The sequence below is a fragment of the Nocardia sp. JW2 genome, from assembly GCF_051843015.1.
GTDB lineage: Bacteria > Actinomycetota > Actinomycetes > Mycobacteriales > Mycobacteriaceae > Nocardia > Nocardia coubleae.
The window spans coordinates 171,600-268,472 of sequence record NZ_JBPXLK010000008.1; the positions used below are offsets into that span (position 1 = coordinate 171,600).

At 68.2% G+C, this 96,873-nt stretch carries 92 protein-coding genes (1 of these 92 cut by a window edge); 44 read left to right on the forward strand and 48 right to left on the reverse strand.

Going from position 1 to position 96,873, the window contains the following annotated elements; genetic code table 11:
* The 3 genes in view from ACSVDM_RS14275 to ACSVDM_RS14285 are tightly spaced (at most 8 nt apart) and all read right to left on the reverse strand, a layout consistent with a single transcriptional unit that may run on beyond the window.
* Positions 1–991 carry the 5' portion of a hypothetical protein gene (locus tag ACSVDM_RS14275; protein WP_439265371.1) on the reverse strand. Its footprint begins 893 nt before the window's first position, so only the first 991 of its 1,884 coding nucleotides appear in the window; the start codon lies at positions 989–991; the stop codon falls past the left edge of the window.
* Between the two features lie 8 nt (positions 992–999).
* Positions 1,000–1,476 carry an ABC-three component system middle component 2 gene (locus ACSVDM_RS14280; RefSeq protein ID WP_439265373.1) on the reverse strand — a complete coding sequence of 159 codons (477 nt, stop codon included), beginning with the start codon at positions 1,474–1,476 and terminating at the stop codon, positions 1,000–1,002.
* Between the two features lie 3 nt (positions 1,477–1,479).
* On the reverse strand, positions 1,480–2,580 hold the full coding sequence (locus tag ACSVDM_RS14285) for an ABC-three component system protein (protein ID WP_439265375.1): 1,101 nt from the start codon (positions 2,578–2,580) through the stop codon (positions 1,480–1,482).
* Between the two features lie 611 nt (positions 2,581–3,191).
* On the opposite strand from ACSVDM_RS14285, the gene ACSVDM_RS14290 reads away from it, so the two are divergent.
* Positions 3,192–4,442, forward strand: a complete 1,251-nt coding sequence (locus tag ACSVDM_RS14290) for a serine hydrolase (protein WP_439265377.1) — start codon at positions 3,192–3,194, stop codon at positions 4,440–4,442.
* Between the two features lies 1 nt (position 4,443).
* Here the strand turns inward: ACSVDM_RS14290 and ACSVDM_RS14295 are convergent, their stop codons facing one another.
* The 4 genes from ACSVDM_RS14295 to ACSVDM_RS14310 all read right to left on the reverse strand — a co-directional run bounded on the left by ACSVDM_RS14295 (position 4,444) and on the right by ACSVDM_RS14310 (position 7,944).
* Complete coding sequence (locus ACSVDM_RS14295; protein WP_439265379.1) at positions 4,444–5,640, reverse strand: GNAT family N-acetyltransferase; 1,197 nt, start codon at positions 5,638–5,640, stop codon at positions 4,444–4,446.
* Positions 5,641–5,671: 31 nt separating this feature from the next.
* Positions 5,672–5,962, reverse strand: a complete 291-nt coding sequence (locus ACSVDM_RS14300; protein ID WP_174550258.1) for a hypothetical protein — start codon at positions 5,960–5,962, stop codon at positions 5,672–5,674.
* A 195-nt stretch (positions 5,963–6,157) separates the two neighbouring features.
* Positions 6,158–6,799 carry a response regulator gene (locus ACSVDM_RS14305; protein WP_067639074.1) on the reverse strand — a complete coding sequence of 214 codons (642 nt, stop codon included), beginning with the start codon at positions 6,797–6,799 and terminating at the stop codon, positions 6,158–6,160.
* On the reverse strand, positions 6,796–7,944 hold the full coding sequence (locus ACSVDM_RS14310) for a sensor histidine kinase (protein WP_439265381.1): 1,149 nt from the start codon (positions 7,942–7,944) through the stop codon (positions 6,796–6,798). Before ACSVDM_RS14310 ends, ACSVDM_RS14305 begins: the two co-directional genes overlap by 4 nt.
* A 108-nt stretch (positions 7,945–8,052) precedes the next feature.
* Between ACSVDM_RS14310 and ACSVDM_RS14315 the strand changes: the two genes are divergently transcribed.
* Complete coding sequence (locus ACSVDM_RS14315) at positions 8,053–8,601, forward strand: hypothetical protein (protein WP_181697424.1); 549 nt, start codon at positions 8,053–8,055, stop codon at positions 8,599–8,601.
* Positions 8,602–8,751: 150 nt separating this feature from the next.
* Here ACSVDM_RS14315 and ACSVDM_RS14320 read toward each other — a convergent pair whose 3' ends face one another.
* Genes ACSVDM_RS14320 through ACSVDM_RS14355 form a run of 8 tightly spaced genes read right to left on the reverse strand, consistent with a single transcriptional unit; the run spans position 8,752 to position 16,312 of the window.
* Positions 8,752–9,696, reverse strand: coding sequence for an ABC transporter substrate-binding protein (locus ACSVDM_RS14320; RefSeq protein WP_439265382.1), 945 nt, complete (start codon positions 9,694–9,696; stop codon positions 8,752–8,754).
* Positions 9,696–10,412 (reverse strand): class II aldolase/adducin family protein, encoded by a 717-nt coding sequence (locus ACSVDM_RS14325; protein ID WP_439265384.1) that lies wholly within the window; start codon positions 10,410–10,412, stop codon positions 9,696–9,698. Before ACSVDM_RS14325 ends, ACSVDM_RS14320 begins: the two co-directional genes overlap by 1 nt.
* Positions 10,413–10,426: 14 nt before the next feature.
* Positions 10,427–11,596 (reverse strand): LLM class flavin-dependent oxidoreductase, encoded by a 1,170-nt coding sequence (locus ACSVDM_RS14330; RefSeq protein ID WP_439265386.1) that lies wholly within the window; start codon positions 11,594–11,596, stop codon positions 10,427–10,429.
* Complete coding sequence (locus ACSVDM_RS14335; protein WP_439265388.1) at positions 11,593–12,687, reverse strand: LLM class flavin-dependent oxidoreductase; 1,095 nt, start codon at positions 12,685–12,687, stop codon at positions 11,593–11,595. Before ACSVDM_RS14335 ends, ACSVDM_RS14330 begins: the two co-directional genes overlap by 4 nt.
* Positions 12,684–13,709 (reverse strand): ABC transporter substrate-binding protein, encoded by a 1,026-nt coding sequence (locus ACSVDM_RS14340; RefSeq protein ID WP_439265390.1) that lies wholly within the window; start codon positions 13,707–13,709, stop codon positions 12,684–12,686. Before ACSVDM_RS14340 ends, ACSVDM_RS14335 begins: the two co-directional genes overlap by 4 nt.
* A complete protein-coding gene (locus ACSVDM_RS14345; protein WP_439265392.1) occupies positions 13,706–14,461 on the reverse strand; it encodes an ABC transporter ATP-binding protein in 756 nt (251 codons plus the stop codon). Before ACSVDM_RS14345 ends, ACSVDM_RS14340 begins: the two co-directional genes overlap by 4 nt.
* Positions 14,458–15,273, reverse strand: a complete 816-nt coding sequence (locus ACSVDM_RS14350) for an ABC transporter permease (RefSeq protein WP_439265393.1) — start codon at positions 15,271–15,273, stop codon at positions 14,458–14,460. The genes ACSVDM_RS14345 and ACSVDM_RS14350 overlap by 4 nt, the downstream gene beginning before the upstream one ends.
* A gap of 1 nt (position 15,274) precedes the next feature.
* The gene (locus ACSVDM_RS14355) at positions 15,275–16,312 is read right to left on the reverse strand and encodes an NrtA/SsuA/CpmA family ABC transporter substrate-binding protein (RefSeq protein ID WP_439265395.1); all 1,038 of its coding nucleotides are present in this window, start codon (positions 16,310–16,312) and stop codon (positions 15,275–15,277) included.
* 209 nt (positions 16,313–16,521) lie between these two features.
* Between ACSVDM_RS14355 and ACSVDM_RS14360 the strand changes: the two genes are divergently transcribed.
* Both ACSVDM_RS14360 and ACSVDM_RS14365 read left to right on the forward strand, forming a co-directional pair.
* Positions 16,522–17,268, forward strand: a complete 747-nt coding sequence (locus ACSVDM_RS14360; RefSeq protein ID WP_181697415.1) for an IclR family transcriptional regulator — start codon at positions 16,522–16,524, stop codon at positions 17,266–17,268.
* A gap of 93 nt (positions 17,269–17,361) precedes the next feature.
* Entirely contained in the window at positions 17,362–18,771 is a 1,410-nt protein-coding gene (locus ACSVDM_RS14365; RefSeq protein WP_439265397.1) for an MFS transporter, read from the forward strand.
* Between the two features lie 218 nt (positions 18,772–18,989).
* Here the strand turns inward: ACSVDM_RS14365 and ACSVDM_RS14370 are convergent, their stop codons facing one another.
* On the reverse strand, positions 18,990–20,273 hold the full coding sequence (locus ACSVDM_RS14370; RefSeq protein WP_439265399.1) for a hypothetical protein: 1,284 nt from the start codon (positions 20,271–20,273) through the stop codon (positions 18,990–18,992).
* A gap of 130 nt (positions 20,274–20,403) precedes the next feature.
* Entirely contained in the window at positions 20,404–21,819 is a 1,416-nt protein-coding gene (locus ACSVDM_RS14375) for an amino acid permease (RefSeq protein WP_439265401.1), read from the reverse strand.
* Positions 21,820–21,961: 142 nt separating this feature from the next.
* Here ACSVDM_RS14375 and ACSVDM_RS14380 point away from each other — a divergent pair, with 142 nt between their 5' ends.
* Entirely contained in the window at positions 21,962–22,954 is a 993-nt protein-coding gene (locus tag ACSVDM_RS14380; protein ID WP_439265403.1) for an LLM class flavin-dependent oxidoreductase, read from the forward strand.
* 6 nt (positions 22,955–22,960) lie between these two features.
* Here the strand turns inward: ACSVDM_RS14380 and ACSVDM_RS14385 are convergent, their stop codons facing one another.
* On the reverse strand, positions 22,961–23,779 hold the full coding sequence (locus ACSVDM_RS14385) for an NADPH-dependent oxidoreductase (RefSeq protein ID WP_439265404.1): 819 nt from the start codon (positions 23,777–23,779) through the stop codon (positions 22,961–22,963).
* A gap of 122 nt (positions 23,780–23,901) precedes the next feature.
* On the opposite strand from ACSVDM_RS14385, the gene ACSVDM_RS14390 reads away from it, so the two are divergent.
* Entirely contained in the window at positions 23,902–24,498 is a 597-nt protein-coding gene (locus tag ACSVDM_RS14390) for a pyridoxamine 5'-phosphate oxidase family protein (protein WP_356983275.1), read from the forward strand.
* Here the strand turns inward: ACSVDM_RS14390 and ACSVDM_RS14395 are convergent.
* Positions 24,476–25,207 carry a glutamine amidotransferase gene (locus tag ACSVDM_RS14395; RefSeq protein ID WP_439265406.1) on the reverse strand — a complete coding sequence of 244 codons (732 nt, stop codon included), beginning with the start codon at positions 25,205–25,207 and terminating at the stop codon, positions 24,476–24,478. The two genes, ACSVDM_RS14390 and ACSVDM_RS14395, sit on opposite strands and share 23 nt — an antisense overlap.
* Before the next feature lie 56 nt (positions 25,208–25,263).
* The gene (locus tag ACSVDM_RS14400; protein ID WP_439265408.1) at positions 25,264–26,250 is read right to left on the reverse strand and encodes an SMP-30/gluconolactonase/LRE family protein; all 987 of its coding nucleotides are present in this window, start codon (positions 26,248–26,250) and stop codon (positions 25,264–25,266) included.
* A 125-nt stretch (positions 26,251–26,375) separates the two neighbouring features.
* Between ACSVDM_RS14400 and ACSVDM_RS14405 the strand changes: the two genes are divergently transcribed.
* A complete protein-coding gene (locus tag ACSVDM_RS14405; RefSeq protein ID WP_439265409.1) occupies positions 26,376–27,122 on the forward strand; it encodes a M50 family metallopeptidase in 747 nt (248 codons plus the stop codon).
* Here ACSVDM_RS14405 and ACSVDM_RS14410 read toward each other — a convergent pair.
* Complete coding sequence (locus ACSVDM_RS14410; RefSeq protein ID WP_439265511.1) at positions 27,113–27,595, reverse strand: gluconokinase; 483 nt, start codon at positions 27,593–27,595, stop codon at positions 27,113–27,115. The two genes, ACSVDM_RS14405 and ACSVDM_RS14410, sit on opposite strands and share 10 nt — an antisense overlap.
* 97 nt (positions 27,596–27,692) lie before the next feature.
* Between ACSVDM_RS14410 and ACSVDM_RS14415 the strand changes: the two genes are divergently transcribed.
* Positions 27,693–28,610, forward strand: coding sequence for an LLM class F420-dependent oxidoreductase (locus tag ACSVDM_RS14415; protein ID WP_439265411.1), 918 nt, complete (start codon positions 27,693–27,695; stop codon positions 28,608–28,610).
* A gap of 7 nt (positions 28,611–28,617) precedes the next feature.
* Here ACSVDM_RS14415 and ACSVDM_RS14420 read toward each other — a convergent pair whose 3' ends face one another.
* Positions 28,618–30,660 (reverse strand): CocE/NonD family hydrolase, encoded by a 2,043-nt coding sequence (locus tag ACSVDM_RS14420; protein WP_439265413.1) that lies wholly within the window; start codon positions 30,658–30,660, stop codon positions 28,618–28,620.
* Positions 30,661–30,903: 243 nt separating this feature from the next.
* Here ACSVDM_RS14420 and ACSVDM_RS14425 point away from each other — a divergent pair, with 243 nt between their 5' ends.
* Positions 30,904–31,701, forward strand: coding sequence for a VOC family protein (locus ACSVDM_RS14425; RefSeq protein WP_439265415.1), 798 nt, complete (start codon positions 30,904–30,906; stop codon positions 31,699–31,701).
* Positions 31,702–31,749: 48 nt separating this feature from the next.
* Here ACSVDM_RS14425 and ACSVDM_RS14430 read toward each other — a convergent pair whose 3' ends face one another.
* Entirely contained in the window at positions 31,750–33,375 is a 1,626-nt protein-coding gene (locus tag ACSVDM_RS14430) for a PucR family transcriptional regulator (RefSeq protein ID WP_439265417.1), read from the reverse strand.
* A 131-nt stretch (positions 33,376–33,506) separates the two neighbouring features.
* On the opposite strand from ACSVDM_RS14430, the gene pruA reads away from it, so the two are divergent.
* The 3 genes from pruA to ACSVDM_RS14445 all read left to right on the forward strand — a co-directional run bounded on the left by pruA (position 33,507) and on the right by ACSVDM_RS14445 (position 37,654).
* Positions 33,507–35,150, forward strand: coding sequence for an L-glutamate gamma-semialdehyde dehydrogenase (gene pruA, locus ACSVDM_RS14435; protein ID WP_439265419.1), 1,644 nt, complete (start codon positions 33,507–33,509; stop codon positions 35,148–35,150).
* Positions 35,150–36,112, forward strand: coding sequence for a proline dehydrogenase family protein (locus tag ACSVDM_RS14440; protein WP_439265421.1), 963 nt, complete (start codon positions 35,150–35,152; stop codon positions 36,110–36,112). The genes pruA and ACSVDM_RS14440 overlap by 1 nt, the downstream gene beginning before the upstream one ends.
* Positions 36,113–36,226: 114 nt before the next feature.
* Complete coding sequence (locus tag ACSVDM_RS14445) at positions 36,227–37,654, forward strand: amino acid permease (protein WP_439265422.1); 1,428 nt, start codon at positions 36,227–36,229, stop codon at positions 37,652–37,654.
* A gap of 25 nt (positions 37,655–37,679) precedes the next feature.
* Here the strand turns inward: ACSVDM_RS14445 and ACSVDM_RS14450 are convergent, their stop codons facing one another.
* Positions 37,680–39,746, reverse strand: a complete 2,067-nt coding sequence (locus ACSVDM_RS14450) for an AMP-binding protein (protein ID WP_439265424.1) — start codon at positions 39,744–39,746, stop codon at positions 37,680–37,682.
* A 282-nt stretch (positions 39,747–40,028) separates the two neighbouring features.
* On the opposite strand from ACSVDM_RS14450, the gene ACSVDM_RS14455 reads away from it, so the two are divergent.
* Positions 40,029–42,587 (forward strand): ATP-dependent Clp protease ATP-binding subunit, encoded by a 2,559-nt coding sequence (locus ACSVDM_RS14455; protein WP_439265425.1) that lies wholly within the window; start codon positions 40,029–40,031, stop codon positions 42,585–42,587.
* Positions 42,588–42,643: 56 nt separating this feature from the next.
* Here the strand turns inward: ACSVDM_RS14455 and ACSVDM_RS14460 are convergent, their stop codons facing one another.
* The 7 genes from ACSVDM_RS14460 to ACSVDM_RS14490 all read right to left on the reverse strand — a co-directional run bounded on the left by ACSVDM_RS14460 (position 42,644) and on the right by ACSVDM_RS14490 (position 48,309).
* Positions 42,644–43,036, reverse strand: coding sequence for a hypothetical protein (locus tag ACSVDM_RS14460; RefSeq protein WP_439265427.1), 393 nt, complete (start codon positions 43,034–43,036; stop codon positions 42,644–42,646).
* Positions 43,037–43,155: 119 nt separating this feature from the next.
* The gene (locus ACSVDM_RS14465; protein WP_439265428.1) at positions 43,156–43,986 is read right to left on the reverse strand and encodes a carbohydrate-binding protein; all 831 of its coding nucleotides are present in this window, start codon (positions 43,984–43,986) and stop codon (positions 43,156–43,158) included.
* Positions 43,987–44,397: 411 nt separating this feature from the next.
* Complete coding sequence (locus ACSVDM_RS14470; protein ID WP_439265513.1) at positions 44,398–45,570, reverse strand: cytochrome P450; 1,173 nt, start codon at positions 45,568–45,570, stop codon at positions 44,398–44,400.
* Positions 45,571–45,605: 35 nt separating this feature from the next.
* Positions 45,606–46,208 (reverse strand): GTP-binding protein, encoded by a 603-nt coding sequence (locus ACSVDM_RS14475; RefSeq protein ID WP_174550318.1) that lies wholly within the window; start codon positions 46,206–46,208, stop codon positions 45,606–45,608.
* Positions 46,183–46,533, reverse strand: a complete 351-nt coding sequence (locus ACSVDM_RS14480; protein WP_067488806.1) for a DUF742 domain-containing protein — start codon at positions 46,531–46,533, stop codon at positions 46,183–46,185. The genes ACSVDM_RS14475 and ACSVDM_RS14480 overlap by 26 nt, the downstream gene beginning before the upstream one ends.
* A complete protein-coding gene (locus tag ACSVDM_RS14485; protein WP_067488807.1) occupies positions 46,533–46,943 on the reverse strand; it encodes a roadblock/LC7 domain-containing protein in 411 nt (136 codons plus the stop codon). Before ACSVDM_RS14485 ends, ACSVDM_RS14480 begins: the two co-directional genes overlap by 1 nt.
* Complete coding sequence (locus ACSVDM_RS14490) at positions 46,921–48,309, reverse strand: sensor histidine kinase (protein ID WP_439265430.1); 1,389 nt, start codon at positions 48,307–48,309, stop codon at positions 46,921–46,923. Before ACSVDM_RS14490 ends, ACSVDM_RS14485 begins: the two co-directional genes overlap by 23 nt.
* 251 nt (positions 48,310–48,560) lie before the next feature.
* Here ACSVDM_RS14490 and ACSVDM_RS14495 point away from each other — a divergent pair, with 251 nt between their 5' ends.
* Entirely contained in the window at positions 48,561–48,992 is a 432-nt protein-coding gene (locus ACSVDM_RS14495; RefSeq protein ID WP_067488812.1) for a type II toxin-antitoxin system Rv0910 family toxin, read from the forward strand.
* On the opposite strand, the gene ACSVDM_RS14500 is transcribed toward ACSVDM_RS14495, so the two are convergent.
* The gene (locus ACSVDM_RS14500; RefSeq protein WP_439265432.1) at positions 48,983–49,864 is read right to left on the reverse strand and encodes a dihydrodipicolinate synthase family protein; all 882 of its coding nucleotides are present in this window, start codon (positions 49,862–49,864) and stop codon (positions 48,983–48,985) included. The two genes, ACSVDM_RS14495 and ACSVDM_RS14500, sit on opposite strands and share 10 nt — an antisense overlap.
* A 70-nt stretch (positions 49,865–49,934) precedes the next feature.
* On the opposite strand from ACSVDM_RS14500, the gene ACSVDM_RS14505 reads away from it, so the two are divergent.
* Positions 49,935–50,837 carry a LysR family transcriptional regulator gene (locus ACSVDM_RS14505; protein ID WP_439265434.1) on the forward strand — a complete coding sequence of 301 codons (903 nt, stop codon included), beginning with the start codon at positions 49,935–49,937 and terminating at the stop codon, positions 50,835–50,837.
* Here the strand turns inward: ACSVDM_RS14505 and ACSVDM_RS14510 are convergent, their stop codons facing one another.
* Positions 50,838–51,557 (reverse strand): GntR family transcriptional regulator, encoded by a 720-nt coding sequence (locus tag ACSVDM_RS14510; RefSeq protein WP_439265436.1) that lies wholly within the window; start codon positions 51,555–51,557, stop codon positions 50,838–50,840.
* Between the two features lie 160 nt (positions 51,558–51,717).
* Between ACSVDM_RS14510 and ACSVDM_RS14515 the strand changes: the two genes are divergently transcribed.
* The 6 genes from ACSVDM_RS14515 to ACSVDM_RS14540 all read left to right on the forward strand — a co-directional run bounded on the left by ACSVDM_RS14515 (position 51,718) and on the right by ACSVDM_RS14540 (position 57,935).
* On the forward strand, positions 51,718–52,710 hold the full coding sequence (locus tag ACSVDM_RS14515) for a BMP family protein (protein ID WP_439265438.1): 993 nt from the start codon (positions 51,718–51,720) through the stop codon (positions 52,708–52,710).
* A complete protein-coding gene (locus ACSVDM_RS14520; RefSeq protein ID WP_439265440.1) occupies positions 52,710–54,371 on the forward strand; it encodes an ABC transporter ATP-binding protein in 1,662 nt (553 codons plus the stop codon). The genes ACSVDM_RS14515 and ACSVDM_RS14520 overlap by 1 nt, the downstream gene beginning before the upstream one ends.
* Before the next feature lie 119 nt (positions 54,372–54,490).
* A complete protein-coding gene (locus ACSVDM_RS14525) occupies positions 54,491–55,546 on the forward strand; it encodes an ABC transporter permease (protein ID WP_439265515.1) in 1,056 nt (351 codons plus the stop codon).
* A complete protein-coding gene (locus ACSVDM_RS14530) occupies positions 55,543–56,469 on the forward strand; it encodes an ABC transporter permease (RefSeq protein WP_439265442.1) in 927 nt (308 codons plus the stop codon). Before ACSVDM_RS14525 ends, ACSVDM_RS14530 begins: the two co-directional genes overlap by 4 nt.
* Positions 56,470–56,493: 24 nt before the next feature.
* A complete protein-coding gene (locus tag ACSVDM_RS14535; protein ID WP_439265443.1) occupies positions 56,494–57,474 on the forward strand; it encodes an ornithine cyclodeaminase family protein in 981 nt (326 codons plus the stop codon).
* A complete protein-coding gene (locus tag ACSVDM_RS14540; protein ID WP_439265445.1) occupies positions 57,471–57,935 on the forward strand; it encodes a nucleoside deaminase in 465 nt (154 codons plus the stop codon). The genes ACSVDM_RS14535 and ACSVDM_RS14540 overlap by 4 nt, the downstream gene beginning before the upstream one ends.
* A gap of 4 nt (positions 57,936–57,939) precedes the next feature.
* On the opposite strand, the gene ACSVDM_RS14545 is transcribed toward ACSVDM_RS14540, so the two are convergent.
* From ACSVDM_RS14545 to ACSVDM_RS14555, 3 genes are all read right to left on the reverse strand, one after another.
* Positions 57,940–59,322 carry an MFS transporter gene (locus ACSVDM_RS14545; RefSeq protein WP_439265447.1) on the reverse strand — a complete coding sequence of 461 codons (1,383 nt, stop codon included), beginning with the start codon at positions 59,320–59,322 and terminating at the stop codon, positions 57,940–57,942.
* Between the two features lie 79 nt (positions 59,323–59,401).
* Positions 59,402–60,673 carry an RNA polymerase sigma factor gene (locus ACSVDM_RS14550; protein ID WP_439265449.1) on the reverse strand — a complete coding sequence of 424 codons (1,272 nt, stop codon included), beginning with the start codon at positions 60,671–60,673 and terminating at the stop codon, positions 59,402–59,404.
* 4 nt (positions 60,674–60,677) lie between these two features.
* The gene (locus ACSVDM_RS14555; RefSeq protein ID WP_439265451.1) at positions 60,678–61,097 is read right to left on the reverse strand and encodes a YciI family protein; all 420 of its coding nucleotides are present in this window, start codon (positions 61,095–61,097) and stop codon (positions 60,678–60,680) included.
* 185 nt (positions 61,098–61,282) lie between these two features.
* Here ACSVDM_RS14555 and ACSVDM_RS14560 point away from each other — a divergent pair, with 185 nt between their 5' ends.
* Entirely contained in the window at positions 61,283–62,065 is a 783-nt protein-coding gene (locus tag ACSVDM_RS14560) for a crotonase/enoyl-CoA hydratase family protein (protein WP_439265517.1), read from the forward strand.
* On the opposite strand, the gene ACSVDM_RS14565 is transcribed toward ACSVDM_RS14560, so the two are convergent.
* Positions 62,066–62,884 (reverse strand): hypothetical protein, encoded by an 819-nt coding sequence (locus ACSVDM_RS14565; protein WP_439265453.1) that lies wholly within the window; start codon positions 62,882–62,884, stop codon positions 62,066–62,068.
* A gap of 111 nt (positions 62,885–62,995) precedes the next feature.
* Here ACSVDM_RS14565 and ACSVDM_RS14570 point away from each other — a divergent pair, with 111 nt between their 5' ends.
* Positions 62,996–63,697, forward strand: coding sequence for a class I SAM-dependent methyltransferase (locus tag ACSVDM_RS14570; RefSeq protein WP_439265455.1), 702 nt, complete (start codon positions 62,996–62,998; stop codon positions 63,695–63,697).
* Positions 63,698–63,708: 11 nt separating this feature from the next.
* Here the strand turns inward: ACSVDM_RS14570 and ACSVDM_RS14575 are convergent, their stop codons facing one another.
* Both ACSVDM_RS14575 and ACSVDM_RS14580 read right to left on the reverse strand, forming a co-directional pair.
* The gene (locus ACSVDM_RS14575; protein ID WP_255284010.1) at positions 63,709–63,831 is read right to left on the reverse strand and encodes a hypothetical protein; all 123 of its coding nucleotides are present in this window, start codon (positions 63,829–63,831) and stop codon (positions 63,709–63,711) included.
* 270 nt (positions 63,832–64,101) lie between these two features.
* The gene (locus ACSVDM_RS14580; RefSeq protein WP_067639140.1) at positions 64,102–64,728 is read right to left on the reverse strand and encodes a TetR/AcrR family transcriptional regulator; all 627 of its coding nucleotides are present in this window, start codon (positions 64,726–64,728) and stop codon (positions 64,102–64,104) included.
* 139 nt (positions 64,729–64,867) lie between these two features.
* On the opposite strand from ACSVDM_RS14580, the gene ACSVDM_RS14585 reads away from it, so the two are divergent.
* Entirely contained in the window at positions 64,868–65,794 is a 927-nt protein-coding gene (locus ACSVDM_RS14585) for a metal-dependent hydrolase (RefSeq protein WP_225279526.1), read from the forward strand.
* Positions 65,795–65,806: 12 nt separating this feature from the next.
* A complete protein-coding gene (locus tag ACSVDM_RS14590; protein WP_439265457.1) occupies positions 65,807–66,961 on the forward strand; it encodes a hypothetical protein in 1,155 nt (384 codons plus the stop codon).
* A gap of 10 nt (positions 66,962–66,971) precedes the next feature.
* Here ACSVDM_RS14590 and ACSVDM_RS14595 read toward each other — a convergent pair whose 3' ends face one another.
* Positions 66,972–67,976 carry an oxygenase MpaB family protein gene (locus tag ACSVDM_RS14595; protein ID WP_439265459.1) on the reverse strand — a complete coding sequence of 335 codons (1,005 nt, stop codon included), beginning with the start codon at positions 67,974–67,976 and terminating at the stop codon, positions 66,972–66,974.
* Between the two features lie 269 nt (positions 67,977–68,245).
* On the opposite strand from ACSVDM_RS14595, the gene ACSVDM_RS14600 reads away from it, so the two are divergent.
* The 4 genes from ACSVDM_RS14600 to ACSVDM_RS14615 are packed head-to-tail and all read left to right on the forward strand — an operon-like array spanning position 68,246 to position 72,717.
* Positions 68,246–69,892 (forward strand): AMP-binding protein, encoded by a 1,647-nt coding sequence (locus ACSVDM_RS14600; protein WP_439265461.1) that lies wholly within the window; start codon positions 68,246–68,248, stop codon positions 69,890–69,892.
* Complete coding sequence (locus tag ACSVDM_RS14605) at positions 69,889–71,187, forward strand: PucR family transcriptional regulator (protein ID WP_439265462.1); 1,299 nt, start codon at positions 69,889–69,891, stop codon at positions 71,185–71,187. The genes ACSVDM_RS14600 and ACSVDM_RS14605 overlap by 4 nt, the downstream gene beginning before the upstream one ends.
* 4 nt (positions 71,188–71,191) lie before the next feature.
* A complete protein-coding gene (locus ACSVDM_RS14610) occupies positions 71,192–71,980 on the forward strand; it encodes a DJ-1/PfpI family protein (RefSeq protein ID WP_439265464.1) in 789 nt (262 codons plus the stop codon).
* Positions 71,980–72,717, forward strand: a complete 738-nt coding sequence (locus tag ACSVDM_RS14615) for an oxygenase MpaB family protein (RefSeq protein ID WP_439265466.1) — start codon at positions 71,980–71,982, stop codon at positions 72,715–72,717. The genes ACSVDM_RS14610 and ACSVDM_RS14615 overlap by 1 nt, the downstream gene beginning before the upstream one ends.
* A gap of 26 nt (positions 72,718–72,743) precedes the next feature.
* On the opposite strand, the gene ACSVDM_RS14620 is transcribed toward ACSVDM_RS14615, so the two are convergent.
* Together ACSVDM_RS14620 and ACSVDM_RS14625 are read right to left on the reverse strand one after the other, a co-directional pair.
* Positions 72,744–73,592, reverse strand: coding sequence for an oxygenase MpaB family protein (locus ACSVDM_RS14620; RefSeq protein WP_439265467.1), 849 nt, complete (start codon positions 73,590–73,592; stop codon positions 72,744–72,746).
* A gap of 46 nt (positions 73,593–73,638) precedes the next feature.
* Entirely contained in the window at positions 73,639–74,802 is a 1,164-nt protein-coding gene (locus ACSVDM_RS14625) for a thiolase family protein (protein ID WP_439265469.1), read from the reverse strand.
* 359 nt (positions 74,803–75,161) lie between these two features.
* On the opposite strand from ACSVDM_RS14625, the gene ACSVDM_RS14630 reads away from it, so the two are divergent.
* The 12 genes from ACSVDM_RS14630 to ACSVDM_RS14685 all read left to right on the forward strand — a co-directional run bounded on the left by ACSVDM_RS14630 (position 75,162) and on the right by ACSVDM_RS14685 (position 86,081).
* Entirely contained in the window at positions 75,162–75,386 is a 225-nt protein-coding gene (locus tag ACSVDM_RS14630) for a hypothetical protein (RefSeq protein WP_181697373.1), read from the forward strand.
* Complete coding sequence (locus ACSVDM_RS14635; protein ID WP_439265471.1) at positions 75,386–75,571, forward strand: hypothetical protein; 186 nt, start codon at positions 75,386–75,388, stop codon at positions 75,569–75,571. The genes ACSVDM_RS14630 and ACSVDM_RS14635 overlap by 1 nt, the downstream gene beginning before the upstream one ends.
* Positions 75,572–75,650: 79 nt before the next feature.
* A complete protein-coding gene (locus ACSVDM_RS14640; RefSeq protein ID WP_439265519.1) occupies positions 75,651–76,460 on the forward strand; it encodes an MlaE family ABC transporter permease in 810 nt (269 codons plus the stop codon).
* A 1-nt stretch (position 76,461) separates the two neighbouring features.
* Positions 76,462–77,325: an ABC transporter permease gene (locus tag ACSVDM_RS14645; protein WP_439265473.1), complete on the forward strand. Its 864-nt coding sequence runs from the start codon at positions 76,462–76,464 to the stop codon at positions 77,323–77,325.
* 9 nt (positions 77,326–77,334) lie between these two features.
* Positions 77,335–78,759 (forward strand): MCE family protein, encoded by a 1,425-nt coding sequence (locus ACSVDM_RS14650; protein WP_439265475.1) that lies wholly within the window; start codon positions 77,335–77,337, stop codon positions 78,757–78,759.
* Between the two features lie 2 nt (positions 78,760–78,761).
* Positions 78,762–79,784: an MlaD family protein gene (locus ACSVDM_RS14655; protein WP_439265477.1), complete on the forward strand. Its 1,023-nt coding sequence runs from the start codon at positions 78,762–78,764 to the stop codon at positions 79,782–79,784.
* Positions 79,781–80,794 carry an MlaD family protein gene (locus tag ACSVDM_RS14660; protein WP_439265479.1) on the forward strand — a complete coding sequence of 338 codons (1,014 nt, stop codon included), beginning with the start codon at positions 79,781–79,783 and terminating at the stop codon, positions 80,792–80,794. The genes ACSVDM_RS14655 and ACSVDM_RS14660 overlap by 4 nt, the downstream gene beginning before the upstream one ends.
* Positions 80,794–81,894 carry an MCE family protein gene (locus ACSVDM_RS14665; RefSeq protein WP_439265481.1) on the forward strand — a complete coding sequence of 367 codons (1,101 nt, stop codon included), beginning with the start codon at positions 80,794–80,796 and terminating at the stop codon, positions 81,892–81,894. Before ACSVDM_RS14660 ends, ACSVDM_RS14665 begins: the two co-directional genes overlap by 1 nt.
* Complete coding sequence (locus ACSVDM_RS14670) at positions 81,891–83,003, forward strand: MCE family protein (protein WP_439265483.1); 1,113 nt, start codon at positions 81,891–81,893, stop codon at positions 83,001–83,003. Before ACSVDM_RS14665 ends, ACSVDM_RS14670 begins: the two co-directional genes overlap by 4 nt.
* Positions 83,000–84,184: an MCE family protein gene (locus ACSVDM_RS14675; RefSeq protein ID WP_439265485.1), complete on the forward strand. Its 1,185-nt coding sequence runs from the start codon at positions 83,000–83,002 to the stop codon at positions 84,182–84,184. The genes ACSVDM_RS14670 and ACSVDM_RS14675 overlap by 4 nt, the downstream gene beginning before the upstream one ends.
* Positions 84,185–84,196: 12 nt before the next feature.
* Positions 84,197–84,799, forward strand: coding sequence for a hypothetical protein (locus tag ACSVDM_RS14680; RefSeq protein WP_439265487.1), 603 nt, complete (start codon positions 84,197–84,199; stop codon positions 84,797–84,799).
* 40 nt (positions 84,800–84,839) lie between these two features.
* Positions 84,840–86,081: a TetR/AcrR family transcriptional regulator gene (locus ACSVDM_RS14685; RefSeq protein WP_439265489.1), complete on the forward strand. Its 1,242-nt coding sequence runs from the start codon at positions 84,840–84,842 to the stop codon at positions 86,079–86,081.
* A 5-nt stretch (positions 86,082–86,086) separates the two neighbouring features.
* Here the strand turns inward: ACSVDM_RS14685 and ACSVDM_RS14690 are convergent, their stop codons facing one another.
* The 3 genes from ACSVDM_RS14690 to ACSVDM_RS14700 form a co-directional block, all read right to left on the reverse strand.
* Positions 86,087–87,460 (reverse strand): FAD-dependent oxidoreductase, encoded by a 1,374-nt coding sequence (locus ACSVDM_RS14690; RefSeq protein ID WP_439265490.1) that lies wholly within the window; start codon positions 87,458–87,460, stop codon positions 86,087–86,089.
* Between the two features lie 69 nt (positions 87,461–87,529).
* Positions 87,530–88,675, reverse strand: coding sequence for an acyl-CoA dehydrogenase family protein (locus ACSVDM_RS14695; RefSeq protein ID WP_439265492.1), 1,146 nt, complete (start codon positions 88,673–88,675; stop codon positions 87,530–87,532).
* A gap of 29 nt (positions 88,676–88,704) precedes the next feature.
* Positions 88,705–90,213: an aldehyde dehydrogenase family protein gene (locus ACSVDM_RS14700; RefSeq protein WP_439265494.1), complete on the reverse strand. Its 1,509-nt coding sequence runs from the start codon at positions 90,211–90,213 to the stop codon at positions 88,705–88,707.
* Between the two features lie 215 nt (positions 90,214–90,428).
* On the opposite strand from ACSVDM_RS14700, the gene ACSVDM_RS14705 reads away from it, so the two are divergent.
* The 3 genes from ACSVDM_RS14705 to fadD5 are packed head-to-tail and all read left to right on the forward strand — an operon-like array spanning position 90,429 to position 93,817.
* Complete coding sequence (locus ACSVDM_RS14705) at positions 90,429–91,415, forward strand: NAD(P)H-dependent flavin oxidoreductase (RefSeq protein WP_067488874.1); 987 nt, start codon at positions 90,429–90,431, stop codon at positions 91,413–91,415.
* Entirely contained in the window at positions 91,412–92,218 is an 807-nt protein-coding gene (locus ACSVDM_RS14710) for an enoyl-CoA hydratase (protein ID WP_439265496.1), read from the forward strand. The genes ACSVDM_RS14705 and ACSVDM_RS14710 overlap by 4 nt, the downstream gene beginning before the upstream one ends.
* 24 nt (positions 92,219–92,242) lie before the next feature.
* A complete protein-coding gene (gene fadD5 / locus ACSVDM_RS14715; RefSeq protein WP_439265498.1) occupies positions 92,243–93,817 on the forward strand; it encodes a fatty-acid--CoA ligase FadD5 in 1,575 nt (524 codons plus the stop codon).
* Here the strand turns inward: fadD5 and ACSVDM_RS14720 are convergent.
* The 3 genes from ACSVDM_RS14720 to ACSVDM_RS14730 all read right to left on the reverse strand — a co-directional run.
* Positions 93,807–94,844 carry an alpha/beta fold hydrolase gene (locus tag ACSVDM_RS14720; RefSeq protein WP_439265500.1) on the reverse strand — a complete coding sequence of 346 codons (1,038 nt, stop codon included), beginning with the start codon at positions 94,842–94,844 and terminating at the stop codon, positions 93,807–93,809. The genes fadD5 and ACSVDM_RS14720 overlap by 11 nt on opposite strands.
* Before the next feature lie 80 nt (positions 94,845–94,924).
* Positions 94,925–96,322 (reverse strand): lipase family protein, encoded by a 1,398-nt coding sequence (locus tag ACSVDM_RS14725; RefSeq protein WP_439265502.1) that lies wholly within the window; start codon positions 96,320–96,322, stop codon positions 94,925–94,927.
* Positions 96,250–96,873, reverse strand: a 624-nt coding sequence (locus ACSVDM_RS14730; RefSeq protein ID WP_439265503.1) for an AurF N-oxygenase family protein, incomplete at its 5' end; no start/stop codon positions are given. The genes ACSVDM_RS14725 and ACSVDM_RS14730, both read right to left, overlap by 73 nt.

Sequence of the window (96,873 nt, forward strand, 5' to 3'; positions counted from 1 at the left end):
GCTCTGCGCCGCAGAAAGGGCATACCCCACGTCGAAAGTAGTTCAGTAGATTTCCGGCCTCGCGAACCATGACTAGTCGCTCTACGTCCGAGGCGTACTGAGACTGAAGCAAACCGAAACGACTACGGAGTGCCAGCAGGTCTCCTTGTTCGGTGCGCGCGTCACTCACCGAGTTCTGCGCCTTGCGGATGTCTTGAGCCACGCTGCCACGTTCGTCGACCAGACTTCCTAGCGAACTGCTGAGCGCATCGATCGACGATGCCAACCGTGCGGCTTGCTCACGCAACAATGACGGTTCAGGAACATCGGCCAGCTGTGCCTCCAGGTTGTCGATGAGTCGATCTATAACGTCTACCTTGGCGGCGGAGATCTTCTTATCCTTGGGCTGCACTGCTGACAGACCGGAGTCATCTTCGTCCTGCAACAGCAGCTTGAGGACCGAAATCTCCTTGGTCTTAGTCACATAGCTGCCAGTGAGTGCAGGGGGAACCGCAGACTGCATCTGGGTCTCATCGACTACGCAAAGGTGAACGACGTTCCGGAAGCTGAGGGAGTCAGTGGCGTTGTGCATGTTCTTCCGCACCAACCGGCCGTCGAGACCGATCGCCCGGAGTAGGTACTTCGAGAGGTTGCCGTCGCTGGTAGCACTGTGCTGCTGAGACAGCGTCTCTGGTGGTGGCGGCAAATTTCGCGTTCGTACGACCCGGATGTGCTCACGATATAGGCCGAAGTTTCCGCCGTTGACCGAGCGGGACAGAGTCGCGGGCGAACCATTGGGCAGGATCAGCCCCAACAGGATGGTGGTGTACCCCTCGCGCTCGGGGATCTCTTTGAGCTTTCTCCCTCCGAGCATGAAGTCTATTGCGTCCACGATGAAAGACTTGCCGGTGTCGGAAGGTCCTCGGATGACATTTACTGCGGGCCCGAACCTCACGCTGGCGGGCTCGCGGTCCGCGCCAAGAAAGGTCAGGTGGGTCAGAGTCAGTCGCATGCCAGGACCTATCCCATTCCATCTGTCGAAACGGCCGGGTAATGGAACTCTTCGGCCCAGTGACTCACCGCCGTGTCGAACTCTCTGCGAAGTGATTCTTCGTCGAGTCCCTCATATCGGCCGATGACCCACAGAGCTCGGTCCTGTAGCGAGGCAGCATAAGTGGAATCGAGGAGTCCGATAAACCCGTCGGCACGTTCCCCTGCCCAGTACCTGATACCGTCAGCGCTCAAGCCCGCACAAGCCAGGTCGGCTCGTATCAGCACATCGAGGCCGGCCTCGATGGCCTCACGTCGCACGCCGAGTCCGCTGGCCCGAATCGGGATCGGTGGGTGCAGGCTCGGCGGACCACCCAGGTCCGCGCTATGAAGCAGGCCGTGGTCCAACAGCACTAGCTGGTTAAGATCGAGACGCTCCGGGAAGGCCGCGGTGAGCAGCATCAACACCCGTACGCCAGTCTCAAGTGCACTGTTGAGGGGGTTCACGTCCTAGCCTTTCACCCAGGAGATCCGTGATTCGTTGGCCAACTGATGGCAGATGCCCTTGACATCGTCGGGCTTCGTAATCGAAACCAGCGCATGCTGTCCCAGGTTCACAGCCGTAGCGTGTCGCAGTACCGAGGTAAGACGGTCCATCCCGCTCGGATGGTTGGCCTCGACAACATCGATCACACAGTCGTAGACATCATCTTGCAGAGACTCGAAGGTGCCGTCAGGAACAGCGTCGCGCGCGTCCATACGGAGCGACTCGGCCTTGTAGAAGCTCACCCTCTGACGCCGGAAGTGGCTTCCATGATCGGGATGCTCACTCAGCACGGTGGCATCAGTGATCCCATCAGGGTCCTTCTCGACGTACACCTGCCGCAACGCAGCAACGTACTTGGTTTCGATCTCGGCGATCACTTCCGGTGGTTCGGATGGAACGCTCCTTTGAGGTAGCGGGGTACCGAACCTCACAGCGTGATGCCGAGTTCTGCTGTGCACATCGAGCATCTCGTGCAACTGCGTCGCCTGAAACATGGAGAAATCAACCCCAGCCGCTCTCGCGCGCATTGCGTCGATGTTATCCGAACTCAGATCCTTGACCAGCGCCTTCCCGGCCTCAAGGTTCTCCAAGAACCTTGCCTGCATCTTGCTGGGCGTGCTGAGTAGCCGGTTCAGAGTCGTCCCAGCGCCTTGGGGTGCAACGAAAAGGTAGCGGTCAGGGAGGACGTAGTCTCCCAGCTCCACATGCCAAAGGACCTTCAGGATCTCCTTGGCCGCATCCGAAAAATTCAGCGGCTTCGCATAGTGCTTAGCTTGAAAGCAGTCCCATGGACCCTCCAGTTGCCGGGCAGACTTGAAGGCCGCAACATCGATACCGCCATCGCCCGAACCGCCCAGTTGCTTAACCTGAACGTAGGCGGTCCCCTTGTCGTCCTCTTTGAGTTCAGTCACCCATTCGCGGATGAACTTTTCCCATTCGTCAGGTTCATAGTTGTAGATCCGCCACTGCGGCGGGACTGGAGGACCAGTAAGCGTCACCGGCACCGGCACCGATGGCTCGGAAAGGTCGCTGAGCGCCGTAGCGTCGCTTGCACCGACTGTCACCAGAAACCCCCGTCCCGACCACCTGGATGAACTCTACGATGTGAGCATCGTTCATAGGCGGTGATTCGGTTACGAACTCACGGCCGCAGACCTGAGCTCCGCGCCGAGTTCGGGTCTGCCCGCCGCCCGGACCCTATGCTCGCGAGTGCGACACTGCCCAAGATCATCAACCTGGCGGACATCGGCCGGTGACCTTGGGCACGGGCTCCGCGTTGCCCATTGCACAACTAGCCGCGCGGCACGCGCCGGGAGACTTCCCCTCGACCGCTACCGCCAGAGAAGCGGAGGCGAGCGGGCGATCACAGGCGCACCGAGGAGCTGCCGGTTTCGGCAACTCGTGTGCGTGGCACCGCTACGAAATTGCACCCGGCGAGGAGACGCCGGGTGCACATCCGAGTCAACCAAGGGCAAAATTCGCTCCGATAACTATCTGTCCGGAGTAAATGCCCAGGTCACCCACGTTCCCATCTTCGATGTGCCCCGCCGAGGAATCGAACCTGCGACGCTGGTTCAGAGCCTTGGCCGCGTGCTTCATCGAAAGACGACCGCTGACGTGAGCGGTGCTTCGCCGATGGGAGCAGGTCAGGAGCCGGCGTCGGTAGGCTGGCCCGATGAACGCTCTTGCCGGCGCACTGGTGACAATTGCCGACGATCTGGACTCGGTGACGACGGTCGGGTACGAGGACGATCCGGCCGACGCCGGGTCCACCCGTGCTGATGTCGAGGCGTTGTGGGCCTCGGTGCGGGACTGGTATTCGATGGGCACCACACCGGCCATTCAGGTGTGTGTGCGCCGCAACGGGAAGATTGTGCTGAACCGGGCCATCGGGCACGGGTGGGGCAACGCACCTACCGACGGGCCCGATGCGGAGAAGATCCTCGTCACCCCGGAGACACCGTTCTGCGGGTTCTCCACCGCGAAAGGTGTTGCCGCGACGGTGATGTCGATCCTGATCGAGCAGGGTGCGTTCGCGGCGAACGATCCTGTGTGCGACTACATCCCGGAGTTCGCCTCGCATCGCAAGGGCGCAATCACCATCGGTGATGTGCTGTCGCATTCGGCGGGCATCCCGTTCATCACCCCGCCCTACCAGGGGGCTCAGCTGGCGATCGACGAAGACCTCGCGGTCGAGGCGCTCATCGCACTGCGGCCCAGCTGGCCACCGGGGCGCTTCCGCGTGTATCACGCGCTGACGAGCGGGCTCATCCAGCGGCTGCTCGTGCAGCGGGCGACCGGCAAGCGGATGCGCGAGCACTTGGCCGAGCAGGTCCTCACGCCACTGGGCTTCCGCTGGAACAACTTCGGGGTCGACCCGGCCGACGTCGACAAGGTGGTGCCGAGCGTCAAGACTGGTCCCCCGCCTTCGCCGCTGATGCTGTTCCTGACGAACAAGGCGGTCGGCGGGCGCATGGACAAGGCGTCCAAGGCGACCAACGACGCCTTCCTCACCGCCGAACTGCCATCGGGCAACCTGGTGACCACCGCCGAGGAGTTGTCCCGGTTCTACGAAATCCTCGCGCGGGGTGGCGAATTGGACGGGATCAGGATCCTCGAACCCGACACCGTGCGCACGGCGATCAGCCCGGCGAACCGCATACCCGGTGCCGCGGGCCGGGTGAGCCGCGCCGGTTTCGAACTGGGCGCGCGACGATCGAAGTTCGGCCCCGACACCGAATTCCATTTCGGGCGAAGCGGTTTGACGACCCAGTACGGCTGGGCCGACCCCATCCGCGGACTGTCCGGGGCAATCCTCACCAGCGGCAAAGCCTCGACCGACGCGAAGCGACCGTGGCAACTGGTCGCCCAGGTGTCGCGAACCCTGCGTCCGCTCGACCCCAGCGAGCAGCTCTTCCGTCCGTGAATCAGAAGAAGGTGCCGCTGAAAGGCTGTGTGGGCGTGGCGAACAGGGCGTCGGCGGCGTCCACGGAGCCGGGGCGGTGCTCGACGACGCGGCCCGCGAGGGCCAGTTGCGCCCACGTCGACCCGCCGAGGTAGACCGCGCCGAGGGTGGCGACATCGACGCTCACGTCGGGTGCGTCGTCCACGCGGGTAACCGCGTCGGCTGCGACCCGGTACCTGCCCGTATTGGCGGACAGGATCGCGTCGTCGACCTCGATGATCACCGGCGGCGCGTCCCGATAGGTACGACGGGCCAGCGCCGCAGCCACATCGACCAGCCGCAACCAGGTCTCGTCTCGCACGGCAGCGACCTGGACCGCGCGTTCGTCGGCGAACAGGTGCCGCAGCGGCGCATCGACCGGGGCGAAGGCAATAGTCACCTTGTCGACCAGATCGACGGTGAGCAGGTGTCGGATCAACCCGATGTAGGCCTGCGGGGTGGTCGCCACCAGGTCGTCCACCACGATCACCCGTTCGGGACTTGTGAACCAGCTCGCGGTGTCGACGGGGTGGTAGCGAGCGAAACCGTCCTCGGCACCGGCGGGGCCGTGCGTCACGGTGTACAGCGGCGGGGTCGCGCCGAGTTCGCGCCGTGTCCACCAGTACTCGGGACGGGCGATCGCACCGGTCCAGGAGACATCGGCGGTGGCGTAGATCTGCGGGAACAGTTTCCAGGCCTGACCGGGCTCGACGAACCGCACCGGCCCGGAGCCGGGCACGGTGTCACGCAGGCGAGCACGGGAGCGACGGATGTCGAAAGTCGCGAAGGAACTGGCCACGCCGTAGCCGAAGCGTTCGTAGATGGAACCCTCCGACGCGCGCAGCGTGGCGACGACTTCACCGCGGTCGGCGATGTCGTGGAGCTGGGTGCGCAGCAGGCTGGTGAGCACGCCGCGGCGCGTATGGGTTGGCAGGACACCGACATGGGTGACGGCGGCGTGCGGCACCCGCGTGCCGCCCGGCACGACCAGCCAGCTCGTATAGGACTCGGCGGTGCCGACCAACTGCCCGTCGATGCGGGCGCCGAGCGTGCGTCCGGGTTCGGACAGGTGGTCGCTGTCGGGCGGGGAAGGTGGCAGGCCGACCATCGCCGCGCGGAACACCGCGCTCGCCGCATGGAGATCTTCGTCGGTGTGCAGGGTGGCTACGTGAACACTCACTCCACCACTGTGCCCGATGGGGGCGGGCGGATCAGGCTCCGATGACCGCGTTCATGATGGTGCCCGCGCTGGTGGCGACCGCGCCGCCCGCCATCGCGCTGGCGATCATCTTGGGTGACTGCAGGCCGCCGCCGTTCCACTTCTCCCAGGCGAAGCGGCCGCCGCCGTAGGTGATGGCGGTGACGCCGGACAGCAGAATCATCCAGGTGAAGTACCGGCCGAGCTGCAGCACCTTGTCGGCCATGGGCGGCGCCTCCGGCGTCGGGTTGCCCACCTGCGCGAGAACGATGCCATAGGTGTCGTGCACAGCGGCCAGGATCATGCTCACGATCGTTGCTCCTTCGTCGGTTGTTCGTTGTGACGCCGATGTCGAGAACGCGTGACGCGGTAGAGCCAGATCTATTGAATATTCAACCTCAGGCGGGTCGGGTGGCGTGCGCGACACTCCGCAGGCCACCGCCGCGCCCTGACATGGGTATTGAACCGGCGTGCCCGTTTCAAACGGCACGAATTGGCGTCACGGAAATTCGAGACCGACCTGTGCCGCGATGACAGCGGCCTGCACGCGTGACTGCACGCCGAGCTTGCTCAACACCCGCGAGACGTGCGTTTTCACCGTCGCCTCGCCGATCCGCAGGCGGGTGCCGATCTGCATGTTGGACAGGCCGGCGCCGAGACCGGCCAGCACCTGCCGTTCGCGGTCGGTGAGGGCCGAGAGGTCGGGTGGGGCGGTTTCCTCGGCGCGTGGGAGGGCGGCGATCACGGCACGGGTCACCTTGGGGTCGAGCACCGCGTCACCGTCGGCCACCGCCCGGACGGCGCGGACCAGGTCGTCGCCGCCCACCGATTTCAGCAGGAATCCGCTCGCGCCTGCCGACAGCGCGCCGAGCACGTAGTCGTCGATGGCGAAGGTGGTGAGGACCAGGACTTTCGCGCTGGTCTCCGCGACGACGGCTGCCGTGGCCGCCAGGCCGTCGACGCGCGGCATGCGCACGTCCATCAGGACGACGTCGGGGCTCAGCGCCTTGGCCTGGCGGACGGCCGCGGCACCGTCGGCCGCTTCACCGACCACCCGCACCTCCCCGGTGGCCTCGAGCAGCATTTTCAGGCCCGCGCGGATCGCGGCGTGATCGTCGGCCACCAGCACGGTCACCGTCATCTGGCCTCCAGGGGAATCCGGACCCGAACATGCCATCGGCCCTCGCGGACGCCCGCCGTCGCGGTGCCGTCCATCGATTCGGCGCGGAACATCATGTTGCGCAATCCGTTTCCGTGGCCTGTCACCACCTCGGAACCGAGGGGATTGCTCGCCTCGACCACCAACCCCGCGCCCTCCCGGCGCAGTTCGATGTCCAAGGGTGCGCCCGGTGCGTGTTTGGTCGCGTTGGTGATGGTCTCGCCGAGGATCCGGGTGACCACGGCCTCGATCGCCAGCGGCAGCGACAGGTCGTCGGGCCTGCGCAGCGAGACCGACCCACCCGCCGCCTCGGCCGCCTCGATCAGGCCGTCCAGCGAGGCCAGCCGCGTCGTGACGGCGCTGTCGTCGGGTCCGGTGAGCAGTTCGATCGTGGTCCGCATCTCCTCCATGGCGGCCAGGCTGCTCGACCGGATCGTTTGCAGGACACCGATATTGCCCGGGTCACGCTGCGCGACCTCGGCGAGGATGGCGACGGCCGAAACGTGACCGGCGACCGCGTCGTGCAGATCGCGGGCCAGGCGCCTGCGCTCCTCCCCGATGGCGGCGGACCGTTCGGCGTCGCGCGCGGCGAGTTCGGCGCGACCCGCGTCGCGTTCGGCGTCGACCATCCGCCGGGAGGCACGCACGGCCCGTCCGTAGCCGAGGGGCGACCAGGTGAGCGCGACCCCGATCAGACCGGCGTAGAGCGCGGCCCGCACCCCGAGCAGGGCCAGGGCGAGCAGCGCCCCACCGACGGTCACCAGGAACGCGAACCAGCCGACCACCACCGACAGCCGGGCCGACCCGGTGCTCACCGCCAGGAAGATCACGTCGGTCAGCGCGATCCACAGCGGCAGCGAGGGCCCGAAGACGAAGTCGCCCGCCAGCAACACGATCATCAGGCCGAACGCGAGAGCGGGCCTGCGCTGCGCGGTGAGCTGGATGGCGAGGGCGGCGAACAGCAGGGCCAGTTTCGCGGCGGGCGGGTAGAGATCGCGGTCGACGACGATGGACCAGCCACCGACCCCCCACAGCAGCAACCCGACGAGGAAGACCCCGACGGCCGCGGAGGTGGCGCTGTCGAACGCCTCCACGAGCCGGTCCATGGGCGCGCGGACGGTGGGCATCTGCTCATTCCAGCACATCGGGCGGTGCAAGACGTCCCCCGAAGGTCGGACCCGCCCGCGACCGGAAGCCGGATGTGCCCACCACATCCGGTTCGGCACCCTGAACGCATGAACGAACTGACGAACCCGGTACTGCTGACGATCGCGGGGTGCGAAATCGGCTTCTGGGTGCTGGTGGTGGGCGGGTTGGCCCTGCGCTACCTGCTGCGGTTGCGGCGCGCCAGCACCGTCACCCTCGCGCTGGTTCCCGCGCTGGACGTGGTGCTGGTGGTCGCCGTCGCGATCGACCTGCACCGGGGCGGTGAAGTGACGTTCGCGCACCGGATCGCCGGGATCTACCTCGGGTGCACGGTGATGTTCGGGCCGCGCATGATCCGGTGGCTGGACGAGCGCTTCGCCCACCGCTTCGCCGGCGGACCCGCGCCTGTCCGGGTGCCGAAATACGGGCCGGAACGCACCCGCAAAGAATGGGCCGATTTCGCCCGCTGGCTCGGCGCGGCCGCCATCGCGGGCGCGCTCACCCTGGCGCTGAGCTACACGGTGGCCGACGCCGAGCAGCGCGAACAGCTGATGGGGATCTTCGGTTCGCTCGGCGTGATCACGGTGATCTGGCTGCTCACCGGACCGGTGTGGGTGACGGGGTCGCGGCGGAGTTGATTCGCGGCGAACCGTCGCCGACCCGCACGCCGCACGTCGGCGGCGGCGAACCGCCGGCCACGTGTCGAGACCCGCATCAAAGCGGACTGCACTCGCATCCAGTGCCCTGAGCGCCCGAATCGGCCGCCCAGGGGCAGCGGATGCAGAGGCTCAGACCGTGGTGGTGGCCTGTTCGCCGATCAGCTCCCCGATCCACGGGAGCACCGCCGACCGCACCTCGATAGCACGCGGGAGCAGCCCGTTCGCGGCGAGAAGGTCGGCGGCGCGCTGCTGTTCGTCGAGGAAGTCCACGTTCACGGGGTGCACGCCGAACGGGCGCCCGCGCAGCGCCGCTTCCCAGGCGTCGAGATCGGCGGGGATCCCGTGGCGGAGCGCGTCGTCGACGAAATACTGTGCCGCGGCCCGCGGGTTCTCGACGATCCAGGCGTCGGATTCGCGCAGCGCCGCGAGCACCGCCTCCACGGTGTCGGGATCATCTTCGGCCAGGTCGCGGCGGGTGAACCACAGGGACGGGTGGCTGAAGACCGAGGCGGTGTCGACCAGTGTGGTGAGTTCGGTGGCGGCCTCGATCTCGTGCAGACCGGGGTAGGTGCCGACCCAGGCATCGAGCTCACCGGCCAGCAGTGCCGCGCCGCCGCCGCGCACGTCCACGTCGATCGGTTCGACATCCGCCCAGGTCAGGCCGACCTTGTCGAGAGCGAACAGCAGCAGCGTGGTCTGCCAGGAGCCGTGCGCGATGCCGACCCGCTTGCCGCGCAGATCGGCGGCGGAGGTGATGCCGCTTGCGGCGGTCGCGACCAGCCTGCCGTTCTCCACCCGCGGTCCCGAGATGCCGAGGTAGACGATGTCGCGCTGGTTGGCCAGCGCCGTGAGTGGTGGGGTGAAGCCGGTGCCGATGATGTCGTAGCCGCCCTCGGTGAACAGCCAGTCCGAATGTTCGCCGGGCAGTGCGGTTTTCGGGTCGACGCGCGCAGGCCGGGGCAGTTCGCGCAGGTCGACCCATTCGACCCCGGGCAGCAGCCGTTCGAGAATGCCACGGTGGCGCAGGACGAACAGCGAGTTGTTGTGCGGGAAGTAGCCGACCCGGATGCTCATCACGCGTCTCCGATCAGGCCGAGGCGGCGGGCTTCGTCGGCCAGCCCGCTGCGCTGCCACTGCACCGCCAGGTTCGACGGATCGAATTCCACCGAACCGCCGAGGGTTTCGGCGATCGCCTGATACTGCGCGCCCTCCTCGAGCAGCACCACGAATTTCGCCAGTTCCAGCAGACCGGCACGGCCGATCACATTGGCCCCGCCGTTCGCCTCGAAGATGGCGGCCAGGTGCGGGTCGGTCTCGAGCCTGCTCAGGATGAACTCGCCCGCGCCGATGGTGCGGTCGATGTGCGGCGGAATCTCGCGCGACAGGGTGAGCCGCTGGGAGGCGGCGTAGCGGATGGGCAGGGTGCGGTGGGTCTGGGCCCAGCCACCCAGCCAGGGCGTGTGGATGTGTACGACCGAGGTGATCTCCGGGTGTGCGCGGAAGACCTTCGCGTAGCCGGTGACGAATCCAGCGGAGCCCTTGCCGGACAGCACTTCTCCGTCGAAGGTCGCCACGACGGGTTCGACCGTGCGGTCGGTGGCCCAGGGGCCGGGTTCGTTGAGGGCGACGGCGATCTCGGTACCCGGCACGCGCTCGACGAAGTTGACGGTGCCGTTGCCGGTGACGGTTCCGGTTTCCCGGAAGACCCGGAACGCGGTCTCGGCGTCGTGGGTAGCCGCCGCGACGAAGGCTGTCACGGTCTCCGGCAGCAGGGTTTCGGTGGTGGTCATGGGCACTCCTGTGGTTATCGGGCCGTCGCGAGGACGGTGTCGGTGGGCGGGGCGGTGAGCCGGGAGCGGCCGAGCAGCGGCAGCACTTCCTCACCGACCCGGTATGCCTCTTCCAGGTGCGGGTTGCCCGCGAGGATGAAGGCGTCGACGCCGAGGTCGATCAATTCGTCGAGCCGCTGGGCGACCTGTTCGTAGCTGCCGACCAGGCCGAACGCCGGACCGCCCCGGATCAGGCTGAAACCGCACCAGACATTGGGCTGGACTTCCAGATCGCGGTAGCCGGTGATGTTCTCGGGCACCCAGCCCTTGATCCTGGCGGCGCCGACCGAGTCGCCCTGGGCCGCACGGTTGGCGGCGTCGCGATCGACGAAAGCCCAGCCCCGCTCGATCTCGGCCCACGCGGCTTCCTCGGTGTGGCGGGCGACGATGTCGATGCGGACGGCGAACTTCGGTGTGCGCCCGGTGGTTTCGGCGTTGCGGCGGACACCGTCGAACTTGGCGCGCAGGTCGGCGTAGGGCTCGAGCCAGGACAGGTAGTAGTCGGCGTGGCGGCCCGCGGCGGCCACGGCGGCACCCGACGAACCGGAGAAGTACACCTCGGGGAAGGGTTGCCCGGCCAGGCCCGGTGGCAGTGCGGCGCCTTCGGTGCGGAAGAAGCGGCCGTCGTGATCGAAGGGCTCACCATCCCAGACGCCGCGCAGCACGTCGAGGAACTCGCTCGTGCGCGCGTAGCGGTCGTCGTGGGACACCTTGTCGCCCCACCACAATTGGGCCGGACCGCCACCACCGCTGATGATGTTGTAGACCAGCCGCCCGCCCGTGGCGCGTTGCAGGCTCGCCGACATGCGCGCCGCCTGCACCGGGTGCAGGAAGCCGGGCTGGAAGGCGACCATGAAGCGGTAGGTGGTGGTCTCGGCGGCCAGCGCGGCGGCGAAGGCCCACGGGTCGTCGGTCACCGGGAACGACGGCAGCAACCCGCCGAGGAACCCCGCCGATTCCGTGGCCTTGGCGACCGCGGCGACGTGATCGAGGTAGGTGTACTCGTCGAGCGCGCCGTTCCGCACGGCCGGTGCGATATTGCCCGGACCGTAACCGCCCGCGTTGCCCCGGTTGTAACGACGTGGGGTCCGCAGCGAGGCGTGGTCGCCTTCCATGCCGATGCGCCAGTAGACGTCGATGGTCATGCGGTGACCTCCTGGGCGAGGGTGCGGGCGGTCGGGTCGGCGAGGAACAGCAGGTGTTCGCCCGCGCGGTGGATTTCCTCGATAGCGGGGTGGCCCGACAGCACGAAGGTCTGCACGCCCGCGGCCGCGTAGTCCGAAAGGTGTTGCGCTACCTGCGCGTAGCTGCCGACGAGGCCGATGCGCTGGTCGTAGCCGAACGCGTGGAACCCGGACCAGCGTCCCTCACCGAGGGTGTGGTCGGCGACGTTGTCGGGTCGGTCGAGTTCGGCCCACTGCCGATGCACCCTGGCCCAGGCTTCGTCCTCGGTCTCCCTGGCGATGATCGGCAACTCGAGGCCGACGCGCACGTGGCGGCCGGACGCGGCGGCCCGCTCCCCCAACTCGGTGACCGCACCGGTGATGCCGTCTTCGTGTTCGGCGAACAGGTGGACATCGCCGTGAGCGGCCGAGAGTGCGAGGGCGGCGGGCGTGGTGCCGCTCAGATGCACCGCCGGGAACGGCAGTCCGGACAGGATGCCGCGGAAGCCACCGTCGACCACGTCGTAGTAGCGACCGGCGTAATCGAAGCCGGTGCCCGCGAATCCCGCTGCGCCGACCTCGTTCTCGTTCCAGACACCGCGTGCGACCGTGAGGAATTCCGCGGCGCGGTCGTAGCGTTCGTCGCCGGTGAGCCGGTCACCGCGCGCCCGGGCCTCGGCCGCGTCGGTGTCGACGGCCAAGCGCCAGTTCAGCCGCCCCGCCGAGTGCCGCTGCAGGGTCGCCGACACCTTGGCCGCGTACACCGGGGTGCCGAACGCGGGCTGGAATTCGACTGTTACCCGCGTGTAGCGGGTGGCGCGCAGGGCGGCGGCCGCCACGATCCAGGATTCCTCGCCGAGCGGGTCGTAGGGTGCGAGCACGCCGTCGAAGCCGGTGAGTTCGGCGGCGTCGACGATCTGGGCGAGGTCGTCGAACGGGCCGAAGCGCCCCGGCCGCGGATCGGTGGTCTCGACAACGGGGTTCGGCGGTCCGAACCCGCCGCGGCCACGCAGCGCCGGATCGGCGCGTCGTCCGTCACCACGGCTGGGCAGCCGCCACAGGAAATCGGTCATGCCGGCACCCGCTCGGCGGCGACGATCTCACGCGCACGAGCCAACGGCTCAGGAGCGACCCAGGATTCGAGATCGAAATCGGCGGCCAGGAAGCCGTGGGTGTAGAGGAACTGCTTCTGCACACCGAGCAGTTCGACCCGTTCGTCGGTGAGCGAGGGATGCAGGCCGCGGTGGAACTCGGCGCCGTAGGCCGCGACGACACCGGCCGGGCCGGACAGCGTTTCGCGCTGGAGCACCGCGCGGACACCGTCGAGGTCACCGGCGGCCCAGTCGGCGGCGCGCAGGCTCTGCGCGAGGAAACCGACGACAACCTCGGGCCGGGATTCGAGCAGGTCGGCGTGGACCGTGATCGGGCGCGGGGTGCCGTTGTTGACCCGCAGGCGCTTGGTGGCCGAGGCATCGAGGTCGACCGCCACGCGCAGACCGTGCTCGGCGGCCACCTCCTTGGCGCGAGCGCCCTTGACGTAGATCGCGTCGACCCTGCCGTCGAGGAGTTCGTCCACACCCCAGGTCGTCGAGCGACGAGCGCTCTGGATCTCGGTGCGCACCTGCGGGTCCGGCTCGACCGCCAGCTCGACGACGCGCACATCGGCCAGGGTCAGCCCGGCCGGGCGCAGGGCGTTGGCGAAACCGTGCAGCGCCATCGCTCGCGGGAAGCTGCGGGCCTGGTCCTGCGCCCAGGCGGGGACGCCGATGCGCAGCCCGGCCAGCCCGGCGGCATCGGTGACCGACGAATCGGGGCCGACCAGGATCGCCTGGGACTCGTCGATCCAGGTGAGTCCGATCAGGCGGGTCGGTGAACCCTGTGCGCGTGCGGCCAGGGCGGGCACGTTCCCGCCCTCGCGGATCAGGCCGGACAGATCGTGCAGGAAGTGGTGCCCGGCGAGTTCGGGGCCCGCGTCCTGCAGCACGCCGAACTCGAGGCCCGCGTTCGCGGCGGTCTCACCGAGCCAGCCGAGGCTGTGCGCCAGGCCGCTCGCGGTGGGCACGGGGCAGCGGGTGTACCACAGGGTTTCGGTCATGACAGGCTCCTTGCATGTGGTCCGACACCGAGTTGGGCGAGGAATCGCGTTCGGTAGCCGAGGGTTTCGGGTGCCGCGTGATCGCGCGGGTGGGGTAGGTCGACGGTCTCGTCCACGGCGAAACGGCCGCGCTCGAGGATGATCACGCGGTCGGCGAGCCGGATCGCCTCGTCGACGTCGTGGGTGACCATGAGTACAGCGGGCCGGTGGCGGGCGACGAGATCGCCGACCAGGTCCTGCATGCGCAGCCGGGTCAGCGCGTCGAGTGCCGCGAACGGCTCGTCGAGCAGCAGCAGTTCCGGTTCACGCACCAGGGCCCTGGCCAGGGCGGCACGCTGCGCCTCGCCACCGGACAAAGTGGCGGGCCACTGACCCGCCTTGCCGTCGAGGTGCACTTCGGTCAACGCGCGCAGGCCCGCTTCGCGCTGTGCCTTGCCACGCCGCAGGCCGACGATCACGTTGGCCAGCACCCGCTTCGACGGGATCAGGCGCGGTTCCTGGTAGACGGTCGTGCGGCGCGGCGGTACGAGAACCTCACCGCCGTCGGGTGTTTCGAGCCCGGTGAGCAGGCGCAGCAGCGTGGTCTTGCCGGTGCCGCTCGGGCCGAGCAGCACCACGAACTCGCCGCGGCGGATGGTGAGGTCCACGCCGTCGAGCACGGTCTTGTCGCCGAAGGCCTTGCGTAGACCGGTGATCGACACCGCCACCGGGTCCGCCGCTACCTCGATCGGGGCAGCTGCTGTTGTCGTCATCGGATCGCCACCTGCTTGCGCCAGGGCATCGCGTACCGTTCCGCGAGCCGTACGAGTGCGTCGAACACCAGACCGAGCAGCGCGTAGAGGACCACGCACAGCACCATGTAGTCGGTGCGGTTGTATTCCTGGGCCAGCGTCACCAGGTAGCCGACGCCCTGCTGGGTACCGACCTGTTCGGCGGCGATCAGCGCGGTGATGCTGATCGACAAGCACACCCGCAGCGCCATCAGGATGCCGGCCAGCGCGGCGGGCACGATCACCTCGACGACGAGCCGGGTTCCGGTGAGGCCGAAACTGCGCGCCGCCTCGACCATCTTCCGGTCCACATTGCGCACGCCCAGGTAGGTGTAGGCGTACATCGGGGCGGTGGTCGCCACCGCGATCAGCAGCACCTTGTAGAGCTCGTCGATGCCGAACCAGGCGATGAACAACGGGACAAGTGCCAGGAACGGCACAGCACGCACGATCTGCATGGTCGAGTCGACCAGTTCCTCACCGAGGGCGGACAACCCCGACAGCAGGCCGAGGACCAGCCCGACGCCGACCCCGATCGCCACCCCGGCGGCCGCCCGGCCGAACGAGGCGAGGGCGAAGTCGAGCAGTTGACCGCTGCCCGCCAGCTCGACCAGCGCGGACCAGACGGCGCCGGGTCCGGCGATCACCCGCGGTGAGATGGCGCCGCTTGCCGAACCCGCCCACCAGGCGAGCACGATGAGGACGGGTAGCAGCGCGCGCAGACCGAGCGACAACCAGCGTGGCCGCTCCCGGGTGCGCCGGACCCGGGGCGCGGCAAGGACGAGAGTGCTCACCTCACTTGTCCTTCAGCGCGGCGAGCTGTTCGGGGGTCAGCTTGGATTTCAGGTCGTAGAAGATGTCGGCGGCGGTGATACGGCGGGCGATGACGCCGTTGTCGGCGAAGGTGTTCACCACATCGGCCAGGTCGGTGGCATCGGAGTCGACAGGCAGCCGGGGGACGGAGGCTTGCGCGCCGACCCGGACGGCGTCGGCCAGCCGCTCACCCGTGAGCGCGCGTGGACCGGACTTGTCGAAGACGTTCTCGAAGTCGGCCGGTGCGGCCTTCTGCTTCGCGGTGAGACCTTGCAGCACTTCCAGATACTTGGCGGCCACGTCGGGGCGCTCGTCGAGGATCTCGGTGCGGAACACCACCACGGAGTTGTCCTTGGAGCCGATCTGCTTCTCGGTGGTGATCTCCACCGCGCCCGCGGCCTTGGCCTCCTGGTACGGCACCAGGAACGACGCCCACGCGTCGACCTTGCCGGTCGCGAACGCCGAGGCGGCATCCTTCTGCTGCAGCGGGACCCGGGTGACCTGATCGGCCGGAACACCTGCCTGGGCAAGGGCTTTGAGCGTGATGTACTCACCCTTGCCTGCCGGGTTCACCGCGATCCGCTTGCCCGCGAGGCCCGCCACCGAGGTCACCCCCGACTCCGGCCGGACGACGATTCCGCTCTGATCCTGACCCGCCGGGTCGGCTACCGCGACGATCTTCACGCCGACGTCCTTGGACAGCGCGCCGACCACGGGACTGAAGGCCGCGCCGGACACGTCGAGTTCGCCGGTGTTGAACAGCTTCAGCATGGAGCTGAAACCCGGTGTGGTGCTGACCCATTGGATCTTGGCGCCCAGCGGTGCGAGGGCCGCGTCGAAGGTGCCGTCGCGTTTGCCGACGGCCAGCGGGCCGCTGTTGCCCGGGTCGGTGACCTTGAGGATGTAGGGAGTGTCTGCCCCCTGTTCCGGCGTCGAGCCGGAGCCACATGCCGCGACGAGGGCGACGACGGGGGCGATCGCGAGGGCGATCCGCGAGAAGGCCGACAGCCTGCGGGACATTCGGGGCTCCTGTTCGGGACGGGGTCGATGCCCTCGGAGCGTATGAGCGCGCATCGTGCGGAACGAGGTATGCCTTTCCGTGGATCGGAAAGCTTGACAGGAAGGCATCCGCAGATTTATGGCAATTGTGCGGTCGCTGCACCGCAACGCTTTCCAATTATCGGAATACATCGACAGGCTTCCGCGCGTGCCTGTGTTACCTTCGGTTCGTGGAGACCTCCAGCGTGCAGACCGTCACCCGAGCCCTGTCTGTACTCGACTGCTTCCGCGGTGGCGAGGAACGCGGCGTCTCGGAAGTCGCACGCGCACAAGGGCTCGCGGTGAGCACCACGCACCGGTTGCTCGGCGCGCTGGTGCAGGCGGGCTTCCTGGAGAAGGACGCCGAGTCCAGCCGGTATCGCATGGGCGGTGCCCTGGCCGAGTACGGCCAGATCGCCTACCGCCAGCACAAGATCTACCTCGCCGAGCCCTGCCTCGAACAGCTCGCCGCCACCACCGGGGCGACCGGCTCGGTGGCCACCCGCCACGGAATCCACGCCGTCCTGCTCGGCACCAGCCGGTGGCGCGAGAGCGACGGGCACAAGTTGCAGGGCGTCCGGCTCCCGCTGCACGCCAGTGCGCTCGGCAAAGCGCTGCTCGCCTGGTCCGATGTCGATGACGACGAGTTGCGTTCGCTGCCCTACGAAGAAGGCACCGAACGGTCGGTGACCGGGCCCGAAGAACTGCGCGCCGAACTCGTCACCACCCGTGAGCGCGGCTACGCGTTCAACGACCGCGAACTCGATCCCGGATTCCGCACCATCGGCCTGCCGATCCTCGACCCCGAGGGGCGGTGCCGATTCGCGCTCGGCCTGCGCGGACCCGTCACGCTGATGATCGACGAGCGGGTGCCGTTCTTCGTCGAGTTGGCCAAGGTCACCGCGGCCGAGATCGCCGCCAAGTTCGCGGCGGCCTGATCCCACCGGGCCCGCCCGGCACGGAAATCCCCGCGCGCGAACGCGGGGGAGCCGGATACCGTGGACCGACTGGTTAGTCGAGGAAGGACCGCAGTGGCGACCGATACGGCGGACACGGCTGTCGGGTTGCGATCCGAACGGGGTGCGGTACTCGCCTCGCTCATGCTCTCGACCTCGCTGATCGCGCTCGACTCCACGATCATCGCCACGGCGGTGCTCACCATCACCGATTCGCTCGGTGGGTTCGCGATGTTCCCGTGGTTGTTCTCGATCTACCTGCTGGCACAGGCGGTCACGGTGCCGATCTACGGCAAGCTGGCCGACATGGTGGGCCGTAAGCCGGTGATCCTGTTCGGGATCGCCGTGTTCGCCGTCGGCTCGCTGCTGTGCGGTCTGGCGTCGAACATGCTGGCCCTCATCGTCTTTCGTGCCATCCAGGGAATCGGCGCCGGCGCGATCCAGCCGATGACGATGGTCATCGCGAGCGACCTCTACAACCTGACCGAACGGGCCAGGGTGCAGGGCTATATGGCGGGTGTGTGGGCCGGGTCGGCGGTACTCGGGCCGCTGCTGGGTGGACTGCTCTCCGATCACGCGGACTGGCGGTGGATCTTCCTGATCAACCTGCCGCTGTGTGCGGTCGCGGCGTGGATGTTGGTGCGGCACTTCGCCGAATCGGCGCCGCGCAGCCGTCAGCGGATCGACTACCTCGGCGCGGTGCTGCTCACGTTGGGCGCGGGGGCGCTGATCCTGGCGCTGCTCGAAGGTGGGCAGGCGTGGGCGTGGGATTCACTGGTGTCGATCGGCCTGTTCGCGGGCAGCGCGGTGGTTCTCGCAGTGTTCGCCGTCGTCGAGTTGCGGGTGCCCAATCCGGTGCTGCCGCTGTGGGTTTTCACGCGCCGGATCGTGATCGCCAGCAGTACGGTGTCGCTGCTCGTCGGCGCGGTGGTGCTCGGATTGACCTCCTACGTCCCGACTTTCGCCCAGGGTGTCCTCGGCACCACCGCCCTGGTCGCCGGGCTCGCCGTCGGCGGGCTCACCCTCGGCTGGCCGCTGGCGGCGACACTGTCGGGCCGGTTGTACCTGCGCTGGGGATTCCGCATCGCCGGTCTGCTCGGCAGCACGCTTGCCGTCATCGGTTGCGCGACAACACTGTTCATCGACGCCGGGACCAGCCCGTGGCAGATCGCGGGTTCGTGCTTCCTGATCGGCGGTGGCATGGGCCTGGTCGCCTCCCCCACCCTGATCGCGGCGCAGAACAGCGCCCCCTGGCAGGAGCGGGGCGTGGTGACCTCGGCCAACATGTTCGCCCGATCTTTCGGCAGCGCGCTCGGTGTCGCCGTGTTCGGCGCCATCGTCAACACCGGCATCACCGACCCCGACCACCCGACGCCCACCGAACTCGCCTCCGGCATCCACCTGGTGTTCGCCGCCATCCTCGCCATGGCGGTGATCATGTTCGCGGCGGCCGCCACCATGCCCGGACGTACCGCCGCCGACTGACGGACCACCCCGGCGGCAACCGACATCCGGTCACACCCGGACCGACGGCTGCCCGCGCCGAGGCGTCATCGGGTGTCGCGCACGCGGCGGTTGTGCGGGCACCGCCGATACGAGGGTATCGGTCGCCGCCGGCCGTGCCCGCCGCGAGCGTCGGTTCGTGGCAGGGTGTCCGGTCGACGCCCGCCGCGGACGCCGCGAGCGTCGGTTCGTGGTCGCGGTCAGGCGGATCGTTGCTCGGTGTGGCGCACCACCTCGACTCGCTCCTGCGCCCCGAATTCGACGACGCGGCGGATGCGCGAGTTCGCGACGGGTGCGAGGTCGACGGTGACCGGCGCGCCCGCTCCCGCGCGAGTGATCGCGATGATGCGGTCCTGGAGGTACCCGTCGGGAACCGGCACCCTGATGATGTCGCCCACCGCCAGCGCCTCCGCGGCGACCTCACCACCGCTACCCACCGCGGCGAACTCACCGCACCGAGTCGGTCCGGTGCTCGCGCCGAGCCCGCGTTCGGCGATGGTCCACCACACCGACTCGCGGGCATCGCCCGGCCCGGACGACGCCGCGGCGTCGCCATCGGCACGCGCCTGCCGGTGCGGCCGGGCCGTCTCGGCGAGGTCGCCGACGCTGGGCAGAGCCGCGGTGCCTGGGCCCGAATGCGCCGACCGCTGCGACCGGTCCGCCGGTGCGGCTGCGGCTGCGGGTGCGGGTGCGGCTGCGGCTGCGGGTGCGGGTGCGGGTGCGCCATGGTCACGCAGGACTGTCGTGTCGCCGTATGTGTACGGGCTGTCGATGTCCTGCCCGGTTGCCGGCCCGCTACGCCGAGCCGAGGCGGTGAGGCGCTGGTGCCAGGCGAGGATCCGGTCGCGTTCGGCTTCGGCGGCGGCGCGGGTCTCGTGCAGGGAGATGTGGCGGCGGGTCGGGGCGTTGCGGGGGTGGGTGGTGCCCGCCGCGCCGTCGACGACCAGAATCCAGCGGGCGCCGACGGCGCGGTCGCGGCGGGCCGAAACCCGTTCGGCCAGCGCGTGTCCCGGGGTGGCGCCGAGTCGGTCGGCGGCTTCCTCGATGCTCTCGACGAGGCCGAGTGAGCGCAGCAACTCGGCGGCCGAGAGTTCCGAGGTGTCGAGTTCCTGGGCGAGCGCGGGCATGGGCGTCTGACGGCGCCAGCCGATCCGGGCACAATGTTCGTGGCGGGTGAACCACAAGCGGCTGCCGGAGCGGCGGTGCTGGTCGATCACCACCGCCCACCAATCCCATTCGGGTTCGGCGACCAGGCGCGTTCGCACCCACCGTTCACGCTCGGCCGTGGATATCCGGTCCTCGGGTGGCACGAAGTTGCGGAGCGCGGTGCGTACCGCCGATTCCGTGCGCCCGAGCGTTCGCGCGGTGCGGGCAAGATCGACACCCGCCCGTAGGTCGTCGGCGAGGATCCGGTATTCCGATTCGCGCCAGGTGGTTCCGTGCCTGCGTGGTGGACGCAGATCGCCGCGGAAGTCGTCACTCATGTCGTGCCCCCGTTCTCGCACCGCCCGGCAACACTCGCCGGGCCAGTTGTGTGACACTTCGACGATACCGATGGGGTATGACAGAAAACGCTTGTCTGCCAGCGGCTTTCCAGCAAACGGTGGCCGACGGTCAGTGGGTGTGCGCTCCTGTCTTGCGACCGAAGGTGTAGTAGCCGACGCACACCAGCGCGGCCCACACGGCACCGACGACCAGCGCGGTGCGCCCACCGTCGGTCCACAGCAGCAGGATCACGACCAGGCCGAGGAAACCGAGAGCCGCCCAGGTGGTCACGGGCGCGCCGGGCAGGCGGTAGTCGCTGCCGGGCAGCTCACCCGCGCGCACCTTGGCGCGATACTTCAAGTGGCACACCAGGATCACGCTCCACACCACGATGATGCCGACCGTGCTCACCGAGGTGATGTAGGCGAAGGCCTTGTCCGGCGAGATCACGTTCACCACCACACCGATCACCATCGCCGCCGCCGAGGCGCAGATACCGGCGAACGGCACCGACTGCTTGCTCAGCTTCGCGAACCCGCCGGGCGCCTCGTCGCGCAAGGCGAGGCTGCGCAGCATCCGGCCGGTCGAGTAGATGCCGGAGTTACACGAGGACAGTGCCGCGGTGAGCAGCACGAAGTTGATGATGCCCGCGGCGGCGGGGATGCCGATCTGCTCGAACACCTCCACGAACGGGCTGCGCCCGGCATGGAAGCTGCGCCAGCTCGCCACCGACATGATGACCACGAGCGCGCCGATATAGAACAGGCCGATGCGGAAGGGCAGGGTGTTGATCGCCTTGCGCAGGGTGGTCTTCGGATCGCGGGCCTCGCCCGCCGTCACGCCGACCAATTCGACACCGACATAGGCGAACACGACGATCTGCAACACCAGCAGGGTCTGTCCGAAGCCGTGGGGGAACACCCCGCCGTCGGCCCATAGGTTCGTCACGGTCGGATCGGCGGCGTGCCCGAACCCGAACACCAGCACACCGATGCCGATCAGGATCATCGCCAGGATCGCGGTCACTTTGATCGCGGAGAACCAGAACTCGCCCTCACCGAAGATCCGCACCGAGATCAGGTTGGCGGTGAACAGCACCGCAAGCACCACCAGCGCGGTCACCCATTGCGGAATGTCGAACCAGTACTGCACGTAGTGCCCGGCGACGGTGATCTCGGCCATGCAGGTCGACACCCACACCGCCCAGTAGGACCACCCCGTGGCGAATCCGGCGAACCGGCCGAGGAACTCGTGCGCGTACTCGGCGAAGCTGCCCGAGACCGGACGGTAGGTGAGCAGCTCACCGAGCGCGCGCATGATGACGAAGATCGCCAGTCCGGCGGCAAGGTAGGCCAGGATCAGCGAGGGGCCCGCCTGTTCGATCGCCGCGCCGGAGCCGTAGAAGAGGCCGGTGCCGATGGCGCCGCCGATGGCGATCATCTGGATCGTGCGCGGATTGAGCCCGCGCGCGTAACCCTCTTCCGACGCAGCGGTGAGGGTCTCGGTCGGCGCGGCGGTGGGTAGGCCGGGACCGTCAGCGGACATAACGGGATCCTTCCTTCGTGTCGAACAGTCCTGCACGCTACCGCGCGGCAACCGTGCCGCCGATCACCCCTACCGCTCGCCGGAAATACCGGAGCCGCCGCGCCGGTTGGCCTACTGAGGGGATTTCACGCGAAGGAGACTCATGAGCCCGGTCACGTTGTCGGTTCTCGATCTGGCACCGGTGCAGGCCGATGCGACGGCAGGCGAGGCCCTGCACGCGACGACCCGCTTCGCCCAGCGCGCCGAGGAGCTGGGGATGCGCCGTTTCTGGGTGGCCGAGCACCACAACATGCCCGGCATCGCCAGTTCGGCGCCCGCCGTGGTGCTGGCGCATCTCGCCGCGTCGACCTCGCGTATCCGGGTCGGATCGGGTGGCGTGATGCTGCCCAACCACGCTCCGCTGGTCGTCGCCGAACAGTTCGGCACGCTCGAAGCACTGCATCCGGGCCGCGTCGATCTCGGTATCGGTCGCGCGCCCGGCACCGATCCGGCTACCGCTCGCGCGCTGCGCAGGCACGCCGAAGGTCTCGGCGCCGAATCGTTTCCCCGTGAGCTGACCGCTCTGATGGGTTATTTCGGTGGCACCGATGCGGACGGCATCGTCGCCACCCCTGGTCGCGGCACACAGCCCGAGATGTGGTTGCTCGGTTCGAGCGGGTACAGCGCGCAGGTCGCGGCGGTGCTGGGGTTGCCGTTCGCGTTCGCGCACCACTTCGCCGGCGAGAACACCGCCGCCGCGCTCGCGCTCTACCGGGACAACTTCCGGCCCTCACCGATCCTGGCCGAGCCGTACAGCATGGTCGCGGTCTCGGCGATCTGCGCCGACACCGACGCCGAGGCCGACCGGCTCGCCGCACCACGCGACCTGGCCTTCGTCAACCTGCGCGCCGGCCGCCCGCAGGCACTGGCCACCCCCGAGCAGGCCGAGGGGTTCCCCGGTAGTGATGCCGAACGCCACTTCGCCGCACAGCGCAAGGCCGGTCAATTGCAGGGGTCGCCGGAGACGGTGCGCGCCCAGGCTGCCCAGCTCATCGAGGACACCCGACCCGACGAACTGATGCTCACCACCCTCGTCTACGACATCGACACCCGCATCCGTTCCCTCGAGCTCACCGCCGCGGCGATCAACGGCTGACCCGCCTCAGCGGAGCCGGAACCCCATGGCCGCCAAGGACTCCCGGAGCCGGTGGCGGCCGTTGAGTGAGGCCTCGGAGCCGAGCCGGGCCAGTACCCGCTCGGTCCAGGAGAACGGGAGGCCCTGGTCGCCGTAGACCGCGCCGATCCGCTGCTCGTAGTCGGCGACCGGTTCGCGCTGACTCGGTAGGTCGTAGGTCTCCTGGTGCAGCACGGCCGCCTGCGGCAATCGCGGCTTCACCTGTGTGCTCTCCGTCGGGTCGGGGTGGCCGACCACCAGCCCGAAGATGGGGAACACGTGGGCGGGCAGGTTCAGTTCCGCCGCGACCCGCTCGGGGTCGTTGCGCAACGCACCGATGTAGACGGTGCCCAGTCCGAGCGATTCGGCGGCGATCACGGCGTTCTGGGCGGCGAGCGCGGCATCGACCACACCGACGTAGCTCGATTCCAGATAATCGGCGCCGTCGAGGGGCGCGCGATGGTCGTCGGCGAGCTGACGCAACCGCGCGAAGTCGGCGGTCCAGACCAGCAGTACCGGCGCCTGCTCGATGTGTGCCTGACCGCCCGCCACCGCCGCCAGCCGGGCTCGCCGTGCCGGATCACGGACCTCGATCACACTCCAGGCCTGCAGGTTCGACGAGGTCGGGGCTGACTGAGCCGCCGAAACCAGGAGCCGGATCGTTTCCGGTTCGACCGGATCGGGCAGGTAGCGCCGGACCGATTTGTGTTCGTGCAACACCTGCAGCACAGAGTTCCACTGCGCGGGAACGGCAGCGTCCGGGTCCGCGTAGCGCTGTCGGACAGGGTGGGGAGCGGTCTGCGTCATGGCCCCATCGTCGGTCACCACCGTGGGCGCCGTCTGCGATAACTCTCACCGTGAATCCAACCTCGTGGTCGATACACTCGACCACGGGGAGCTCGCCGCCCGGCGGGACCGGAAAGTGCGTCATGGCCAAGGTGTTCGACCGGATCGACGACAAGTTACGGGCGTTCATCGCCGACCAGCCGATGTACTTCGTGGGGACCGCGCCCTCCTCCGGCGGCCATATCAATGTGTCTCCCAAGGGATATCGCGACACCTTCGCTGTCCTCGACGACCACACCGTCGCCTACCTCGATCTGTTCGGCAGTGGTTCGGAGACGATCGCGCACCTGCGCGACAACGGCCGCATCACCGTGATGTTCTGCTCGTTCTCCCGCGTCGCCCGCATTCTGCGCCTGCTGGGCACCGGGCGGGTCGTGCGGCCCGACTCTCCCGAATTCGACACGCTGCGTGCGCGATTCGGCACCGAGCATCCCGGTATCCGCGCGGTGATCGTGGTCTCGGTCGACCGCATCGCCGATTCGTGCGGCTGGTCGGTGCCGAGGATGGACCTGGTCGAGGAGCGTTCCGTTCTCGACGAGGCCCACACCCGGCGCACCGACGAAGATTTCGCGCGGCGCATCGCGGGCGACAACTCCGCCAGCATCGACGGCCTGCCCGCGCTGGAACCGGACCATCCCCTGCCCTCCACCGTCCGGGCTACCCGCGAGAGCGCGAGATGAAGCGCCGCAACAGTTCCCGCGGCACCGGCACCGATTCACGCCGACCCAGTTCGGCCAGCATGTCCGCCTCGCTCGGGTCGAAATAGCCCGCGTGCCGGTAGGCCTCGATCCGCACGGCCAGCCCGGTGCCGTCGAGTTCGGGATGGAACTGGGTGGCGTACACATTGCGCCCCACCCGGATCATCTGCACGGGGCAACCCTCGGAACCGGCGAGCAGCACCGCGCCCGGCGGCACGTCCTGGCAGGCCTCTTTGTGACCGACGAAGGCGCGGAACGAACGCGGGATGCCGGTGAGCAAGGGGTCCTCGGCGCTGTCGGCCAACACGACCGTACTCGCGCCGACAGCTTCGCCGTAGCGGTCGGGGCCGACCTCACCGCCGAGCACGTCGGCCAGGATGCCCAGGCCGTAGCAGGCACCGAAGTACGGGAAATCCCGGTCGACGATCTCGGCGAGCAGCGCGCGCAGCGGCGGTTCGAACCGCCGCTGGTAGTCGTACTTGTCCTGTTCCGGCGCGCTCACATTGCTCGGCCCGCCGCCGACGATCACGGCGCAGAAGTCGTCCAGGTCGACCTCGGGCATCCCGCGATCCATCTCGATGCGCACCACCTCGTCGTCGGTGAGCTCGGCGGCGCGCAGCAGTGCGGCGTACTCGTCGTCGGACGCGGCACGTTCGGGACGAAGCTGAAGCAACAGGCAGGGCTTGGTCATCGTCGAGCCATCCCTCCGCAGTCTCATCGGGTCGGCTATCGACGATACTGTGCACGTCACGGCACCGCGCTCACCCCGACGGCCGATTCGGAAAGACTGCCCAGATACAGGGTGCCCTGGTGTTCGACCACCGAGGTGACCATCGCGAAGTTGTCGCCCGGGCGTTGCAGGTCGTGGACCACCGTGCCGTCCAGGTCGAGCGCGATCACCCACGCGGAGCGGGCGGGCGCCGGTCGGAGCCACTCCGGTAGCGCCCAGGTGAGGCGCCGGAAGATGCCCGGCAGTGCCAGCATCCGGTCGAGCAGCGGGTTGCGTGGTGCCACCATCCCGATCCAGATCAGGCCGTCGCTGCCGAGGAGCATGTTGTCCGGCGAACCGGGCAGGTTCTCGACGAGACGGTCGACGGTGCCTGCGCGGGGACCCGAGAGCCAGTACCTCGTGATCCGGTAGGCGCCGGTCTCGGCGACCAGCACACAGGACCGGTCCGGCGCCAGCACCACCCCGTTGGCGAACTGCAGCCCGTCGATCAGCACGTCCACCTGCCCCGCCTGGTCGCGGCGAACCAGCCTGCCGCTGCCGGAATGCTCGAGGATGTCACCCATCCACTGCTCGAACGGCCAGCGCCGCGACGAGATCGAGAAGTAGACGGTGCCGACGTCGTCTCGCACCACATTGCTGGGGAAGATGATGCGTTCCCCGTCCACTTCGGTGATCACCGGTTCGAGTTCGGCACCGGCCTCGGTCAGTCGGAGTACGCCGTGGCCTGCGACGCAGATCAGCAGGGAACCGTCGGCGTCCGCGTGCATTCCCAGCGGCCTGCCCGCCGCTTGCGCGATCTTCTCGACGGTGCCGTCGGCCGGATCGACGCGCCAGATGGCACCGTCCTCGGTGCCGGTGACCACGTGTCCGTCGGCCGTCAGCACGACATCTTCCGGTCCCTGACCAGGGAGCGGTATCAGCCGGACCTCGGGCAGCGCGGGGGTGCTCTGTGTCTGGGCGGCCCGGGCGGTCGCGCGGGGCGGGGTCCATCGGTGCGGTCGCATCTGCATGCCCTTTGCTACCACGCGCGGACGCGGTTGTTGCCCGGAAAGCATTGCGCGAACACGGTATCGGCGCATCATGTGGTGACCGGGGCGTGGGCGTGACGAATCGCGGCTACAGTGCGGCGGTGGACACCGGATCGGTCAGCTCTTCGTTCGAACGTTTACTCGCACCGCAACCCGCGCCGCCGTGGTGGCTGGTGCTCGTCACCGCGGCGCTGGCGCTGGTCCTGGTCGGATACCGGCCGCTGTGGCGGATCACCCGGGCCGCGGTCACCGTGGCGCACGAGGGTGGGCACGCGCTGTTCGCGCTGCTCACCGGACGCAGGTTGCATGCGATCACGCTGCACACCGACACCTCGGGTCTCACGGTGTCCAGTGGCAAACCCACCGGCCCCGGCATGATCCTCACCGCGGTGGCCGGATATCCGGCGCCCGCGCTGCTCGGCGTGGGCTACGCGGCGCTGCTGGGTTCCGGCCGGGTGTCGGTGATGTTGTGGGCCACTCTGGCCATGCTGGTGGCGGTGCTGGTGAAGGTGCGCAATGTGTACGGTCTGCTGACCGTGCTCGTGCTCGGCGCGCTGGTGTTCGGGGTGTCCTGGTACGGCAGCGACCTGCTCCAGGCCGGGTTCGCGTATCTGGCCGCGTGGTTCCTGCTGGCCGCGGCGGTCCGTCCCGTGCTCGAGCTGCAGCGTGGGAGGCGCAGACAACCCGGGCGCACCGATTCCGATGCCGATCAGCTGGCCCGTCTCACCCACCTGCCCGCACTGCTGTGGGTGGCGTTCTTCGCGCTGGTGTGCCTGGCGGCGGCCGTGATCGGCGGGTGGTTGATGCTCGCGCCCGTCGAGCAGCTGCATCCGCTGTTTCAGCGGTGATCGGCTCTCCACTTCTCGACCGCCTCGGTGACGAGCACCCCTGGCGGTTGTAGCGCGTTGAGGGCGACACCGGCTTCGTCCTGCTCGAGCGGTTCGAGCGTGGCCAGTTGCGAGTCGAGCAGGATGGTCGGCATGAAATGGCCGAGGCGACCGGTCATCCGGCGCATCAACTCCACCCGGGTGGCGGCCAGATGCACGAAGTACGTGTCGGGCGCTTTGGCCCGGAGCCGGTCGCGGTACACCCGGCGCAGCGCCGAGCAGCTGGCCACCCCGCCCGACTCGCTGTGCTCGTGCAGCCAGGTGGCGACCGTGTCGAGCCACGGCCACCGGTCCTCGTCGGTGAGCGGGATCCCGGCCGCCATCTTCTCGATATTGGCCAGCGGGTGGAAGTCGTCGCCCTCGGCGTAGGGCACGTCGAGGCGGTCGGCGAGCAGGGCCCCGACTGTCGTCTTGCCGCACCCGGAGACGCCCATGACGACAATGACAGGTTCTCCCACCGCATCCTCCTCCGCCGAGCCGTTGCCCCTACAGCCTCACACACCCGCGCGCGTCTCGGGCACGATGGTGATCATGGACCTCCGCATCTTCACCGAACCGCAGCAGGGCGCCGACTACGACACACTGCTCGCCGTGGCGCGCGCCGCCGAGGATCTCGACTTCGACGCCTTCTTCCGCTCCGACCACTATCTGGCCATGGGCGATGCCGACGGCCTGCCCGGCCCCACCGACGCCTGGATCACCCTGGCGGGTCTGGCCCGCGACACCTCACGCATCCGCCTGGGAACCCTGGTCACCGCCGCCACGTTCCGGCTGCCCGGGCCGCTGGCCATCCAGGTGGCCCAGGTAGACCAGATGTCGGGTGGCCGGGTGGAGCTCGGGCTCGGCAGCGGCTGGTTCGCCGCCGAACACGCCGCCTACGGAATTCCCTTCCCCGACAACAGGTTCGGCCTGCTCGAAGAACAGCTCGCGATCGTCACGGGCCTGTGGTCGACCAAGCTCGGCGATAGCTTCTCCTTCGACGGCGAGCACTACCAGCTCACCGATTCCCCCGCCCTGCCGAAACCGGTGCAGGATCCGGTGCCGGTGGTGATCGGCGGCAACGGCAAGGTCCGCACCCCACGCCTGGCCGCCCGCTACGCCACCGAATTCAATATGCCCTTCGCCTCGGTGGACGACAGTTCGGCCCAGTTCGACCGGGTCCGCGACGCCGTGCGCGCGGCCGGGCGCACCGACGAACTGGTGTATTCCAACGCGCTCGTGGCCTGCGTGGGGCGCACCGATGCCGAGGTGGCGCGCCGGGCCGCGGCGATCGGACGTGAGGTCGACGAGCTGAAGACCAACGGGCTGGCCGGCTCGCCCGCCGAGGTGGTGGACAAGATCGCCCGCTACCGCGAGATCGGTGCGAGCCGGATCTACCTGCAGATCCTCGACCTGAACGATCTCGACCACCTCGAACTCATTGCCGCCGAGGTGAAATCCCAGCTCTGAGTCCGACTCACGGGATCGGCTTGTCGGTGGGCAGGTTGACGAAGCTCGGTGCCGCCGGGTCGAGGCGCACCTGCTGCGGTTCCAGCCCGGAGGCGTCGAGCATCGGGCGGAACGGCAGCGCCTTGGGCGCGTTGCCCGCGTACACGTCGATCCGCACGCGGTGCCCCGGTGCGAGCACGGCCTGGGTCGGGATGACAGCGATGTCGATCTCGGTCGGCGCACCGGGGACCACGGGCAGCAGCCGGTCGAGGGTGAGCGGGTTGAACGGTGCGGTGAGGTCACCGTTCACCGACCGCGCGCTGCGCCGTTCGTCGATGGCCCGCATGGAGGAGGTGAGCTGACCGGTGGTGAGCACGGTGGAGGTGCCGTCGGGAGCGACATCGTTGACGGTGACGTTCCAGAATCCGTCACTGCCGGTGTGCACCGTGTTGAGCCGCACATTGATCGGGCCCGAGATCACCGTCTCCTCGGCGACCGGTGCGCTGGTGAAGGTGAGCGCGTTGCGTTCGGCGATGCGCGAGTCCTTGGCGCACGCGTCGAGCGCGGCGGTCATCCCGGCCGAACCCTGCGCCGCGTCGCGCGAGCAGATGGTGCTCAAACCCGGTGCCACCGTGAGGTTTTCGACCGCGCCGGGGCCCGTGGGACGCAGTGAGCCGTCGTGCAGGCTGTCCTCGGTGGACCCGCTCGGTTCGGCCGACAGATATACCCGCCGATGCGTGACGCCCGGTTGCGGCCACTCGCGTAGCGTGACCCACCCGCCGCCCTGCTGTTTCACCGTCACCGGGCCGAACGCCTCGACGCCGCTGTCGATGTCCTTGAGCCACTTGTCGAACCAGGCGCGCTGCAACACGTCCAGCCGCGGCGGCGCCCCCGGAACACCGGTTCCCGCACCGGGATTGGCGTGATAGGTGTCGCCGACTACCAGCTGCTTGCGGCCCGGGGGCAGCGGGAGCTGTTCGTAGAGTTTGGTCGCGCTGTTGGCGAAGATGTCGTGCCAGCCGCCGTAGACGAACGTCGGCACGTTCACCTTCTCCGGGTGACCCATGATCGCCTCGCGAAACGCCGAGGTCTCGTCGAGCGCGCCGTCGAGGGCGGGCGGCATGTCCTCCAGCGAGGGGGTGAGCAGGGCCTGGGCGAGCAGGTCGAAATTGGTCGTCGGGTCGGCGATGCGATCGTTGAACCAGGTCCAGTCGAAGGTGCCCTGGATCATCGACGCCACGTCGGGCACGAGTTTGAGCTGGTTGACCGAATTGAGCCACAGCGGAAGGAATGTCGTGCCGACGCCGCCGCCGGGGGCGACCACGTCGCGCATCAGATCGCTGCCGGGTTCCACCGGGAAGATGGCCTGCAGCGCGGCGGGCGCGTCTTCGGCGGCCCGCAGCTGGTTGATGCCCGAGTACGAGCCGCCGCTCATGCCGATGCGGCCGTTGGACCACGGCTGGGCGGCCGCCCACTCGATCACCTCACGGGTGTCGAGCTGTTCGCGGGAGCCGAGGGTATCCCATTTGCCCTGCGACTGACCGGTTCCGCGTACGTCGGCGACCACGACGGCGTAGCCGCTGCCGATGAGTTTGCGGTCGACGCCGAGCATGGTCTGGATCATGCCGCCGTCCAGTGCCTGCATCAGATCGCCGAAACCGCTGATGGGTGTGCTCGACAGGTTCAGGCGGCGCACGATGTCGACGGCGGTCGACTGCAGACCGGGCGTGGCGGCGGCCGCCTCGATCAGGCCGGTCATGAGCTTGGAGTAGGGCGTGAGGCTCACGATCGTCGGCAGCGGCTTCTGCTCGATCACCCCTGCCGCGTCGGCGGGGCGGTACACGTCGGCCTTGAGGACCACGCCATCGCTCATGGTGATGTGCACGCCGCGCTCCACGCGCACTTCCGGATAGGTGCCCGGCGCGTCGTGCTGGGCGGTCCAGCGCACGCCGGGCACGTCGCCGCCCGGCTTGCCCGACACCTGGCCTGTCCCGCAGGCGAGCACCGCTGTGATCGCGAGAATCGCCGTCAGCACACGGACGAGCCCACGTTCGGAACCTCTCAACGTCATCGAGTCGCTCCCGACCGGTTCGTTCATCGTTGACCTAGCCACCGCAGATCGGCGCCGAAACTGTAACAGTGGTAACGACTTGCGGCGGGCAGCGCCGGACCGCTCGGAGGGTCGCAGTGAACACGTATCGTTCCAGTTCAGGGCGTTATCCTCCGCGACGGACGTGTCGGTGGGCAGTGGTTGACTCGGCGCGTGCCGACCGACCCGGCCGGTGTCATTCATCGACGAGGAGGACGTTCGACAATGCCGACACGTGACGAACCATGGCCCCAGGGCACGCCGTGCTGGGTCGACTGTCAGGTCGACGACCCCGCCGCCGCCCGCACGTTCTACAGCGCGCTCTTCGGTTGGGACATCCAGGACGCGGGCGCGGGTGGGTATCTGATGGCGATGCTCGACGGTAGACCCGCGGCGGGCATCGGACCCAAACCCGACGACATGTGGCAGATGCCGTCGGTGTGGACCACCTATTTCGCGGCCGAACGGGCCGACGAGATCGCCGAGCGCGTCACGAAGGCCGGTGGTCAGGTGTTCGTGCCGCCGTTCGACGTCCTCGACGTGGGGCGGATGTTCGTCGCCGCCGACCCCACCGGCGGCGCCTTCGGCGTCTGGGAAGCGAAGCGCCACATCGGTGCCGGGGTGTTCAACCAGCACGGCGCCTACTGCTGGAACGAGCTGCACACCCCCGGCTACGACCAGGCACACGAGTTCTACACCAGCGTGTTCGGCTGGAACTACACCGAGATCGGTGACGGGGTGACCTTCACCTACTCCACCTTCTCGCTGCCCGGTGACAAGCACGAGGTCGGCGGGATCATGGACGCCTCGTCGCTCGGCAATCCGCCGTACTGGCTCACCTGGATCCAGGTCGACGACGCCGACGGCACCCTGAACAAGGCGACCGAACTGGGCGCGAAGGTGATCATGGGACCCGACGACAGTCCGTTCGGGCGCATGGGAATTCTGCGGGCACCCCAGGGCGAGGTGCTCGGTGTGATCGACCCGGCCAAGGCCGTCGGGGAGGTTCCGACGGGAGCGTGACGACACGGCTCGGCGTGGCGCGGGGCGGTTCGTCACGCCGAGCAGGCATCAGGAGGTGGCGCGCGGTGGGCAGGCGGCGAGCTGGATTTCCAGGAGCAGGCGGTCGTCGGGGTCGGTGAGGTCGATGCCGAGGATGGATTCCACGCGGCGCAGGCGGTAGCGCAAGGTGTTCGGGTGCACGCGCAGGGCGGCGGCCGCGGTGCTCACTTCGCCGTGGGCGCGCAGATAGGTGCGGATCGAGTCGCGCAGGTCGGCACCGTGGTCGCGGTCGTAGGCATCGAGGGCGGCCAGGCGCGGGTCGTGCAGGTGAGGGTGGTCGCGGATCAGGTCGACGATCTCGGTGAGCAGCACCGCCGTTCTCGCCTCGGCCAGGGTTGTCACGCGGCTGCCCTCGGCGGTGGCGGCGGGGCTGTCCAGCACGCGGTCGACCTCGGCGCGGGCCCCGGCGACGGCCGTCAGCCCGGCCACGGGCGCGGCCACCGCGGCGCGGACCACCAGCCCACGTGCCTGCTCGAGCTGCGCGACCAGCTCACGCACCCACGATCCGACACCGTGCTCGGAGTGATAGGAGGGCAGCAGCACATACACTCGCTCACCGATCGCCTCGGTGACCGAGTCGCCACGAAAAGCACTGGCGTGCAATCGGATCAGGCCGCTGGACGCGGCGAGTTCGGCGGCCGGACCGAGCGCGGCGAATCCGATCACCGCGGCGGGACCCGCTTCGGGCAGGCGCAGGGCGGCCGCCACCGACGGCACGTCGACTCCTTCGCCGTGCGCGCCGAACAGCCTGCGCACCAGCACGGCCTCGGTCGAGGGTGCGTCCAGTGCCCGCGCGATGATGCGCGCCGCTACCGCCGACGCACCGCTCAGCACCTGGGCGGCGTCCGGGCGCAGTGGCCGGTCGCCCTGCTGCAACCAGATCGTGCCGAGCATCCGGTCCTCGGCGCCGACGGTGGCCCGCCGGATACCGACGACCAGTCGGCGGCGGATCCCGAGTTCGGGGTGGTCGGGGATGTCGACCACCTCGCCGGTGCGGCGCACCCGGTCGAACACGCCCCACTCGCGCAGGATCCGGAGGTAGTCGGCCGGGCCCTCGCGGCCGAGGATCGAGCGGATGCGCAACTGGTCGGCGGCGGCGTCGGAGGCCGAATAGGCGAGCACGTGCGAGTGCGGGTCCTCGATGCTCACCATGCCGCCCGTCTCGGCCGCCACCACCTGGGCCAGTCCGAACAGGTCCGTATCAGGGGCGAGCAGGTCGGGTTCACCGGCCTCGGTCCGGCCGCCGGGCGCGCGGGTGAGCATGCGACGGACGAGGCCGAACACCTGGTCCCAACGGGCATGCCGGTGCACCTGCACCAGCGCGATCCCGGCCGCATGGGCGGCCGCACGCACTGCCGGTGAGTCGTCGGCGCGCTTGGTCATCAACAGTCGCGGCCGCTGCGCGAGCGGGCGGGCACCGACACCGCGCAGCCACCGTACGGTCTGTTCGGGATCGACGCCGACCAGCAGATACACCTGTGCCAACACACCGTCGGCCTCGAGGTGTTCGGCCAGGTCGGCGGGCTCGGCGAGGGCGACGGTGCGCACCACTACCTGCTCCCCCGCCGGTGCGTCGACCAGCGTGGCCACGGTGTGGTCGAGCGCGCCGAGCAGCTCGGCCAGTGTCGTCTCCATACGCACGCTCCCTTGTCCGATCGGACTAAAGGCTGGGCAGAACTTCGTCCGATCAGCCGATTATGACCGATGCCGATGAGTGTTGACTACGTCACATCCCGCTACCGCCGTACGACGCAGGAGAGGCACTCATGGACGCCATCGCGACCACCCCGCCGCCGGTCAACGAGCCCGTCGGCACCTTCGCGCCGGGCACACCCGAACGCACCCGGTTGCAGACCGCACTCACCGAACTGGCCGCCGCCCCGACCGAGATCTGCCATGTGATCGGCGGTCGGCACCTACGCGGCGACGGACCGGTGTTCGAAGTCGTCCAACCGCACCGCCACAGCGCCGTCCTCGGCACCCTGCACGACGCGACCGCCGGCGAGGCCGCCGCTGCCGTCGAAGCCGCCACCGAGGCCGCCCCCGCCTGGCGGGCGATGTCGTTCGACGACCGCGCCTCGGTGTTCCTGCGCGCGGCCGATCTGCTCGCCGGTCCGTGGCGCGAAAAGATCTGTGCGGCAACGATGCTCGGTCAGTCGAAGTCGCCGTATCAGGCCGAGATCGACGCACCGTGCGAACTGGTCGACTTCTGGCGGTTCAATGTGTCGTTCGCGCGCAAGATCATCGCCGAACAGCCGCTGTCCTCGCGCGGGGTGTGGAACCGCATGCAGTACCGCTCGCTGGAGGGCTTCGTCTACGCGGTGACCCCGTTCAACTTCACCGCCATCGCGGGCAATCTGCCGACCGCGCCCGCACTGATGGGCAACACGGTGGTGTGGAAGCCTGCGCGTTCGCAGGCGGTGGCCGCGTATCTGACGATGTGTCTGCTCGAGGAGGCGGGTCTGCCGCCCGGTGTCATCAACCTCGTGCACGGCGCCGGACCCGAGGTCTCGGAGGTGGTGCTGCCCGATCGACGCCTGGCCGGTGTGCATTTCACCGGGTCTACCGCCACCTTCCAGCATCTGTGGCGGGAAGTGGCGACGAACCTGGACCGCTATCGCACCTATCCCCGGCTGGTCGGCGAGACCGGCGGCAAGGATTTCGTGCTCGCCCATCCGTCGGCGGATCCGGCGGTGCTCACCACCGCGCTGCTGCGTGGCGCGTTCGACTACCAGGGCCAGAAGTGCTCGGCCGCCTCGCGGGCGTATGTGCCGCGCTCGGTGTGGTCGGCGATGTCGGAGGATCTGATCGAGAAGACGGCGTCGCTACGCTACGGCGATGTCACCGATTTCACGAATTTCGGTGGGGCACTGATCGATCGGCGTGCCTTCGACCGCAATACCGCCGCGCTCGAGCGGGCCAAGGCCACCCAGGGGATCACCGTGGTCGCGGGCGGGCACAGCGACGACAGCGTCGGCTGGTTCGTGGAACCGACGGTGGTGGTCGGTGACGACCCGGGCGACGAGATCTTCCACACCGAGTACTTCGGCCCGATCCTCGCCGTACACGTCTACGACGACTCGACACCGTCGGGTTTCGAGGAGGCCATGAATCTGGTCGACGCGGGCGCCTACGGTCTCACCGGCTCGATCATCGCCCAGGACCGTTCCGCCATCGCCGCCGCCACCGAGCGGCTCACCTTCTCGGCGGGCAACTTCTACATCAACGACAAGCCCTCGGGCGCGGTCGTCGGCCAGCAGCCCTTCGGCGGCGGGCGGGCCTCGGGCACCAACGACAAGGCGGGCTCGGCCCAGAACCTGCTGCGCTGGACCTCCGCGCGCACGATCAAGGAGACCTTCACCCCACCCACCGAGCACGGCTATCCCCATCAGGAATCGGAGGCCAACTGATGTCGGCACTTCTGCGCTCGGCACTGCTCGCGGCGGCGCGCTCGGCACAACTGGAACGCGCGGTCACCCGGCTGCCGGTGAGCCGCGATGTGGTGTCACGGTTCGTCGCGGGAACCACCACCGACCAGGTGGTGTCCAGCGCCGAAACCTTGCTCCGCTCAGGGCGTTTCATCAGCATCGACTACCTCGGCGAGGACACCACCGACCTGACGCAGGCACAGGCGACGGTCGAGCAGTACCGCGTTCTCATCGCCGCGCTGGGACGCCTGCCCCAGGCCGAGACCACGTCGGGAGCCGTTCGGCCGCTGGAGGTCTCGGTCAAATTGTCGGCGCTCGGCCAGGCCCTGCCGCGCGACGGACACGCGATCGCCCGCGAGCACGCCCATCAGATCTGCACCGCCGCCGAGGCGGCCGGACTGTGGGTGACCGTCGATGCCGAAGACCACACGACCACCGATTCGACTCTCGCGATCGTCCGCGAGCTGCGCGAGGACTTCCCGTGGCTCGGCACCGTTCTGCAGGCCTACCTGCGCCGCACCGAGGACGACTGCCGCGCTCTGGCGGGCCCGCAGTCACGGATCCGGCTGTGCAAAGGCGCCTACGACGAACCGGAATCGGTGGCCTTCCGCGACCGCGCCGAGGTCGATGCCTCCTATCTGCGCTGCCTTGGTGTGCTCGCCGCCGGGCAGGGTTATCCGATGATCGCCTCCCACGACCCCGCGATCATCGCCGCCGCCGGTGCGGCCGTCGCGGCGGCACGGCGTAAGTGCGAGGAGTACGAGTACCAGATGCTGTACGGCATCCGCGACGACGAACAGCAGCGACTCACCGCCGAGGGCAACCACGTTCGCGTGTACATCCCCTACGGCGACCAGTGGTACGGCTACTTCATGCGCAGGCTGGCCGAACGGCCCGCCAATCTCGGCTTCTTCCTGCGTGCGTTGGCAGGCGGACGCGGGTAACGAGCCGCTCTCCATTCGGGCACTACCACTGAACAATATTCATTCTCGGGGTCGGGAACGGCGATGCGGCGGTGTACTGATCACGCGGCCAGGCCGCCGACGGAAGGAACAGCGATGTCTTTCGCAGAGTTGCGCGCCCAGATGCTGCGCCGTAAACCACTCGTCGAAGTCGAAGACGAGATTCCCGGCGACGAACGTCTCGCCAAATCACTCGGCCTGTGGCAGCTCACCGCCATCGGTGTCGGCGGCATCATCGGCGCGGGCATCTTCACCCTCGCCGGATCGGTCGCCCACTCGGTGACCGGGCCCGCAGTGTTGATCTCGTTCCTGATCGCCGGTGTCGCCAGCGCGGCCGCCGCGCTGTGCTACGCCGAATTCGCGGGCATGGTGCCGAAAGCGGGCTCGGCCTACACCTACGGGTACGTCTCGCTCGGTGAGCTCGCCGGCTGGTTCATCGGCTGGGACCTGCTGCTCGAGTACATCGCGGTCGCCGCCGTCGTCGCCATCGGGGTGTCGGGGTACTTCGGGTTCCTGCTCGATCAGGTCGGTCTGACGCTGCCCGAGTGGATGCTCGGCGCACCCGATACCGGTGACGGCCGGGTGATCGACCTGTTCGCGGTGCTGTTCTGCCTCGGCACCGCCTGGGTGCTCTCGCGCGGGATCGGCAGCGTCGGCCGGTTCGAGACCGTCGCGGTCGGCATCAAGGTCGCGCTGGTCGTGCTCATCGTGGTGCTCGGTGTGTTCCATATCGACAGCGCGAACTACGACCCGTACTTCCCCTACGGCGCGGGCGCGGTGTGGACGGGCGCGGCGACGGTGTTCTTCGCGGTGTTCGGTTACGACGCCATGAGCACCGCCGCCGAGGAATCCATCGACGGGCGCAAGCACCTGCCCAAGGCGATCATCTACTCCCTCGCCATCGCGATGGTGCTCTACGTGCTGTGCACCCTGGTACTCACCGGCATGCAGAAGTACACCGAGATCAGCCCCACCAGCGGGTTCTCCACCGCCTTCGAATCGGTCGGGATGCCGGGCGTCGCCAACATCATCGCCGTCGGCGCGATCGTCGGCATCATCACCGTCGTGCTCACCTTCATGCTCGGTGTCACCCGCGTGTGGTTCGCGATGAGCCGAGACGGGCTGCTGCCCATCTGGTTCGCCAAGACCCACCCCACCCGCAAGGTGCCGACCAGGGTCACCTGGATCGTCGGCATCGGCGCGGCGATCCTGGCCGGTGTGCTGCCGATCAACACCGTCGCCGAGCTCACCAATATCGGCATCCTGATGGCGTTCATCGTGGTCTGTGTGGCCGTGATCGTGTTGCGGCGCACCAGGCCCGACGCGCCGCGCTCGTTCCGGCTGCCGCTGATGCCGGTGATCCCGCTGATCGGGATCGGCTTCTCGGCGTACCTGATCTGGTCGCTGCCGTGGGAGACCTGGGTGCGCTTCGCGGGCTGGTTGCTCGTCGGGCTCGTGGTGTATTTCGGCTACTCGCGCAAACATTCGCTGCTGAACCGGCCCGCACCGGAGAAGATCACCTAGCCCCGCCGGGGCAGGCGCCGCGCGATCACTCGCTCAGCGCCTGCTCCGGCCGGACGAGCATCCACTTGAGGATCTTGCCGGTCTCCCCACGCGGCAGTGCGTTGATGAAGGTGACATCGCGCGGCACCGAGAACCGGCTCAAGCGGTGACGGATATAGGTGCGGATCATGTCCGGATCCAGGCCCGCCCCTTCCCGTTTCACCACGAACGCGGCCAGGCGCTGCCCGAACTCGCGATCCGGGACACCGACCACCGCCACCTCGGTGATCTGCGGCAGGTGGGCCAGCGCCTCCTCCACCGGTCGCGGGAAGACGTTCTCGCCGCCGGAGATGATCATCTCGTCGTCGCGGCCCGCCACGAACAGCCTGCCCGAGGCGTCGAGATAGCCCAGGTCGCCGGTGTCGAGCATGCCGTCGGCCTCCTCCGGCGGTGCGGCGTTGACGTACCCGTCGAAGAGCATGTGGTTGGCGACGAAGATGTGCCCGACCGCGCCGACCGGCACCGGGCGCAGATCGGGGCCGAGCACCCCCACGCGGGTACCCAGCGGCGGGCGGCCCGCCGTGGTCGGCGAGACCCGCAGGTCGGCGGGAGTGGCCACACTTGCCCAGGACACCTCGGTGGAGCCGTACACGTTGTAGAGCACGTCGCCGTAGGTGTCGAGGAACCGCAGCACGGTGGCACCGGCCAGCGGCGCGCCACAGCTGACCACGTGCCGCAGACTCGACAGGTCGAAACTCGCACGGACGTCGTCGGGGACGTCGAGGAGGCGTTCGACCATGGTCGGCACCACGATCAGGGTGGTGATGCGGTGTTCGCCGATCGAACGAAGGCACTCGACCGCGTCGAAGCCGTCACTGAGTACGACGGTGGCGCGCAGTGCGGTGCTGAGCTGCAGCCCGGCCAACCCCCAGGTGTGGAACAGCGGCGCAGGCACGAGCACCACTTCCTCCACGCGCAGCGGAATCCGCGACAGCAGGGCGGCGATGGTGCCGAAGCCCTTGGCGTGCGGGCGGCGGGCACCCTTGGGTGAGCCGCTGGTTCCCGAGGTGAGCACGATCAGCCTGCCGGGATGGGCGGGCACGGGAAAGTCCTCGACCCCCGCGGCGATCAGGCCGTCGATGGTCGCGCGTTGCGGATCGGGCGGGTTGGCGTCGGTGGTGAAACGCGGGATCTCGCTGTGCAGGTAGCGGATCAGAGTCTCGAGTTCCCCGTCGACGAACACCGCGCTGAGGCGATGACGCTGCACGATCTCCTCGATGCGCCGCCCGGAAAGTCCCGCGTTGAGCAGCGCGACGTCGACGCCGAGTTTGCCCGCGGCGACCATGGTCTCGACCATGCCCGCGTGATTGCGGGCCAGCAACCCGATCGCGTCACCGGCGCGCATGCCGAGTTCGTACATGGCACCGGCCAGGGCGTCGGATCGCGTGTCGATCTCGCGGTAGGTCCGGGTGCCGAATCGATCGAGCACCGCGACCCGGTCCGGGGAGTGCGCGGCCCCCGCGGCGTAACCGCCCGCCAGGTTGAAGCCCCACTTCGACAGGGAGCGAAGCTGTTTGAGGATCGACACCGGTTCCGGACGCATCAGACCGGTGGCCGCGATGGAACGCGCCACCCCGGCGTTGCGGCGCAGCGGCGAGCGTTCGGCGTTGACGACCACCGACGACCTGGTCCCCGCGATCACGTCGGCGGTGCGGCGCAGACCCGCCTTCACCCAGTCGGTGACCACCGAGTTGCTGCGCTGCTCGAGCATCGGATGCACCCGGGCGGCGGCGAACAGCGTGATGTCGAGCCGGGTGCGCTGCTGGTCGCCACGCAGCCGCACCGAGGCGAAGCTGCCGAGCGCGGGGCTGCGCAGTTCGAAGCTCTCGTACCAGCGGCCGATGCCGAGCACGAACTCATGGGTGTGGATGCCCGTGTCCACCGAGCCGACCCGGACCTGCCACACCACCGCTCCGTCGGGGTGATCGATCCGCTCGCAGGCGCCGATTCCGGTGAACATGCGTGGATAACTCTGCGGATCGAGCAGGACATCCCAGAGGGCTTGCCTGGCGATGGTGAAATCCGCGCTGACATCGATGACGTCGGTGACCAAACTCCGTGCTCTTCCCAACAACCGGGCACGACGGTCGGTCCCGCCGTGCGGGTCGTCACGCTACCGTCGAGCGCCGTCCCAGAACCAAGAATCAGACAAATCCGGTGGTATCGGGCGGTTTCCACCGGATTTTGGTCGGTCCGCCATCGGCTCGACGACGCGGATGTGAAACTGCCCAATGGCTTGCACAGCACCGGAGGATGCCGAAGTATTGCTGGCAGCACGGTCCCGATCTACAGGAGTCGCCGCTGGCTGCGGCACGACGAACGAAGAGGTGCGGACATGACAGCGAGCTGGCCCGGTTCGAGCGATCCCTTCGACGACATCTTCCAGCGCTTTTTCGGTTCCGGGATGTCGGCGAAACCGCCGGTGCAACGCATCGACCTGAGCCGTCTGATGACCGACGACGCGAAGTTGCTGGTCGGTGCGGCGCGGCAGGCTGCCCATCAATGGGGCAACCCGGAGATCACGCCCGAACACCTGCTCTACGCCGCCGCCGAGACCGAACCCGCGCGCGACATGATCGATGAACTGAGCCTCGATGCCGACCAGGTCGCCGAGCAGATGCAGGACTATCTCGACACCGGTGCGGCGAGCGGGTACGACCTGGCCGACATCACCCTCAGCCCGGCCACCAAGCTGGCCATGCGCGCCGCCCAGCGCCAGGCGGCGCAGTCCGGCAGCACCTACATCGGCCCCGAACACATCCTGCTCGGCATCGCCTCGCTGTCCGACAGTATCGCGGCCCAGACACTGGTCGCGGGTCTGGCGGCCAGCCAGAGCGGTGGTGGCCCGACACCGGCCACGGCGGCCGCGCAGGCCAAACGCCAGCAGCGCAAGACCGACACCCCGACGCTGGACGAATACGGTCGCGATCTCACCGCCGAGGCCCGCGAGGGCCTGATCGACCCGGTGGTCGGGCGGGCGGAGGAGATCGAGGAATCCATCGAGATCCTGTCCCGGCGACGCAAGAACAACCCCGTCCTGATCGGTGACCCCGGTGTCGGCAAGACCGCGATCGTGGAGGGTCTGGCCCAGCGCATCGTCAACGGCGACGTGCCGACCTCGCTCGCGGACCGCCGGGTAATCGCCCTGGACGTCGGCTCCCTGGTGGCGGGCAGCAAGTATCGCGGTGAGTTCGAGGAACGGCTCACCAAGATCCTCGACGAGGTCCGCGCCCACAAGGACGAACTCGTGGTGTTCATCGACGAGCTGCACACCATCGTCGGCGCCGGTGGTGGCGGCGAGGGTTCGATGGACGCGGGCAACCTGCTCAAGCCCGCCCTCGCGCGCGGTGACCTGCACGTCGTCGGTGCGACGACGATCGACGAGTACCGCAAGTACATCGAGAAGGACGCCGCGCTCGAGCGCCGCTTCCAGCCGGTGATGGTCGCCGAGCCCTCGGTGGCCGACACGATCGAGATCCTGCGCGGGCTCGCCGACGTGTACGAGGAACACCACCAGGTGCGCTACTCCGACGAGTCGCTGGTCGCGGCGGCGCAACTGTCGGATCGCTACATCACCGACCGGTTCATGCCCGACAAGGCGATCGACCTCGTCGACCAGGCCGGCGCTCGGGTGCGGTTGCGTTCGGGCACCGCCGACCCGGAGGTCAAGGCCAAGGAAGACGAGATCGCCCGGCTGTACCGGGAGAAGGACGCGGCGGTCGACAACGAGGACTACGAGAAGGCCAAGGCACTCAAGGCCGAGATCGCCGCCGCCGAGGAGGAACTGGAGGAATCCGGTGCCACCTCCGCGGAACCGGAGGTGCAGGTGGTCGACATCGCCGAGGTCATCTCGCGGCGCACCGGCATTCCGGTGGCCGACCTCACCGCCGAGGAGAAGCAGCGCCTGCTCGAGCTGGAGAACGTGCTGCACAAGCGGGTGATCGGGCAGAACGAGGCGATCGTCGCGGTCGCCGAGGCGGTGCGCCGGGCGCGTGCCGGGCTCAAGGACCCGAACCGGCCCATCGGGTCGTTCCTGTTCCTCGGCCCGACCGGTGTCGGCAAGACCGAGCTGGCCAAGGCGCTGGCCGAGGCGGTGTTCGGCGACGAGGACCGGCTGATCCGCTTCGACATGAGCGAGTTCCAGGAGAAGCACACGGTCTCGCGGCTCGTCGGCGCCCCGCCCGGATATGTCGGGTACGACGATGCCGCCCAGCTCACCGACAAGGTGCGCCGTCAGCCGTACTCGGTGATCCTGTTCGACGAGGTCGAGAAGGCGCACCCCGATGTGTTCAACGTGCTGCTGCAGCTGCTCGACGACGGGCACGTCACCGATTCCAAGGGCCGCACGGTGGATTTCAAGAACACCATCGTCATCATGACCTCCAACATCGGTTCGCAGCTGATTCTCGACGCACCCGCCGGTGATCTGGATTCGATCGTCCCCCAGCTCGAGGAGAAGTTGCGGTCGCACTTCCGGCCGGAGTTCCTCAACCGGATCGACGAGCAGATCGTGTTCCACCGGCTCGACAAGTCGCAGCTCGAGGAGATCGTCGGGCTCATCCTCGACCGCACACGGCGCATGCTCGCGGCCCAGGACGTCGAACTCGACATCAGTCAGCCGGCGGTGGACTGGTTGGGCGAGAAGGGGTTCCAGCCCGAGTTCGGTGCCCGGCCGTTGCGTCGTACGGTGCAGCGCGAACTCGACAACCGGGTGTCGCGGCTGCTGCTCGACGGCGGGCTGGAGCCCGGCGGCACGGTGCACGTCGACACCTCGGGCGACGATCTGGTGGTCACCGCGACCATGCCCGACAACCCGTCCGCGGGCAACGGCGAGGCGCCGAAGAAGAGCTCCAAGAAGAAGGGCTCCGACAAGAAGCTGGTCGACTCGAAGTGAGTCGAACGACGGTGGCCCGGTCCGCGGAAGGACCGGGCCACCGTCGTCTCAGCGAGTCAGCCGCCGGTGACCACGCAGGACTCGCCGAAGCGGTACCCACGGCCGACGCTCACGTCGACGGCGCGACCGACACCGTCCTGGACGGCGGCCAGGGTATGAGCCCCCGTACTCGACGGCACCCACGGTATGGTGGCGATGCCGTCGGTGGGGTTCACGACCGCGAGCAGCGTGCCGTTGTCGTAGAACGCGACAGGAACGATGCCGACACTGAGCCGAGCCTCGAGGTAGTGCGTGCACCCGGTGCCGTAGTTCGTCGAACTTCCCACGCTCAGGCTGGGGTTCACCGTCAGTTGTGACACCCCGGCCGAAGCCGTCGGCGCACCGAACATCACTGTCGCGACGGCCGTTCCGACGGCCGCGACGGCCACACCGCAAATCCTGACACTCATATCTCACGTCCTTGTGCTGCGAGGCCGGCCGAACGCGAGGCCGGCGAGGTTTTCCCAATCCTGGCCCCATCCGCACACCGATGGTGGGAGAAACACCCGAATCGCTCGCATTCGGCCAGCTACCCCCGCGACCAGAGCGCCGGGGTGTTCGGCGGGGTCCAGTTGGGGTCGTGGACGGTATGGGCCTGGCGGCAGGTGTAAGTGACGCCCTGGTAGGTGACCCTGTCGCCGACGGCGTAGGTGGCGCCCTGACGCCACGTCGATGCCGCCGGTGCTGTCGTCGTGGGGTGTTCGTGTCCCCCACCGGGCTGCGAGGTCGTCGGCGGCGCGGTGCTGGTGGCCGGTGGATTCGTGGTGGTCACCGGCGGTTTCGTGGTGGTCGGCGGCGCGGGTGGGGTGGTGGTCGGCGCCGGCGGCTTCGTGGTCGTTGCCGGTGGGGCGCCACCGCCGATCTCGAGGTCGACACAGCTGTAGAAGGCGGCCGCGGTGTCTCCGATGTTCCAGACCGCGCGCAATTTCTGCCGACCGGAGTACTGCGACAGGTCGATGGTGTGGGTGACCTCCATCGGGGGCTGCTCGTTTCGCCCGTCGATCACGGCGACCCGGGTATTCCCGATAAAGTACTCCCAGTCGGCGGTGCGATGATTGGCAGTGTTCTTCCAGGTGAATGTGGCACTGCCGGAAACCCGCTGTGGAATCCAGCCGAGGCTGTCGTCGTCGAGTTCCGGATATTTGTTCGCGCTGCAATTGGTGAGCCCTTTCGGACCCTCGACACTCTGCGGCTCGTATTTCACCGCACCGCAGGCGACGAGGCCGCGCGCACATTGTTCCTGCCTGCTGGCCGGGCCGGCGACCCAGCCGTGCGCACTCGCCACCGAGGGCGGGGTGAACAGAGTAGCGACGGGCACCAAGGCGAGCGCGCCGGCGACCACGACAATTCGACTTCTCACTATCAATACTCCCTTGAAACACACACGGAAATGGACGGCAGGGGCCGGCGTGCCATCCGTGGACCATTTCGAGCGACGATAAAGAACAGTTCGATTCGAACTGACTGGGACAGTAGGCGCAAGAAGAACATCGGTCAACAGGCGCGTCGGCGAAGAATTCGCTTACCCGCCGGTATTTCCACACAAAGGACCATTCTGCGAATTCAGCGAATTCCGTCAGCAGAACCAACCGGTACGAACCCGTGGCAATATCTCGGCTAATTGCACAGTTGAGAGAACTGATGCTGTTTGCCGGACATCGTCGACGGTTTGCTCGGGAGCAGACGACAACCGCCCACCACCGAGCAGTTCCGGTGGTGGGCGGTATGAGCGAATCTCGAGCGACTCCCCGAAATTCCGGGGACAACCCGATCAGGGCATCGGCAGGGGCGGCGTACTCGGGAAGACGACCGGCAGCGCGGCCAGGGACCGATGGAACGGGCCGGGGCGCCAGACCAGCTCTTCGGGGGGTACGGCGAGCCGGATCTCCGGCAGGGCGTCGAGCAGCTGATCGATGGCGTCCTGCACGATCAGGTACGCGACCGATTTCGCGGGGCAACCGTGCGGGCCGGTGCTCCACGACAGGTGGGCGCGATTGTGGATCACGTCCAGGCCCGCGATCGCCGGATCGTTGTTGCAGGCCGCCATGCTGATGACGACCGGTTCGTGCGCGGGCAGCCACGTGTCCTCGATGAGGGTCGGCTGCCGGGGGTAGGTCATGCAGAAGTTGGCCAGCGGCGGGTCGGTGAACAACACCTCGTCGAGGGCGTCGCGGGTCGACATACTGCCGCCGAGCACATCGCCGGCGAAGCGGTCGTCGGTGAGCATCAGGCGCAGCGTGTTGACCACCAGATTGAGCATGGGCTCGATGCCCGCGCCGTAGAGCACCAGCAGCTGGTGCACCAGTTCCTCGTCGGTGAGCGCCGCCGGGTGTTGCAGCAGCCGGGTCGCCACGTCGTCGCCCGGCTCGCGTTTGCGCAGCCCGACCAGGTCGGCCAGGGCGTTGGCCACCAGGTTGTTGCCCGCCTCGGCGTCGGTGCCGCCCTCGAAGATCTGCGACATCCCGGTGGCCACCTGCTGACCGATCTCGGGCGTGCAGCCGAGCATCGAATTCAGCGCCTGGAACACCAGGGGAAACGCGTACTGGCTCAACAGGTCCGCCGAGCCGCTGGCACAGAAGTTGTTGATGAGCGGGATGGCGAACTGCTCGACCGTGCTGTGCATCGCGTACAGGTCGACCCCGGCCAGACCGGCCACATTGGCCTGCCGGTAGCGGGCGTGCTCGGCACCGGTGGTGCGCAGGGCCGCGGGACGGAACTGCAGCATCGGCAGTACCGGGCAGTCCTTGGGGATGTTGCGTTCCCACATGCGCGGGTCGGCCGGGAAGTGGTCGGGATCGTTGAGGATCCGTACCGCGGTGTGATAGCCGATTACCAGGGTGGCCCGGATTCCCGGTGAGAGTTCAACGGGGACAAGGGATCCGAACCGTTCCCGCATCTGCCGATAGGCAGCTTGCGGGTCGGCCGCGAATTCGGGCGAATACATCGGCACCCGGATATCGGCCGCGAGGTCTTGCAAGGTCACCGAACTGCCGCTTCCTGCCTCTGAAATAGGTACTCGGCCAACGTGATCAGCGCACGCAGACCGTGATCGCGGCGTCGCGCGTCGACCGCGATCACCGGGGTGTCGGGCGTGAGGTCGAGCGCCTCACGCACCTCGTCGAGGGGGTAGCGGCGGAAACCCTCGAACTCGTTGACCGCCACCGCGTAGGGGACGCCGCGTTGTTCGAGGGCCGAGAGCACGTCGTCGGCCTTCTCGATGCGCCGGGTGTCGACCAGGACGAGGGCGCCGAGCGCACCGCGCGCCAGCTCCTCCCACAGCGGCGCGAACCGCTCCTGACCCGGCGTACCGAAGAGGTAGAGCGCCAGTTGCGGATTGAGGGTGAGCCTGCCGAAGTCGAGGGCGACGGTGGTCTGCACCTTGCTGCCGAGCCCGGCCAGATCGTCGACACCGATACTCGCCTCGGTGATCGTCTCCTCGGTGCGCAGCGGCCGGATCTCGGACACGCCGCACACGAACGTCGTCTTGCCGACGCCGAAATTGCCCGCGACCAGGATCTTCACCGATCTGGTCACCGTTTCGGCGACGTAGTCGACCTCAGCCTGCGAGGACACGGAGACCATGGAGCACCTCCTTGATCAACGCCAGCTCCGGCTTCACCTCGGCCGGGGTGGGGCAGTGTAGGTGTCCGCTGTCGAGCAGGTCGGACACGATGATCTTCACCACCGAGGCGGGCAGGTCGAGATACGCCGAGAGTTCGGCGATCGACAGCGCGCCACGGCGGCTGGTGAGCGCGAGTACCCGGCGCTCGTCGGGTCGGTGATCGGCGCGCGGGTCGGCGACGGCGCGGACGAGGGTCACCAGATCGAGTTCGTGCGCGGCCCTTGTCCGGCCGCCGGTGCGCACATAGGACCTGACCAGGTCGGGGTCACGCCTGCCTCGGCTCATTACCTGACACCGTGCCGTGGCGCCGCACCGATCTCGTGGCCGACCCGCGCGGCCAGTTCGTTCATCCGGTGCGCCACCAGCGCCACGTCGACATCGGCGGTGGTCGCGACACCGAGCAGCGCGCCGACACCGGCGGCGGTGATCATGATCATGCCCTCGTCGTATTCGGTCATGTTCTGGCGCACCGTGTTCGCCGGTGACCCGCAGAACTCGCCTAGGGCCTTACCGAGCGAACGTAGACCGGAAGCGGCCGCCGCGAACCGTTCGGCGTCGTCCTTGGCGACGCCGTGGGAGTGCGCGATGCGAAGGCCGTCGTCGGATAGCAGCACGGCGAAGCGGACGCCGGGGATCTCGAGATCCTCGAGCAGCCATGCCAAACGGTTGGTGCTATCGGCTACCGGTGTGCTCATCGGCTGTTCCTTCCGTGGATCGCTCGGCCGCAGCGGCACGACCGCTGCGGGAACCGCTGTGCCAGGCAGCGGCGAGGTCGGGGCGAGCCTGCCCCACTTCCGTGGTCACCCCCGCCGAATCCGGGGCGACCGGGCGGCGGCGCCGTTTGGGCAGCCCACCGCTGGTGATTTCGTGCACGGCCGCGCGTGGGCCGTCGGTCTCGACAGGGTCGGGCACGGGCACCGGGATGTGCGCGGGCGCGGCCAGTTCGGGTTCGGGGATTCTCGGCGCCTCTCCGCTCACCAGCAGCGCCGACGGCACATAGACCATCGCGCGCATGCCACCGTAGATATTGGGACCGTCGACATGCACGGAGAAGCCGTAGCGGCGTGCGAGTGCGGCGATACCGGGGAAACCGACCTTGGGCGCAGGCCCGAGGTCGTGGATGTCGACCGAGCGCTCACCGCTGAGCACCAGACGCGCGTCCTCGAGCTGCTCCGGGCTCATCCGCATGCCCGCGTCGTCGACGATGATCGTGACGCCGTGATGGCCTTCCTGGAAGCCGACCTCGACGAACGAGGACGGCGGCGAGTACCGCAGCGCGTTGTCGAGCAGGGTGGCCAGGGTGTGCACGAGCGGCTCGACGGCGCGGCTGATGACGATGCGTTCCGATTGGGCCGAATGGACCCGCAGGAACTCACGCACGCGCCCGGTGGCGCCGCCCGCGACGTCGGTGAGCGACTGCTGCGGCCAGCGCCTGCCGGGCAGGCCACCGGAGACGATCACGTAGGACTGCGCCTGCCGGATCATCTGCTGGACGGTGTGGTCGATGCGGGTGAGCGTCTCGTAGACGGCGTCGTCGCGGTGCTCGCGCAGCGCGGTACTCACCACCTGGCCGAGGTCGGTGCCGAGGCTCACCACCGAGGTGCCGAACGAGCGCACCGCGGCACTGGTCGCCGCGCGGGACGACGCCTGCAGTTCGGCGCGGGTCTCCTCGCGGGCGGCCTGGATCTCGGCGACGCGGCGTTGCTCGCCGTAGCGCTCGACCATCGCCCGTGTCTCCTCGGCGACGACGCGCAGGTCGTCGGCGTGGCCGGTCGCGATCGCCTGCAGCGACTCGCCGATGGGCGCGTCGCGCAGTTCGGCGGGCAGTTCCACCGCGACCGACGGAATGTCGTGTCGCCGTACGGCGTCGGTGATGGCGGGCAGGGTGATCTGGGCGAGGTGATGTACCGCCGCCTCACACAGTTCACGCTCCCGCTTGGCGGTGTCGGCGCGCGCGCGTTGTTTGCGCTCGTTGTGCATGGCGAGCACAGCCACAGCGATGGCCGCGAGGACCACCAGGGCTCCGATGATGAGCGACAGCACCGCGATTCCGGAGTTCATCTGATCTTTCGTCGTCGTTCCACCCGGGCAGCCGCCCTCGAGGGAACCATCCCGGATACCCGATAGACAGTCCCCGCTTCCAGCGACCCGCACACAGTAGCAGCACTGTGACCGATTCGAGATGGAACCTGCTGTCAGGCATGGGAATTGCCGCTGATATTACCCAATATCCGCAGGCACGGGGTTGTCGAAACACACGATGGTCCGGATGCGGTGGTCGCGGAACCGGGAGTACCGGATACTATCCCGCCGTGGCCAAACTGAAGCTCACCATCGACGTCCCCCTCGCCCCTGACAAAGCGTGGGACCACGCCTCCGACCTGGAGCACCTCGGCGACTGGCTGGCGATCCACGAGGCCTGGCGCGGCACCGTCCCCGAAGAACTCACCGAGGGCACCGTGCTGGTCGGTGTCGCGCGGGTGAAGGGGTTTCGCAACAAGGTCACCTGGACGGTGCGCACCGCCCAGCCGCCGCACAAGCTGAAGTTGACCGGCGCGGGCATCGGCGGCACCAAGTTCGGCATCGATCTTGCCGTACAACCCAAGGGCGACGGTTCGGCGGTCGACCTGACCGTCGAACTCGGCGGCGCGCCGCTGTTCGGCCCGATCGGCTCGACCGTGGCCAAGGCGCTGCGCGGCGATTTCGAACGGTCGCTGGCGAAGTTCGTGGAACTCTACGGCTGAGTTCCGGCCGCCGACAGCGCCGCCGCGACCGATTCGGCCGAGGCGGGCAGCAACGGCAGACGCACCGCCGCGCTGGGGATTTCGCCCCGTGCGGCGAGTACGCCCTTGACGACCGTGGGGTTCGGTTCGGCGAACAGGGCGGCACCGAGGGCGTCGAGACGGTTACCCACCGCGCGGCCGCGAGCGAGATCACCTGTCCCCCAGGCTCGCACGAGTTCGGCGTACCCGGCGGGCGCGACATTGGCCGCGGCGAGGATCGCGCCGTCGGCGCCGAGTGCCAGCAGCGGCGAGGCGAAACGGTCGTCGCCCGCCAGCACGGTGGTCCGGTCCCCGACGGTCGCCATCAGTTCCACGGTGGCATCGGTGATGCCACCGACAGAGTGCTTGAAGCCGGCGATATTCGCGATGGTGGTGAGCCGGATCAGGGTGGCGACGCCGAGCGTGCGCGCGGTCCGGTACGGCACGTCGTAGACGAGGATCGGCGCCGGGCTCGCGGCCGCGAGTGCGGTGAAGTGCGCGATCACACCCTCCTCGCTCGGCCGGACGTAGTAGGGCACCACCGACAGCACCGCGGCCGCCGACGGCGGCACGGCTGCCACCGCGGCGGCGGCCTCGGTGGTGGCGTTGCCGCCCGCGCACACGATCAGCGGCGCGTCCCGTTCGGCACATACCGTGGCGCAGATATCGAGCACCTCTGCGCGTTCGTCGGGCGTCAAGGCAGTCGGTTCGGCGGTCGTGCCGAGCGCGACGAGCCCGGTGGCGCCCGCGTCGAGGACCGCGTGGGCGTGCGCGCGGAGTGCGTCGGGAGCGAGGGCGCCGTCGGCGGTGAAGGGTGTGACCAGGGGGACGAACAGGCCGTGCAGCGATGTCATGACTCCATCGTCGAACCCCGCGACCGTAAGGTCCAGTTCACGTTCATGAGGTAGAACGTAAGCTGAACTGATGCTCGATGTCCGCAAACTCCGCCTGCTGCGCGAACTCGCCCACCGCGGGACCATCGCGGCGGTCGCCGAGGCCCTCAGCTACACGCCGTCGGCGGTGTCCCAGCAGCTCAGCGCGCTCGAGAAGGACGCGGGCGTGGCACTGCTCGAGCGATCGGGCCGCCGCGTGACGCTCACCCCCGCCGCCCATCTGCTGGTCGGCCACACCGAGACCGTGCTCGCCGCCCTCGAACGCGCGGACGCCGAATTGGCCGGTGTGCGAACCGCATTGGTCGGCACATTGCGCATCGGGGCGTTCCCCACCGCCGCGCGTACCCTGCTCTCCCCCGCCCTGGTCACCCTGAGCACCGAACACCCGCGCCTGGAACTCACCGTCACCGAGATCGATCCGGCCGACGTACCAGACGCCCTGCGGGCAGGCACCCTCGATATCGCGCTCACCCACGACTACGACCTGGTGCCCGCCGACACCGACCGGGCGTTGCACACCGAACCGCTGCACACCGAAACGGTCTTTCTCGCCACCCGCGATCCGGCGCCCGCCGACGATCCGTTGCGCGCCAACCGCGACTCACCCTGGATCGCGGGCACCCCCGGCACGCTGTGCCACACGATGACCATTCGCGCCTGTCAGGCAACGGGTTTCACACCGCGCGTGCGTCATCACGCCGACGACTTCGACACGGTGCTCGCCCTGGTGGCCGCCGGCGCGGGCGCCGCGATCATCCCAGGCCTGGCGTTGTACGCACCGCCGGAACGGCTCGCCCTCACCGCGTTGCCGATTCGCCGCCGCACCCGTCTCGCCTACCGAAACGGCACCGGCGACCATCCGGCCGTGCGCGCGGCACGCAGTGCCCTCCACCATGCGGCCGCCGCCGGCCGAGCTCCGGCGGGCGGCGGCTGATCACGCCGATCTGTCGCGGTTCGTGGTGCGCTGACGCGTGCGGGTGGCACTGACCGGGTCGATGACGGGCGTCGCCCACTGCTCGGCAAGAGCCAGGCTGGGTTCGCGCCCGGAGGCGACATGGCGGTAGGCGATGTCGGCCGCGGCCTGCGGGTCGCCTGCCGCGATCGCGGCGTAGAGCGCCTCGTGTTCGTCGCATTGGGTGCCCGGGTCGCGTTCCTTGGTGAGGTGGAACAGCCAGCGCACGCGAGACTCCAAGGGCCGCAACAGCGATTGCAGCAGCGGGTTGCCGGAGATCTCCACGATGATCGCGTGGAATCCGGCGTTGGCGGCCGCGATGGCGGCCTGCTCGCCGCGTTCGGTGGCCCGTCGGGCGGCGGTGAGCTGGGCGCGCAGCGCGGTGAGGTCGGCGGATTCGGCGCGTTCGGCGGCCAGCCGGGCGGCCAGCACCTCGAGGCTCTCGCGCACGTCGAACAGGTCGCGCACATCGGCGACCGTGAACGGGGCAACGATCGCGCCCTGCCGGGGCACGATCACGACCAGCCCTTCGCGTTCGAGCAGGTGCAGCGCTTCGCGCAGCGGAATGCGGGAGATGTCGAGTTCGGTGGCGAGATCGCGTTCCACCAACCGCTGCCCGGGACTCAACCGCAGATCGATGATCCGATCCCGCAGTTCCTCGTATGCCTGATCTCGCAGCGACTTCTTGACCGGTCCCGCCACCACACCATCCTTCCGCCCCGCTTCCGACTCCACGGTAGCCCCGCGCGCACCGTGCGACCGATTCTTACTTTTCGGTAATCCGGCCGTCATTCGCGGACCGCACGCTGACACTTAACGGTATACCGCTAAGTGGGCGGTTCGTTCGATCAAGGAGTACCTCGTGCACAACTCCACCCGGCGCGCGATCGCCTTCGGCTCGGCCGCCCTCGCCGCCGCTGCCCTGTTGTCGGCCTGCGGTTCCGCCGACACCGCCGCGGCGGGCGGCAAGCTGAAGGTCGGCGTGTTCTTCCCCGGTTCGCTCTCCGACACCGGCTTCATGCAGTCGGGGTATCTGGGCTACCAGCGCGTCGCCGAAGCCCTCGGCGACAAGGTCGAATTGAGCAAGGTCGAGCAGGTGGCGGCGGCCGACTATCAGCAGGCGCTCGTCCGTTTCGCCTCGACCAACGATCTGGTCATCGCGCTCGGCGGCCAGACCGATGCCGATGTGCGCAAGGTGGCCCCGCAGTTCCCGAGTGTGAAGTTCGTGGAGATCGGTGGGCCCGCCGACGCGAAGCCGATGGCCAACCTGGCCTACTACGACCCGCAGCAGGCCGAGGCCGAGTTCCTCAGTGGCGCGGTGGCCGCGGCCGGATCCGAGACCGGCGCGGTGGCCTTCGTCGGCGGCGTCGAACTGCCCGCGATCGTCAACGCCGCCAACGCTTTCGGCAACGGCGCACGGTTCGCGAAGCCGGACGCCAGGGTGCTGACTCCGCAGTACGTCGGCGATTTCAACGACCCGGCCAAGGCCAAGCAGGCAGCGCTGGCCGACTACGGCGCGGGCGCGGGCACGCTCGGTCAGATCGTGAACCTGGGCAAGGCGGGCCTGGAGCAGGCGGCGGCCCAGTCCGGCGCCACCCTGGTCGGCGGTCCGATCCCCGGTGACTGCACCGATCCCGTGTATCTGGGCTACGTGCACACCGATATCGGCGCCGAGGTCGAATACGCGGTGAAGGCGGCGCTCGACAACACGTGGAAAGCGGAGAACGTGCGCTTCGGGCTCACCTCGCCCAACGACGGCACCGATTTCGTGTTGTGCGACAAGGACACCGCGGTCGCCGACGCGCTCGCCAAGGCGAAGACGGCCCTGTCCACCGGCGCGGTGAAGCCGTACTGATGGCGATGGACACTCCCGCATTGACCCTGCACGGGGTCGGAAAGAGCTTCGGCGCGGTCCGGGCATTGCACGACGTGGACGTCACCGTCGAATCCGGCACCGTCCACTGCGTTCTCGGCGAGAACGGCGCGGGCAAGTCGACGCTGTGCAATCTCGTCTTCGGCGGCTACCCACCCGATGCCGGACGGATCGAACTGGGCGGCAAGCCCTTCCGCCCCGACTCGCCCGCCGCCGCGATGCGGGCTGGCGTCGCCATGGTGCACCAGCACTTCAGCCTGGTGACCACCATGACCGTCGCGGAGAATCTGCTGCTCACCCAACACGGGCTGCGGTTGCGCCGTGCGGATCTGACCAGCCGTCTCGACGAGATCGCCCACCGCTATCGGCTGCGCATCGATCTCGACCAGCAGGTCGCGACGATGCCGGTGGGCGCCCGGCAGAAGGTCGAGATCGTCAAGGCCCTGCTGCGCGATCCGGCGCTGATCCTGCTCGACGAACCGACGGGAGTGCTCGATCCGGCCGAGATCGACGCGTTGATCGACACCTGCCGTGCCATCGCCGCCGACGGCAAGGCCGTGGTCCTTGTGACACACAAGCTGGGCGAGGTGGCCAGAGTCGCCGACGCCGCGACGGTGCTGCGCCGCGGCACGGTCGCCGGCGGCGGTCCGCTGCCCGAGACCACAATTTCCGAGTTACTCACCGCGATGGTCGGCCGCGAGGTCACCGATCTCGACCCGACCGTGGCGGCGACGATCGGCTTGGATCCGGGCGAGCCGGCCCAGGTCCTCACCGCACCCGGTTCAGCCACCCCGGTCGCCACCGACCCCACCACGAGCCCGGCTGCGGGCGAGCACAGGACCACCGATCGACGCCGCGGCGAAACCGTCATAACGCACGGATCGAACCAGCCCGCAGCGGTTCTCACCGTCGACGGGGTGACCGTCCACCGAGCCGACGGCAGTATCGCGCTCGACGAAGCGAGCCTGGCCGTGCGGCCGGGCGAGATCGTCGGGATCGCGGGCGTCGAGGGCAACGGGCAGAGCGAGCTCGTCGCGGTGCTGGCCGGTGGCACCCCGGTGCGGGCGGGCACTGTCGCGCTCGCCGGCGCCGACATCACCACAGCGAACCCCGCCACCCGAACATCGCTCGGTCTCGGCGTCGTCCCCGAAGATCGCCACCGCGACGGCATGGTCGCCGACATGACCCTGGCCGAGAATCTCTTCCTCGGCAGCCTCGGCCGGTTCCGCCGCTTCGGCCTCCTCGACAAACAGGCCATGGGTCGCGCCGCGCAAGCCGAACTCGATCGCTTCGATGTACGCGCGGCCGGTCCGTGGGTGCCGATGGGATCGCTGTCGGGCGGCAATCAGCAGAAGGTCGTGCTGGCGCGCGAACTGTCGGCGGCGAACCTGCGCTGCCTGGTCGCTGCCCAGCCGACGCGCGGATTGGACATCGGCGCAGTCGATTTCGTGCTGACGCAGCTGCGGCACGCGGCCGCGCGTGGCTGCGGCGTGCTGGTGGTATCGAGCGAGGTACCCGAACTGCTCGCCCTGTGCGACCGGATCTTCGTCGCCTATCGCGGGGAACTGGCCGGGCCCGTCGAAACCACCGATCCTGTTGCTGCACAACAGATCAGCGAATTGATGATGGGAGTCGCGGCATGAGCGCACCTGGTCGGACCACAGCGACCGAGACCCCATCTCGACCGGCGGCGCGGGGCGTTCCGCGCGGCCTCGGCAAGCTCTCCGCGGGGCACCACCCCCTCGTCGTCGCTGTCGCGGCCATGCTGGCCGCCGGAGTGATCGGGCTGATCCTGGCCGCCGTCGCGGGCGCCGCCCCCGGCGCCACGATGACAGCGCTGTGGGAGGGCATGTTCGGCAGCGACTACGCCGTGGGCGCCTCGCTCAATGTCGCGGCCACGCTGATGCTGGTGGCCGTGGGGTTCACCATCGCCCACCGCGCCGGGCTGGTCAATGTCGGTGGGGAGGGCCAGATCTGCGCCGGCGGGATCGCCGCCACCGCGATCGGCACCACCCTCACCGGCACGCCCGCCGCGATCACGGTGCCCACGGTGTTGCTCGGGGCGGCGGCCGCGGGCTGGCTGTGGGCCGCGATCGCGGCGTATCTGCGGGTCGCGCGCGGCACCAGCGAGATCATCACCACGCTGCTGCTCAACTTCGTCGGCCTGGCGCTGGTGCTGCTCGTCGTGCACGAGCCAACGCTGCTGCGTCAGCCGGTGACCTCCTCGGAGACGTTGCCGCAGTCCGAGCAGCTCGCCGACGCCGCGCATCTGCCCCTGCTCGGTATCGAACGCTCCCCCGCGACCATTGCCCTGTGGATCGCCGTGGTCGCCGCGTTCGGCACCGCGATCCTGGTGCGCCACACGGCACTCGGTACGCGCTTGCGTGCGGTCGGGCTCAATCCCGACGCGGCGGCGAGGCTGGGTTTGCCGGTGGGCCGACTGCGTTTCCTCAGCCTCTCGGCGGCGGGTGCGTTCGCGGGCGTCGCGGGCGGCCTGCTGGTGGCGACGGCGCCGTTCGTCCTCGCCGAGGGATTCTCCTCCGGGTACGGGTTCTCCGGGCTGGTCGTCGGGCTGCTGGCACGTGGCTCGCTGAGCGCCGTCGTCGCGGTGTCGCTCCTGCTCGGCTTCCTCGTCTCCGGCGGGATCAACCTGCAGCTGGCCGCGAACGTGCCCGCCTCGACCATCGCGGTCGTGGAGTCCCTGATGATCGTCTTCATCGCGGGCGCTGCCATCTGGACCTCCCGAACGCGCACAACCGCTGCGTCACAACCAGTTCACGACACGAACAACATCGACGCGGCAGGAGCGAGCCGATGAGCCTCGACACGGTCACCGACATCGCCACCAGCGGCATCGGCTTCACCCTGCCCATCCTCGTCGCGGCGAGCGGTGAGCTGGTCAGCGAGCGCGCGGGCGTGCTCAACCTGAGCCTCGAGGCGATGATGCTCACCGGCGCGTTCGCGGGCGTACTCGGTGCGGTCGCCACCGGGTCGCCGGTGCTCGGCACGGCCACCGCGGTGCTGGCCGCCCTGATATTCGGTGCGTTACAGGCCGTCTGGAGTATCGGACTGCGCGCCGACCAGATCGTCGTCGGCATCGCGAGCAACGCGCTCGCTCTCGGCGCGACCACCTACGGCGCACGCCTGCTGCTCGCCGACGGCAAAGGGCACAGCGTTGTGGGCTTCGAGGCGCTGAGAATCCCTGTGCTGCACAATATTCCGGTCATCGGTCCGGCACTGTTCGGGCAGACCGTACTCGGATACCTGTGCATGGCCCTCGTCGCGGGGTCGGCGTTCGTGTTCTCCCGCCGCACCAAAATGGGCCTGATGATCGACGCGATCGGCGAGGACGCCGTGGCCGCCGATCGCACCGGCCTGCCCGTGCGCGCCGTCCGCTACGGCTGCGTGCTGCTCGCCGCGTTCGCCGCGGGCCTCGGCGGCGCGCAGCTGGCGCTGTCGGAGGTGCACTCGTTCAGCGACAACATGACCGGCGGCATCGGGTATCTGGCCGTGGTCGCGGTGATCGCGGGCCGCTGGCGAGCGCTCGGCGTCATCTGGGCGTCGGTGTTCTTCGGCATCGCCCAGGCGCTGCAGTTCGCGTTGCCCGCGCTCGGTGTCGACGTGCCGTTCGCGCTGCTGGTGATGCTGCCGTATCTGATCGCGATCGTCGCCGTGAGCGGTCTGGTCGGCAACAGCCGTGCACCGCGCGACCTGACCGTCGCCTTCGCCCGAACCTCCTGACCCACCGCTTCCGAGGAGCCACCGATGACTCTGATCCTGTCGCATTCCGATGTGGCCGCCCTGATCGATCGCGCGGAGGTGCTCGCCGCCGTCGAACGCGCGCACGCCGACCTCGCGCTCGGCACGGCGGTGGTCCCCGCGCCGCCCGCGGTCGGTGTCGGCGACACCGCCTTCGTTCCGATGGTCGCCGCCGCCGAATCCGCCGGGGCCGCCGCCGTGAAACTGCTCGCCGACCTCCCCGCCAACCGGGAACGCGGACTGCCGGTACAGCGCTCGGTGATCCTGGTGACCTCCGCGCTCGACGGCGGCTGTGAGGCGCTCGTCGACGGACGGCTCGTCACCGCCGTGCGAACAGCCGCCGCCAGCGCGGTGGCGACCAAATATCTTGCCAGGCAGGACAGTTCCACACTGGGGTTCATCGGAGCCGGTGCGCTGGCGATCGAGCACACCCGCGCCGTCGCCCGGGTACGCGACATCGAGACCGTGCTGGTCTGGTCGCGGTCCCCCGCCACCGTCGAGCGGTTCCGCGCTGCGATCGCCGACCTCGGGCTGGAGGTGCGGGCGATGCCGTCACCGGAGTCGGTGACACGGGCCGCCGATGTGCTGTGCACCCTCACCCCCGCACGGGAGCCGATCGTGCGCGGTGCCTGGTTCGGCGAGGGGCTGCACGTGAACGCGGTCGGCGCCCCGCCACGCGCCGATCACCGCGAGGTCGACGGGGCTGCCATGCGCCGGGCGCGCGTGATCGTAGACTCGGTTTCGACAACGCTCACCAAGTCGGGCGACACGCTGCTGGCCATCGCCGACGGCGCGATCACCGAAGCCGAGGTGAGCACCGAACTGGGCCAGGTGATTCTCCGCCGGGCGGCCGGCCGGGCCGGCCCACGCGACATCACCCTGTTCAACTCGGTCGGTATCGGCCTGCAAGATCTCGTCACCGCCCGCCTGCTCATCGACAAGGCCCGCGCCCAGGGCCGCGGCACGGAAGTGGAGCTCAGCGCATGACCACACTCACCGACACCGACATCGCCTACCTGCGCCGGGCCATCGACCTCGCTGCCCAGGCGGCGGTGCTCGGTGACCGGCCGTTCGGTGCCGTCACCGTCGACCGCGACGGTACGGTGCTCGCCGAATCCGCGAACGCCGTCGCCACCACCGGTGATGTCACCACCCATGCCGAACTGGTCGCGATCACCGTCGCCTCCGCCACCGGCAAGGCCGAGGCGCTGCGTGGCGCCACCGTGTACGCCAGCGGTGAGCCGTGCCCGATGTGCGCCGCCGCGATGGTGTGGGCCCAGGTCGGGCGCATCGTGTTCGCGGCGGCGGCCTCGGAGTTCGGGCCGATCCTCGGGCCGGGACCCAGCTTCACCTTGAGCTGCGCCGACGTGGTCGCCAGTTCGAATGTGGCCATCGAGGTGAGCGGGCCGCACCTCGGCGACGAGGCACTCGCGGTGTTCCGGTCCTGAGGACCTACTTCACCGGGACAGCGGGATCGAGCCCCTCGGCGAGTTCCACCGGCTCGCCGAGCTCGCGCTGTTCCTCGAGGGCCTCCGGCGTGCCGGGCACCTGGGTGCCACGCAGCGACATGCCCTTGGTCTCGATGAGGAAGTAGGCTGCGATCAGGCCGACCAGACACGCGCCGAACATGTAGTAGGCCGGGAACAGGTTGTCGCCGGTCAGCTCGATGAGCGACTGGTTGATCACCGGCGCGGTGCCACCGAAGATCGAGGTGGCCACGTTGTAGCCGATCGCCACACCCGCGAACCGCACGATGGTGGGGAACATGGCCGGGAAGGTCGCCGAAATGGTGGCCAGCTGCGGCGCGTAGAGCAGGCCGAGGATGGCGAAGCCGACGATGGCACCGGTGAGCGAGGTGCCGATCAGGATGTACACCGGGATCACCGTGATCATCAGCGCCGCGCAGGAGAACAACCACATCGGCCTGCGACCGATCCGGTCCGAGAGCGCACCGAGGAACGGCAGGGTCAGCAGCATCACGATCTGGCCGATCAGCGGCACGAGCAGTGCGTCGGATTCTGCCATCCCGATGGTGTTGCCGAGATAGGTCGGTGTGTAGCTCAGCAGCGAGTAATTCACCACGTTCAGGGCGATGACCAGACCGAAAAGCGTCAGCACCGGGCGCAGGTATTTGGTCAACAGATCGCGATAGACCCCGACCGTTTCCTCGGTTTCGTCCTTCGCCTCGATTTCGCGGAATACCGGGGTGTCCTCGACCCGGCTGCGCAGATACATACCGATCAAGCCGAGCGGTGCGGCGATCAGGAACGGAATACGCCAACCCCACGATTCCATGCTCGTGGCGTCGAGCACATTCACCAGCAGCAGCGCCGTCAGATTGCCGAGCGTGAAACCGGCGAGTGTGCCGACTTCGAGGAAACTGCCGTAGAAACCGCGTTTACGGTCGGGCGCGTATTCGGCCATGAACGTCGCGGCGCCACCGTATTCACCACCGGCGGACAGGCCCTGCACCATGCGCAGCGCGTACAGCAGGATCGGCGCGGCGATGCCGATGACCTCGTAACTCGGGATCAGACCGACGGCGAGGGTGGAACCGGCCATCAGCATGATGGTCATCGCGAGCACGCGTTTGCGGCCGATGCGGTCACCGAGCGGACCCCAGATCATGCCGCCGATCGGGCGGATCAGAAAGGAGACCGCGAAACCGAGCAGCGTATAGATAACGCTGGATCCGGTTCCGTCACCGGGGAAAAGCGATGCCGCGATATAGGTGGCGAGGTAGGCGTAGACGCCGTAGTCGAACCATTCGACCGCATTTCCGATCGCCGATGCACCGATTGCCCGGTGCAACACCGATTTCGATTCCTGAGACATCCACAAACCTCTCGTCGTCGCCATTCCGGACTACCCGATCGGTACGCGGACAAAACTTTACGCTTGTGTGTCGTTGTGGTCAGAGTGCCTGGAGTTTGCCCGCGAGCACGGCCTTCTCGCGGTCGTTGCGGCAGCGCCGGATCGCCTCGGTGAGCTCGTCGCGCGCCTCCTCGACGCGGCCGAGGCGGATCAGCAGTTCCCCACGCACGCTCGGCAGCAGATGCGACGACGACAACGCTCCCCCGGCCGCCAGCTCGTCGACGACGGCGAGACCCGCGGCCGCTCCGGCCGCCATCGACACCGCAACGGCCCGGTTCAGCTCGACCACCGGTGAGGGCGCGAGCCTGCCGAGCGCCTCGTACAGCAGCACGATGCGCTCCCAGTTCGTCTGCTCGACCGACGGGGCGACGGCGTGACACTCGGCGATCGCGGCCTGCAGCCCGTAGGCGCCGAGCCCACGCCCGGCCTGTTCGGCCTTGGCCAGGGCGGCGCGGCCGCGCCGGATCGCGGTCCGGTCCCAGCGGCGCCGGTCCTGCTGCTCGAGCAGGACCGGTTCGCCGTCGGGTCCGGTGCGGGCCGGGAACCGGGCGGCGGTGAGTTCGAGCAGGGCGAGCAGACCGTAGACCTCGGGTTCGCCGGGCATCAGCCGGGCGAGCACCCGCGCCAGGCGCTGCGCTTCCCCGGCGAGGTCGAACCGGATCAGGTCGCCACCGCTGCTCGCCGTCGATCCCTCGGTGAAGATCAGATAGATCACGCCGAGCACCGAACCGAGCCGCTCGCGGCGTTCGGCGAGCGGCGGCACCTCGAACGGCACCCGTGCCGCGGCGAGGGTCTTCTTGGCTCGGGTGATCCGCGCCTGCACGGTCGCGGTCGGCACCAGGCAGGCCGCGGCGATCTCGTCGCTGGTCAGACCGCCGACCACGCGCAGGGTCAGCGCCAGCCGCGCCTCGCGCGAGAGCACCGGATGGCAGGCGATGAAGATCAGCGCGAGGACGTCGTCGTCGATCTGCTCGGGATCCCACACCGGTTCACCGGCGGGGGCCGGCTCGCCGCCGGTGAACGCACCGCCCTCGCCGAGTCCGGCGGCGAGGACGGTGTAGCGCTCGTCCAGGGCGGCACGACGCCGGAACGCGTCGATCGCGCGCCGTCGTCCGGTGGTGAGCAACCACCCCGCCGGATGCGCGGGCACACCGTCGCGCGGCCACGTCACCAAGGCTTCGGCCAGTGCCTCCTGGGCGAGGTCCTCGGCCATCGCGAAGTCGCCGGTGTAGCGGGCAAGCGCGCCGACGATGCGCGCCGACTCGATCCGCCATACGGCGGCGACCGCCGCACGTCCGGTGTGCTCCGTCATCGCCTCAGAGCTGCCCGGTGGACTCGCGCCAGGCGCGTTCCTTCTGTACCCAGACGTTGTCCTTGGGGAATTCGTCGATGGAGGGCACCCGCCGGATCTCGGTCTTGATGCCGGGACCGGTCATCGGCATCCGCTTGGCCCACTCGACGGCCTCTTCCTTCGATGCCACGTTGAGGATGTAGTACCCGCCGAACAGTTCCTTGGTCTCGCCGTAGGGGCCATCGGTGACGACCGGTGGTTCGGACGAGTAGTCGACGACAACACCTTCGGCGGCGTCCTCGAGCCCTTCCGCAGCGACGAGCACGCCGGCGCGGATGAGCTCGTCGTTGAACTTGCCCATGGCGTCGAGCATCTCGTCGAAGCTCACGTTCTCGAACTCGGCGAAGGCCTCGTCGGTGGCGCGCATGATCAGCATGTACTTCATGGTGTGTCTCCTTCGGGTCGGTGCCCCTGGTGGGCGCTGCGTTCATCCGTAGGTCGAACGGGCACCGCGCGAATCGACACCCGCCGGAAATTCTTTCGCGAATTTTTTTCGGAGCCTACTTGCGGCGTGGTACTTGTCGGTCGGGTTCCGTCCACGACCGGGCGGGACAACGAAGGCAGGAGTCGATCGTGAGCGCCGTTCTCGTCGAGATGCACGAGCATGTGCTCGTCGCCGTCATCAACCGGCCCGAGGCCATGAACGCGATCGACGGCGAGGTCAGCGCCCAGCTCGGCGCGGCCCTGGAACAGGCCGACAACGATCGGGCCGTGCGGGCCTTCGTCCTCACCGGCGCGGGCGACCGGGCCTTCTGTGCCGGTGCGGATCTGCGCGCACTCGGACGCGGTGAGTCGATTCTGGCTGCGGGACACGAACACTGGGGTATCGGTGGCTACATGCGCCACCCCATCAGCAAGCCGACCATCGCGGCCGTGAACGGGCTCGCGCTCGGTGGCGGCACCGAGCTGGTGCTGGCCAGCGACCTGGCCGTCGCCGCGTCCACCGCCACCTTCGGGCTGCCCGAGGTGGCACGCGGTCTCTTCGCCGCCGCGGGCGGGGCGTTCCGGCTGCCCGAACAGCTGCCGCGCAAGGTCGCCATGGAGATGATCCTGACCGGCGAGCCGATCACCGCCGCACGCGCGTTGGAGTTCGGACTGGTCAACCGGGTGGTTCCCGCCGACCGGGTTCTCGATACCGCGATGGAGCTGGCGACGCGGATCGCGGCGAACGCGCCGCTGGCGGTGCAGGCGAGTAAGCGGGTGGCGCTCAGCATCGTCGACGGCGCCCTGCCCGACGACGACGCCTGGGATCGTTCCGACCGCGAGATCGCCGAACTCACCCGCTCGGCGGACGTCCGCGAGGGTCTGATGGCGTTCGTCGAGAAGCGCAGCCCGAACTGGCAGGCTCGCTGATCACCAGCCACCCGTCATCAGGGCGGCGAGCCCGGGTGCCGGATCGAGCGCGGTGGTCACGTTGGCGACCGTGACCACCGCGAACAGCAGGCCGAGGGCCACCGCGGCCAGGGCATAGGCGCCGAGGACGCGACCGGCCGCGCCTGCGCGACGCCGCCACAGCACGACACCGAGCCCGAGGAGTCCGGCCGACGCCGCCGCGGCGAGCGCGGCCATCGCGACGTGATAGCGCGCGAAGTCCTCGACCATCACCTCCAGTGCCGCCGGACCACCGGGGTAGTCGTCGAGCCCTCGCCCCACCTCGGTCAGTACCCCGGCCAGCGACGCGTCGGCCGCACCGTCGACCGCCATCGGCAGCAAGGACGCGAACGGTGTCACGGCCCCTTGAATATTGGCAAGCACCGCCACCCCGGCGACCGCGAGCACCAGCGTGGTGATCACCCCCGCCACGGCGAACATCGTCCGGTTCGGCTGCCGGGTGCGCAACGAGTACCGCCACAGCATCACCCCGAGCGCGACGAGCACGATCGACCACAGCAACGCCACCACCGCCTTCACGACGTGGTACCCGAACCAGTAGTCCACCGCCGCCTGCAGCTCGGGCGTGAGTTCGGCCTGTCCCGCTTGCCAATACGTGACGAACGCGGACCGGAAACCCGCGCGCAGCGCGTGCTCGTCGGCGAAATCGGCACCGGGCAGCCACCCCGCCACCAGGGGCGGCGCGAACACGAACGCGACGGCGAGCACAATCGCCGCGCCGAGGGCGACGACGAGGCTACGGGCCGCGCCCGCGCCCGATGCTACGAAGACGGTGGACACGGTCACTCCCTGCTCGGTACGGGTGTTCGACGACCATTGTGACCCCGACGTGGCATCATGGCCGCTCGAACGGACGGACTCACACATTTCGATGGATTGAGGGGACCGAGCGTGACGAGCAGCAATTTCGCCTACACCGGGTGCGACAACCTGGAGGTGATGGCCGAAGCGATCAACTACAACAAATTTCTCCTCGACTGCGTCGAAAAACATGTCACCACAACGGATCTGCGTGTGCTCGATTTCGGCGCGGGACAGGGCACCTACGCCGATCTGCTCGCCGAACGCGAGATCTTCCCCGAGTGTCTTGAACCGGACCCCGACCTGCAGAAAGTGCTGCTGGCGAAGGGCTACAAAGTCGTCGACTGCGACACCGAGCCGCCCGAGGCCGAAAAATACGGGCTCATCTACTCTTTCAACGTATTCGAGCACATCAAGAACGACCAGGAAGCCGCCGAACACCTGGCGTCACTGCTGCGGCCCGGTGGCACGATGGTGATCTACGTGCCCGCGCTCGAGATGCTGTTCTCCTCGATGGACGTGAAAGTCGAGCACTACCGCCGTTACCGGCGCACGCAGCTGAACCGGATTCTGCGCAATGCCGGGCTCGAGGTGGTGGATTCGCGCTACTGCGATCCGATCGGGTTCTTCGCCACCATGGCCTACAAGCTGCTCGGCAACGACGACGGCAGCATCAATGTGCGCGCGCTCAAGCTCTACGACCGGGTCGTCTTCCCGCTCAGCAAGGCCCTGCAGTCGGTGACCGGCAAACTGTTCGGGAAGAACGTCCTGGTCGTCGCGAGAAAACCCTGAGCCGGAAACGCTCAGCGCGGCGGATTGCCCGTCCATTCGGGCTCGTCCGGGGGCTTGGGTCCGCCCCGCGTCTTGCGCCACAGCACGACGGCCGCCACCACGACGACCACGGCGAGAATCACGAGAATCTCCATATCCGCCGCCTACCCGGTGAATCCGTCCTCAACCAGCAACGACGAACCACGTTTGAGCCGTCACCCAGCGGGAACCACCCTGATGTGGTGCTCGACCGGCCCGTTGTACGAGGCGCCGAACGGTCCGGGGGAGCAATGTTTTTCGGTCACGGTGTCGACACCGGTGCACCCGCGGGGTCGGGCCGACGCTCCACCGCGATGCCAACGACGTCATCGCACGGAGTCCTCGTCGGCCGCCCCCGCGGGACACGCCAGAAAACAGCAGCGGCCTCAGCGCTCGAGGAATTCTCCGGCCGCGGTCTGAGCGCTGATGGCCGTGCCCATCCATCGCCGCAGGTATCGGCGTAGCTCGTCGTCGGTGCGCGGCGGGTCACCGGGCGACAAGAAGAACGACTGCATGGTCCGCAGGACGTATTCGACCAGTTCCCGCAGCGCCTGCTCGTCGTAGCCGTGCGCGGCCCAGTCCACGTCGAACCGCCGGATCATGGTCATGCCGAAGGCCTGCGCCTCCTCGGAGGTGAGGCTGTCCGGGCGGACGTTGGAGTAGGAACTCGACAGCAGGATGCCCAGGTGCGGTGTGCGGCGCACCTCGGCCAGCGTGTAGACCACCGCCTCGACCATCGCCTCCACCGGATCACCGAGCCCGCGCACCTGCGCCGCGAGCCGATCCAGGAAACCCTCCACCGAGGCCATCGCGGCAGCGGTCATCAGCGCGTCGGCGCTGGGGAAGTACCGGTAGACCGTCTGCCGGATGACACCGAGCGATTCCGCCACATCGGCGATGCTGATCTCCGCCCCGGTGCGCCCGATCAATTCGACTGCCGCCGCGACGATCCGGCGCGTCGCCTCAGCATCGTCCCCCGGCGGACTACCGCCCCATCCCCGTCTGCGCGCCACCCGGTGGACGCTAGCACAAGCCCTGGTCACGGCCGATTCCGTCAAAGTAATCATACAGACGAACGTTCAGTCGTATGATTACCTCACCCAACCGAGTGGCGGCCGGACCGGCGCACGCCCGAACAACGAGGTACTCACCGTGACCGAACTTCACGTCCGCAAGATGGATTTCGCGTTCGCCGACTACGACGTGCCGTTTCTGTGGAACCCGCAGAATCCGGCGTTCTCCTCCATGGCCAACGCCGTCTCGTTCCTGGCGATCGGCTTCGAGAAGATGATCGTGCAGCTCATCAACCAGGCGAAACCGCAGATCACCGACCCCGAGGTGGCCGAGGAGGCCGACGCGTTCATGCGCCAGGAGGGTCAGCACTCCACCGCTCACCGCCAGCATGTGAAGGGCCTGATCCGTCGCTACCCCGGGCTACAGCAGACCCTCGACGCCGTGATCCGCGAGTTCGACGAACTCACCGCGTCCACCCCGGTGAAGTACCGCCTGGCCTACACCGCCGACCTCGAGGCCACCTTCACCCCGGTGTTCAAGCTGATGCTCGACAACGACTCCACGTTGTTCGCCCCCGGCGACGACCGGGTGGCCTCGCTGTTCATCTGGCATTTCGTCGAGGAGGTCGAACACCGCAGTTCGGCGCTGATCATCTTCAACTCGGTGGTGAACAGCGAGCTGTACCGGATGCGGGTGGCGCCCTCGGTGTTCCGGCACGTGCTACGGGTGATCCGCGTGGCCTGCGCGGGCTTCAACGAGCATGTGCCACTGGAAGACCGGCAGGTCGACGCCCTGTCGATGTTCGCGAGCTACCGCAATCAGCAGACCCTGCGCCGGCTGCTGCCGGGCCTGCGCCCCGCCGACAACGGCACGATGCCGCGCGCCTTCGACGATCTCGGCCTGAAGGAACAACTCGTCGCCCTGGGCGGCATCATCCGCAGCCAGACGCCGGGGCACAACCCCGCACACGAGAAGCTGCCCGACCTGGCCGGTGAGTGGTTCCGCCGCTACGACGAGGGCTACGACGTCACCCGCTGGTACACCGCCGATTCCGTGAGCTCCTAGAAGGGCCGACCCATGGCCGAACACTGTTCCCCCACCTTCGCCGACCTCGCGGTCCAACTCGGCTTCTCCTGTGAGGAGGCCGGTGGACTCGTCGAGTTCCGCAGCCCGTTCGGGCTGGAGAACTGGACCCTGCCCGTTCTCGAGCTGACCATCGTGCTCGGTGCGGTGCTGGCGCTCTGGTTCGCGATCGTCCGCCTGCGCCGCCACGGCGACCCGACCAACCTCGTCCTGTGGTTCGGCGCTACCGCGTACCTGTTCATCATCGAGCCGCCGCTGTACTTCCCCGCCGCGTTCGGTATCGAAGACCACGTCGACACGATGTTCGCGCACAACGTGTTCACCGTCGACTTCCTGTGGGGTCGCCTGCCGATCTACATCATCGCGATCTATCCGCTGATGGCGACGATGGCCTTCGGCCTGGTGCGCATGCTCGGTATCTTCCGCCGGTTCGGGGTGCTGATCGGCGCCACCTGTGTCGGCTTCGTGCATCATGCGTTCTACGAGATCTTCGACCACCTCGGGCCACAACTGCGCTGGTGGGAGTGGTCGGTGGACAATCCGATCAACCAGCCGATGTTCGATTCGGTGCCGATGGGCAGTGTGGTGGTGTTCGCCGCGCTGTGGCCGATGTCGCTCGCGTTCTGTGTGCAGTACTTCGTCGGACGGCAGGTCGACGCGGGCAAGCGGTTCACGGGCATCGAATTGACCTGGCGCACGGTGGTCATCGGCCTGCTCGCCTCGGTGGGCACCTTCCTGCTGCCGCTTCCGGCGACCGTGCTCGGCATGAGCAGCACGACGGTGCGCGGGGTGGTGTACGCGCTGGAACTCGCGGTGCTGATGGTCGTCGCCTCGATCGTCATGTTCCGCCAGTGGTCGGACCTGCGCCGGGGCGCCACCGAGGACCCCGGTTACACCGATCCCTTCGTCCAGCGTTTCGCGAGCTTCTACCTGCTGATCTTCGCCGGTCTCTGGCTCGCCGCCCTGCCCGACTTCTTCGCGGCGACCGACGGCGAGACCGGCAACGGCGACCCCATCGGCAACCTCTGGTACACCGCCGCCTGCTTCGTCGTCGCCGTATTGTCGATCGCGGCGACCTACACGCTGCCCCGCGCCACCGCATCCGCTCCGGAGGCGGCGGCTCCCGAATCCTCGGAGGTACCGGGCTGATTCGATCGCATCAGATGAGCGGCGCCTGCTTGCGAATGCGGCGCCGCACATCGCGCATCATCGAGTAGGTGCCGGCGAACCGGATGAACTTGGGGATGAACCGGTTGACGAAACCGACGAACAGGAAGAGGTTCTCGAACCGGCGCTGATCGGATTCGCTCCATTCGATGCCCATCTGCTCACGGAAGTGCGGTGGCAGAAATCCCGACGTCAGGAACTGCAGGAGACCACCGAACATGATCCGCAGCGACCAGTGGATCATCCGCAGGTGCACGAGATCGTCGATGTAGGCACGGAATTCGTCGTCGCAGACCACCTGCTCGCACGCCTCGAGCCAGTACTCGTCGAAGTCCGCGCGGGTCTTGGGCCACATGTCCGGGTGCACCTGCAGGGTGGTGCCGAAGGTGTCGGCGCCCTGATAGAACGCTTCCTTTTCCTCGTCGGTCATCTTGCCGCACAGCAACTGGTGGGAGTCCTCGAAGCCGATGTAGATGGCGGCGGCCACATACAGTTGCAGATTCCGGTCGAAGGCGTTGTACTTCACCTTCGAATCGGGGCGCGATCTGACCTGCCGGTGCGCGACGTTCACCGCCTCGCGCATCGCCTTCTTGTCCTCCTCGGTACCGAGGACGGCCACCGCCAGGTAGGCCGAGGTGGTGCGCAGCCGCTTCCACGGATGCACCATGAGGGCACCGGATTCGACCTGACTTTCCATCACGCCCGCGGCCACACCCTGGTGGGCGAACTGCATCGCCACGTTCGCGGCGGCGCCGGCGAACATCCAGAAGTCCAGCGCGTCGGCCAGGCGGGCGGGCTTCTTCCGCGGGGATCGGTAGGTGTCCGGGATATGAATCCGTACCTGGTCGAGCGTCAGCACGCGGTGCGGGCCGGGCTGCCCGGATCCCGCGGCGGGGACGGAGTCGGGTCGCCAATGCCCACCCGGGCCCTCCTCGACGTATCCTTCGCTGTTCGAATCCGAGTAGTCGGGTTCACCGGGCTTCGTTGCCGTGGTCATCGTCATCCTTTCCCAGGGGCGTCTCGCCCCGGATCTCGCGAACGCGGATCACCGCCGAGCGCGCTGCGGCGTCGACATTATGTTACTGCTAATTCTGCCCGTGTCGGGTCGGTTTACGCCGAACCCTTACGGACTGGTCGTTGAAACACCCCGCCCGATCTGTCGATCTCGGCAAATAAGTTACCGATGATTCTCTCAGCTGCTAGGCTGACCTCATTCCGCCTCATCGGCGGCACCGCCATCCCGACGACCGACCCTCGGAGGTATCCGTGCCGTCCGTCTCCTTCGCGCCGACCGAGGTCGTCCGCGCTGTCGCCGATTCCCTGGCTGCCGCCGCCGTCCTGCACCGACGTGGCGCGATCGAACTCCGGCACCCGATCGAGCTCCTGCGAACCGCCCGTGATGCGACCGCGCTGGGTCCGGCCGTGACCACCCTGGCGCACGCGACCCGGGTCGCGAGCTCGGCTACCGCGCTGATCGACGACCGCGGACCGATCACCTTCGAACAGCTCGATCACGCCTCCAACCGGCTTGCCAACGGCCTGGCCGCAGAGGGGGTCACCACTGACACGGTGATCGGCGCGTTGTGCCGCGACCACCGCGGTTTCATCCTGTCGCTGCTGGCAGCGGGCAAGCTCGGCGCGCGCATCGTCCTGCTCAACACGGGCATGGCAGGCCCGCAGCTGTGCACGGTCGTGCAGCGCGAGGGGATCGGAATGCTCCTCGTCGACGCGGAATTCGCCGACCTGTTCGATGATCTCGCACCCGAGGTGCCGATCATCCTCACTCGCGCAGGCGACACCAGCCGGCTCGGGCGGCCGACGATCCATGCCGTGGCGGCGTGGCACTCCGGAGTTCCACTGCCCGCGCCCGCCGCGCCCGGTGGCATCGTCGTGCTGACCAGTGGCACGACCGGAACACCGAAAGGTGCTCCGCGGGGTAAGGTTTCGCCCTTGCAGTCCGCGCAGTTCCTGGATCGCATCCCTTTGCCCAAGGCGAGCACCATCGTGCTCGCCGCGCCACTGTTCCACGGCACCGGCCTGTCGCAACTGATCCTGGGCTGGGCCCTCGGCAACACGGTGGTGCTGCTGCCGGACCGGTTCGATCCCCGCCATACCCTGGCCGCCGTTGCCCGCCACCGCGCGAGCGCGCTAGTCCTGGTTCCGACCATCCTGCAGCGTATCGTCGATCTGGGCGCGCAGGTGCTGGCCGAATACGACACCTCCACGCTGACGGTGATCTTCTCGGCGGGCTCAGCACTCGCTCCGGACCTGAGCCGTCGCACCGCACAGCATTTCGGCGAGGTGCTCTACAACCTCTATGCCTCCACCGAGGTCGCCGTGGCCGCCGTCGCCACTCCGCAGGATCTGCGCGAGGCACCGGGCACGGTCGGCCGCCCGCCCGTGGGCTGCCGGGTCGCCATCTACGACGAGCAGCGACGCCGGATCACTACTCCGGGCATAGTCGGAACCATCTTCGTCACCAGCGGACTCAGCTTCAGCGGCTACACCGACGGCACCGGCAAGGAGATGATCGACGGGCTGTGCTCGAGCGGCGATCTCGGCCATTTCGACGACGAGGGCAGGTTGTTCATCGACGGTCGCGACGACGACATGATCGTCTCCGGCGGCGAGAACGTCTACCCGCTCGAGGTCGAGAACCTGCTCGTCGACCGGCCCGACATCCTCGAGGCAGCCGTCGTCGGCGTCGCCGACCGCGATTTCGGGCAGAGCCTGCGCGCCTATGTAGTGCGCGCTCCGGGTGCCTCGTGCACCGAACGTGAGGTCAAGGAATACGTGCGCACCACCCTCGCGCGGCACAAGGTTCCCCGCGAGGTGCGGTTCGTCGATGCACTGCCGCGCAATGCCACGGGCAAAGTCCTGCGCCACCGCCTGGAAGCCGTGGACACCCCATGACAGTGCGCGAACCACGGACGGCACCGCTCAGGCTGTCATCAGCGCTCGGCCGCAACCGCTTTGCCGTGGGTGCCGCCGAGGTGATCGAGGAGGATCCGATGATGCCGCTCGACCTGGACACCCCAGCGATACGGTGTCCGCAGACCGATGTCGGCGTGTCGACCGGGCGGGTCGTCAGCTACTTCGTTCGCGACCTCGCCGGCCGCCGTGCGCTGCTCGGTGAGGCGATCTCGGACGAGATCACCACGGCCACCGGGATGTGTGCGCGGATCGGCCGAGGCATCGTCGACGACGAGGACGTGTCCGGTGAACTCGACTGGCTCACGACCGCCGCAGCCGTCTGGGCCAGGGAAGGGCTGTCGATCGAGGACATCCTGCGCGCCTTCCACGAGGCGCTGTGGGCGAGCGTGGACACGGTGTTCTCGCCCCGCAACGGCTGCGACGACGACACGCTCGCCGAGGGACTGCGGGCATCCGTGCGACTGTCGAATCTCCTGTCCACCACGGTGATCAGCGCGTATCTGCGCGAATACCGCGTGGTCGCGGGCGAACACCACACGGCGATGCGTACCGTGACCTCGGCGCTGCTCGCCGGCCGTGCGACGACGACGATGGCTCGCGAGTCGGGCGTGCAGATCGCCGACGACTATCGGGTGCTCGCGGTATCGATACCCCGTAGATCCCAGCGTCAGTGGCAGACCGGCGACACCGCACGGCGACGGCTGCACCGGGTGCACACGGCACTCCAGCAGCACATCGATACTGCTCTCGCGATGTTGTCGACCGACGGCGGCACCATCCTGATTCCCGGTGACGACCCCGACGATGTCCGCTTCGACACGCTCATCGACACGCTCTCGGCGGCCGCGCGGGCCGAGATCACCGCGGCCGTGGTCGTCAGCGGGACCGCCGACATTCCCGACGCGGCTCAGTGCGCGCACGAACTTCTCGATATCGCGGGCCGACTCGGCTATCCCCCCAAGTTGTACCGATTCGAAGACCTCGCACTCGAATACCAGCTCACCCGGCCCGGGCCGGGCTTGGCCGAACTCGGCGAATTGCTGGCACCGCTGGACGATCATCCGGCGTTGGCCAAGACCGTCCGGGTGCTCGTCGCCAATGACATGAATCGCCAACGCACCGCGCGGCAGTTGCACGTGCACACCAACACCGTCCTCTATCGGCTCGGCCGAATCGCGGCCTTGACCGGGATCGACGCGACGCGCGCCACCGGGCTCTGGCAACTCAAGTCCGCGATGGTCGCCCGCGCGTTCCGACGCGAAACACGGCGGTGAACCAATGCACATCGCGGTGCTGACCTACCCGGGCATGACCGCATTGGACGCGATCGGCCCGTACGAGGTTCTGCGTTTCATGCCGGAAGCGAACATCCGATTCGTCTGGCACGAGGTCGGTCCGATCGTCACCGACAGCGGCAGTCTCGTCCTCGGCGCGACCCACACACTCGACGAGACGACGAATCCCGACGTCGTGGTCGTGCCAGGCGGCCCTGCCGCCACGGTGGTCGCGACGGACGAGAAAGTCCTGGCCTGGCTGCGCCGGGTCCACGAGACATCGACCTGGACGACCTCGGTCTGCACCGGCGCGCTGATTCTCGCCGCCGCCGGCCTGCTTGACGGCAGGCCCGCTACCACCCATTGGGCGGCTCAACGAGTCCTCGCCACACTCGGTGCCCATCCACGACCGGGCGAGCGGTTCGTCCACAGCGACCGAATCGCCACCGCCGCAGGCGTTTCCGCGGGCATCGATCTGGCGCTCTGGCTGGTGGGCAGCATATGCGGCACCGAGCGGGCCCGGATCATTCAGCTGGACATCGAGTACGACCCCGCACCCCCCTTCGACATGCCACGGCCGACCGACATGTCGGCGTCGATCCGCCGCGCGGCCCTCGGCGATCAATGGCGACTCGGCCTGAGCTCCGGAATGGCACCCCGGATCGCAGGCTCGGCGCCGTTGCTGTTGTGGCGCACGGCGATACGCAGGGTGCGGCGCGGCACCACCGCGAAGCCCTCGGTGCGCGACCTCCCGAACAGCACATCCCAGCCGCCCGCCGACGGTGGTCGATGATGTCGCGGCGGCCCGCCACGACAGACTCGCTGCTGCTTCGCTATCTCGGGGATCGACGATTCGCACTGGCCCTCCCCCGGGCGGTCACCCTGCAGGTCCTGCATCCGGCGATCGCGGCCGGCCTCGTCGATCATGTGTCCTACCGGCTGTGGTGGCACAAGCAACGTTCCGTCTCACAGATGATCCGGCTGGCCTACACCGGTGCGGATGCCCGCTTCGTGATCCGCGCCGCGCACGAGCACGTCAAAGGTCGTGACAACCTCGGGCACCGATACCACGCGTTGCATCCCGAGGTCTTCCACTTCCAGCACGCCACCTACGTGGAGACTCTGTTCACCGCCGTCGACACGTTCATCCGTCCGATGTCGGCCGACGAGCACGAACGGCTCTACGCCGAATGCTGCGAGTGGTATCAGCGATACGAGGTATCGACCCGCCCCATGCCGACCACCTGGGCCGACTTCCGCACGTACTTCGATCAGGCCTGTTCGACGATGTTGCAGGTCACGGCAGCCACCGACACCCTTGCGCCGCAGGCACTCCGGCCCGATGCCTGGCTGCCGCGGTTCACGCCGAGCGCCGCGATTCCCGCGCTGCTGCACGATCGGGCCGCGCGACTGCTCGGTCTCACGGTGACCCGCAAGGACCGCCTCGCCCTCCGCGCCTACGCCACGACGCTGCGTGGCGCGGGCCATCTGGCGCCCCGCGCGGTTCGCTGTCTGCCGGTCGCTCGATAGCCGCACCCGGCCGCGCGGCAGGCCGCTCACACCAACGGCATACCGCGCGCCTGTCTGCGTCGCATGTCGTGCAGGTATGTCTCGAAGGGGTACAGCCGCCAGGACTCGGGCAGCACCGACAGCACGCGGCCGATCGCGCGCATGGTGATCTCGAACGCGCGCTGCTTGCGACCGTTCCACGGCAAGCCGAGTTCGTCGCGAAAGTATTGCGGAAGAAAGCCGGTGGTGAAGAATCTGTTCACCCTGCGGAGCAGGAGTCGCTCCCACGGACGATAGGGGCCCATGTCGACGACCTGGCTCACCAGGTATTCCCGTACCTCGTCGTCGAAGCAGAGACCGGGGAGCATGGACTCCCAATATTCGGCGAAAGCGGCACGATCCGGGGGCCACAGTTCCGGTGGCACCTGCAGCGTCGTCCCGAATCTCGCCGATTCCGAGTACAACTCGTCGGCCGACTCCTCGTCCAGCGCACCGAACAGGTAGGTCACCGAATCCAGGGTGCCACGGTAGAGGCAGGCCGCCACCCACAGTTGCAGCCGCGGATCGAAGGCGTTGTAGCGCACCGGGCTGTCGGGCCCGGAACGCACCTGCCGGTGCGCGGTGTTCACGGCCGCGCGGAAGGCGACCCGGTCTTCCTCCGTGCCGAGCATCGCGACGGCCAGGTACGTCAACGTGGTCCGTCCCCGTTTCCGTGGACGCAGATCGAAACGTCCGCTGGTCACGGTGCTTTCCACGACACCGCGACCGACCGGCGCCGAGCTCAGTTGCATGATCACATTCGCGGGGCCACCCAGAAACGCCGCCGGACCGGCCAGGTAACGCCGTCGGTCGCCCGACGGTTCCGATGGTCGTACCGCTGCGGTCCGACGGCGCATGACTACTCCAGGGTCTGGTTGATCGCGGAATCGAGGCGCGAACGCGTCAGAGTCGTTCGATGATGGTGGCGTTGGCCAGGCCACCGGCTTCGCACATGGTCTGCAACCCGTAGCGGCCGCCGGTCTGCTCGAGGTGGTTGACCATGGTGGCGAGCAGGCGGGTGCCCGAGGCACCGAGCGGGTGGCCGAGCGCGATGGCGCCACCGCGCGGGTTCACCCGCTCCGGGTCGGCGCCGAGTTCGTGCTGCCACACCAGCGGTACCGGTGCGAATGCCTCGTTCACTTCGAAGGTGTCGATGTCGTCGACGCTCAGCGACACCCGCCCGAGCGCCTTGCGGGTCGCCGGGACGACGGCGGTGAGCATCAGAGTCGGGTCGTCGCCTGCCACGGCGAACGAGTGGAAGCGGGCGCGAGGGGTGAGGCCGAGCTTCGACGCCATCGCCTCGCTCATGATGAGCGCCGCCGACGCCCCGTCGGTCAGCGGCGAGGAATTGCCCGCCGTCACCGACCAGTCGATCTCCGGAAAGCGTTGCACCATCGCCGGATCGGTGAAGGCCGGGCGAAGACCGGCCAAGCCGTCGACGGTGGTGCCGGAGCGGATGGTCTCGTCGGCGGTGAGTTCGCCCGCGGACACCAGTTCGGCATCGAACCCGCCCGCCTGTGCGGTCGCCGCCGCGAGACGGTGCGAACGGGCGGCGAATTCGTCGAGGGTCGCCCGGTCCAGTTTCCATCGCGCGGCGAGGATTTCGGCCGCGATACCCTGGCCGATCAGCCCGTCGGGGTAGCGCGCGGCCAGCGGACCGCGCAGCGAGTCCTTGCCCTGGGTGTTGGAGAACATCGGTGCCCGGCTCATCGACTCGACACCACAGGCGATGGCGACGTCGTAGGCGCCGGCGAGCACCCCTTGGGCCGCGAAATGCACGGCCTGCTGGCTGGATCCGCACTGCCGGTCGACCGTGGTGGCCGGCACGGATTCGGGGAACCCGGCGGCGAGGACCGCCGTGCGGGAGATGTTGTTGGCCTGCTCACCGCTCTGCGTCACGCAACCGCCGATCACATCGTCCACCAGGGCGGGGTCGATCCCGGTGCGGGCGACGAGCTCGGCCAGCACACCCGCGAGCAGGGTCGCCGGATGCACCGACGAGAGCCCACCGCCTTGTTTGCCTCGCCCCGAGGGGGTGCGAACAACATCGACGATCACTGCGGACATTGCGTTCCTCCTGCACAGCCACCCCAGCGGCGACATCACCGATAAGTTACTAGCCATTCTCGCCGACGACAACCAGGTGAGATCCAGGTCGACTGCCTATAGGCAATCAGCGATTCTTGCGCTATGTTACCCGTAATTCTCGCCACAGAGCGATGAATGCGTAGTAACTTAACCGGTGCGCTCGCCGTAGGTGAGCACCGTAATCCCAACGTTATCCGATGATCCAGGGGAAGATCCCGGATAGCCGATTCCTCCTCCCCACCGAACACCAAGCAACATCACTCGACCGTCAGCGACGTCGGCCATCCATCACTGCCGCCGCTGACCCACGGTCCTGCAGGAAGGAACAGCGGCACGCCATGTTGCGACGGCTGGACAGATTTCTCAGCTACGAGATGAAGGTGTCCGAATTTCTCGGAACCCTGATCATTCTCGCGATCCCCTACGGTCTCGTCGGGGTGATCTGGACCCTCACCCACACGAGCCACCTGCGCGATCTCCACGGCGCGGACCTGGTGATCTCGTTCCTCGGGTCGATCGTGTGCTGGCCGGTGCTCACCTTCGCGAATGTGACGATGACCTGATGATGGCGCTGGTCTGGGTCATCGATCTGGTGGTGACCATCGTCAAGATCCTCGGCGGACGTACCGATGTGAATCCGGTGCTCCGATTCGGTATGTGGATCGCGGTTCTGAGCGTGTTCGTGCTCGGCCTCGGGGTCGTCGCCGGACTGGTCGTCCTGCTCAACCACTGGCTCACCACGCTGTAGGCACCGAGCCCGACGAACGAGAAAGGATCGGTGCGGCGTGACGCCACAACCGGCCACCGAGCCGTCCGAAGTCGGACGGATCATCGAGAGCGCCAGCGGACTCTGGCGACGACACCCCCAGCAGTCGATCGAGACATTGGGCAGACAGGTCCTGCTCGGCAGGTCCGCGCTGATCCAGCTGTTCTGGTCCCTGGTGCAAAGACGATTTCCCTTCCAGGAGTTCGTCAAACAGTGCGCGTTCATGGCCAACGTCTCGGCTCTGCCGACGGTTTTCGTCGCCGTCCCCGTCGCGGTGGTCGTCTCGATCCAGGTGGGTGCGCTGGTCAACCAGGTCGGCGCGACCACCTTCATCGGCGCGGTGGCCGGGCTCGGCATCATCCGCCAGGGCGCACCGCTGGTCACCTCGCTGATGATCGCGGGCGCGGTCGGTTCGGCCATCTGCGCCGACCTCGGCTCGCGGACGATTCGCGAGGAGATCGACGCGATGAAGGTGATGGGTGTCGACCCGGTGCGCAGGCTGGTCGCACCGCGCCTGGTGGCCGCGGTGTTGGTGAGCATGCTGCTGTGCGGGTTCATCGTGTTCGTCGGCTTCGCCACCGCGTACCTGTTCAATGTGTATGCCCAGCACGGCACACCTGGGTCGTTCATCAGCTCGTTCGCCTCGTTCGCGGTGGCCAACGACCTGATGGTCGCGCTGTTCAAGGCGGCGATCTTCGGTGCGCTCACCGCGATCATCGCCTGCGACATCGGCCTGCACACCAAGGGCGGCCCCGGCGGTGTCGCGAACTCGGTGAACTCGGCAGTGGTCACTTCGGCGCTGATGCTGTTCGCCACCAACATCATCGTCACCCAGCTCTACAACGCCTTCTTCCCGGCAAAGGTGGCATGACATGGCCTCGGAATACACCCCACCGGCGATGCGTCCGGTGCAGGCGCTGACGGCTACGGCCAAGCTGCCGATCCAGGCCAATCAGCGGCTCGGCCATCAGGCCATCGTCTTCTTCCAGGCGCTGCTGGCGATCCCGTTCACGTTGCGCCACTACCGCAAGGAAGTCGCCCGCCTGGTCGCCGATGTCGGGTGGGGCAACGGATCGTTGATCGTCGGTGGCGGCACGGTCGGCGTGGTGATCGTGCTGTGCGCGTTCGGCGGCATCACCGTCGGCATGGAGTCGTACTCGGCGCTGAATCTGCTCACCATGGGCCCGCTCACCGGCGCCATCTCCGGCTTCGCGACCACCAGGGAGATCGCACCGATCCTCGGCACCCTCGCCTTCGCCATCCAGTCCGGCTGCCGGTTCACCGCTCAGCTCGGTTCGATGCGGATCTCCGAGGAGATCGACGCGCTCGAATCCATCGCCATCCGGCCGTTGCCGTACCTGGTGACCACCCGGATGCTCGCGGCGACCATCACCATCATTCCGCTCTACACCGTGGGTCTCGCGGTGGCCTATGTGGCGACCAAGCTGTCGGTGCTGTTCCTCGGCGGAACGACCGCGGGCACCTACGACCACTACTTCTATCAGTTCCTGCTCGGCCCCGACGTGTTCTTCTCGCTGCTCAAAGTGGTGGTCTTCGTACTGATCGCCGCGTTCATCCAGTGCTACTACGGCTTCGTCGCCACCGGCGGGCCCGAAGGTGTCGGGGTGGCGGCCGGGCGCGCGATCAAGATGGTGATCGTCGTCATGGTCTTCACGAATCTGTTTCTCACGCTTGCGATCTGGGGCATCGACCCCGGATTCCGGATCTCGGGATAGGTCGATCGGATGATTCTCGATCTCAGCGGCCGCGGCCCCAAACCCCTGCAACTCACCGTGGCGGGCCTGGCGGTGATCACCGCGTTCGCGGTCGCGCTGTATCTGCTCGCGTTGCGCTACAACGGCGAGTTCGAGGAAACGGTGACCGTCGGTGCCGACTTCACGAGCACCGGGGACGGCTTACCGCAACGCGCGGACGTGAAGTTCCGCGGCATGGTCGTCGGCGTCGTCGGTTCGGTGGAGATGGTCGCCGCAGGTGAACGCCAGCGCGCCACACTGGAACTGAAACCCGGTATGGCCGAGACGATTCCGGAGACTGTGACCGCCCGCGTGGTTCCCGACAACATCTTCGGCGTCTCCTCGGTCCAGCTGGTCGACAACGGCAGTGCCACCTCGGGGCTGCGTGCCGGCGCGGTCATCGCCGAGGACACCAGCGAGGCGACCATCCAGCTGCAGACCACGCTCAACACCCTGCGCAACGTGCTCACCACCATCCAGCCGGAGAAGCTCGGCCGGGTGCTGGCCACACTGTCGGCGGCGCTCGACCCCGCCAGCCGTGTGCCCGGCTCTACGATCGAGCGGCTCGATCAGTGGCTCACCACCGTGCACGCGATTCCCGAGATCGGTGACCTGCTAGGTAATCTCGGTCGCGCGTCGACGGCACTGAGCCAGTCGGCACCGGAGCTGGTCGGGGTCCTCGCCGATTCGGTGAATTCCGCGCGCACACTCAACGAGCATCGCGCCGATCTGATCGAACTGCTCATGCAGGGCAACAGCACGGTGGATTCGGTGAACGTACTGTTCGGCGCGAATCCGAACGCGGGGAAGGAGCTGGTCGCGGGGCTGGACGACCTGCTCGGCGGCATCGCCCGAGATCCCGGCGCACTGCAGACGACAGCGGCCAATCTCAATGCGTCCCTGCGCAAGTTGCAGAGTGTGTTCAACTTCGGCCCGCGCAGACAGATGACATGGCGGATGGACGTGTCGTTCACGCCCTTCCAGCAATACACCGCCGCCGACTGTCCGCGCTACGGCGAGATGACCGGTCCCCGCTGCGGCGGGCCCACCGTGCCCGAAGTCGCGCCGCCGCAGGAGTATCCGCCCGGCATGTTGCCCAACCGGCTCGAGGCGGCCGGGCCCGCACCGGTGGTGGTGCCCGCGGTGCCGCAGCTTCCCGCACTCCCCAACATCACCCTTCCGGCGATCCCCGGTTTGCCCCCGATTCCGGGCCTGCCAGGCATTCCCGGTATCACGGCGCCGGCTGCCGCGCTCGAACCCGCACCCGGCGCGACCCCGGCCTCACAGCCACGGCTCACCGGTATCGATGCGATATCAGCCCTGGTCGGCGGCCATCCGACGTTCAGCCAGCTGCTGTTGCTCGGTTCGATCCTCGGCGACACACCCATCGTTCCCGACACAGAAGACGGTGTCTGACAGTGAAATCCACCAAGGCACTCATCGGGTTCAGCCTCTTCGCTGTCCTGGCGACCGTGCTCACCTACACGATCTGGTCGACTCTGCAACGCAGCGTGCCCGGAAATACGAGCAGCTATTCGGCGGTGTTCACCGATGTGCTCGGGCTACGTGTGGGCGACGACGTCCGGATGGCCGGTGTGCGGGTAGGACGAGTCGACAAAATCGACTTCGCCGACAACTACACCGCGCGGGTCGATTTTCGGATCGAGGAACGCCAGCGCCTGACGGACACGACCAAGGCGCTCGTGCGGTATCAGAATCTGATCGGTCAGCGGTACCTCGCGCTGGCAGCGGGCGACGACGGGGGCAACTTCATCGGCCCCGGCTCGGAGATCCCGCTGGAGCGGACCGAGCCTTCGTTCGACGTGTCGGCGTTGCTGTCGGGTTTCGAGCCGCTGTTCAGCGTGTTGCAACCCGACCAGATCAACTCGCTGTCGGAAACACTCATCCAGGCGCTGCAGGGCAACGAGGTGTCGCTGTCGGCGCTCATCACCCAGGCCGCACAGCTGGCCGCCACCTTCGGGGAACGCGACCAGATCCTCGGCGATGTGCTGAGCAATCTCAGTTCTGTGATGGCGGGACTGGCCAATCGCAGCGGCGAACTGGAAACCCTGATCACCCAGACCCGCAGCCTGATGGACGGGCTTTATGCCGAAGGAGAATCGTTGAAGAGCTCGGTCGAACGGGTGGCCGGTGCGACGAACTCGCTGGTCACGATTATCGAACAGGTCAAGCCGGGCATGGCGCAGGCGCAGAGTAACGCGACGACCGGTGTCGCGATGCTGCTCGCGAACGGCGCTGCCCTGGATCGCGGTGCGGTGCAACTTCCCGACTTCCTCAACGGCGTGGCACGTTTCACCCAGTACGGCACCTACGGCAATGCCTACATTTGCCGCTTGGACATATCGCTGTGGGGAGTGCTGCTCCCGGAAGGCCTGTTCTCACAGGTCGGCGGCAACGCGCAGTCGGGGGTGTGCCGATGATCCGGCCCCGCATCCCAGAGTTCTTGCGGCGCAACCGCAATCTGCGCCTCGGCCTGCTCGCGGGTGCCTCGGTACTCGTCCTGCTCGGCGGTTCGAATCTGCTCAACCAGATCCAGTTGGGCAAAAAGACGATTCACGCCGAATTCGCGCAGGCGGCCGGGTTGCGTCCCGGCGCGACTGTCGACATCTCGGGCATCGAGGTGGGCGAGGTGCAATCGGTGAAGCTGGTGAACGACAAGGTGGATGTGGCGTTGCGCATCCGCGGCGACATCCGCCTCGGAGCCGACGCGCACGCCACAGTCGAGATGTCGACCATCCTGGGTAGGCTGCACATCGACCTGCGCCCCGGGGACGGAAAAGGGCTGCCGGACAACCGGATCAAGCTCGAGAACACCACGGTGCCCTACAACCTGAGCAAGGTCATCCAGGATCCCCGGTACAAGTCGTCGTTCGAGCGGATCGAGCGCATCGACCCGGAAAAGCTGCGCACCGCGCTCGACGTGTTCAACACTCAATTGGGCGACTCGCCCGCCGCGGCGGTGCAGGCTCTCGACAGCATCGGCGCACTGGCACAGGTCATCAACAGCAGGCGCGACGAGGTCGACACCCTGCTGAAGAGCCTGGATCAGGTATCGCAGCTGGTGTCGGACAACCGCAACAGCGTGCTCGTGCTGCTCACCCGGGGCGAGGCGATCGGCGCGGCCGTGCAGAAACGCCAGACGTTGCTCACCCAGTTGCTCGACAACGTCGCGCAGATGTCGCGGCTGCTACAGGAGATGGGTATCGAGAACAACGGCGAACTCGCACCGCTGATCGCCAACCTCAACACCATGGCGGACGGCCTGACCAAGAACAAGGAGAACCTGGGTCGGCTCTACGAGATCGCGCCGGTGACGTTGCGGCAGTTCAACAACCTGCTCGGCAACGGTCCCTACGGCGAGATCTGGGCACCGTGGTTCTTCCCGGACAACTGGCTGTGCATGGTGCAGGCCGTACAGGGGTGCAACTGATGACAACGACACGAACGAGCAAACTGGCCGCGATCTGCCTGGCCCTCGTCCTCGCCTCGGGCTGTTCCCTGTTGCCCGACAGCGTGTCCGGGTTCGGTGAACGGGTGCTCGGTGAGCACAAACGCATCAGCGCCGATTTCGAGAACGCGGCCGGGCTGTATGCGGGCAACGAGGTCGCGGTGCTGGGGGTGCCGGTCGGCGTCGTCGACTCGGTGACACCGCGAGGCAGTTACGTCGAGGTGGTGATGAAGGTCGATCGCGACGTGCGCATCCCCGCCGACGCGATGGCGGCCCTGATCTCACCGCAGCTCATCACCAACCGGCACGTCGAGTTGGCGCCGGCCTACACAGGATCGGGCCCCGAACTCGCCGACGGCGCGCACCTTCCGCTCGCCAAGACCAGGACCCCGGTCGAGTTGGACCGCATCCTGGCCAACTTCGACCAGCTCGGCGAAGCACTGAAGGGCGACAGCCAGAGCGGGCCGATGGCGAGCCGGGTGCTGTTCCCACTGCTCGACGGCAACGGCGACCGGCTGCGCACCACGCTCGACGAACTGTCGGCAGCGTTCGAGGTGACCTTCGCCAACAAGGACCAGATCGCCAACGCCGTGGTCCGGCTCGGCGAAATTACCCAGATCATCGCCGACAACGACCAGACCGTACGCGATTTCAGCGGCCGCATCACCGAACTGATCGCGTTGTTCTCCCAGCAGTCGCCCGGCCTGCAGGCAGTACTGAAACAACTCGACGACTTCATCACCAATACGTCGTCGGTAGTCGGTCAGAACGAGGATCAGCTCGCGGGCGCGCTCACCAAGTTCGTCGACATCGCCGCCCAGATGCGCGCCAACGCTCGCAATCTCACCGAGATCATCGACGTCGGCCCGCTGATGTTCCAGAACTTCGACAACGCCGTCAGCCGGGAACGTCAAGCGCTTCGCCTACACGGCCTGTTCGACAAGGTCTTGCTCGACAACGAGGTGCTCTCTACGTTCTGCGAGCGCGTCCAGATGCGCGCGGACGGGTGCCGCACCGGCAAGATCGCCGACATGGGACCGGATTTCGGCTTGACCGCCGCACTGTTGGGACTCACGAAATGACCCTGCGCAGCACCGTCGCCGTCGCCCTGTGCGCGGCCGCCGTCGCAGCGTCGAGCAGTGGCTGTTCGATGACCGTCGCCCAGCTGCCGATGCCCGAACCCGGCATCGGCGGTCCCGGGTACACCGTACACGCCACCTTCCGCGACGCGCTCAATCTGCCCGATCGTGCCCACGTGAAGATCGGTGGCACCGATATCGGTGTGGTGACCGGCATTTCGACAACGTCGTTCCTCGCCGATGTGGAAATGCTCATTCGCGAAGACATCCAGCTGCCACAGGGCACCACCGTGGAGTTGCGGCAGGCGACGCCACTGGGCGACATCTTCGTCGCCATGACCCTGCCAAGCGAAGCGAACGCCGGTCCACCGCTGCGGGAGGGCGCGACCATCGGCACCGAGCACACCGGTTCGGCCGCCTCCGTCGAGCAATTGATGATGTCGGTCTCGATGCTCATCAACGGTGGCGGCATCAACCAGGCCGCCGAGATCACCTCCGAACTGAACTCGATCTTCGCGGGCAAAGCGCCGCAGCTGCAGCACCTGATCGGCGAGATGACCTCGGTCATCACCGCGCTGAACGAACGCACCGGCGATCTCGACGCCACGCTCGGCGGCTTGCAGGTGCTCACGGGCGAACTGGCCAGGCGCAAAGCCGAACTCGGTGCGGCGGCCGACAGTTTCCCACAGCTGATCGGGTTGTTCGCGGAGAACAATCAGGCGATCGTCGATCTCATCAATCGGGTCGCGGTCACCATGGACGCCCTCGGTGACTTCAGTGCCACCAACGGGCCACAGTTCGTGAGCCTGTTCCAGAGCATCCAGAATCTGATGAACGGGTTCGTGGGAATGGGCGATGACCTCAGCGGCTCACTCGAGGGCTTCAACCAGATCTATCCCTCGGTGATGGACAGCATGCGCGGGCCGAATCTGTCGGTCGCGGCCATCCTGTCCTATCTCGATATCGGCGCGGTCACCGATCCATCCGGCAGTCGCTGGCCCGACGGCACCGATGTGCCTGCCTTCATCGGCAGCCTCGCCGAGGTGATCGCCAAGGTCACCGGGCGACTCACCAGCACACCGCAGCAACCGCAGCAGGAGGGCCCTCGATGAACTCACCGTTGTGGCAGTGGCTTGTGCGTCGCCGCGTCGCTGTCGCCAACGCCGGTCTGGTCGTCGTCCTGCTACTCGGCGCCCTCTACCTGGGCGGTGCCGTCCTGCGGATCGATCCGACCGACTCGCCGTACGAGGTGACTGTCGAACTGGCGACCTCGGGCGGGCTCACGGCAGGCAGTGATGTGACGTTCCGTGGTGTCCGGGTCGGGCGGGTCCAGCACGTGCGCGTCTCTGATGACGGCATCGCCGCCGTGGCGCGGATCGAAGAGGGGACCCGAATCCCGAGGGGTGGCCGGGTCGCGGTCGCCCGCTTGTCCGCGGCCGGTGAGCAGTATCTGGATTTCCGGCCGGAAACCGAGACCGCCCCGTATCTGGAGGACGGTGCCGTGATCGCCCGCGCCGACACGGCGGTGCCCGTGCAGGTGCAGTCGGTGCTGGCCAATATGACCGGCCTGGTGAGCGGGCTGAATCCGGAGCGCCTCAATGTCATCGTCGACGAGCTCGACAAAGCCCTCGCCGGCGGACCCGACGGGTTGCGCAATATGATCTCCGGGCTCAGCCGCGCCATGGCCGGGCTCACCGATCTGCTCCCCCAGACCGAACACCTCTTGCGCAATCTCGAGGTCATCGCCTCGACCACCGCGCATGCCCAACCCGACCTCGGCATCATCACGCAAGCGGGCAGCGCGCTGTTCCAGCAGTTCACCGCCGCCGACGCGGAGTTGCGGCACCTGCTCGAGGAGGGGCCGGGGCAGCTGGCCACGCTCGGTGGGTTCGTCTCGCGTACCCAGGACCCGATCACCGACCTGGTGACGAACTTCGTCGCGATCACCCGGGCGGCCAAACTCCGCCAGCCCGCCATCGAGCTGCTGTTCCCCTCGCTGAGCCGCTTCACCGAGGCAGTCGGCATCCCGGCGCACGACAACGCCTTCTTCACCCTTGTCGATCCCTGGCCGCGTCCGACCTGCGACTACGACACAGTCCCGATCGTGCCGACCACACCGACCACCGACACCCGGGTGCGGCTCTACAACTACTGCGTCACCGACAATCCCGCGCTGCAGGTGCGCGGCTCGGCCAACGCGCCACGACCCGCCGGCCCAGACAACGGTGCGGGCCCGCCGCCCGGGATTACCGGCGACGAACTGTCCCAGCACGCAGTGCCCGCACCCCGATAAGGAGATGACCCCATGAGCACAGACGAAAAAGACACCGGTGCAATTGAATCCGGCACCCCGACCGTGACGACCGCAGCACCGGAACCGGCCGTTGCCGAGCGGTGGACCGCCGAGCGCAAGACTCTCGTAATCCGGGCCGCCGCGGCACTCGCCGTCGGCGCCTCGGTGGCGAGTTCGGTGATCCTGTTCCTCGAGAACAAGGAGAGCAAGGACCTGCTCGCCGCCCAGCAGGGCGCCCGCGAAGCCGCCTGCCGCTACGCCCCGGTCCTGGCCGACTACGACAGCAAGAGCCTCGACGGCTATTTCCAGGCCGTCCTCGACGGCGCGACCGGCGACTGGAAGAAGCAGTTCGAAGCGACGAGCACCGAGCTGCGCGAAGCCCTCACCCAGGGCCAGGTCACCTCGAAGGCCACCGACACCCAGTGCGCGCTACGCACCGGCGACGAGGACTCCGCCGAGGCCATCGTGGTGATAGGCACGACCATCTCGAGCCTGGGCACCGAGCACAAGGCCAAGCCCGGCCAGCTGTCGATGGTGATGAGCCTGCACAACGACGGTGGCCGCTGGCTGGTCGAGAAGGTGAACTCCCCGCTGACGGCGATGCCCGCCCAGTGACCCGATCGGCCGAGCCGACCCGGCACGCCCAGGCGATAGCATGACAGGTGAGATGACGAGCAAGCAGATCGATGAACCCGCCGCCCCGCCTCGGCAGATCCGGCGCAGGCCCAAGAACCGGCGTGCGCAGATCGCGGCCGAATCCGCCGCCGCGTTCGGCGCGCACGGATACCACGGCGTCAGCATGGACGACATCGCCCGCAGGCTCGACATCAGTTCCGCTGCCCTCTACCGCCACTTTCCGAGCAAGTACGCGCTGTTCCGCGAAGAACTGTTCCGGTTGGCTGGACTGGCACTGGCTGCGGTCGAATTGCCCGCCGAGGCACACGGGTGGTCACCGCGTGAGCGGCTCGATCACGTCCTCGACGCGATCATTGCCGCTACTGTCACCAACCGGCCGACAGTGGCACTGGCCCGTTGGGAACGCCGTTATCTCGAACAGGCCGACTACGCGGAGTTCACCGGACAATTCATCACCGCGATCTCCGTTGTGCGCGACCTGATCCGTGACGTGCGGCCCGAACTCGACGGCCACGACCGCGCGGTGCGCGCGGTGTCGATCTTCGCGATGATCAGCAGCATCGGCGACCACCACGCCAACTTGTCGGCGAAAACGCTTGCGCAGCTGCTGAAGTCGACAGGCTGGGCGCTTGTCGATGCCGATCTCCGTGGGGCGGCCGGCACCACATCACCCCGGCGAGATACCGAGCTGCCACGATCGTTCAAGCACGAACTGCTGCTACGCAAGGCGGTCGAGCTGTTCCACGAGCGCGGCTACCCCAATGTCAGCATGGAAGACATCGCCGCAGCCGCCGATCTGTCGGCCGCGTCCGCGGTATATCGGTACTACCGCAGCAAGAGTGATCTGCTCGTCGCCGCGTTCCGGCGCGCCGCCGACCGGATGTCGGGAGCCATCCCGCCGGCGATCGCTGCCGCCGCGACTCCTGCGGACGCGCTCGGCACGCTCATCGATCTCTATGTCGCGGGCTCTTTCGACGAACGAGCGCTGACCTTCGTGTACTACGCCGAGTTCAGCCACATCGACCAGCCCGATCAGGTGACGCTGCGCCATCTACAACAGCTCATCATCACCGAATGGGCGAAGCTGGTCGCCGAGGCCAGGCCCGAGCTGTCGATCGGTGAGGCCAGAATCCTGGTCCATGCCGCATTCAGCTTGGTTGTCGACCTCGGACGTGCCTTCGGTGACGACGGGATCTGCCCGCAGGACCTCGTTGTCCGGCTGCTACAAACAGTGACCCTCGGTCGGCCGCTCCCCCGCTGAGTCGTTCAGTCGCCGCGCGCCACCGCACGGGTGGCCGCGCGGGCGGCGACGAGCACCGGATCCCACACCGGCGAGAACGGCGGCGCGTAGCCGAGGTCGAGGGCCGTCATCTGCTCCACCGTCATCCGGGCGGTGAGCGCGACCGCGGCGATGTCGACGCGCTTGGCCGCGCCCTCACGCCCGACGATCTGCACGCCCAGCAGCCTGCCGGAGCGACGTTCGGCGAGCATCTTCACCGTCATCGGTTCGGCGCCGGGGAAATAGCCCGCGCGCCCGGTGGATTCGATGGTGACGGCGTGGAATTGCAGGCCCGCCCGCTCGGCGTCCTGCTCGAGCAGCCCGGTGCGGGCGACCTCGAGATCGCAGACCTTGCTGACGGCGGTGCCGACGACGCCGGGGAAGGTGGCGTATCCGCCGCCGATGCCGGTGCCGATGACCTGACCGTGTTTGTTGGCGTGGGTACCGAGTGCGATGTGGCGCATTGTGCCCGAGACCCGGTCGAGTACCTCCACGCAGTCACCGCCCGCCCAGATGTTGTCGTGGCCGCGGACGCGTTGCGCGAGATCGGTGAGCAGGCCACCGGATTCGCCGAGCGGCAGTCCCGCGCGCCGGGCGAGGTCGGTGGCGGGACGCACGCCGAGACCGAGGACCACCACGTCGGCGGGGTATTCGGTGTCGGCGGTGGTCACCGCGCACACGTGCCCGTCGGCGTCGGTGCGCATGCCGGTCGCCTCGGTGTCGGTGACCAAGCGGATTCCCATGCCTTCCATGGCTTCTCGCACCAGCGCACCCATATCGGGATCGAGGGTCGACATGGGTTCGGGGCCCCGGGTCACCATGGTGACCCGGAACCCGCGCCGGATGAGCGCCTCGGCCATCTCGACCCCGATGTAGCCCGCCCCCACGACGACGGCATCGCGTCCCGACGACGAAACCAGCGCCTCGATGAGGTCCTCACCGTCGTCGAGGGTCTGCACGCCGAACACACCGTCGGCGTCGATGCCGGGCAGCGGCGGGCGGATCGGGGTGGCACCGGTGGCGAGCACCAGCTTGTCGTAGCCGGTCCAGGTCTCGGTGCCGGTGTCGAGGTCACGCGAGAGTACTTGCCGCCCAGGGACATCGAGCTCGATCACCTCGGTGCGCATGCGCAGATCGATCGCGCGGGCACGATGTTCCTCGGGTGAACGGGCGATCAGATCGTCGGCCTCGGCGACGTCACCGCTGACCCAGTACGGAATGCCGCACGCGGAATACGAGGCGTGTCTGCCCTTCTCGAACACCACGATCTCGAGTTCGCCGGCGCCGCGCAGCCTGCGCGCCTGCGAGGCCGCCGACATGCCTGTCGCGTCGGCGCCGATGACAACCATGCGTTCGGCCATGCCGACCACGGTAGCGCGTGGGTTCTCGCCGCCACCCCCCAACGGTCGCGGCGGCGAGAACCCCGCGGGTCACAAGCCCAGCGTGCGCCCGATGATGTCGCGCTGGATCTCGCTGGTGCCGCCGAAGATGGTCGACACCAGGGCGCCGCGCACATGCTTTTCCATGTCGAACTCGCGCGCGTACCCGTAGCCGCCCATCATCTGCATGCCCTCGAGCGCCACTCGCTTGGCGGTCTCGGTGGCCTTGAGCTTGGCCATCGAGGCCTCACGCGCCAGCATCTTGTCCGGATTCGCGTCGGCCTCGCGGGCCACGCTGTAGATCAGCAGCTTGGTGCACTCGATCTCGGTGGCCAGATCGGCCAGCCGGTGCCGCAGCGCCTGGAAGGTGCCGACCGGCCTGCCGAACTGTTTGCGCTGGGTGACGAACTCCAGGGTGTCGGCGAAGGCACGCTCGGCGGCACCGAGACTCATCGCGGCCAGGATCAGCCGCTCGAAGTTCAGGCCGGTCATGAGCTGACGCCAGCCGTTGCCCTCCTCGCCGACCACCGCGTCCTCGGGGAGCACGCAGTCGGTGAAGTACAGGTCGTTGGTTTCCTTCTGGTTGCCCATCAGCTCGATCGGGGTGATCTGCAGCCCCGGCGTGTCCGCGGGCACGTGGAACATGGTGAGCCCCTCGTGCTTTCCGCCCTCCTTGGAGGTGCGGGCCACCAGCAGGATGTTCTCGGAGATGTGCGCGTTGGAACACCAGGTCTTCTGGCCGTTGATCAGCCAGCCGTCGGCGGTCTTGACCGCCTTGGTCGACAGGTTGCCCACATCCGAGCCCGCCTCTGGTTCCGACATCGAGATCGACTGCGACGCACCGCGAACGATGCCGCGCAGCACGTTCTCCTTCTGTGCGTCGGTGCCGAACTTGGCGTAGGCGCCGCCGGTGATCAGGGTCGGCCCGATCGCGCCGATCGGCAGCATGCCCCGGTGGGTCTCCTCGAGCAGGATGCACATGTCGACCATCGAGGCCGCCGACCCGCCGTACTCCTCGGGCACCGTCAGCCCCAGCCAGCCGAGCTCGGCCATCTTCGCGTAGACCGCCGGGTTGTGCTGTTCTCTGTCGTGATCGGTGAGCTCGTCACGCTGCGCCCTTGTCCCTGCCTCGCGCTTGGCGAACGCGGCGACCGCCGCGGCGAAATCCTTCTGTTCCGAGGTGAATTCGACGCCCATACTGTTCCTCTGCTTCCTGATTGCTGGGTCTACTTGGCGCGGCCGAAGCGGCGCACCGTGAGCTTCTTGACCATCGCGATGGTCGATTCGGTTCTGGCGAAGGACTGCAGCGCCATGCCCGGAATCGCGAAGCGCTGCCGCGCGATCGAATGCGGGCGGGTGAAACCGAGCAGCCCGGCCGCACCGTGGATCCGGCCGACCCCCGACTCCCCCACGCCGCCGAACGGCAGCGCGGGAATGGCGGCGTAGGCGGCGGGGCTGTTCACCGAGGTGGCGCCCGCACGCAGTTCGCGCGCGATGGCCATGCCGCGTTTGCGGGAGAACACCGATGAGGCGAGCCCGTAGCGGGAGTCGTTGGCCAGGCGGATCGCCTCGGCGACATCCTGGACCTTGCGCACCGTCAGGGTCGGGCCGAAGGTCTCCTCGCGCACCGCGAGGGAGTTCTCCGGGACGTCGACGAGCACGATCGGGCGGACGAACGGCGCCTCGATCGAATCGGCGCCACCGACCAGGGCGGTCGCGCCGTCGGCGAGGGCGGCGTCGACGTGCTCGGCGACCACATCGACCTGGGCGGGCAACGTCATCGGCCCGTAGGCGGAGTCGCCGTCGGAGCCCGGTACGAGCTCGCGCACCCGCTCGGTCAGTTCGGTCAGGAACTCGTCGTACACCGAGGCGACCACGTAGCAGCGTTCGGTGCCCACGCAGGTCTGCCCGGAATTGGCCATCGCCGACCACACGATCGCGTCGGCGGCCGCTGCCACGTCGGCGTCCTCGGCGACGATGGCCGCGTCCTTGCCACCGCATTCGAGCACGACCGGGGTGAGCCGTTCGGCGGCCGCCGCCATGATCCGCTTGCCGGTGGCGGTCGAGCCGGTGAAGGCGATCATGTCGACACCGGACTCCACCAGCGCACGGCCGGTCTCCCCCGGCCCGGTCACCACACTCAGGATTCCCTCGGGCAGGCCGGGATTGGCCTCGGCGAAGGCGTTCACGTACCAGTGCCCGATGCCGGTGGTGAGCTCGCTCGGCTTGAACACGACGGTGTTGCCGGCGGCCAGGGCGTAGGCGATGGAACCGTTCGGGGTGTACACGGGGTAGTTCCACGGGCCGATCACACCGACCACGCCGTGTGGGCGCTGCTCGATCACCGCCTCGTGGTTGGCCATCATCAGTCCCGGCCAGACCTTCTTGGGCTTCAGGACGCGCTGCGCGTTCTCGGCGGCCCAGTTGAGGTGTTCGACCGCGGTGATGACCTCGAGGTAGGCGTCGTCGAGCGGCTTGCCGTTCTCCGCGTGGATCAGCGCGCAGAACTCGTCGGCGCGCAGTACCAGCTGGGACGCCCAGCGTTGTAACGCCCGCTTCCGCTCGGTGAACCCGAGTTCGCGCCATGACTGTGCGGCCACGCGAGCTTGCGCGACGACGGCCGCGACCCGCGCGGCGTCGTCGACCGGCCAGCTGCCGACGGGCGCGCCGGTGGCCGGGTTCGCGGTGGCGATCATTGTCGCAGAAATCGGTGTTGCGGTGGGGGTTTCGGTCATTGTCGACCTTCCTTCAGGTCACTCGTTCGCGGTGTGGCGGTGCGCGGTTCCACTGGGCGGGCAACTCGCCGCACGAGGTGTTGACAGGCCGCGTCGGCCGCCATTAAGTTAATCACAATTCTCGCTAAGTTAATCATGATTCTGTCCGGTTGCCCAGAGCCGTCCTGGTTCTGCCCGCGACCGGCGGGAACGTCTGAATCCGGAGGGAGAGCGCGATGCTGCGCACCCGATTCACCGAGGCATTCGGTGTCGAGCACCCGATCGTGCAGGGCGGGATGATGTGGGTCGGCCGCGCCGAACTCGCCGCCGCCGTGTCCGAAGCGGGTGGTCTCGGCATCATCACCGGCCTCACCCAACCCACGCCGCAGGCACTGCGTGAGGAGATCGCCCGCACCCGCGATCTCACCGACAAGCCGTTCGGGGTGAACCTGACGATCCTGCCGTCCATCACGCCGCCGCCCTACGAGGAGTACCGGCAGGCGATCATCGACGGCGGGGTGAAGATCGTCGAGATCGCCGGCGGAAATCCGGCCACCCACCTGCCGTTCCTCAAGGACGCGGGCATCAAGGTGCTGCACAAGTGCACCAGCGTCAAGCACGCCCTCAAGGCGCAGCAGGTCGGTGTCGACGGTGTGAGCATCGACGGCTTCGAATGCGCCGGGCACCCCGGCGAGAACGACACCCCCGGCCTGGTCCTCATCCCGGCCGCGGCGCGTGAGCTCGAGATCCCGATGATCGCCTCCGGCGGGATCGCCGACGCGCGCGGCCTGGTCGCGGCCATGGCGCTCGGCGCCGACGGGGTGAACATGGGCACGAGGTTCCTGTGCACCGTGGAGTCACCGATCGCGCACGCCGTGAAGGAGAAGATCGTGGCCAACACCGAGCTCGACACGAAGCTGATCTTCCGCACCATGCACAACACCGCCCGGGTGGCCGACAACGCCGTCAGCCGCCAGGTGGTCGAGATCGAGCGTGGTGGCGGCACTTTCGCCGATGTGCGTGACCTGGTCGCCGGTGCCCGCGGGCGCAAGGTCTACGAGGAGGGCGACCTCGACGCGGGCATCTGGAGCGTCGGCCAGTGCCAGGGCCTCATCCACGACATCCCCACCTGCGCCGACCTGATCGACCGCATGGTGCGCGAAGCCGAGCAACTGATCGCGGACCGCCTGGCCGGCTCGATCGTCGAGGCGGTGGCCCGATGAGCGCGAGCGTTCTCAGCACCGAGGAACACGGCGTCCTGCGGATCACGATCGACCGCCAGGCGCGGATGAACGCCATCGACCTGGCGACCATGACCGAGCTGTGCGACCTGGTCACCGCGGCCGCGACGACGCCGTCGGTGCGGGTCATCGTGCTGACGGGCGCGGGGGCGGCCTTCTGCACCGGTGCCGATCTTGCCGCGGCCAGCGCGGCGGGCGGCAACGAGGCGTCCCCGGAGGTGGTGATGGATCGGGCCAACGACCTGATCCGGGCCATCGTCGATTCGCCGCTGCCGGTGATCGCGCAGGTCAACGGCCCCGCCGCCGGTGTCGGCACATCCATCGCCTTGGCCGCAGACCTCATCTACGCCGCCGAGAACGCCTACCTGCTGCTGCCGTTCACCTCCATCGGGCTGATGCCCGACGGCGGCGCGACGGCCGTGGTCGCGGCGTCCATGGGCCGCGCCCGCGCCGCCGAATTGGCCCTGCTCGGCGCCCGGTTGCCCGCGACCGAGGCCGCCACAGCGGGCCTCATCACCCGCGCGATTCCGTCGGAAGAGCTCGGCGCACACGTCGAAACCGTGGCCGCCAAGCTCGCGGCGGGACCGCGCCGGGCGCTGCAACTGACCAAGGCCGCGCTCAACGCGGCCACCCTCGCCGGGCTTGATGCCGCCCTGGCCAGGGAAAAGACCGGCCAGTCCGAACTGCTCACCTCCGCCGATTTCCTCGAGGGAATGACCGCGATGCTCACCCGCCGGGCGCCACGATTCGACGGCGCCGTCCACCCCATCACCGATCCGGCCTGAGTCCGGCGTTCCGCAGGAGACGAGATGTCAACCGCTACCGAACCGATGCGCTCGCGACGCAATCACTGGATGAACCAGATCGCGATCCACGCCACCACCATTCCCGATTCGCCCGCGCTGCGGTTCCTCGGTAAGACGACCACCTGGGGCGAACTGCACAACCGGGTGCAACGCCTGGCCGACGCGCTCGCGCGCCGAGGGGTCGGCGAGGGCGACCGGGTGATGATCCTGATGCTCAACAACACCGAATACATCGAATCGGTGTTCGCGATCAACACCCTCGGCGCCATCGCGGTGCCGGTGAACTTCCGGCTCACCCCGCCCGAGATCGTCTACCAGGTCACCGACAGCGGTGCGCGCGCGATCATCACCGACACGGTGCTCGCCCCGCTGGTCGGCGCCGTCGCCGCGCAGACCGACGCGCTGGCCACCCGGATCGTGGTCGGCGGCACCACCGGTGACGGCGTCCTTGGCTACGACGACCTGCTGGCCGAGCAGGGCGAACCGCACGAGCCGCTCGATGTCCCCGAAGACAGTGCCGCGCTGATCATGTACACCTCGGGCACCACCGGTAATCCCAAGGGCGCGGTGCTCACCCACCTGAACATGAACTCCCAGGCCCTCACCTGTATCCGGGCCATGCAGTACCGCGCCGACGACATCGCCTTCTGCGCCTCACCGCTGTTCCACATCGCCGGATTGGGCAGTGTCGCCGCGTGTTTCGTGCTCGGCGCGCTCACCGTGATCCACCCGCTCAAGGCCTTCGACGCCACCGAGGTGCTCGACGCCTGGGAGCGCGAACGGGCCACCTCGGTGTTCCTCGTGCCCGCCCAGTGGCAGATCGTGTGCGCCGATCCCACCGTGGCGCAGCGGGATCTGCGTTTGCGCGTGATCAGCTGGGGCGCCGCCCCCGCCTCCGACACCGTGCTGCGCGCGATGGCCGAGACCTTCCCGAACGCATTGAATGTGGCGGTGTTCGGGCAGACGGAGATGTCACCGATCACCTGCGTGCTCGACGGCGAGGACGCGATCCGCAAACTCGGTTCGGTCGGCAAGCCGATCCCGACCATCGCCACCCGCATCGTCGACGACGAGATGAACGATGTCGGCCCCGGCGAGGTGGGCGAAATCGTCTATCGCGGACCGACCTTGATGCGCGAGTACTGGAACAACCCGCGTGCCACCGCCGACGCGTTCGCCGGCGGCTGGTTCCACTCGGGCGATCTGGTGCGCCGCGACGAGGAAGGCTTCGTCTACGTCGTCGACCGCAAGAAGGACATGATCATCTCCGGCGGCGAGAACATCTACTGCGCCGAGGTGGAGAACGTGCTGTTCGCCCATCCCCGCATCCGGGAGGCGGCGGTGATCGGCCGGGCCGACGACAAGTGGGGCGAGGTGCCCGTCGCGATCGTGGTCACCGAGGACGGCGCCGACATCACCCTCACCGACCTCGCCGAGCACCTCGACACCCACCTGGCGCGCTACAAGCACCCCAAGGCCCTGGTGGTGCTCGAGGAGCTGCCGCGCAATGCGGGCGGCAAGGTGGTCAAGCACGCACTGCGCACCGCACACGGTTCGGCGCAGGTGGTCAGCGGCTGAGGAACTCGTCGATCGCCGGCCAGGTGATCTGCGCGGCGGTCGCACTGGCGAGCAATCCCAGGTGACCGCCGCGCACCTCGACGAATTCCACCTCGGCGTTCGGCAGCACGTCCAGACCGCGGCGCACCGAGGAGGCCGGCACCACCGCGTCGCCGCGGCTGCCGAGCAGCAGCACGGGGCAGGTGACCTTGGCCAGTTCGATCACCAGATCCGAGCGCAGCCGGATGTAGCCTTCGGCGAGTTCGTTGCGCAGCACCAGGCTGCGGTGGATCTGCCAGTAGGAACGTCCGGGGTAACCGGGCATCGATGCCATGAACCGCTCGGTCGCCTCGAGCCGGGCCAGCGCCTCGGTGTCGAGCGCGTTGCGGATCAGGTAGGCGGGCTTGGTGATCTCGCGGTCCAGTGCCTGCAACCGGAAGCCGAGACGCACGAATTCCTGCGGGATACCACCCATGATCCGGGTGGCCAGGGCCATCTCCTTGCCGCCGGTGATCTTGGCGGCCAGGCGCATCGGCGCCAGCAGCGGGGTGCGGCGCTGGTCGATGGGGGCCGCGAGCGCGGTGATGGAGGCGATCGGCAGGCCGGCGTTGGCGGCGGCGGTGAGCAGCGAGAAGACTCCGCCCAGCGACCAGCCGATGAGGTCGACCGGCCGGTCGTGTTCGGCGGCGACCCGTGCGACGGCCTCGGGCAGGATGTCGTCGATCCAGTCCTCGAGGCCGAGATTCCGGTCGGCGTAACCGAATTGGCCGTAATCGATCACGTACGGCTGTCGCCCCTGCTCGATCAGGTGGCGGACCAGGCTCTGACCGGGACGCAGATCGAAGCACGCCGGAGTCACCGCCAGCGGCGGCACCAGCAGCACCGGATTTCCCCCGGCGTGGCCGGTGGCCTCGTATCGCTTCAGATGGCGGTGCGGTCGCTCGTACACCGTCGTCGACGGGGTGGGCTCGCCGGATTCGAGCCCACCGCCGAACGAGACGGCCCACACATTCCGTACCGCGCGCGGTACATCGGTCACAATCCCCACCGATAACCCCTTATCTCACCGGCTGCCGTCGGCAGTCCCTACGGGCGAGTATCTTACCAGTGAGTAAGTTGAGGGTTCGGTCAGGCGGCGCGCTGGTCCCGCTTCGCCGGGTTCGCGAGCTCGCGACCGGTCACCGACTTGGTGATCGGGCGCGCGAACAGGACTCGCACCACAGCCCTGGCCAGCTCGGCGAGACCGTGGCGACCCGCGGGCAGACCGAGGACACTGAGCACGGTCCTGGTCTGCGAGGGTGTCACCGGAAGACCGGCGAAGCGGTCGGCCAGCCAGTTCAGGCTCAGCGGGGCCGAGCCGGCCAGCAGGCTCAGGTGCTCGCTGAGCCGGTCGCGCAGGTAGGTCACGTGCGCGCCGTTGGCTCGGTAGCGCCGCACGAGCGCGTCGATGTCGTCGACCGCGATGATCTGGTCGTGCACCGCTTGGGTCACCAGCAGCGGTGCCGCCGGGGCCCGGTCGCCGAGAGTGAGGTCGGCGAACATCTCGAGCATCGCCTCGAGGGCCAGCAGTTCGGTCATCGGCGCACCGGAGTGCCGGTCGACGCTGTACCTGGCCAGCCGCAGCACCGCACCCACCGTGGTCGACTCCGCCGCCTTGTCGAGCACCGCGCGGCCCTCGGCGGAGAAATGGGTGTCGACCAGTTCGGCGAACGCCGGATACACCCGGCGCAGCGCCGCGACCACCAGGGTCGGCAAGCCCGCGTGCAGGCCGCCGTTGAGCCGGTGGAAGGTGGAGACGAGGTCACCGACCGGTGAGCCGAGTACCGCGCCGGCGATATCGAGTTCGGGCGCGTAGGTCGGCGCCATCTCGGCGGCCCACGCCGAGGCGAGGCCGCCTCCCGAGTAGCCCCACAAGCCCACCTGGGCGTCGGGCGCGAGGCCGCCCGGTTCGAAGGCGAGTGCCGCGCGAATGCCGTCGAGGGCGCGGTAGCCCGGTTCGCGTGGCGCACCCCAGGCGCCGAGCATGCCCTCGTGATCGGGCACCGATACCGCCCAGCCCCTGGACAACGCGTCGGCGAAGAGCAGCAGTTCGATGTGGGCACAGGTGCCGATCGCCCGGGAGCCGCGGCGCAGCGAGTAGGACGGGAAAGCGCGCGGCGCGATGGCGTCGATCGCACACTGGAACGAGACGAGTGGCGCACCCTCGGCGACACCGTCGGCCGGGGCGATCACCGTGGTGACGGCGGCCTCGGGTACGCCGTTGAGATCGTTGCTGCGATACAGCAGCTGCCAGGCCCGGGCCCGCAGGGGAATCAGCCCGAACGCCGCCAATTCCACCGGGCGCCAGCGCAACAGCGTGCCCGGCGCCGTCCTCTCGAATCCGTCGCGTGGCACATAGAACGGATCGGCGTCGGGCAGCAGCACCTCGGTGGGAGCCGCCCAGCTCTCCGGGATCACGCAGTGACCCGGCGGGCCGGTTCGCTGCGGTAGCGCGAGACGGGGCCGTCGATGCCCAGCGCCCGCCACACCAGCTTGGCGACGGGGTTCATCAGGCCGATGTCGGTGGCCAGCGCGCGCACGTCGGTGAACACGTCACGCTTGGTGTGCCGGGATTCGGGGCTACCCCAGTACGCCTCGCGCATCACCTCGCGCGGAACGTGGAACTTGTCCACGAATTCCTTCGGCGGGGTGGCGATCATCGACAGCATCACCCGCATCACGACGGGGAACAGCACCGACAGCAGCGACCGGGTGGCCGGGTGCATCGCCGGCACGTTCTTGCGCAGGTACTCGTGCGCGAAGGAGATGTGGCGGGCTTCCTCCGCGACATGGATCTGCATCACCCGGTGCACCATCGGATGCAGATCGAAACCGCCGCGCAGCAACGACTTCTGCAGGTGATCGATCGGCTCCTCACCACCGAGCACCAGGGTGAAGAACAACTCGGGGAAATACTTCACCGCCGGCCAGATGACCATCGTCAGCTTGCGGTCGATCGGACCCATGCCGATCACATCGCGGTAGCCGATGCGGTTGATCATCTCCTGGAACATCATCGTGTGGTTGCACTCTTCGGC

Coding starts and splice junctions, on each gene's coding strand:
- ACSVDM_RS14455 (WP_439265425.1), top strand. CDS start 40,029: ATGACAGCGAGCTGGCCCGGTTCGAGCGATCCCTTCGACGACATCTTC.
- ACSVDM_RS14470 (WP_439265513.1), bottom strand. CDS start 45,570: ATGTATTCGCCCGAATTCGCGGCCGACCCGCAAGCTGCCTATCGGCAG.
- ACSVDM_RS14670 (WP_439265483.1), top strand. CDS start 81,891: ATGACCCTGCGCAGCACCGTCGCCGTCGCCCTGTGCGCGGCCGCCGTC.
- ACSVDM_RS14460 (WP_439265427.1), bottom strand. CDS start 43,036: ATGAGTGTCAGGATTTGCGGTGTGGCCGTCGCGGCCGTCGGAACGGCC.
- ACSVDM_RS14500 (WP_439265432.1), bottom strand. CDS start 49,864: ATGACATCGCTGCACGGCCTGTTCGTCCCCCTGGTCACACCCTTCACC.
- ACSVDM_RS14710 (WP_439265496.1), top strand. CDS start 91,412: ATGAGCGCGAGCGTTCTCAGCACCGAGGAACACGGCGTCCTGCGGATC.
- ACSVDM_RS14700 (WP_439265494.1), bottom strand. CDS start 90,213: ATGACCGAAACCCCCACCGCAACACCGATTTCTGCGACAATGATCGCC.
- ACSVDM_RS14535 (WP_439265443.1), top strand. CDS start 56,494: ATGACTCTGATCCTGTCGCATTCCGATGTGGCCGCCCTGATCGATCGC.
- ACSVDM_RS14620 (WP_439265467.1), bottom strand. CDS start 73,592: ATGCGCCGTCGGACCGCAGCGGTACGACCATCGGAACCGTCGGGCGAC.
- ACSVDM_RS14310 (WP_439265381.1), bottom strand. CDS start 7,944: ATGCCCACCGTCCGCGCGCCCATGGACCGGCTCGTGGAGGCGTTCGAC.
- ACSVDM_RS14330 (WP_439265386.1), bottom strand. CDS start 11,596: ATGACCATCGACGTCTACTGGCGCATCGGCATGGAAGGCGACCACGCC.
- ACSVDM_RS14685 (WP_439265489.1), top strand. CDS start 84,840: ATGACAGGTGAGATGACGAGCAAGCAGATCGATGAACCCGCCGCCCCG.
- ACSVDM_RS14525 (WP_439265515.1), top strand. CDS start 54,491: ATGCTGGCCGCCGGAGTGATCGGGCTGATCCTGGCCGCCGTCGCGGGC.
- ACSVDM_RS14665 (WP_439265481.1), top strand. CDS start 80,794: ATGACAACGACACGAACGAGCAAACTGGCCGCGATCTGCCTGGCCCTC.
- ACSVDM_RS14540 (WP_439265445.1), top strand. CDS start 57,471: ATGACCACACTCACCGACACCGACATCGCCTACCTGCGCCGGGCCATC.
- ACSVDM_RS14375 (WP_439265401.1), bottom strand. CDS start 21,819: ATGTCCGCTGACGGTCCCGGCCTACCCACCGCCGCGCCGACCGAGACC.
- ACSVDM_RS14395 (WP_439265406.1), bottom strand. CDS start 25,207: ATGACCAAGCCCTGCCTGTTGCTTCAGCTTCGTCCCGAACGTGCCGCG.
- ACSVDM_RS14490 (WP_439265430.1), bottom strand. CDS start 48,309: ATGAACTCCGGAATCGCGGTGCTGTCGCTCATCATCGGAGCCCTGGTG.
- ACSVDM_RS14505 (WP_439265434.1), top strand. CDS start 49,935: ATGCTCGATGTCCGCAAACTCCGCCTGCTGCGCGAACTCGCCCACCGC.
- ACSVDM_RS14480 (WP_067488806.1), bottom strand. CDS start 46,533: ATGAGCCGAGGCAGGCGTGACCCCGACCTGGTCAGGTCCTATGTGCGC.
- ACSVDM_RS14425 (WP_439265415.1), top strand. CDS start 30,904: ATGCCGACACGTGACGAACCATGGCCCCAGGGCACGCCGTGCTGGGTC.
- ACSVDM_RS14605 (WP_439265462.1), top strand. CDS start 69,889: ATGACAGTGCGCGAACCACGGACGGCACCGCTCAGGCTGTCATCAGCG.
- ACSVDM_RS14385 (WP_439265404.1), bottom strand. CDS start 23,779: ATGACGCAGACCGCTCCCCACCCTGTCCGACAGCGCTACGCGGACCCG.
- ACSVDM_RS14415 (WP_439265411.1), top strand. CDS start 27,693: ATGGACCTCCGCATCTTCACCGAACCGCAGCAGGGCGCCGACTACGAC.
- ACSVDM_RS14315 (WP_181697424.1), top strand. CDS start 8,053: ATGAACGAACTGACGAACCCGGTACTGCTGACGATCGCGGGGTGCGAA.
- ACSVDM_RS14545 (WP_439265447.1), bottom strand. CDS start 59,322: ATGTCTCAGGAATCGAAATCGGTGTTGCACCGGGCAATCGGTGCATCG.
- ACSVDM_RS14300 (WP_174550258.1), bottom strand. CDS start 5,962: ATGATCCTGGCCGCTGTGCACGACACCTATGGCATCGTTCTCGCGCAG.
- ACSVDM_RS14705 (WP_067488874.1), top strand. CDS start 90,429: ATGCTGCGCACCCGATTCACCGAGGCATTCGGTGTCGAGCACCCGATC.
- ACSVDM_RS14575 (WP_255284010.1), bottom strand. CDS start 63,831: ATGGAGATTCTCGTGATTCTCGCCGTGGTCGTCGTGGTGGCGGCCGTC.
- ACSVDM_RS14305 (WP_067639074.1), bottom strand. CDS start 6,799: ATGACGGTGACCGTGCTGGTGGCCGACGATCACGCCGCGATCCGCGCG.
- ACSVDM_RS14340 (WP_439265390.1), bottom strand. CDS start 13,709: ATGACCGAAACCCTGTGGTACACCCGCTGCCCCGTGCCCACCGCGAGC.
- ACSVDM_RS14675 (WP_439265485.1), top strand. CDS start 83,000: ATGAACTCACCGTTGTGGCAGTGGCTTGTGCGTCGCCGCGTCGCTGTC.
- ACSVDM_RS14555 (WP_439265451.1), bottom strand. CDS start 61,097: ATGAAGTACATGCTGATCATGCGCGCCACCGACGAGGCCTTCGCCGAG.
- ACSVDM_RS14595 (WP_439265459.1), bottom strand. CDS start 67,976: ATGACCACGGCAACGAAGCCCGGTGAACCCGACTACTCGGATTCGAAC.
- ACSVDM_RS14345 (WP_439265392.1), bottom strand. CDS start 14,461: ATGACGACAACAGCAGCTGCCCCGATCGAGGTAGCGGCGGACCCGGTG.
- ACSVDM_RS14660 (WP_439265479.1), top strand. CDS start 79,781: ATGATCCGGCCCCGCATCCCAGAGTTCTTGCGGCGCAACCGCAATCTG.
- ACSVDM_RS14645 (WP_439265473.1), top strand. CDS start 76,462: ATGGCCTCGGAATACACCCCACCGGCGATGCGTCCGGTGCAGGCGCTG.
- ACSVDM_RS14420 (WP_439265413.1), bottom strand. CDS start 30,660: ATGACGTTGAGAGGTTCCGAACGTGGGCTCGTCCGTGTGCTGACGGCG.
- ACSVDM_RS14690 (WP_439265490.1), bottom strand. CDS start 87,460: ATGGCCGAACGCATGGTTGTCATCGGCGCCGACGCGACAGGCATGTCG.
- ACSVDM_RS14610 (WP_439265464.1), top strand. CDS start 71,192: ATGCACATCGCGGTGCTGACCTACCCGGGCATGACCGCATTGGACGCG.
- ACSVDM_RS14445 (WP_439265422.1), top strand. CDS start 36,227: ATGTCTTTCGCAGAGTTGCGCGCCCAGATGCTGCGCCGTAAACCACTC.
- ACSVDM_RS14440 (WP_439265421.1), top strand. CDS start 35,150: ATGTCGGCACTTCTGCGCTCGGCACTGCTCGCGGCGGCGCGCTCGGCA.
- ACSVDM_RS14615 (WP_439265466.1), top strand. CDS start 71,980: ATGTCGCGGCGGCCCGCCACGACAGACTCGCTGCTGCTTCGCTATCTC.
- ACSVDM_RS14430 (WP_439265417.1), bottom strand. CDS start 33,375: ATGGAGACGACACTGGCCGAGCTGCTCGGCGCGCTCGACCACACCGTG.
- fadD5 (WP_439265498.1), top strand. CDS start 92,243: ATGTCAACCGCTACCGAACCGATGCGCTCGCGACGCAATCACTGGATG.
- ACSVDM_RS14410 (WP_439265511.1), bottom strand. CDS start 27,595: ATGGGCGTCTCCGGGTGCGGCAAGACGACAGTCGGGGCCCTGCTCGCC.
- pruA (WP_439265419.1), top strand. CDS start 33,507: ATGGACGCCATCGCGACCACCCCGCCGCCGGTCAACGAGCCCGTCGGC.
- ACSVDM_RS14650 (WP_439265475.1), top strand. CDS start 77,335: ATGATTCTCGATCTCAGCGGCCGCGGCCCCAAACCCCTGCAACTCACC.
- ACSVDM_RS14635 (WP_439265471.1), top strand. CDS start 75,386: ATGATGGCGCTGGTCTGGGTCATCGATCTGGTGGTGACCATCGTCAAG.
- ACSVDM_RS14475 (WP_174550318.1), bottom strand. CDS start 46,208: ATGGTCTCCGTGTCCTCGCAGGCTGAGGTCGACTACGTCGCCGAAACG.
- ACSVDM_RS14485 (WP_067488807.1), bottom strand. CDS start 46,943: ATGAGCACACCGGTAGCCGATAGCACCAACCGTTTGGCATGGCTGCTC.
- ACSVDM_RS14530 (WP_439265442.1), top strand. CDS start 55,543: ATGAGCCTCGACACGGTCACCGACATCGCCACCAGCGGCATCGGCTTC.
- ACSVDM_RS14520 (WP_439265440.1), top strand. CDS start 52,710: ATGGCGATGGACACTCCCGCATTGACCCTGCACGGGGTCGGAAAGAGC.
- ACSVDM_RS14550 (WP_439265449.1), bottom strand. CDS start 60,673: ATGACGGAGCACACCGGACGTGCGGCGGTCGCCGCCGTATGGCGGATC.
- ACSVDM_RS14400 (WP_439265408.1), bottom strand. CDS start 26,250: ATGCGACCGCACCGATGGACCCCGCCCCGCGCGACCGCCCGGGCCGCC.
- ACSVDM_RS14290 (WP_439265377.1), top strand. CDS start 3,192: ATGAACGCTCTTGCCGGCGCACTGGTGACAATTGCCGACGATCTGGAC.
- ACSVDM_RS14590 (WP_439265457.1), top strand. CDS start 65,807: ATGGCCGAACACTGTTCCCCCACCTTCGCCGACCTCGCGGTCCAACTC.
- ACSVDM_RS14355 (WP_439265395.1), bottom strand. CDS start 16,312: ATGTCCCGCAGGCTGTCGGCCTTCTCGCGGATCGCCCTCGCGATCGCC.
- ACSVDM_RS14680 (WP_439265487.1), top strand. CDS start 84,197: ATGAGCACAGACGAAAAAGACACCGGTGCAATTGAATCCGGCACCCCG.
- ACSVDM_RS14625 (WP_439265469.1), bottom strand. CDS start 74,802: ATGTCCGCAGTGATCGTCGATGTTGTTCGCACCCCCTCGGGGCGAGGC.
- ACSVDM_RS14335 (WP_439265388.1), bottom strand. CDS start 12,687: ATGACCGATTTCCTGTGGCGGCTGCCCAGCCGTGGTGACGGACGACGC.
- ACSVDM_RS14695 (WP_439265492.1), bottom strand. CDS start 88,675: ATGGGCGTCGAATTCACCTCGGAACAGAAGGATTTCGCCGCGGCGGTC.
- ACSVDM_RS14370 (WP_439265399.1), bottom strand. CDS start 20,273: ATGAGTGACGACTTCCGCGGCGATCTGCGTCCACCACGCAGGCACGGA.
- ACSVDM_RS14380 (WP_439265403.1), top strand. CDS start 21,962: ATGAGCCCGGTCACGTTGTCGGTTCTCGATCTGGCACCGGTGCAGGCC.
- ACSVDM_RS14630 (WP_181697373.1), top strand. CDS start 75,162: ATGTTGCGACGGCTGGACAGATTTCTCAGCTACGAGATGAAGGTGTCC.
- ACSVDM_RS14320 (WP_439265382.1), bottom strand. CDS start 9,696: ATGAGCATCCGGGTCGGCTACTTCCCGCACAACAACTCGCTGTTCGTC.
- ACSVDM_RS14325 (WP_439265384.1), bottom strand. CDS start 10,412: ATGACCACCACCGAAACCCTGCTGCCGGAGACCGTGACAGCCTTCGTC.
- ACSVDM_RS14390 (WP_356983275.1), top strand. CDS start 23,902: ATGGCCAAGGTGTTCGACCGGATCGACGACAAGTTACGGGCGTTCATC.